The 113,511-nt window shown below is 58.9% G+C and carries 109 protein-coding genes and 1 tRNA gene (2 of these 110 cut by a window edge); 59 read left to right on the top strand and 51 right to left on the bottom strand.

All coding sequences use genetic code 11. The features are described 5' to 3' along the window. Positions 1–242 carry the 3' portion of a thiamine pyrophosphate-binding protein gene (locus ACR0C5_RS05170; protein WP_480875040.1) on the top strand. Its footprint begins 1,336 nt before the window's first position, so the window shows 242 of its 1,578 coding nt (coding positions 1,337–1,578); its start codon lies beyond the left edge, outside the window; the stop codon is at positions 240–242. 50 nt (positions 243–292) lie between these two features. Here ACR0C5_RS05170 and ACR0C5_RS05165 read toward each other — a convergent pair whose 3' ends face one another. After that, positions 293–2,026: a serine protease gene (locus tag ACR0C5_RS05165; RefSeq protein WP_480875038.1), complete on the bottom strand. Its 1,734-nt coding sequence runs from the start codon at positions 2,024–2,026 to the stop codon at positions 293–295. Between the two features lie 203 nt (positions 2,027–2,229). Between ACR0C5_RS05165 and ACR0C5_RS05160 the strand changes: the two genes are divergently transcribed. Next, positions 2,230–3,159, top strand: coding sequence for a glycine--tRNA ligase subunit alpha (locus tag ACR0C5_RS05160; RefSeq protein WP_170769402.1), 930 nt, complete (start codon positions 2,230–2,232; stop codon positions 3,157–3,159). A gap of 8 nt (positions 3,160–3,167) precedes the next feature. Here the strand turns inward: ACR0C5_RS05160 and ACR0C5_RS05155 are convergent, their stop codons facing one another. After that, positions 3,168–3,800, bottom strand: a complete 633-nt coding sequence (locus ACR0C5_RS05155) for a MarC family protein (protein ID WP_480875036.1) — start codon at positions 3,798–3,800, stop codon at positions 3,168–3,170. Between the two features lie 78 nt (positions 3,801–3,878). Between ACR0C5_RS05155 and ACR0C5_RS05150 the strand changes: the two genes are divergently transcribed. From ACR0C5_RS05150 to glmM, 9 genes are all read left to right on the top strand, one after another. Beyond that, the gene (locus ACR0C5_RS05150; protein ID WP_170769404.1) at positions 3,879–4,400 is read left to right on the top strand and encodes a DUF6446 family protein; all 522 of its coding nucleotides are present in this window, start codon (positions 3,879–3,881) and stop codon (positions 4,398–4,400) included. Between the two features lie 4 nt (positions 4,401–4,404). Beyond that, entirely contained in the window at positions 4,405–5,619 is a 1,215-nt protein-coding gene (gene gltS / locus ACR0C5_RS05145) for a sodium/glutamate symporter (RefSeq protein WP_174819315.1), read from the top strand. Between the two features lie 9 nt (positions 5,620–5,628). After that, positions 5,629–7,827, top strand: coding sequence for a glycine--tRNA ligase subunit beta (gene glyS, locus ACR0C5_RS05140; protein WP_480875033.1), 2,199 nt, complete (start codon positions 5,629–5,631; stop codon positions 7,825–7,827). Between the two features lie 108 nt (positions 7,828–7,935). Then, positions 7,936–10,431 (top strand): putative PEP-binding protein, encoded by a 2,496-nt coding sequence (locus ACR0C5_RS05135; protein WP_480875030.1) that lies wholly within the window; start codon positions 7,936–7,938, stop codon positions 10,429–10,431. 187 nt (positions 10,432–10,618) lie between these two features. Further along, a complete protein-coding gene (locus ACR0C5_RS05130; protein ID WP_170769407.1) occupies positions 10,619–11,260 on the top strand; it encodes a cell wall hydrolase in 642 nt (213 codons plus the stop codon). A gap of 73 nt (positions 11,261–11,333) precedes the next feature. Then, complete coding sequence (locus ACR0C5_RS05125; protein ID WP_480875028.1) at positions 11,334–12,704, top strand: multicopper oxidase family protein; 1,371 nt, start codon at positions 11,334–11,336, stop codon at positions 12,702–12,704. Between the two features lie 101 nt (positions 12,705–12,805). After that, on the top strand, positions 12,806–13,726 hold the full coding sequence (locus tag ACR0C5_RS05120) for a dihydroneopterin aldolase (protein ID WP_480875025.1): 921 nt from the start codon (positions 12,806–12,808) through the stop codon (positions 13,724–13,726). Then, positions 13,723–14,721, top strand: a complete 999-nt coding sequence (gene folP / locus ACR0C5_RS05115) for a dihydropteroate synthase (protein WP_170769410.1) — start codon at positions 13,723–13,725, stop codon at positions 14,719–14,721. The genes ACR0C5_RS05120 and folP overlap by 4 nt, the downstream gene beginning before the upstream one ends. A 35-nt stretch (positions 14,722–14,756) precedes the next feature. Continuing rightward, entirely contained in the window at positions 14,757–16,100 is a 1,344-nt protein-coding gene (glmM, locus tag ACR0C5_RS05110; RefSeq protein ID WP_480875022.1) for a phosphoglucosamine mutase, read from the top strand. On the opposite strand, the gene ACR0C5_RS05105 is transcribed toward glmM, so the two are convergent. Further along, on the bottom strand, positions 16,097–16,999 hold the full coding sequence (locus tag ACR0C5_RS05105; RefSeq protein WP_170788474.1) for a DMT family transporter: 903 nt from the start codon (positions 16,997–16,999) through the stop codon (positions 16,097–16,099). The genes glmM and ACR0C5_RS05105 overlap by 4 nt on opposite strands. 66 nt (positions 17,000–17,065) lie before the next feature. After that, positions 17,066–18,088, bottom strand: a complete 1,023-nt coding sequence (gene ilvC, locus ACR0C5_RS05100; RefSeq protein WP_170769413.1) for a ketol-acid reductoisomerase — start codon at positions 18,086–18,088, stop codon at positions 17,066–17,068. A gap of 133 nt (positions 18,089–18,221) precedes the next feature. Here ilvC and ACR0C5_RS05095 point away from each other — a divergent pair, with 133 nt between their 5' ends. After that, on the top strand, positions 18,222–18,677 hold the full coding sequence (locus ACR0C5_RS05095) for an Lrp/AsnC family transcriptional regulator (RefSeq protein WP_170769414.1): 456 nt from the start codon (positions 18,222–18,224) through the stop codon (positions 18,675–18,677). Then, positions 18,674–19,132, top strand: coding sequence for an Lrp/AsnC family transcriptional regulator (locus tag ACR0C5_RS05090; RefSeq protein ID WP_170769415.1), 459 nt, complete (start codon positions 18,674–18,676; stop codon positions 19,130–19,132). The genes ACR0C5_RS05095 and ACR0C5_RS05090 overlap by 4 nt, the downstream gene beginning before the upstream one ends. On the opposite strand, the gene ACR0C5_RS05085 is transcribed toward ACR0C5_RS05090, so the two are convergent. Beyond that, on the bottom strand, positions 19,133–19,834 hold the full coding sequence (locus tag ACR0C5_RS05085; RefSeq protein ID WP_170769416.1) for a GntR family transcriptional regulator: 702 nt from the start codon (positions 19,832–19,834) through the stop codon (positions 19,133–19,135). Between the two features lie 205 nt (positions 19,835–20,039). Here ACR0C5_RS05085 and ACR0C5_RS05080 point away from each other — a divergent pair, with 205 nt between their 5' ends. Next, a complete protein-coding gene (locus tag ACR0C5_RS05080) occupies positions 20,040–21,167 on the top strand; it encodes an aminotransferase class V-fold PLP-dependent enzyme (RefSeq protein ID WP_170788475.1) in 1,128 nt (375 codons plus the stop codon). A gap of 7 nt (positions 21,168–21,174) precedes the next feature. On the opposite strand, the gene ACR0C5_RS05075 is transcribed toward ACR0C5_RS05080, so the two are convergent. The 3 genes from ACR0C5_RS05075 to ACR0C5_RS05065 form a co-directional block, all read right to left on the bottom strand. Then, positions 21,175–22,371 (bottom strand): UbiH/UbiF family hydroxylase, encoded by a 1,197-nt coding sequence (locus tag ACR0C5_RS05075; protein ID WP_480875016.1) that lies wholly within the window; start codon positions 22,369–22,371, stop codon positions 21,175–21,177. A 73-nt stretch (positions 22,372–22,444) separates the two neighbouring features. Beyond that, positions 22,445–22,693: a hypothetical protein gene (locus ACR0C5_RS05070; RefSeq protein WP_170769419.1), complete on the bottom strand. Its 249-nt coding sequence runs from the start codon at positions 22,691–22,693 to the stop codon at positions 22,445–22,447. An 87-nt stretch (positions 22,694–22,780) separates the two neighbouring features. Then, the gene (locus ACR0C5_RS05065; RefSeq protein ID WP_170769420.1) at positions 22,781–23,425 is read right to left on the bottom strand and encodes a pyrimidine 5'-nucleotidase; all 645 of its coding nucleotides are present in this window, start codon (positions 23,423–23,425) and stop codon (positions 22,781–22,783) included. Between the two features lie 100 nt (positions 23,426–23,525). On the opposite strand from ACR0C5_RS05065, the gene ACR0C5_RS05060 reads away from it, so the two are divergent. After that, positions 23,526–24,173: a GntR family transcriptional regulator gene (locus ACR0C5_RS05060; RefSeq protein ID WP_170769421.1), complete on the top strand. Its 648-nt coding sequence runs from the start codon at positions 23,526–23,528 to the stop codon at positions 24,171–24,173. Here ACR0C5_RS05060 and ACR0C5_RS05055 read toward each other — a convergent pair whose 3' ends face one another. After that, a complete protein-coding gene (locus tag ACR0C5_RS05055) occupies positions 24,174–26,039 on the bottom strand; it encodes a glycosyltransferase (protein ID WP_480875012.1) in 1,866 nt (621 codons plus the stop codon). A gap of 79 nt (positions 26,040–26,118) precedes the next feature. After that, positions 26,119–27,285, bottom strand: a complete 1,167-nt coding sequence (gene carA, locus ACR0C5_RS05050; RefSeq protein WP_480875009.1) for a glutamine-hydrolyzing carbamoyl-phosphate synthase small subunit — start codon at positions 27,283–27,285, stop codon at positions 26,119–26,121. 184 nt (positions 27,286–27,469) lie between these two features. On the opposite strand from carA, the gene ACR0C5_RS05045 reads away from it, so the two are divergent. Continuing rightward, entirely contained in the window at positions 27,470–27,955 is a 486-nt protein-coding gene (locus ACR0C5_RS05045) for a GatB/YqeY domain-containing protein (protein ID WP_170784396.1), read from the top strand. Positions 27,956–27,980: 25 nt separating this feature from the next. Here the strand turns inward: ACR0C5_RS05045 and ACR0C5_RS05040 are convergent, their stop codons facing one another. Both ACR0C5_RS05040 and ctaD read right to left on the bottom strand, forming a co-directional pair. Then, positions 27,981–28,472 (bottom strand): DUF2244 domain-containing protein, encoded by a 492-nt coding sequence (locus ACR0C5_RS05040; RefSeq protein WP_170769425.1) that lies wholly within the window; start codon positions 28,470–28,472, stop codon positions 27,981–27,983. 118 nt (positions 28,473–28,590) lie between these two features. Continuing rightward, positions 28,591–30,249 carry a cytochrome c oxidase subunit I gene (gene ctaD, locus ACR0C5_RS05035; protein ID WP_480875005.1) on the bottom strand — a complete coding sequence of 553 codons (1,659 nt, stop codon included), beginning with the start codon at positions 30,247–30,249 and terminating at the stop codon, positions 28,591–28,593. 288 nt (positions 30,250–30,537) lie between these two features. Between ctaD and ACR0C5_RS05030 the strand changes: the two genes are divergently transcribed. Further along, positions 30,538–30,957: an HIT family protein gene (locus ACR0C5_RS05030; RefSeq protein ID WP_480549728.1), complete on the top strand. Its 420-nt coding sequence runs from the start codon at positions 30,538–30,540 to the stop codon at positions 30,955–30,957. A gap of 309 nt (positions 30,958–31,266) precedes the next feature. Here the strand turns inward: ACR0C5_RS05030 and lipB are convergent, their stop codons facing one another. Beyond that, positions 31,267–31,923: a lipoyl(octanoyl) transferase LipB gene (lipB, locus tag ACR0C5_RS05025; protein ID WP_480875001.1), complete on the bottom strand. Its 657-nt coding sequence runs from the start codon at positions 31,921–31,923 to the stop codon at positions 31,267–31,269. Between the two features lie 38 nt (positions 31,924–31,961). After that, positions 31,962–32,621, bottom strand: a complete 660-nt coding sequence (locus tag ACR0C5_RS05020) for a DsbA family oxidoreductase (protein WP_480874998.1) — start codon at positions 32,619–32,621, stop codon at positions 31,962–31,964. 141 nt (positions 32,622–32,762) lie between these two features. On the opposite strand from ACR0C5_RS05020, the gene ACR0C5_RS05015 reads away from it, so the two are divergent. The 6 genes from ACR0C5_RS05015 to ACR0C5_RS04990 all read left to right on the top strand — a co-directional run bounded on the left by ACR0C5_RS05015 (position 32,763) and on the right by ACR0C5_RS04990 (position 39,070). Continuing rightward, positions 32,763–32,849, top strand: a tRNA-Leu gene (locus ACR0C5_RS05015). Positions 32,850–32,996: 147 nt separating this feature from the next. Next, on the top strand, positions 32,997–33,980 hold the full coding sequence (locus ACR0C5_RS05010; RefSeq protein WP_480874995.1) for a glycosyltransferase family 2 protein: 984 nt from the start codon (positions 32,997–32,999) through the stop codon (positions 33,978–33,980). A 5-nt stretch (positions 33,981–33,985) separates the two neighbouring features. Next, complete coding sequence (locus ACR0C5_RS05005; RefSeq protein WP_480874992.1) at positions 33,986–34,927, top strand: hypothetical protein; 942 nt, start codon at positions 33,986–33,988, stop codon at positions 34,925–34,927. After that, positions 34,924–36,945 carry a hypothetical protein gene (locus ACR0C5_RS05000; protein WP_480874991.1) on the top strand — a complete coding sequence of 674 codons (2,022 nt, stop codon included), beginning with the start codon at positions 34,924–34,926 and terminating at the stop codon, positions 36,943–36,945. The genes ACR0C5_RS05005 and ACR0C5_RS05000 overlap by 4 nt, the downstream gene beginning before the upstream one ends. A 105-nt stretch (positions 36,946–37,050) precedes the next feature. Further along, positions 37,051–38,046 carry a glycosyltransferase family 2 protein gene (locus tag ACR0C5_RS04995; RefSeq protein ID WP_170769433.1) on the top strand — a complete coding sequence of 332 codons (996 nt, stop codon included), beginning with the start codon at positions 37,051–37,053 and terminating at the stop codon, positions 38,044–38,046. Between the two features lie 34 nt (positions 38,047–38,080). Beyond that, positions 38,081–39,070: a hypothetical protein gene (locus ACR0C5_RS04990; RefSeq protein WP_480874987.1), complete on the top strand. Its 990-nt coding sequence runs from the start codon at positions 38,081–38,083 to the stop codon at positions 39,068–39,070. Here ACR0C5_RS04990 and ACR0C5_RS04985 read toward each other — a convergent pair. Next, positions 39,067–39,954, bottom strand: coding sequence for a haloalkane dehalogenase (locus ACR0C5_RS04985; protein ID WP_480874984.1), 888 nt, complete (start codon positions 39,952–39,954; stop codon positions 39,067–39,069). The two genes, ACR0C5_RS04990 and ACR0C5_RS04985, sit on opposite strands and share 4 nt — an antisense overlap. Before the next feature lie 180 nt (positions 39,955–40,134). Between ACR0C5_RS04985 and ACR0C5_RS04980 the strand changes: the two genes are divergently transcribed. Beyond that, complete coding sequence (locus ACR0C5_RS04980; RefSeq protein WP_480874981.1) at positions 40,135–41,607, top strand: hypothetical protein; 1,473 nt, start codon at positions 40,135–40,137, stop codon at positions 41,605–41,607. 2 nt (positions 41,608–41,609) lie between these two features. Here ACR0C5_RS04980 and ACR0C5_RS04975 read toward each other — a convergent pair whose 3' ends face one another. Continuing rightward, positions 41,610–41,912, bottom strand: a complete 303-nt coding sequence (locus tag ACR0C5_RS04975) for a DUF6476 family protein (protein ID WP_480874979.1) — start codon at positions 41,910–41,912, stop codon at positions 41,610–41,612. On the opposite strand from ACR0C5_RS04975, the gene ACR0C5_RS04970 reads away from it, so the two are divergent. From ACR0C5_RS04970 to ACR0C5_RS04950, 5 genes are all read left to right on the top strand, one after another. Next, positions 41,911–42,945 (top strand): RluA family pseudouridine synthase, encoded by a 1,035-nt coding sequence (locus ACR0C5_RS04970; protein ID WP_480874977.1) that lies wholly within the window; start codon positions 41,911–41,913, stop codon positions 42,943–42,945. The genes ACR0C5_RS04975 and ACR0C5_RS04970 overlap by 2 nt on opposite strands. A 146-nt stretch (positions 42,946–43,091) precedes the next feature. Next, positions 43,092–43,988: an RNA polymerase sigma factor RpoH gene (gene rpoH / locus ACR0C5_RS04965; protein WP_170750687.1), complete on the top strand. Its 897-nt coding sequence runs from the start codon at positions 43,092–43,094 to the stop codon at positions 43,986–43,988. Positions 43,989–44,187: 199 nt separating this feature from the next. Continuing rightward, positions 44,188–45,162, top strand: a complete 975-nt coding sequence (locus ACR0C5_RS04960) for a Gfo/Idh/MocA family protein (protein WP_170788491.1) — start codon at positions 44,188–44,190, stop codon at positions 45,160–45,162. A 57-nt stretch (positions 45,163–45,219) separates the two neighbouring features. After that, positions 45,220–45,489 (top strand): DksA/TraR family C4-type zinc finger protein, encoded by a 270-nt coding sequence (locus tag ACR0C5_RS04955; RefSeq protein WP_170352835.1) that lies wholly within the window; start codon positions 45,220–45,222, stop codon positions 45,487–45,489. A 15-nt stretch (positions 45,490–45,504) separates the two neighbouring features. After that, positions 45,505–46,380 (top strand): DMT family transporter, encoded by an 876-nt coding sequence (locus ACR0C5_RS04950; protein WP_480874973.1) that lies wholly within the window; start codon positions 45,505–45,507, stop codon positions 46,378–46,380. Here ACR0C5_RS04950 and ACR0C5_RS04945 read toward each other — a convergent pair whose 3' ends face one another. The 3 genes from ACR0C5_RS04945 to ACR0C5_RS04935 all read right to left on the bottom strand — a co-directional run bounded on the left by ACR0C5_RS04945 (position 46,381) and on the right by ACR0C5_RS04935 (position 49,524). Beyond that, a complete protein-coding gene (locus tag ACR0C5_RS04945) occupies positions 46,381–48,201 on the bottom strand; it encodes a M3 family oligoendopeptidase (protein ID WP_480503007.1) in 1,821 nt (606 codons plus the stop codon). It abuts the gene before it with no gap. Between the two features lie 67 nt (positions 48,202–48,268). After that, positions 48,269–49,234 carry an alpha/beta fold hydrolase gene (locus tag ACR0C5_RS04940; protein WP_170788494.1) on the bottom strand — a complete coding sequence of 322 codons (966 nt, stop codon included), beginning with the start codon at positions 49,232–49,234 and terminating at the stop codon, positions 48,269–48,271. After that, positions 49,234–49,524, bottom strand: coding sequence for an SCP2 sterol-binding domain-containing protein (locus ACR0C5_RS04935; RefSeq protein WP_170769445.1), 291 nt, complete (start codon positions 49,522–49,524; stop codon positions 49,234–49,236). Before ACR0C5_RS04935 ends, ACR0C5_RS04940 begins: the two co-directional genes overlap by 1 nt. Positions 49,525–49,594: 70 nt before the next feature. Here ACR0C5_RS04935 and ACR0C5_RS04930 point away from each other — a divergent pair, with 70 nt between their 5' ends. From ACR0C5_RS04930 to ACR0C5_RS04905, 6 genes are all read left to right on the top strand, one after another. Further along, positions 49,595–50,164: a tetratricopeptide repeat protein gene (locus tag ACR0C5_RS04930; protein ID WP_480503006.1), complete on the top strand. Its 570-nt coding sequence runs from the start codon at positions 49,595–49,597 to the stop codon at positions 50,162–50,164. 16 nt (positions 50,165–50,180) lie between these two features. Continuing rightward, positions 50,181–52,994, top strand: a complete 2,814-nt coding sequence (locus ACR0C5_RS04925; RefSeq protein ID WP_480874968.1) for a helicase-related protein — start codon at positions 50,181–50,183, stop codon at positions 52,992–52,994. Positions 52,995–53,000: 6 nt separating this feature from the next. Next, positions 53,001–53,366, top strand: coding sequence for an RNA-binding S4 domain-containing protein (locus tag ACR0C5_RS04920; protein WP_170769448.1), 366 nt, complete (start codon positions 53,001–53,003; stop codon positions 53,364–53,366). 66 nt (positions 53,367–53,432) lie between these two features. Next, positions 53,433–53,771, top strand: coding sequence for a ferredoxin FdxA (fdxA, locus tag ACR0C5_RS04915; protein WP_170769449.1), 339 nt, complete (start codon positions 53,433–53,435; stop codon positions 53,769–53,771). A gap of 286 nt (positions 53,772–54,057) precedes the next feature. Continuing rightward, entirely contained in the window at positions 54,058–54,567 is a 510-nt protein-coding gene (locus ACR0C5_RS04910; protein ID WP_170381457.1) for a CarD family transcriptional regulator, read from the top strand. A 103-nt stretch (positions 54,568–54,670) separates the two neighbouring features. Beyond that, positions 54,671–55,441: a potassium channel family protein gene (locus ACR0C5_RS04905; RefSeq protein ID WP_170769450.1), complete on the top strand. Its 771-nt coding sequence runs from the start codon at positions 54,671–54,673 to the stop codon at positions 55,439–55,441. Here the strand turns inward: ACR0C5_RS04905 and cobS are convergent. Further along, on the bottom strand, positions 55,438–56,202 hold the full coding sequence (cobS, locus tag ACR0C5_RS04900) for an adenosylcobinamide-GDP ribazoletransferase (RefSeq protein WP_480874964.1): 765 nt from the start codon (positions 56,200–56,202) through the stop codon (positions 55,438–55,440). The genes ACR0C5_RS04905 and cobS overlap by 4 nt on opposite strands. 79 nt (positions 56,203–56,281) lie before the next feature. Here cobS and cobT point away from each other — a divergent pair, with 79 nt between their 5' ends. Next, entirely contained in the window at positions 56,282–57,295 is a 1,014-nt protein-coding gene (cobT, locus tag ACR0C5_RS04895) for a nicotinate-nucleotide--dimethylbenzimidazole phosphoribosyltransferase (RefSeq protein WP_480874961.1), read from the top strand. Positions 57,296–57,320: 25 nt separating this feature from the next. Here cobT and ACR0C5_RS04890 read toward each other — a convergent pair whose 3' ends face one another. Both ACR0C5_RS04890 and ACR0C5_RS04885 read right to left on the bottom strand, forming a co-directional pair. Beyond that, a complete protein-coding gene (locus ACR0C5_RS04890) occupies positions 57,321–59,201 on the bottom strand; it encodes a monovalent cation:proton antiporter-2 (CPA2) family protein (protein WP_170788501.1) in 1,881 nt (626 codons plus the stop codon). A 14-nt stretch (positions 59,202–59,215) separates the two neighbouring features. After that, positions 59,216–59,671: an Lrp/AsnC family transcriptional regulator gene (locus tag ACR0C5_RS04885; RefSeq protein WP_480503000.1), complete on the bottom strand. Its 456-nt coding sequence runs from the start codon at positions 59,669–59,671 to the stop codon at positions 59,216–59,218. A 146-nt stretch (positions 59,672–59,817) separates the two neighbouring features. Here ACR0C5_RS04885 and hppD point away from each other — a divergent pair, with 146 nt between their 5' ends. Continuing rightward, positions 59,818–60,915, top strand: a complete 1,098-nt coding sequence (gene hppD / locus ACR0C5_RS04880) for a 4-hydroxyphenylpyruvate dioxygenase (protein ID WP_480874959.1) — start codon at positions 59,818–59,820, stop codon at positions 60,913–60,915. Between the two features lie 46 nt (positions 60,916–60,961). On the opposite strand, the gene ACR0C5_RS04875 is transcribed toward hppD, so the two are convergent. Next, positions 60,962–62,767, bottom strand: a complete 1,806-nt coding sequence (locus ACR0C5_RS04875; RefSeq protein WP_480874956.1) for a hypothetical protein — start codon at positions 62,765–62,767, stop codon at positions 60,962–60,964. 258 nt (positions 62,768–63,025) lie between these two features. Here ACR0C5_RS04875 and ACR0C5_RS04870 point away from each other — a divergent pair, with 258 nt between their 5' ends. Continuing rightward, positions 63,026–63,721 carry an SIMPL domain-containing protein gene (locus tag ACR0C5_RS04870; protein WP_170784450.1) on the top strand — a complete coding sequence of 232 codons (696 nt, stop codon included), beginning with the start codon at positions 63,026–63,028 and terminating at the stop codon, positions 63,719–63,721. 2 nt (positions 63,722–63,723) lie between these two features. On the opposite strand, the gene ACR0C5_RS04865 is transcribed toward ACR0C5_RS04870, so the two are convergent. From ACR0C5_RS04865 to ACR0C5_RS04855, 3 genes are all read right to left on the bottom strand, one after another. After that, a complete protein-coding gene (locus ACR0C5_RS04865) occupies positions 63,724–64,434 on the bottom strand; it encodes a GNAT family N-acetyltransferase (RefSeq protein WP_480874952.1) in 711 nt (236 codons plus the stop codon). Between the two features lie 3 nt (positions 64,435–64,437). Then, positions 64,438–65,730, bottom strand: a complete 1,293-nt coding sequence (locus ACR0C5_RS04860; protein ID WP_170769459.1) for an O-acetylhomoserine aminocarboxypropyltransferase/cysteine synthase family protein — start codon at positions 65,728–65,730, stop codon at positions 64,438–64,440. 72 nt (positions 65,731–65,802) lie between these two features. Beyond that, a complete protein-coding gene (locus ACR0C5_RS04855) occupies positions 65,803–66,798 on the bottom strand; it encodes a hypothetical protein (protein WP_480875695.1) in 996 nt (331 codons plus the stop codon). 157 nt (positions 66,799–66,955) lie between these two features. Here ACR0C5_RS04855 and ACR0C5_RS04850 point away from each other — a divergent pair, with 157 nt between their 5' ends. The 3 genes from ACR0C5_RS04850 (at position 66,956) to preA (ending at position 70,432) form a co-directional block, all read left to right on the top strand. Further along, positions 66,956–67,588: a cupin domain-containing protein gene (locus ACR0C5_RS04850; RefSeq protein ID WP_480874949.1), complete on the top strand. Its 633-nt coding sequence runs from the start codon at positions 66,956–66,958 to the stop codon at positions 67,586–67,588. A 160-nt stretch (positions 67,589–67,748) separates the two neighbouring features. After that, positions 67,749–69,083, top strand: coding sequence for an NAD(P)-dependent oxidoreductase (locus tag ACR0C5_RS04845; RefSeq protein ID WP_170788508.1), 1,335 nt, complete (start codon positions 67,749–67,751; stop codon positions 69,081–69,083). 44 nt (positions 69,084–69,127) lie between these two features. After that, positions 69,128–70,432, top strand: a complete 1,305-nt coding sequence (gene preA, locus ACR0C5_RS04840; protein WP_170788509.1) for an NAD-dependent dihydropyrimidine dehydrogenase subunit PreA — start codon at positions 69,128–69,130, stop codon at positions 70,430–70,432. Positions 70,433–70,480: 48 nt separating this feature from the next. On the opposite strand, the gene ACR0C5_RS04835 is transcribed toward preA, so the two are convergent. Together ACR0C5_RS04835 and ACR0C5_RS04830 are read right to left on the bottom strand one after the other, a co-directional pair. Beyond that, entirely contained in the window at positions 70,481–70,705 is a 225-nt protein-coding gene (locus ACR0C5_RS04835; RefSeq protein WP_480874946.1) for an N-(5'-phosphoribosyl)anthranilate isomerase, read from the bottom strand. A 34-nt stretch (positions 70,706–70,739) separates the two neighbouring features. After that, positions 70,740–71,348: a TetR family transcriptional regulator C-terminal domain-containing protein gene (locus ACR0C5_RS04830; protein ID WP_480874943.1), complete on the bottom strand. Its 609-nt coding sequence runs from the start codon at positions 71,346–71,348 to the stop codon at positions 70,740–70,742. Between the two features lie 171 nt (positions 71,349–71,519). Between ACR0C5_RS04830 and ACR0C5_RS04825 the strand changes: the two genes are divergently transcribed. The 9 genes from ACR0C5_RS04825 to ACR0C5_RS04785 all read left to right on the top strand — a co-directional run bounded on the left by ACR0C5_RS04825 (position 71,520) and on the right by ACR0C5_RS04785 (position 80,443). Next, a complete protein-coding gene (locus ACR0C5_RS04825) occupies positions 71,520–72,770 on the top strand; it encodes a Zn-dependent hydrolase (RefSeq protein ID WP_480874942.1) in 1,251 nt (416 codons plus the stop codon). Positions 72,771–72,862: 92 nt separating this feature from the next. After that, positions 72,863–74,317 (top strand): dihydropyrimidinase, encoded by a 1,455-nt coding sequence (gene hydA, locus ACR0C5_RS04820; protein WP_170769466.1) that lies wholly within the window; start codon positions 72,863–72,865, stop codon positions 74,315–74,317. A gap of 54 nt (positions 74,318–74,371) precedes the next feature. Beyond that, positions 74,372–75,169, top strand: a complete 798-nt coding sequence (locus ACR0C5_RS04815; RefSeq protein WP_170769467.1) for an ABC transporter ATP-binding protein — start codon at positions 74,372–74,374, stop codon at positions 75,167–75,169. Between the two features lie 24 nt (positions 75,170–75,193). Further along, positions 75,194–76,126, top strand: coding sequence for an ABC transporter permease (locus ACR0C5_RS04810; RefSeq protein ID WP_170769468.1), 933 nt, complete (start codon positions 75,194–75,196; stop codon positions 76,124–76,126). Further along, a complete protein-coding gene (locus ACR0C5_RS04805) occupies positions 76,123–76,968 on the top strand; it encodes an ABC transporter permease (protein WP_480874939.1) in 846 nt (281 codons plus the stop codon). The genes ACR0C5_RS04810 and ACR0C5_RS04805 overlap by 4 nt, the downstream gene beginning before the upstream one ends. A gap of 53 nt (positions 76,969–77,021) precedes the next feature. After that, positions 77,022–78,011, top strand: a complete 990-nt coding sequence (locus ACR0C5_RS04800; protein WP_170769470.1) for an ABC transporter substrate-binding protein — start codon at positions 77,022–77,024, stop codon at positions 78,009–78,011. 152 nt (positions 78,012–78,163) lie between these two features. Continuing rightward, complete coding sequence (locus ACR0C5_RS04795; protein WP_170769471.1) at positions 78,164–78,877, top strand: ABC transporter permease; 714 nt, start codon at positions 78,164–78,166, stop codon at positions 78,875–78,877. Further along, the gene (locus ACR0C5_RS04790) at positions 78,870–79,604 is read left to right on the top strand and encodes an ATP-binding cassette domain-containing protein (RefSeq protein ID WP_480502985.1); all 735 of its coding nucleotides are present in this window, start codon (positions 78,870–78,872) and stop codon (positions 79,602–79,604) included. Before ACR0C5_RS04795 ends, ACR0C5_RS04790 begins: the two co-directional genes overlap by 8 nt. 20 nt (positions 79,605–79,624) lie before the next feature. Further along, the gene (locus tag ACR0C5_RS04785; protein ID WP_480874936.1) at positions 79,625–80,443 is read left to right on the top strand and encodes an ABC transporter substrate-binding protein; all 819 of its coding nucleotides are present in this window, start codon (positions 79,625–79,627) and stop codon (positions 80,441–80,443) included. Here ACR0C5_RS04785 and ACR0C5_RS04780 read toward each other — a convergent pair. From ACR0C5_RS04780 to ACR0C5_RS04730, 11 genes are all read right to left on the bottom strand, one after another. Continuing rightward, positions 80,440–81,312 (bottom strand): substrate-binding domain-containing protein, encoded by an 873-nt coding sequence (locus ACR0C5_RS04780; RefSeq protein WP_480874934.1) that lies wholly within the window; start codon positions 81,310–81,312, stop codon positions 80,440–80,442. The two genes, ACR0C5_RS04785 and ACR0C5_RS04780, sit on opposite strands and share 4 nt — an antisense overlap. Then, positions 81,313–81,438, bottom strand: coding sequence for a hypothetical protein (locus tag ACR0C5_RS04775; protein ID WP_269149758.1), 126 nt, complete (start codon positions 81,436–81,438; stop codon positions 81,313–81,315). It lies immediately after the preceding gene. 14 nt (positions 81,439–81,452) lie between these two features. Then, positions 81,453–82,712, bottom strand: a complete 1,260-nt coding sequence (locus tag ACR0C5_RS04770; protein ID WP_170788519.1) for a c-type cytochrome — start codon at positions 82,710–82,712, stop codon at positions 81,453–81,455. Further along, a complete protein-coding gene (locus ACR0C5_RS04765) occupies positions 82,713–83,909 on the bottom strand; it encodes a formate dehydrogenase subunit gamma (protein ID WP_170788520.1) in 1,197 nt (398 codons plus the stop codon). 26 nt (positions 83,910–83,935) lie between these two features. Further along, positions 83,936–84,286, bottom strand: coding sequence for a putative quinol monooxygenase (locus tag ACR0C5_RS04760; RefSeq protein ID WP_480874929.1), 351 nt, complete (start codon positions 84,284–84,286; stop codon positions 83,936–83,938). 106 nt (positions 84,287–84,392) lie between these two features. Continuing rightward, on the bottom strand, positions 84,393–84,986 hold the full coding sequence (gene fdh3B / locus ACR0C5_RS04755) for a formate dehydrogenase FDH3 subunit beta (RefSeq protein ID WP_037307340.1): 594 nt from the start codon (positions 84,984–84,986) through the stop codon (positions 84,393–84,395). Between the two features lie 12 nt (positions 84,987–84,998). Next, positions 84,999–87,893, bottom strand: a complete 2,895-nt coding sequence (locus tag ACR0C5_RS04750) for a formate dehydrogenase subunit alpha (protein ID WP_480874927.1) — start codon at positions 87,891–87,893, stop codon at positions 84,999–85,001. Between the two features lie 106 nt (positions 87,894–87,999). Beyond that, positions 88,000–88,188: a ubiquinol-cytochrome c reductase iron-sulfur subunit N-terminal domain-containing protein gene (locus ACR0C5_RS04745; protein WP_170352882.1), complete on the bottom strand. Its 189-nt coding sequence runs from the start codon at positions 88,186–88,188 to the stop codon at positions 88,000–88,002. Positions 88,189–88,251: 63 nt separating this feature from the next. Beyond that, a complete protein-coding gene (locus ACR0C5_RS04740) occupies positions 88,252–88,863 on the bottom strand; it encodes a TorD/DmsD family molecular chaperone (protein ID WP_480874923.1) in 612 nt (203 codons plus the stop codon). Positions 88,864–88,867: 4 nt separating this feature from the next. Next, positions 88,868–89,452, bottom strand: a complete 585-nt coding sequence (locus ACR0C5_RS04735; protein ID WP_480874921.1) for a DUF3306 domain-containing protein — start codon at positions 89,450–89,452, stop codon at positions 88,868–88,870. Continuing rightward, on the bottom strand, positions 89,449–90,003 hold the full coding sequence (locus ACR0C5_RS04730) for a DUF3305 domain-containing protein (protein WP_170769481.1): 555 nt from the start codon (positions 90,001–90,003) through the stop codon (positions 89,449–89,451). Before ACR0C5_RS04730 ends, ACR0C5_RS04735 begins: the two co-directional genes overlap by 4 nt. A gap of 263 nt (positions 90,004–90,266) precedes the next feature. On the opposite strand from ACR0C5_RS04730, the gene ACR0C5_RS04725 reads away from it, so the two are divergent. Next, positions 90,267–92,219: a 4Fe-4S binding protein gene (locus ACR0C5_RS04725; protein ID WP_480874918.1), complete on the top strand. Its 1,953-nt coding sequence runs from the start codon at positions 90,267–90,269 to the stop codon at positions 92,217–92,219. On the opposite strand, the gene ACR0C5_RS04720 is transcribed toward ACR0C5_RS04725, so the two are convergent. Beyond that, positions 92,213–92,941, bottom strand: a complete 729-nt coding sequence (locus ACR0C5_RS04720) for a c-type cytochrome (RefSeq protein WP_170769483.1) — start codon at positions 92,939–92,941, stop codon at positions 92,213–92,215. The genes ACR0C5_RS04725 and ACR0C5_RS04720 overlap by 7 nt on opposite strands. A 109-nt stretch (positions 92,942–93,050) precedes the next feature. On the opposite strand from ACR0C5_RS04720, the gene ACR0C5_RS04715 reads away from it, so the two are divergent. Genes ACR0C5_RS04715 through ACR0C5_RS04705 form a run of 3 tightly spaced genes read left to right on the top strand, consistent with a single transcriptional unit; the run spans position 93,051 to position 95,280 of the window. Next, positions 93,051–94,112 carry an Mrp/NBP35 family ATP-binding protein gene (locus ACR0C5_RS04715; protein ID WP_480874915.1) on the top strand — a complete coding sequence of 354 codons (1,062 nt, stop codon included), beginning with the start codon at positions 93,051–93,053 and terminating at the stop codon, positions 94,110–94,112. After that, entirely contained in the window at positions 94,109–94,798 is a 690-nt protein-coding gene (locus ACR0C5_RS04710; protein WP_170769485.1) for a biotin/lipoate--protein ligase family protein, read from the top strand. Before ACR0C5_RS04715 ends, ACR0C5_RS04710 begins: the two co-directional genes overlap by 4 nt. Before the next feature lie 2 nt (positions 94,799–94,800). Continuing rightward, positions 94,801–95,280, top strand: coding sequence for a DUF6505 family protein (locus tag ACR0C5_RS04705; RefSeq protein ID WP_170788529.1), 480 nt, complete (start codon positions 94,801–94,803; stop codon positions 95,278–95,280). Here the strand turns inward: ACR0C5_RS04705 and ACR0C5_RS04700 are convergent. The 9 genes from ACR0C5_RS04700 to acs all read right to left on the bottom strand — a co-directional run bounded on the left by ACR0C5_RS04700 (position 95,269) and on the right by acs (position 105,442). Then, positions 95,269–95,982, bottom strand: a complete 714-nt coding sequence (locus ACR0C5_RS04700; protein WP_480874912.1) for a sulfotransferase family 2 domain-containing protein — start codon at positions 95,980–95,982, stop codon at positions 95,269–95,271. The genes ACR0C5_RS04705 and ACR0C5_RS04700 overlap by 12 nt on opposite strands. Before the next feature lie 51 nt (positions 95,983–96,033). Continuing rightward, entirely contained in the window at positions 96,034–96,534 is a 501-nt protein-coding gene (locus ACR0C5_RS04695; protein WP_170788531.1) for a flavin reductase family protein, read from the bottom strand. 89 nt (positions 96,535–96,623) lie between these two features. After that, positions 96,624–98,036: a 3'-5' exonuclease gene (locus ACR0C5_RS04690; RefSeq protein WP_170788532.1), complete on the bottom strand. Its 1,413-nt coding sequence runs from the start codon at positions 98,034–98,036 to the stop codon at positions 96,624–96,626. Between the two features lies 1 nt (position 98,037). Next, complete coding sequence (locus ACR0C5_RS04685) at positions 98,038–98,556, bottom strand: hypothetical protein (protein ID WP_170769490.1); 519 nt, start codon at positions 98,554–98,556, stop codon at positions 98,038–98,040. A 25-nt stretch (positions 98,557–98,581) separates the two neighbouring features. Then, positions 98,582–100,405, bottom strand: coding sequence for a DUF294 nucleotidyltransferase-like domain-containing protein (locus ACR0C5_RS04680; RefSeq protein ID WP_480874908.1), 1,824 nt, complete (start codon positions 100,403–100,405; stop codon positions 98,582–98,584). Between the two features lie 111 nt (positions 100,406–100,516). After that, on the bottom strand, positions 100,517–102,301 hold the full coding sequence (locus ACR0C5_RS04675) for a sodium:solute symporter family protein (RefSeq protein WP_480856543.1): 1,785 nt from the start codon (positions 102,299–102,301) through the stop codon (positions 100,517–100,519). A 15-nt stretch (positions 102,302–102,316) separates the two neighbouring features. Then, positions 102,317–102,601 (bottom strand): DUF4212 domain-containing protein, encoded by a 285-nt coding sequence (locus ACR0C5_RS04670; RefSeq protein ID WP_170769493.1) that lies wholly within the window; start codon positions 102,599–102,601, stop codon positions 102,317–102,319. 185 nt (positions 102,602–102,786) lie between these two features. Continuing rightward, positions 102,787–103,470 (bottom strand): adenylate kinase, encoded by a 684-nt coding sequence (locus ACR0C5_RS04665; RefSeq protein WP_480874905.1) that lies wholly within the window; start codon positions 103,468–103,470, stop codon positions 102,787–102,789. A 7-nt stretch (positions 103,471–103,477) separates the two neighbouring features. Beyond that, complete coding sequence (acs, locus tag ACR0C5_RS04660; RefSeq protein ID WP_170784513.1) at positions 103,478–105,442, bottom strand: acetate--CoA ligase; 1,965 nt, start codon at positions 105,440–105,442, stop codon at positions 103,478–103,480. Positions 105,443–105,872: 430 nt separating this feature from the next. On the opposite strand from acs, the gene ACR0C5_RS04655 reads away from it, so the two are divergent. The 3 genes from ACR0C5_RS04655 (at position 105,873) to ACR0C5_RS04645 (ending at position 108,986) form a co-directional block, all read left to right on the top strand. Further along, positions 105,873–106,889 (top strand): C4-dicarboxylate TRAP transporter substrate-binding protein, encoded by a 1,017-nt coding sequence (locus ACR0C5_RS04655; protein WP_480874903.1) that lies wholly within the window; start codon positions 105,873–105,875, stop codon positions 106,887–106,889. Between the two features lie 63 nt (positions 106,890–106,952). Further along, complete coding sequence (locus ACR0C5_RS04650; protein ID WP_170788537.1) at positions 106,953–107,582, top strand: TRAP transporter small permease subunit; 630 nt, start codon at positions 106,953–106,955, stop codon at positions 107,580–107,582. After that, a complete protein-coding gene (locus tag ACR0C5_RS04645) occupies positions 107,583–108,986 on the top strand; it encodes a TRAP transporter large permease (RefSeq protein WP_170784520.1) in 1,404 nt (467 codons plus the stop codon). A gap of 131 nt (positions 108,987–109,117) precedes the next feature. On the opposite strand, the gene ACR0C5_RS04640 is transcribed toward ACR0C5_RS04645, so the two are convergent. After that, a complete protein-coding gene (locus ACR0C5_RS04640) occupies positions 109,118–110,161 on the bottom strand; it encodes an ornithine cyclodeaminase (RefSeq protein WP_170769499.1) in 1,044 nt (347 codons plus the stop codon). Next, a complete protein-coding gene (gene rocF / locus ACR0C5_RS04635; protein WP_170769500.1) occupies positions 110,161–111,081 on the bottom strand; it encodes an arginase in 921 nt (306 codons plus the stop codon). Before rocF ends, ACR0C5_RS04640 begins: the two co-directional genes overlap by 1 nt. 86 nt (positions 111,082–111,167) lie before the next feature. On the opposite strand from rocF, the gene ACR0C5_RS04630 reads away from it, so the two are divergent. Together ACR0C5_RS04630 and mprF are read left to right on the top strand one after the other, a co-directional pair. Beyond that, a complete protein-coding gene (locus ACR0C5_RS04630; protein WP_170769501.1) occupies positions 111,168–111,596 on the top strand; it encodes an Lrp/AsnC family transcriptional regulator in 429 nt (142 codons plus the stop codon). Between the two features lie 102 nt (positions 111,597–111,698). After that, positions 111,699–113,511 carry the 5' portion of a bifunctional lysylphosphatidylglycerol flippase/synthetase MprF gene (gene mprF, locus ACR0C5_RS04625; protein WP_170769502.1) on the top strand. The gene runs 797 nt beyond the window's last position, so only the first 1,813 of its 2,610 coding nucleotides appear in the window; the start codon lies at positions 111,699–111,701; the stop codon falls past the right edge of the window.

Below are 113,511 nucleotides of genomic sequence, written 5' to 3'. Positions count from 1 at the left end.
CTCTGCCCATCATTCTCTGGGACAACGCCAAGCTGAAAGAGATCGAGGACAGCATGGTCCGGGGTCAGATCGCACCCAACGCCGTGGTCGCGCGCAACCCCGATTTCTGCAAACTCGCCGAAGCGTTTGGCGCTCTGTCCGCAAACCCCTCTAGTCTGGAGGAGATGCAGCAGACGGTTCGTGGGGCATTCTCGGCGCCGGGTCCGACGCTGATACGGGTGACGCCCGACATCCTGACATAAGAAAAGCGCTGCATGGGTTTTGCGGCGCTTTTTTGTTTTGGATTAATTGCTTAGTCCCAGCAGTGAACCAGTACAGTCATACCTGTAGCGCGACGGTTCAGTTCGTTGGGCGACACCTGACCGGTGGATTGACCGGCCTGACCGGCAACGCCCGCCTTATCAAGGATTTCACCCAGACGCGCCGCGGTTGCGGCCAAACTGACCGAGGCGGGCAGGGTTCGGCCGTCCGCGGGCGTCGGCAATAGCATCCCCACAACCTGACCGCTGGTGTCAAAAATCGGGCCACCTGCGTCGCCGGGTTGTGCGGCCAGCGCCAGACGTTTCACGCCCTCTTCACCGTTCAGCCCGCGCACATCGGCGATCTGGCCATAGGTCAGCGTCGGTGCGCCCAACGCGCCTTCATAGGAGAACCCGGACACGGCGACCTCGGTCTGAATACGCGGAGTAGCGGCGTTGAACTCGGCAACATTCAGCGGGGCGAGGGTGGTTTTGGGACGCAGGACGGCGACTCCAAGATCCACATCGGTCCAGGCGACCTGAAGTTCCTGATCACCGTCCAGCGTCAGGCGGGTGCACATGTCGGTGGCCTCGGTCACGGTCAAAATCGTACCGTTGGCGTCCGCGAAAAAGCCCGAACGCGACAGACGGGGTTTGCGCAGCTGCAGGCCCGAGATCAGGTCAATGCGCTGCTCTGCCTCGGCGCTGGCGCTGGCATCCAGAACGGCGTCATTGGTGGAAAAACTGGCCTTCATCGCCGCCAGAACACGGGCGCGGCGGGCCTCATCCCCGTCGGGCCACACAAGGGTGAAGCCCTTGATCTGGCCGTCTTGCAACTTGGCTTCGGTATAAGACACGATACCGTTGCCGCGCCCTTCGAGCGTAAAACGGTCACCGCGCAACTGACGAGGGCCGTCCAGCGGCACTATCTCGAGCGATTGCATGACCTCGTAAAGCGCGCGCAGGGTGTTCTTGTCGCCTTCCTGACTGATCAGCAGTGCCTTTGCATTCAAGTCAGAGGCGCTGTTGAAATGGGCAAACGGGGCCTCATACCGGTCAAAGGCAACAGCGCTAAGCGGCAGGTCCAGATCAATCCCCGCCTGCGGGTCGGAATGGCGGGCCATCCCGACGCTGATCAGAGGGGCGTTGTAGTCGTCCATCAAGGTGGTGCGTTGCGCGGTGGTTAAAACTCCGGTGACCTCGAACCCGTTGAAGCGCTGCCAATCCGCCATCGAACGACGGGTGCCTTGCCCGAAAGCTCCATCAATGGTCGAATTGTAGAACCCGGCGGCCTGAAGGGCGGTTTGCAACGCGCGTCGATCCTGCGCGCTGAGCAGCCGTTCGGATTGTAGCGCCTGCGCGCGGGTTTCATCTGATGTCTGCGGCGTCAGCCCGGTTGCAGGTTGTTCCGGCGCAGCGGTTGTCGGAGGTTCCACTGCGGCGCGGTCTTGGCTGGTGCTCGAAACAGGCCAGAACTGCGGCCCAAAATTGTTGGAAAACGCGATGTAACTGTCGGAGGGGATTTGGCCTTCAGCGCGATAAACCCTCAGAACTTGCTCGGCATCAGCGCGTAAATACGGCCCTATAACAATGGCGTACCAGCCAGAGTTCAAGCGAAACCCATTCACGTCTGGTAGAAGGGACGCATAGGCCTGCGCGCGCTCTTGGGCTTGGCTCAGGGATGGCCGTGCCTCGACCTGAACCCAGACGCCTGCCTCTTGCTGGGCGAAAACGGCGCGGGTGCCGAAGAGGAAAAGAAATAGAATTGCTGTAAATATGCGTGTCATTGTCTGCCCGTGTCCGCAATTTTTATCTGGGTGGCAGAGTACGCCAAGTGCAGGGTTGAACACCATGCCCAGATTGCGGGGAATTTGCAGTGTGGCGACGCAGTGACAGGCCGGACGCACTGGCCCGTTGACGCCCCTTGGCCCCTTGCATAGGAAGGGCAAAACCCATCGTTACCGGCGCAGCGGCGCCCAAAGGGAATGTCATGACCGAACAGTCCAGCGCACCTCGTTCTTTTCAGGAGATTATCCTGCGGCTTCAGTCCTATTGGGCCTCGAAAGGCTGCGCGATCCTGCAGCCCTATGACATGGAGGTCGGTGCAGGCACATTCCACCCGGCGACGACTTTGCGCGCCCTGGGGTCCAAGGCATGGGCTGCTGCCTATGTGCAACCCTCGCGCCGCCCGACCGACGGGCGATATGGTGAGAACCCCAACCGATTGCAGCACTACTACCAATATCAGGTGTTGATCAAACCCAGCCCACCGGACCTGCAAGAGCTGTATCTGGGTTCGCTTGAAGCGATCGGTATCGACATGGAGCTGCACGATATCAGGTTCGTCGAGGATGACTGGGAAAGTCCCACTCTGGGCGCATGGGGTCTGGGCTGGGAGGTTTGGTGCGACGGTATGGAAGTCAGCCAGTTCACCTATTTCCAGCAGGTCGGCGGCCACGACTGTACACCCGTTTCGGGCGAACTGACCTATGGGCTGGAACGTCTGGCCATGTATGTGCTGGGTATCGACCATGTGATGGACATGCCCTTCAATGACCCTCAATCGCCCAGCCCGTTGAAATATGGCGATATCTTCAAACAGACCGAGGAAGAATACGCCCGCTGGAATTTTGACGTGGCCAATACCGAGGTCCTGCTGCGCCACTTTGAAGAGGCCGAGGCAGAATGCGCCACTATTCTGGCGCAAGAGCATGATGATCCAAAGACGGGCAAGCGTATCGTGATGGCGCATCCGGCTTATGATCAGTGCATCAAGGCAAGCCATATCTTCAACCTGCTGGATGCGCGTGGGGTGATTTCCGTTACCGAGCGACAGGCCTATATCGGGCGGGTGCGTGCCCTGGCCAAACAATGCGCCGATGCGTTTGTCATGACCGAGGCTGCCGGGTACGAGGCTTGATGGCCAGATCACGCCAATCCGGGCAGCAACACCTTCAGGCCGTCGGCGATCATGCTTATGGCGATGGCCGAAAGGATCATGCCCATGAAGCGGCTCATAATAACGCGCGCGTTTGCGGACAATCGTTTGGCCAGCGCCGATGCGTTCCAGAAGGTGACGAACAGCAACAGCAGGACGACCAGAAATACGCCTGCATAAAGCATCGCATCCACTGGTTTGGCGATGTGATGAGCATAGAGGATCAAAGTCGTGATCGTGCCCGGACCGACCAAAATGGGAAAGGCCAGCGGATAGAACGCCACGGTGTCGGGTTCGGGATAGGATTGCTTTTCATCCTCGGTACCGTGATGGGTGGTGCTTTGATTGCCGCTCAGCATGTTGAGGCCGATCATCAGGACTACCAGTCCTCCCGCAACGCGCAGGTCATCGACCGAAATGCCAAACAACCCCAACGCCTGATTGCCGATGGCCGCAAAAGCACCCCCCAGGATCAGGCAATAGATCGTCACTTTCGCCGCCACCTTACGCTGATCGGCCGAGGACAACCCTTCGGTCACGCTGAGGAAAACGGGCAGGTTGGTGATCGGGTTCATGATCGCAAACAAAGCGCCGAAGAATCCGACGGTAAGGGTGGAGTCCATTCGATAAGCCTCGTATCAACCTGTTACGTGCCGGACCCTGTCCGATTTCATGCGCATTTGAAAGAGGCTGCGTGACCAATGACCGGAAAACTGCTTGCTCTTCTGTTGCTTGGCTCGGCCGTTTTGGCCGGGGCAGGGATGTACTACCTTCAGGTTTACGGGTTTTACTATTCGGTCGATCCGCAGCCGGGACGCGATGTCCAGCTGGTGGCTGTGACTTCTGAAAAAGCGGAGCCAATTGCTTACTCGGGGTTTCAGGCGATTGATGCCGACAGCTCTCCGATCCGGTATCGGGCCTGCTTTGAAACCGAGCTGACCCAGGAAGATCTGGCCGCTTTCAAGCTGGTGGACAATGCTGAGCCACTGACCGCGCCCGGGTGGTTTGACTGTTATGATGCCGTGACGATTGCGGATGCACTGAAATCGGGACAGGCGCAGGCTTTCATGGGGCAAAAGAACATCCACTATGGCGTGGACCGGATCGTTGCCGTGACGCAGGACGGCAAAGGCTATGTCTGGCATGCGCTGAACAATTGCGGCGAAAAAGCTTATGACGGAACCGTGGTGGGCGAAGAGTGCCCGCCGCGCCCGCAGGAGTAGCGAAATGATCGAAGAGATGCTGCAAATCCCGGATTTCCTGACGGCCACAATGGGGTTTGCTGTCTATCTGATCGGGGCCGAGATCAACGCCCGTGTAGCAGCGCTACGGCAATTCAACATCCCTGAACCCGTAACCGGAGGGTTGCTGGCCTCGGTCTTTCTGCTGGGGCTTTATCTGCTTTTCGGGATTGAGATGACTTTTGGTCTGGCCGCGCGGGATTTCCTGCTGGTGGTGTTCTTTGCAGGGATCGGTTTGAATGCCCGGCTGTCGGATTTGATCGCGGGCGGGAAGCCGTTGCTTTTGCTTCTGATTCTGACACTTGTGACGATTGTTTTGCAAAATGGCGTGGGCGCTGTTGGGGCAGTGCTTTTTGGCTATCCGGCGCAGGCCGGGGTGCTGTTCGGCTCGGCCGCGCTGATCGGCGGGCACGGCACAGCAATCGCCTGGGCCCCCGAAGTGGGTGCGGTAACTGGATTAGAGGGCGCGACCGAACTGGGGGTGGCCGTTGCAACCTTGGGCCTTGTATTGGCGGCTCTAGTCGGCGGCCCCATCGCGCGTTATCTGATCGAGGGCCGGAACCTGACACCTGAACGACCGGACGAAGAGCACACCGTCGGCCTACCCGAAAACCCCTCCGAGGCAGCCTCAAAGGTGGATCACCTGACCATCATGCGGGTGATGCTGTATCTGAACATCGCAATTGTTGCCGGGTATTTGCTTCATCAGGCCATCAGCGCGGCGGGGTTGAAGCTGCCGCTTTTCGTGCCTTGCCTAATCATGGGGATCGTAATTGCCAATCTGCGTTCTGCGCTTTTCCCCAAGGCTCCGCCCGTTGCCCGAACGCCCTCGCTGGCGCTTATTTCCGAGTTCTCGCTGGGCGCGTTTCTGGCCATGTCACTCATGAGTTTGCAGCTGTGGACCATTGCCGAGTTGGGGCTGGCTATCATTGTGATTTTGGCAGCGCAGACACTTATGGCCGTGGCTTTTGTTATCTGGGTATTGTTCCCGGTGATGGGCGGCAGCTACCGCGCTGCTGTCTTGTCCGCGGGGTTCGGCGGGTTCGCCCTTGGGGCCACTCCGACCGCTATCGCGAATATGACCGCTGTTACCAAGCGATATGGCCCGTCGCCTATTGCCTTTATCGTGCTGCCCCTTGTATCCGCGTTCTTTGTGGATATTGCCAATGCCATCGTCATCCAGACGATCGTGAACTTCTAAGGACCGACCATGCCCGACCTGCTGATCGAACTGTTTTCCGAGGAAATCCCCGCACGGATGCAAGCCCGTGCCGGTGAGGATCTGAAAAAGCGGATTACCGATGGTCTGGTCGAGGCCGGTCTGACCTATGCCGGGGCCGCAGCGCTGACCACGCCGCGCCGCCTGACTCTGGCGGTTGAGGGGCTGCTGGCGGAAAGCCCAACCATCCGCGAAGAACGCAAGGGCCCAAAGGTCGCCGCCCCGGACAAAGCCATCGAAGGCTTCCTGCGCGGTGCGGGTCTGACCCGTGATCAGCTGGAAGAACGCAACACCCCCAAGGGCGCGGTTTATTTCGCCACCATCGAAAAAGCCGGTCGCCCGGCAGCCGAGATCGTGGCCGAAGTGCTTGAGGCCACCATCCGCAATTTCCCATGGCCCAAGTCGATGCGCTGGGGCAGCGGCCCGCTGCGCTGGGTGCGCCCTTTGCATTCGATCCTGTGCATTCTGTCGGATGAGGCGGGCGCGCAGGTCGTGCCGCTTGAGGTTGATGGGATCAAATCCGGGGATACCACGGGGGGGCACCGTTTCATGGCTCCGGATCGGTTCTCGGTCACGTCTTTCGAAGACTATGCCGCCAAACTTAAACGCGCCTTTGTGGACCTGAACCCTGTGGACCGGGCCGAGCATATCTGGAACGACGCGCAAAACATGGCCTTTGCCGCCGGTTTGGAAGTGGTCGATGACAAGGGCCTGCTGGCTGAGGTTGCCGGTCTGGTCGAATGGCCGGTGGTTCTGATGGGTAAGATCGATGACGAATTTCTGGACCTGCCCCCTGAGGTTCTGCAGACCTCGATGAAAGAACATCAGAAGTTCTTTTCGGTGAAGAACCCCAAGACCGGTCGGATTGAACAGTTCATAACCGTCGCCAACCGCGAGACCGCTGACAATGGCGCGACTATTCTGGCAGGGAACCAAAAGGTGCTGTCCGCCCGGCTGGCGGATGCGAAGTTCTTCTGGGAGAACGACCTGCGCATCGTCAAGTCCGACGGGTTCGAACCTTGGGTCGAGAAACTGAATGCGGTGACGTTCCATGCCGAACTGGGCTCGCAGGGCGAGCGGGTTCTGCGCATCGCCGCGCTGGCGCATGAACTGGCCGGGGCAACGGGTGCGACGCCCGCACTGGCGATGATGGCCGCACAGGCGTGTAAGGCCGATCTATCATCCGAGATGGTGTTCGAATTTCCCGAATTGCAGGGCTTGATGGGCCGCTACTACGCTCTGGCTGCCGAATTGCCAGCCGAGGTGGGGCAGGCCAGTCAGGAGCATTACTCGCCGCTTGGCCCGTCGGATGATGTGCCGACCGCGCCGGTTTCCGTGGCGGTGGCGCTGGCAGACAAGCTGGACACGCTGACCGGGTTCTGGGCGATTGACGAAAAGCCGACGGGATCGAAAGACCCGTTTGCCCTGCGCCGCGCAGCGCTTGGGGTGATCCGGTTGATCTTGAACAACAATTTGCGCCTGTCGCTGAATGACACCTTCGCATCGGCATTGGGAAGCTTGCTGAAACTGCCCGAATGGCAGGCAGCCCTGCTGGGGGCCAAGGCGAAACAAGCCAAGGCCGAGGATGCTGAGGCTGCCGCGCAAGAGGTTCATGGGCTGGCTCATCAGGTCGAAGCCGCGACAGCGATCGTCAGCAATGCTCCGGCGGACCTGCTGTCCTTCTTCCACGACCGCCTCAAGGTGTTCCTGCGAGACGAGGGCATCCGCCACGACATCATCGACGCCTGTATCGCGATGGACGGCAATGATGACCTCAACCTGTTGGTCAAACGCGCTCGTGCTCTGAACGCGGTGATCGCGACCGAGGATGGCGAGAACCTTGTTCAGGGCTTCAAACGCGCCAACAACATCCTCACACAGGCCGAGGAAAAGGACGGGGTCGAGTATTCCTACGGTGCGGATGTGAAATTCGCCGAGACCGACAGCGAAAAGGCGCTGTTTGCGGCGCTGGATAACGCGCAAGGTAAGATCGAAGCCGCGCAGAAGGCCGAGGATTTCCCCGCAGCCATGACCGCTATGGCCGCACTGCGCGGTCCGGTGGATGCCTTCTTCGAGGATGTTCAGGTCAATACCGACAATGACATCCTGCGGCGCAACCGCCTGAACCTGCTCAGCCAGATCCGGCAGGTCTGCGCGCGCGTCGCGGACCTCAGCAAGATCGAGGGCTGATCCAGATCGCCCTTGCGCCATTGGTGCAGGGGCTTATGCTGCGGGCAAACAAAAGGTGCCGCAGTGCAGAATAACCCGCATACTACATTAATTACGCCCACAGCACCCGTGACCGCTTCGTCGCACGGGGGGCGTGCGAAGTGCCTGCAACGGCTTGTGCGTCTGGATATGCCGGTTCCGCGCACCGTGGCTCTGTCTTTTGATGCGGTGCAGAACATTGCGCAGGGCCAAGTTCCTGATATCGAAGCTATTCTGGAGCAGTTCGCGCAGACGGATCTGTTGTGTGTCCGTCCCAGTTCTGAAGACCCCGATTGGGGTGGTCCCGGCGCAATTCTGAATATCGGGATGAACGACGCGCGCTATGTGGACCTGTCGGATTCGATGGGCGTCGAGGCTGCGGCAGCTTTGTACCTGCGTTTTGTCCAAAGCTACGCGATCCACGTGGCACGTCTGGACGCGGATGTGTTTGACGAGATCGACGCGGACGGGCGCGAAGGTCTGCAACAATCCCTGCGCGCCTACGAAGACGAGACGGATGAAAGCTTTCCGCAGGACCGGGGCGAGCAATTGGTTGCGGTTTTGCGCTCGATGGCGCGGGCGTGGGATGGAACTTCGGCGCGGTTGCTGCGGCAGGCCAAAGGTGCGCCCGCGGATGCCGGGCTGGGCCTTGTGATTCAAGAGATGATACCCGGCGTCGGTCAGGGAGAATGCGGGTCGGGCGTGTTGCAACTTATTGATCCGACAACAGGAATGCCGCAGATCACCGGTCGCTATCTGAGCCAGAGCCAGGGCCGCGATGCGCTGGGGGAAGGGGTGGCCGCGCTCTATCTTGAAAAGGACCCGCGCGGGAAATCTCTCGAAGAGGTTGCGCCTGACGCGTTTGCTGACCTGAAGGCACATGCCGCGCAGATGCGAGCCAAGCTACGCGAGGAGATGCAGGTCGAGTTCGTGATTGAAAACGGTCATGTCCATATTCTGGACGGTGTGCGGGTGCAACGCAGCGCTCGGGCGGCGGTCCGGATTGCCGTGCGTCTGGCCGAAGACGACATCATACCGCCGCAAGAGGCCGTGATGCGAGTCGATCCGCATTCGCTGAACGAGTTGTTGCACCGTCAGGTTCACCCAGACGCGCAGCGCGACGTCCTGACTACCGGGATTGCCGCCAGTCCGGGTGCTGCTTCCGGCAAGATCGTGTTCACAGCCGCCGAGGCACAGGCCAGCGCCGCACGGGGTGAACCCTGTATTCTGGTCCGCCGCGAAACCGCGCCGGAGGATGTGCGCGGGATGCACGCAGCTGTTGCCGTGTTAACCGAGAAGGGCGGAATGACCAGCCACGCGGCGGTGATTGGCCGTGGTCTGGGTCTGCCCTGCATAGTCGGCGCGTCCGAGATGCGATTCCAGACCAAGAAGAAGCTGCTGACCGCACCGGATGGTCGGATGTTCAAAACCGGGGATGTTCTGACAATCGACGGTAGTTCGGGCCAGGTTCTGGCAGGGCAGCCCGCAATGCTTGAAGCTGCTCTGGACGATTGTTTTCAAACGCTTATGGGCTGGGCTGACGCGGAGCGTGACATTGCCATCCGCGCCAATGCCGACACACCTGCCGATGCACAGACTGCACGCAACTTTATGGCGCAGGGTATAGGACTGTGCCGGACCGAACACATGTTCTTTGATCCCGGTCGTCTGATCGTGATGCGCGAGATGATCTTCGCGCAAACCTCTTCGGGTCGCGCGGCGGTGCTGGAACGCCTTTTGCCGATGCAGCGCGAAGACTTTGTCGAACTGTTCCGCATTATGGAAGGCCAACCCGTCTGTATCCGCCTGTTCGACCCACCATTGCATGAGTTCCTGCCCACCACTCGCAGCGGTCAGCGTGAGCTGGCCGAAGCGCTGGATCTGCCGGTCTCGGACGTTGAACGCCGGGTGGACGCAATGACCGAATATAACCCCATGTTGGGTTTGCGCGGCGTCCGTCTGGGCGTGACCGTGCCTGAGATTTACGACATGCAGGCCCGCGCCATCTTTGAGGCGACGCTTGAGGCCAGCAAGAACGGCGCACCAGTTGTGCCGGAGGTGATGATCCCTCTGGTTTCGGCCAAGCGCGAGGTCGAGCTCGTCAAATCGCGCATCGACACGGTTGCCGCCTCGGTCGCGGCTGAGCGCGGGCAAGAGTTTGAATATCGGCTGGGTGTCATGGTCGAAACCCCGCGTGCCTGTCTGCGCGCCGATGAGATTGCGCCGCAGACTGCGTTTCTGAGCTTCGGTACCAACGACCTGACCCAGATGACTTACGGCCTGTCGCGCGACGATGCCGGGCGCTTTATGTCGGCCTATGTCCAGCAGGGTGTATTCGCCGAAGACCCATTCCACGTGTTGGATTCGGATGGCGTGGGAGAACTGCTGAAACTGGGCGCTGAGAGGGGGCGGCAAGTTAAACCGGACGTGACCCTATCGGTCTGTGGTGAACATGGCGGAAACCCCGAATCAATCGCCATCTGCCGTGCGCTTGGATTCGACTATGTCTCCTGTTCACCCTTCCGGGTCCCGGTCGCTCGGCTGGCTGCCGCTCAACTGGCGATTTCGTCCAGACTTGGGGGTTGACAGCGGCACAGTCCGCTAGGATTAGTAGGAAACAAATCACACCGTCGTCATATATTTTTGACGTTACGGCGATTTTCCACTTGCTTTTTTTAGAAAACTGGACGTTTCCGATTCAATTCGGTATGAGCCTCGTCGCGCCCGCCGGGGGAGGGTATGGCGCCGAATGTGCCTGTGCGAGGTTATCTGAATGCTACGATACATACTGGCTGCTGCCACATTGGCGGCAACCGTGCTGCCAAGTGTTTCCGTCGCTGAGAGGGAAACCACTGATACTGCCAAGCGTGAACTTGTGACTCGGACTGAACTGCCCGGTCAAAACTTCCGCGAATACTTGAATTTGTTCAAGCCCCGAAAGGTACTTGAACAGCAGAAAATATCCTACTCCAAGGACTGGCTGGATGACCAGCCCGCCGCAACCGGGGATGAGCACTTCAAATGCCTGGCCGAGGCGCTTTACTTCGAAGCGCGTGGGGAAAGCGTGCGCGGTCAATTTGCCGTGGCTGAGGTCATCATGAACCGTGTGGACAGCAGCCGCTTTCCGGACACGCTGTGTGGGGTGATCAAGCAAGGGACCGGCAAGAAATACCAGTGCCAGTTCACTTATACTTGTGATGGCCGCAAGGAAGTGATCCGAGAGAAAAAAGCCTATGAGCGGGTGTCCAAAGTAGCCCGTGCCGCGATTGACGGCCTCAGCGATGCGCTGACCGAAGGGGCGACCCATTATCATACCAAGGCGGTGAAACCGTCCTGGGCGCGGGTCTACAAGGAAACGGCTCGGATTGGTGTGCATATTTTCTATCGCCACAATTATCGGACGGCTAGCAACTAACTGACGCACCCGCGCTGGAACCCTGATGGCGCGGGGCGTTGGATGATCTATGTTATGGGCCAGGAGGCTCATAATGCTGTTTAACCGTCGACAATTCCTGGGCGCGTCTGCTGCCCTATCTGCCTTTCCAAAAGTGGGCTTGGCTGCGTTTCCAGAACTAGTGGCGCGCGAAGCGGCGCAACAGATTGCGCCGGTGGAATTCCCGAAAACACCGGTTTGGGGCTTTGGCGGAACCGTACCGGGTACAGAAATCCGCGTACCGCAAGGCGGGCGCGTGCAGCGCAGGGTGTCGAATGCTCTGCCTCAGGCCACGTCAGTGCATTGGCACGGCATTCGAATTGACAATGCGATGGACGGTGTGCCGGGGCTGACGCAGGATGTCATCGAGTCCGGGGGCGCGTTCGACTATGACTTTGCTGTCCCTGATGCCGGAACCTATTGGTATCACTCACACAATCGCACGGTTGAACAGGTGGCCCGTGGCCTTTATGGCCCGCTGATCGTCGAAGAGCCTGACGCGCCAGACGTCGATCGGGATCTGACGTTGATGCTGGATGACTGGCGGCTGGACCCGGAAACCGGGCAGATAACGGATGATTTCGACAATGGACATGACCTCAGCCATGCCGGGCGGCTGGGTAATATCATTACCGTAAATGGTCAGTTGGATCCCTCGTATCAGGTGGGTGCGGCCGAGCGGCTGCGCCTGCGTCTGATCAACGCCTCGAATGCTCGGATATTCGATCTGGGTATAGATGGGCTGACCGGCTGGATCGTGGCGCTGGACGGGATGCCGTTGGTGACCCCGCTGGAGATTACCGACACCTTCCCGCTGGGGCCGGCGCAACGGGCAGACATGATCGTTGACGTGCGCGCCTTGGCCTCAGAAACCGCCAGCCTTGTCAGCTTTGAGCGTGACGGTGGTTTCGGCCTGGTCCGCTTTGACGTGTCGGGTGCGGGCAGAGCGGTGCGATCCGGCATCGCGGCGCTGCCGCCCAATCCTCTGCCGGTGATATCCACGGATAGTGCACCACTGCATCGGATGGAGATGCAGGGCGGCGCGATGCGTTGGCTCAGCTCGGCCAAGCTGGGCGAAACCGAGCTGACGGGGCAGGAACTGGCCCAACTTGGGCGGTTTTGGGCGTTGAACGGATATGCTGAACGCCCCAAGGACCCGTTTCTGGACACCCGACTAGGGGAAACCCACCAGATCGAGTTTGCCAATCAGACGGCGTTTCCCCATGCGATGCACATGCATGGCCATCATTTCCGTATCATCTTGTCGGATGGCAGCCTTGGTCCGTGGCGCGACACCGTCCTGCTGGGGCGGGGGCAAACTCGACAGGTCGCTCTGGTTGCGGATAATCCGGGCAGTTGGCTGTTGCATTGTCACATGTTGGGCCATGCCGCATCGGGGATGATGAGCTGGTTTCGCGTCACCTGACGACGCATTCGACGACTGGAAAGGCGTTTGTTGCGGTGCTATACGCGCCCGCAATGTCTAATTTGGGCAGATCAGTCCCAATGCCCGAGAAGGTCCGTCTTATGAGTTCTGAAATCCGCCTCGCCTTTGCGCACCCTTCGGAACGGTCCGAAGCGATGGCCGCCGGAGAGCCTTTGGATCGAATCTCGCTGAGGGATCACATTGTTGAGGTCGAGATTGGTGCCTTTCAGGCCGAACGTGGGACCACACAGCGCATCTGCTTCAACATTGTGGTCGAGGTGCGGCCTTTGACCGATGCGATTGATGACGATGTTGACCGCATCCTGTCCTATGACCGCGTGACCGAGGCGATTGCCTTTGAACTGGCTGCCGAGCGGTTGAACCTGCTGGAAACATTGGCAGAGCGTGTTGCCGAGCGTATTTTGCTTGAACCGCAGGCTGTAAAAGCTTTTGTTCGAATTGAAAAACTGGATCGCGGGCCTGGCGCACTGGGGGTCGAGATTGTGCGTGGCAAGGATGCTGTGCACCACGACGTGGTCGAGGAAGAACGTCCCCATCCACGTCTTGTCTTCCTGTCGAACGAGGCGATTGCCTCGGGCAATCTAACCGGTTGGATCGACCAGCTTGAGAACCGGCAACGCCCGCTTATCCTGTGCGTTGGAAGTGCAGACTTGGCTGTTCCCCAGACGGGTCATGCGATGACCCAGCGTCGGATCGATCTTTTGGCGATCGAACAAAATGCCTGGGTTCTGGCCGCGCGGGATCACCGCTGCGTTGTTGTCTCGACCCGGACCGAGCTGGATTGGGCGATGAAGAACGGGCAGATTTGCGTTTGGGCCCCGTCCAAGATCGTGCTGGATGCTGTTGATGGTCCCTCGGCCGCGCCGTCGGACGCGGTGGCGCTGGCGGCCTGGTTTGCGGCCACATTTGAAGCCAGCGAGATGATGGTCATTGGAGGCGCACTGCCAAACGACCCTAAAACACCATTGCGCGCTGTCTCTGTGGATCAGGCGCAACTGTGACCACCTACTACAGACCTTTGGTTCAGAGCGGCGCTCGGCGTCCTGAAGGGGCCGTGACGTTGGCCGGGCAGGCGCTTTGGTTTACCCATGTGGAACGCTTGAGCCGGACAGAAAACGCCTCTGTTGTCGCAGTGCAGGACGTGCCTGATGAGATTCTGGCCATCCTTTCGCGTCCCCGCGCGCCCATTGCAGGGCTGGATATGAACTGCCCGCACATCATGGGCATCTTGAATGCAACGCCGGACAGTTTCTCGGACGGTGGGGTGCACAATTCGGTGCAAACTGCCCGGGACGCGGCGGAGCAAATGGTTGGGCAAGATGCGACGATCCTGGATATCGGCGGCGAATCCACCCGACCCGGAGCCGCGTTTGTCCCAGAGGACGAAGAGATCGCCCGGACCAAGCCCCTGATCCAAGCGATCTGCGAGCGGACCAAAGCGCTGATTTCGATCGACACGCGCAAAGCCAGCGTCGCAAAGGCGGCGTGGCAGGCGGGGGCTGGCCTGATCAACGATGTCTCGGGCTTTACTTTCGATCCAGACTTGGCCCCGTTCTGCGCAGAAGTTGGGGCACCGGTCTGTGTCATGCATATGCAGGGCGACCCGACCAACATGCAGGACGATCCCAGATATAATGACGTGCTGCTGGACGTGTATGACTTCTTGAACGATCAGGTGCAGTATCTGGAAGCCCTTGGTCTGAACCGCAACCAGATCATTGTCGATCCGGGTATCGGTTTTGGCAAGTCCGTGGACCACAACGCAACTCTGTTGCGCAATCTCAGCCTGTTTCACGGGTTGGGATGCCCAATCCTGTTGGGTGTGTCGCGCAAGGGGTTCATCGGGCAGATCGGCAAAGAGACGCGCAAGGACGCCCGCGCGCCCGGTTCGATTGCGGTTGGGCTGGCTGGTCTGGCACAAGGGGTGCAGATCCTGCGGGTTCACGACGTGGCCGAGACTGCTCAGGCCTTGCGTCTGTGGGCCGCCGTCCGGTAATCCGGACGCAGGCAAGAAACGACGGAGAGAGATCAATGCGCAAGCTGTTCGGAACTGACGGGGTGCGGGGCACTGCCAATACCCATCCGATCACGGCCGAGATGGCCCTGCGCATGGGAGCGGCCGTGGGCCGGTATTTCCGCCGCGACCAATCCGGCGCGCACCGCGTGGTCATTGGTAAAGATACGCGCCTGTCCGGTTACATGTTGGAAAACGCGCTGACGGCGGGGCTGACCTCGACCGGGATGAACGTGCTGTTGCTGGGGCCGGTGCCCACGCCCGCGGTTGGATTGATGACGCGGTCCATGCGGGCGGATCTGGGCGTGATGATCTCGGCCAGCCATAACCCGGCCGAGGATAACGGCATCAAGTTCTTTGGCCCGGACGGGTTCAAACTGTCGGATCAGGCTGAGATTGAGATCGAGCGTCTGATCGAAGAGGGTGTCAAACCCGCGCAAGCGCAAAATATTGGCCGCGCACGCCGGGTGGACGATGCGCGGTTCCGTTATGGTGAGCGGGTCAAATCCTCGCTGTCGCGCGATCTTCGGCTGGATGGGTTGAATGTGGTGGTTGATTGCGCCAACGGGGCCGCCCACCGCACCGCGCCCGAGGTTCTTTGGGAGTTGGGGGCCGAGGTCATCCCGGTTGGCGTCACGCCAAACGGTAAAAACATCAACTTGAATTGCGGCTCGACCAAACCTCAACTCGCGGCTGAGACGGTTGTGGCCCATGGTGCCGATGTAGGCATCTGTCTGGATGGCGATGCGGACCGGGTCGTTATGGTCGATGAACACGGGCAGGTTGCGGATGGCGACCAGTTGATGGCTCTGCTGGCCGGGAGCTGGGCCGAGGCTGACCGCCTTAAAGGCGGTGCTTTGGTGGCGACAGTTATGTCCAATCTGGGGTTGGAACGGCATTTGAACGCGCTTGGGTTGCGGTTGGAACGGACGGCGGTTGGAGACCGCTATGTCGTCGAACGGATGCGCGAAGGCGGGTTCAATCTGGGCGGCGAACAATCTGGCCATATCGTCATGAGTGACTATGCCACCACTGGTGACGGGTTGATGGCGGGGCTGCATTTTCTGGCCGAGATGGTGCATTCGGGCCGCAAAGCCTCGGAACTTGCGGTGCAATTCGAAACGGTCCCGCAATTACTTAAGAATGTGCGCTACGGCGAAGGGCAAACGCCGCTCGATACTGCGAACGTCAAAGCGGCCATCGCTGATGCCGAGGCGCGTCTGAACGGGCAGGGGCGCTTGCTGATCCGCAAATCGGGGACCGAGCCACTGATCCGCGTCATGGTCGAATGCGAGGACGATGCGCTGCTGACCCAAGTCGTTGATGGCATCGTCGCCGAGGTCGAGGCTGTCGCCGGTTAACGCCCAATCAGCATTCGGCGTAGGCTGAACCATTGGCTGATCGCCAGCCCGGTCAGGATCATGGCCAGCGCGATGAAGAATCTCAGCGGCAACGCCTCAGACAGAATCCATGCGCCAAAGACCATCGACCAGATGGGCACCTGATAGTTAACCAGCGTCAGGAATACCGACCCCGCGCTACGGATAATGGACACGCGCAATAGGGTGGCGAAGGCAGTGGGTAGAAGGCCAAGCGCAATGATTGCCAGACCGGGGCGCGTGCCCTGCCACTGCGGGATGCCCTCGGTCAGCAGCATGACGGGCAGCAACAGAACCGCCCCCACCATCAGCGACAATGCCGCCAACGCGACCGGATCAATCGGTGGGCAACGTCGGGTGAAGATCGATGCGCAGGAATAACAGAGCGCCGCTCCGATACAGGCCAGTTGCGCCAGCGGTTCCGTGCCTTGTCCGATCTGCGTTAGACCTGGGCCGATCAGCACCAATGCCCCGGAAAAACCCAGCGATACGCCCAGAAATCTGCGTAGATTCAACGGCTCGTCCGAGAAGAAATGCGCCAGCGGTAGTACCATTAGTGGAATCGCTGCCATCGACAGCCCCGCAAAGGCCGAAGGCACATATTGCTGCCCCCAGCTCAGCAACAGAAAGGGCAACGCGGTCGATAGCAGGCCGATGATGGCAATGAAGGACCACAGCTTGGCATCGCCCGCAGGCAATTTGCGACCAGTCACAGCCATCATTGCCAACAAAGTGACTGCCCCCAAAGTGGTCCGCGCGGTTGCAACCGTGACGGGGCCGTACCCTTCCAACGCCATAGCCACGACCATGAAGGTGCCGCCCCATATCAGGCCAAGTGCGATGACGCCGCTCCAGTCGCGGGATGTGGGTTGATCGACCATGCGCGGCCTCCGATTGGGACAAAAAAGGCGACCCGAAGGCCGCCCTTTCGCGTGATCCCGTGGGGATCAGTTCTTTTCTTTGTCGACCATTTTACCGGCCGAGATCCAGGGCATCATGGCGCGCAGTTTTGCACCGGTTTCCTCGATCATATGCTCGTCATTGGCGCGGCGCGACGCTTTGATGGTCGGCTGGCCAACGGCGTTCTCCAGCATGAAGTCGCGGACGAACTTGCCCTGCTGAATGTCGCTGAGAACCTCTTTCATACGCGCTTTGGTCTCGTCGTATTTCAGAATACGCGGGCCGGTGACGTACTGGCCGTACTCAGCCGTGTTCGAGATCGAGTAGTCCATGTTCGCGATGCCGCCTTCATAGATCAGGTCCACGATCAGCTTCACTTCGTGCAGACACTCGAAATAGGCCATCTCAGGCGCGTAACCTGCTTCGACCAGAGTTTCAAAGCCGCAGCGGATCAGCTCGACCAGACCACCGCACAGAACGGCCTGCTCACCGAACAGGTCAGTTTCGCATTCTTCGCGGAAGTTGGTCTCGATGATGCCCGAGCGACCGCCGCCGATGGCGGAGCAATAGGACAGACCGATTTCCAGCGCCTTGCCGGTTTCGTCCTTGTCGACGGCCACCAGACAGGGCACGCCACCGCCTTTGACGTATTCGCCGCGCACGGTGTGGCCGGGGCCTTTGGGGGCCATCATAATGACGTCGACGCCTTCTTTCGGCTCAATCAGGCCAAAGTGGACGTTCAGGCCATGGGCGAACGCGATGGCCGCGCCGGGCTTGATGTTGTCATGCACGTATTTCTTGTAGGTTTCGGCCTGCAGTTCATCGGGCATGGTGAACATGATCAGGTCACACCAGGCGGCGGCTTCGGCGATACCCATTACGGTCAGACCTTCGGCTTCGGCTTTCTTGGCCGAGGCCGAGCCTTCGCGCAGCGCCACAACAAGGTTCTTCGCACCCGAGTCGCGCAGGTTCAGCGCGTGGGCGTGACCTTGCGAGCCATAGCCCAGGATCGCCACTTTCTTGTCTTTGATCAGGTTGATGTCGCAATCGCGATCGTAGTAGACGCGCATGTCGCCGGTCCTTTCTGTTTTCGATTGAGGATGGTTCTACTGGCTCACGCCAAGGAAAGCGATGGTGTTTTACTTGAATTATTCCGGAAAGCGTGAGAATTTATTCTCGCTTTAACTACTTGGTGAAAAAATCATGCTAGATGATGTCGATCGCAGATTACTGCGGCATTTTCAGGCCGATCCCAGCCTCTCGACCGCGGAATTGGCGGAACGCGCGCGCATCAGCACAAGCCTGTGCTGGCGCAGGATCGAAAAAATGCAGGAGGCTGGCATTATTGAGGGGCAGGAGGCCGTCATAGACTGGTCGGCTTTAGGCTATGCTGTCGAGGTCTCGTTGCGGGTGACTTTGGACAAGACCCAGCCCCGTGCGTTTGACGAATTCACCGCAGCCGCGCGTAGCGTGGCCGAAGTGATCGAGATTCAGACCTTTTTGGGTCGTGTCGATGTACGCCTGTCCGTGTTGGCGCGGGACATGTCGCACTATCAGCAGCTCTACCGCGATCAGATCCTCACCTTGCCGCATATCGCTGATATCGAAGCGTTGATGCATATCGCGCGGGTCAAAAGCGACGTGGTGCTGCCGGTATGAACGAGTTGGATGAAATCGACCGCAAAATTCTGCGTGCGCTCGTGCGGGACGCATCCCAAAGCGCCGGGGCGCTGGGACGCAAACTGGGCCTGTCCCAACCCGCCACATGGAGGCGCATCCGTCGTCTGGAAGACGCAGGGGTTATCAAAGGCCGGCGCCTGCGCCTGAACGCCGAGGCGCTTGGGTTTGGAGTTACGGTGTTTCTGGGCGTCAAACTGGCCCGCAAGGGTCAGATCAGCCTGGAGGATTTCGAACGTGCCGTCAGCGCCATCCCCGAGGTTCAGACGGTCGAGCATGTTCTGGGACTATATGACTACCGTCTGCGCGTCGTGGCGCGCGATCTGGCCGATTTCGAACGGGTGCTGCGCCGTCGGATCATGACCCTCCCCGGTGCAGGCGATGTCGAGGCCAATGTTTTGCTCAGTGAAGAACGCTTGCCGGGGCCGATCGGCTAGTCAGTATTTGGTTCTGATGCAATAGCCGGGATGGTGCGTCATTCGGGCAAATGTCATGGGTTGACCATCTTTCCATGTCGTCCGCTCAAGCTGAATCATCGAGGTCCCCGCCGTCGTGCCCATGAATTCTGCCAGCCGTCCATCAGCAGAAATCGCGCAGAACGCCACCTCGGCCTCGGTAAAGGGGGCGGCGTTCAGCAGCCATTCATGCGGGCCGTGATCGTTCAGATTGGCGTGCTCGACCTCGGGGACGGCGTCGATATTGATCCAGCGTTCTTCAAGCTGAAAAGGCCGGTTGTCAGCGTAGTGCATACAGATGACGTGCAGAACCTTTACATCAGGCGATACGCTAAGCTGCGATGCCAACCAACCCGGGCTGGGGACCACATTCCGTTCGACAAGAGCGTATCGATAGGTTGAGTTCTGGCTTTCAACCGACTGACGCGCCAGCGAGAACTCCAGCTTAGCATGTTTGCTCGGCTCTTTTTTAACGCGCGTGCCGCTTTTACGTTTGCGTTCGACAAAACCCTGATCTGCCAATTCACGCAGCGCCCGGTTCACCGTCGCCCGCGCGCAATTGAACTCCTCGGCCAATTGCGTTTCCGTTGGTAGCAGCGACCCCTGTGGCCAGATACGGGTTTCGATACGCCGCTTTACTTCGTCACGTACAACCTGAAAACTGATCCGCTTTTGCGCCGTCACGATTAGAAATACCTTTCTGCTTCAAAGTGTGCGTATCTGGTCAGAAACACGTCAGGGTGTAAAGGGCGGCTGACACTGTTTGGCGTCATTTAGTGCCCGATTGAAAGAGAAAAAAGTAATTTTTTTGTTGAAGTTACCATCTTCCGTAGGGTCAATAGCCGGGACTGACCCTCAGGTGGTCGCGTGAAAATCGAAAGGACAAAATATGCCAGCGCTCTTGGATACTGTTGATCCCAATGGGCTTGAGGAGTTTTCGGTGGTGTTCACTGACCGATCTCTGAACCACATGTCCGCACAGTTTCAGCAGGTCATGCGCGACATCTCGGACATGTTGCGCGGTGTTTACAATGCCTATGGCGTGGCGGTCATCCCCGGTGGCGGCACCTATGGCATGGAAGCTGTGGCGCGGCAGTTTGCCCGCAACGCAAACGTGGTGGTCGTGCGCAACGGTTGGTTCTCGTATCGCTGGAGCCAGATCATCGAGACCGGCGGGTTGACGGCCTCGGCCAATGTGCTCAAGGCGCGGCAAACCGGCAATTCCAGCCCGTCTCCTTTCGCGCCGGCACCGATTGACGAGGTCGTGGCGACCATTCGCGATCAGCGCCCAGATGTGGTTTTTGCTCCGCATGTGGAAACGTCGGCCGGGGTTATTCTACCGGACGATTATGTGACCGCCATGGCTGCGGCGGCGCATGAGGTCGGCGCGCTGATGGTGCTGGATTGTATTGCGTCGGGCTGTGCTTGGGTCGACATGAAGGCGACAGGCGTGGACGTCCTGATCTCGGCCCCGCAGAAAGGGTGGAGCGCAACGCCTTGCGCAGGGCTGGTGATGCTATCCGAACGGGCCGAGGCGCGGCTTGAGGAAACCACGTCGGACAGTTTCGCCGTGGATCTGAAAAAGTGGCGGCAGATCATGCAGGCCTATGAGGGCGGTGGTCACGCCTATCACGCGACGATGCCGACGGATTCGCTGAAGGATTTCCGGGACACGATGGCGGAAACCCGAGACTATGGATTTGAAAAACTGCGCGACGCGCAGTGGGCGTTGGGCAATGGCGTCCGCGCGATGCTGAAGGACAAGGGCGTTGTCTCGGTCGCGGCTGATGGGTTCGGCGCGCCGGGCGTTGTTGTCAGCTACACGGGCGACCCCGAAGTGCAGAACGGCAAGAAATTTGCGGCTTTGGGGATGCAGATTGCGGCGGGCGTGCCTCTGCAATGTGATGAGCCCGAGGGGTTCAGTACTTTCCGTTTGGGTCTGTTCGGGTTGGACAAGCTCTATGATGTGGATGGCACAATCGCACGTCTGAAGCGCGTGTTGGATCAGGTGATCTAGGCGCGGGTCAGCGCACGCCCAGCCCCATCTGCATCAGCGTTTTACGTACCGGCGGCAAGGAATAGAGCGCATTCAGCCCCATCGCCCGTGCGTCGCGAAGCGGCCGTGCCTCGATCATCGAGGCGCGGTTCAGCAGGTCGATTCCCTTCACGCGCATCTCGATCTCGGTGTGGCGGGACTTGTGATAGGTGTCCAACATCTGCGCGTCGCCCAGCCCCTCGGGGCGGGCTTGCGCAAGGTCTAGAAGGCTGCGCAGATCGCCCAAGGACATGTTCAGCCCCTGTGCGCCGATGGGCGGAACCACATGGGCGGCCTCGGCCATCAGGGCGATACGCTCGCCTGACAGGCGCTCGGTCGATTGGCTGATGATCGGCCAGATCGTCCGGCGCGAGGCCAGTTCCAGCGGCCCGAACAACCCGCAGGACCGTTCGGTCATCAGCGCCTCGAACGCGTCGGGTTCGGTGTTCAGCAATTCAACTGCACGCGGCCCACGCTCCATCCACACAATCGCCGACGAAGGCTGACCCTGCCAGTCGGGCAGGGGAACCAGTGTGAATGGCCCGCCTGAACGGTGTATTTCGGTCGAGACGTTTTCGTGCGGGATCGGATGCGTGACGGCAAAGGCCAGAGCCTTTTGGCCGTAGCGCGTGGTGTGGATCTGGATGCCCGCCGCCTCGCGCATGGGCGAATTGCGCCCGTCTGCTGCCACGACCAGCTTGCAGCGGATACGGCTGCCGTCGCTCAGGCTCACGCGCGCTTCATTGGTGCGAGTGAACAGGCTGACCGTGCCGGTGCCGGGGCGAAAATCCACGTTGGGCAGTTCGGCCAAACGCGCCACCATCTCGCGCCGCAACAGCCAGTTGGGCAGGTTCCACCCGAAGGGCTGGTCCGAGATATCGGCGGCGTTGAAATCACGCACGACGCGGGGTTCGGGCACATCTCCGCCCGCGTCCACGATGCGCATGATCTGCAGCGGGGCGGCATGGGCATCCAGTCGCGCCCACAGCCCGCATTGATCCAAAAGCCCGTGCGCCGGTTGCAGGAAGGCCGTGGTCCGCATGTCGGACCCGTCCACGTCGCGTTCCGTCACCGGAGGGGTGGGGTCGACGCAGATCACGTCGAACCCGGCTGTTCCGAAAGCCGCCGCAGCGGTCAAACCGGCGATTCCACCGCCTGAAATCAGGATGTCACAGCTATCTGTCATGGGCTTGGCCTCCGTTTGGGCAGAACCTAGTGCGGTTCTGTGCGGGGTGCCAAGTGACATCCTGTCCCGTGCCTTACCCGCGTGAAATCAGGATGAGGATCAGGAACATCACCGGCACCATCATCACGGCGGGAATGTAGAGACCCGGCAGGCCGAACAACAAGATGGAACACCCCCACATGCTGAAGATCGCCAGGGCCGTATAACCCCAATCCTCACCGTCGCTCTGGGCCACGTCCTTGGCCATCCAGCCAAACAGGGGGATTGCAAACAACAGGCGCTGCCAGATGGGCAGGCGCCGAGGGACCTCGATCGCGCTCATGGTTTTCTCCGATTCTATTCGTCGCTGAGGCGCATATAGGGGCGATGCTGCACCCGCGAAATACACAGATGGTCGCAGTGTGACAGCCTATCGCAGGCGGGCCAGAAACGCGGTCAGGTCGTCGGTGTGATGATGGATGTGATCGGCCTCTTGCGGCTCGGGCGCGACGTGGACGGTGCGCATTCCCATCGCATGCGGAGCGGCCAGATTGCGCGGATCATCTTCGAACATGGCGGCTTGTTTGGCGTCGATCCCGTCCTTGGCAAAGATTGCCTCGAACGCAGCTTTCTGGGGCTTTGGTCGATAGCCCGCATGTTCGATCCCATAGATCGCATCAAACAGCCCGCTCAGACCGCGTGCCGCCAGAACCCGCTCGGCATAGGGCGCGCTACCATTGGTATAGACGATACGGCGACCGGGCAGAGAACGGATGTGGTCGGCCAGTTCCGCGTCGGGGTCCATATGGCTCATGTCGACCTGGTGAACCGCGTGCAGATAGGGATCGGGGTCCAGATCATGCTCGGCCATCAGACCGGCCAGCGTGGTGCCGTATTCGCGCCAGTAATGGCCGCGCAGCCGATCCGCCTCGGCCCGGTCGACGCCGATGGCCTGCACCACGTAGTCGGTCATCAGCACCTCGATCTGATCGAACAGGCGCATATGGGGCGGGTAGAGGGTGTTATCCAGATCGAACACCCATTGGGTGACGTGAGAAAAGGCGGGTTTGACCATGGGCTTGGTTTAGGCTGCGCGCCAGCGGTTTTCAATGCCACACTTGATCCGAAGGGGCGGTGACGGATAGACAGGTTCGAACGAGGAGACGAACCACCCCATGCCCCAGTCCAAACAGTCCAACAGGGACGCCTACAGCCTGATACTCGAAGCGATAGACGTGGGTGTGTATAAACCCGGCGACCGTTTGGTCGAAAGCGAGCTGGCAGAGCGTTTCGGCGTATCTCGCACGCCCATCCGCGAGGCGTTGCAACGACTTGAGACGCAATCGCTGCTTGAGCGGGACGGGCGGTCTCTGATTGTGGCCTCGCTGGACCACAACCAGATGGCCGAGCTGTACGTGGTACGGCGCGAGTTGGAGGGGCTGGCAGCCAGTCTGGCGGCAAAACACGCCACCGAGGAAGAGATCAAAGTGCTGCAGGATATGGTCGCCGCTGACGATGCGCTGGTCGATGACCCGACCGCGCTGTCGCGTGCCAATCGACGTTTTCACGAACAGATCCATCTGGCCTCGCACAATCGCTATCTGGTGCAGCAACTGGACCTTGTGCACCGCACCATGGCGCTGATGGCGACCACCTCGCTGGCTGTGCAGGGACGGGGAGAGATCGCTCAGAACGAACACAAGAGCATCGTCGACGCCATCGCTACGCGCGACGAAGAGGCCGCGGCTCGCGCGTTGAAGGAGCATATCTCGGTCGCCTTCATGACACGGCTGAAACAGGATGCTGTTCGGCGCGAATCCTGATCAGGGCGCGGTTTCTTCATGGGCCTGACCATGCTGGGTCTTGTCCCAGAAGAATGGATTGATCACCAGTTCCCACAGCGCCTTATATGCCGCCAGAACGCCCAAAGGGAAATATAGTGGCATGGTCGGGACCCAGGGCATTAGAAACCGCCTCTCACGCGCGGCGACGGCGAGCATTCCGGTAATCAGGTTGATGATCTCGGCTGTGATGAACAGGTAAATCAGACCTATCTGGATGTCGCCGGGCATGACCTGATCCAGCGGGCTGGTCAGGCCAAGGGTTGCGAGCCAGAACAGCCACAAGGCAGGGGCCAGCAAGAACTGCCCGACAGTGCCGAGGAAAAACGCTTGCACGCCCAGAAATCGCAGCGGGCCCAGTTCGGCCAGCAGGCGCAGGGGCGACCGCATGTGCACCAGATATGTGACCATGAACCCCTTGAGCCAGCGTGAGCGTTGCTTCACCCAGGGCCAGGCGCGGAAATTGGCCTCTTCATAGGTGGTGGTATCGACCATCTCGGTCCGGTATCCGGCGCGGCTAAGACGGACACCAAGGTCGGCATCCTCGGTGACGTTGTGGGCGTCCCAGCCGCCCAGTTCCAAAAGCTTATCGCGGCGGAAGAAGAAGGTTGTGCCGCCCAATGGCACTACAAGGCCCATGCGCGCGATGCCTTGAAGGATGACCCGGAACCAACTGTTATATTCGATGGTAAAGCAGCGCGCGCGCCAGTTGGTGCGCGGGTTGTAGTAGTCCAAGACACCTTGCAGACAGACCACATCGTCATCAGCCTGCGCAAACTGGCGCACGACCCGCTCGATCTGGTCGGGCTGTGGCGCGTCCTCGGCGTCCCAGACACCCAGAATGTCGCCCCGGCAGAAGTCCAGCGCATAGTTCATCGCTCGGGGTTTCGTGGTCAGGCCGTTCAGGGCGGGGACCTCGATCGTTCTGATCCAGCTTGGCAGATCGACCCGAGACAGCGTTTCGCGTGTGACGTCGTCAGACTGCTCAAGCACCAGAATGATGTCCAGCAAGGCTTTGGGATAGGTCAGGCGGTGCAGACGGCGGATCAGAGCATCCGCGATTTCGCGTTCCTTGTAGAGGGGCACCATGGTCGACACGCAGGGCAGGCGATCCAGCTTGCCCTTCGGTAAGCGCGGTGGCTGTGGGACGGGCTTGAAATAGGCCAACAACCCGGCCAGCCGAAGGCTTAGAAACAAAACCAGTGACCCGACAGCCGCACCGACAAGGACTGATAGCCCCAGTGTCGGGTAGACCAGAAAGCCAGTCATCAGGGTCAACAGCATCACCATTGGGCCGATGCGGGCCCGCAAGCTCCAGGACCGGCAGCTTTGATCCTCGGACACGCGGGTTTCCGCCTTTTCAGCCAGGTCCTGCGCGTAAATGCGGGCGATTTCCCGGTCAATCGCGCCGGAGGAACACAGCACCGGCACTATGGCGCAATCCTGATCCTGAATCGCATCGCGGATCGCGTCGAAACGGTCAGGGCGTGCGGTGGCAATCAGCAGGATTGGACCACTCTGTTTCCAGGGGATGACATTGTGTTGCAACCAGAATTCGACGGGTTTGATCTGGCAGAGCCCATCCTGCGCCGGTGTCTCGGACAGGTTCGCCACCTGGAATCCGGTTTGATCCGCTAAGGCGCGCAAAACGTCGTCGCGGCTGACCCAGCCCTCGGCCACCAGAATCTCACCCAGCGGTGCCTGTTGTCGCGCTTGAAGGTGCAGTGCTTTTTCTAACTGATCCGGCGTGATCAGGCCCCGGTCGCGCAGACACGTGCCCAGAGGCCGCCTGACCCGCGTCGGAATGGGCGCGGCGCGTGCGAAATGTTGTAAGTTCAGTTCAACCACGAAAAAACCCTGACACGTTTGGCCGGTGTCAGGGTTCATCCATTAAGGTTAACAAGCGGTTAATCTTGATTCGCTTGTGTTATGCCTGTGTTTTTTGCGCGGCCATCGCCTGAGCGAAACGTTCAAACAAGTAGAAACTGTCCTGCGGGCCGGGTGACGCTTCGGGGTGGTATTGCACCGAATAGACAGGCCGGTCGGACATGCGAATACCGCAGTTCGATCCGTCAAACAGCGAGCGGTGGGTTTCGACCACGCCTTCGGGCAAGGACTGCGCATCCACTGCAAACCCGTGGTTCATCGAGGTGATCTCGACCTTGCCGGTCTCCAGATCCTTGACGGGGTGGTTTGCGCCGTGATGGCCGTGGTTCATCTTGACCGTCTGACCGCCCAGGGCCAGCGCCAGCATCTGGTGGCCCAGACAAATGCCAAAAACGGGCAGGTCGGTGGTGTCCAGAACTTCTTTGATCATCGGAACGGCATATTCGCCGGTTGCCGCCGGGTCGCCGGGGCCGTTGGACAGAAACACGCCGTCAGGGTTATGGGCCAGCACTTCGGCAGCTGTTGCAGTGGCAGGGAGGACGGTTACGTCACAGCCCGACGAGGCCAGGCACCGCAGAATGTTGCGCTTTGCGCCGTAGTCGATGGCGACAACCTTATGCACCGGTGCTTCCTGGCGTGTGTACCCGTCCGGCCAGGCCCAACGCATTTCATCCCAGCGATAGCTTTGCGCGCAAGTGACGTCCTTGGCCAGATCCATTCCCTCCAACCCGGCAAAGCCGCGCGCGGCAGCGACCAACGCTTCGATGTCGAAATTCCCTTCGGGGTCATGGGCCAGCGCTACATGGGGTGCGCCTTGTTGGCGGATGGCGCGGGTTAGGCGGCGGGTGTCGACGCCACCGATGGCAATACGGCCACGGCGCGCAAGCCATGTCTTCAGTTCTTCGGCCGAGCGCCAGTTGGAGGGCTCGGTCGGGTCCCACTTGACCACCATGCCCGCCGCGACAGGGTCGGCGGTTTCATCATCTTCGGGGTTTACGCCGACATTGCCAATATGCGGGAAAGTGAAGGTGACGATCTGCCCGGCATAAGAGGGGTCGGTCATGATCTCTTGATAGCCGGTCATGGCGGTGTTGAAACACAGTTCGGCCACGGTCTGGCCGGTGGCGCCAAAGCCAATCCCGTAGAACAGGGTTCCGTCGGCCAATGCCAGACATGCGGTGGGCTTGGACGGGGTGTTCTGGGCCATGGCGCGACTCTCCTGCAAGGTAAACCGGCGCATACCTAAGGGGGTTACGCGTTTGGGTCAAGCCTGTTCAATTTTTGGGCTATTTAAAGAAATCAAATACTTAGCTGTTGTTGACCCCTGTTGTGTCACGCTTTTTGTTTCGATATGGTCGGGGTTCCTTTTTCCATGGGGATGGACAGATCATATGGATATGCGATCACGGGTGAACTCTGCCCTGAAGCAAGCAATGAAAGACAAGGAGGCCGAGCGTCTGTCGACGCTGCGGTTGATCAACGCTGCGATCAAGGATCGCGACATCGCCTCGCGCGCTTCGGACAATGAAGAGGCCAAGGGATGCGGCGATGCCGAGGTGCTTGAAATCCTTGGCAAAATGACCAAGCAGCGCAAGGAAAGCGCCCGCGCCTATGAAGAGGGCGGACGGCTGGACCTGGCCGAGCGTGAACTGCGCGAAGTCGAAGTAATCGAGGAATTCCTACCCAAGCAGTTGGACGAGGACGAGGTTTCGCAAGCGATCCAGACCGCGATTACTGCTACAGGGGCAGGCTCGATCCGCGATATGGGCAAAGTCATGGGCGAGTTGAAGACGCGCTATACCGGTCAGATGGATTTCGGCAAGGTCGGTCCAATGGTCAAGGATCAGCTCTGCGCTGCGGCCAGCGGCGGGTGCTGACCACAATAGCATCCTAACTCCGCATCTACTGCGCGACCGGGTCGCGCAGTTTTTGATTCAGATCGTCGTATAGGGCGATCCGTTCTTCTTCGGTAAGAAACGCGCCAATCTCAACTTCGCGCCCGTCACCGATGAGGGTGACATAGTTGGGTACGGGTCCGCCATGCTTGTGCATTTCGGGGCGGGCCCAATAGCGGTTGCAGCTCCACTCCTGTTTGCCGTGCCTAGGGTTGTGGTGCACCAACCGAGCTTGCAGTTTGGTAAGGGTCAGAACCTCGAAAACGCTGCGGGCGCGGTAGTTGGCCTGTATCGCAAGCCATAGTCCAAGGACCGAGATCAACAGGAACGGTAGCAGCCCCCACAATAAGGGGGACCCGAGCACCGCCATAAGCGGGATCAGGCCAAACAGAAACACCGCCAGCACCACTCGCACAGCCCAGCGGGGCGGCAGCGAGTTATGGGGCCACAATCTCAGTTCCTGTTCCGTGTCCGATCTTTGGGTCCAGCTATAGGGCATAAGGAAATTCTAGCGTTTTTCTGGCCGGTGTCGATTGGATCGAAGGCAAATTTTTGTGCCTAAGAGGCAAAGAAAAACCCCGCCAGTTGGGCGGGGTTTTTTTGTGTTCAGGTCGGGATTAGTGGGCGTGGCCCTTGTCCCAGTCTTCCTGCTTGGGCAGCTGCTCGAACGTGTGCTCGGGCGGCGGCGAGGGCAGGGTCCATTCCAACGTATCCGCGTATTCGTTCCACGGGTTCGGACGGGTCTCTTTCGCGCCGCGCACCAGGGCGTAGATCACGATGCCGAAGAACAACAGGAACGAGGCGAAGGAAACGAAGGCACCGATCGACGACACAAAGTTCCACTGGGCGAATGCCTCGGGGTAGTCGATATAGCGGCGCGGCATGCCCTGACGGCCAAGGAAGTGCTGCGGGAAGAAGGTCAGGTTTGCGCCGATGAAGAACATCCAGAAGTGGATCTTGCCCCAGAATTCGGAATACTGACGGCCCGTCATCTTCGAGAAGTAGAAGTAAACGCCGGCGAAGATCGCAAAGACTGCACCCAAGCTCATCACATAGTGGAAGTGCGCAACCACGTAGTAGGTGTCGTGATAGGCGCGGTCGACGCCAGCCTGCGACAGAACCACACCGGTCACACCACCAACGGTGAACAGGAACAGGAAGCCGAACGCGAAGAGCATCGGAGTTTTGAACTCGATGGAACCGCCCCACATGGTCGCAATCCACGAGAAAACCTTAACGCCGGTTGGAACCGCGATGACCATCGTTGCCAGCATGAAGTAGGCTTGCTGACGCAGCGACATGCCGACGGTGTACATGTGGTGCGCCCACACAACAAAGCCCAGCACACCGATTGCGATGATCGCCCAAACCATCGGCAGGTAGCCGAAGATCGGTTTGCGCGAGAAGGTCGCGATCACATGACTGATGATGCCGAAACCGGGCAGGATTACGATGTACACTTCCGGGTGGCCGAAGAACCACAGGATGTGCTGATACAGGATCGGATCGCCGCCACCGGCCGGGTCAAAGAAGGTGAAGCCGAAGTTGCGGTCCATCAGCAGCATGGTGATCGCGCCTGCCAGAACCGGCAGCGACAGCAGAATCAGCCACGAGGTGACGAAGATCGACCAGCTGAACAACGGCACCTTGAACAGGGTCATGCCCGGGGCACGCATGTTCAGGAAGGTGGTGATCATGTTGATCGCGCCGAGGATCGAGGAGGCGCCCGATACGTGCACGGCAAAGATCGCAAGGTCCATGGACATGCCGCCCTCGGTCGTGGACAGCGGCGGATACAGAACCCAGCCAACACCTGAACCAAGCTGGTCATTGCCACCGGGGCTGAGCAGCGAAGCCACACCCAGCGACGTACCAGCGACGTACAGCCAGAAGGACAGGTTGTTCATCCGCGGGAACGCCATATCAGGCGCGCCGATCTGCAACGGCATGAAATAGTTGCCAAATCCGCCGAACAGGGCCGGGATGACCACGAAGAACATCATCAGAACACCATGATAGGTAATCATAACGTTCCAAAGGTGCCCGTTAGGGGTACACGGGTCGGCCATGAACCCTTCGAGGCACATGTACTGCACACCGGGGTGCATCAGTTCGAGCCGCATGTAGACGGTCATCGCCACCGAGATGAACCCGGCCAGCGCCGAGAAGATCAGGTAGAGAATCCCGATGTCCTTGTGGTTGGTCGACATGAACCAGCGCTGAAAAAAGCTGCGCTCGTCTTCATGATCGTGACCATGAATGGCTGCGTCTGCCATTAGGTGCCTCCTGTTGCAATTCGACCGCGCAGCCGGACCTCTCCGACGCGCGGGATTCCTGCTGGTTTTAGAATGCGAAAGAGGCACCTTCAATGGCCGAGTTTGATCTGGATCAAGAATAATTGTCGCGGGTCCCCGAGGCGCCTGCGATTTTTCGACCATGAACAGCCGCTATTTGGGCATCGGTGGCGAATATTCAAGTGTCGCGCAATCGGGAGCAAATCGCGGCTTGACCCGCGCCGGAGCGCGCCTCAGAACTAAACGCAACCCCGCATTCGGAGACCAGACATGACCGCCTATGACACCGACAACATCTTCGCCAAGATCCTGCGCGGCGAAATCCCCTCGACCCGCGTCTACGAGGACGATGACACTTTGGCGTTCATGGATATCATGCCCCGCTCGGACGGGCATCTTCTGGTGATCCCGAAAACTCCGTGCCGCAACTTGCTGGACGCCACGCCCGAGCAACTGGCCGCGGTGATCGCGACGGTTCAGAAGATGTCGCATGCCGTGATGGCGGCGTTTGATGCAGACGGAGTAACCGTTCAGCAGTTCAACGAGGCCGCTGGCGGACAGGAGGTATTCCATTTGCATTTCCACGTCCTGCCGCGCCATGAAGGCGTTTCGGTGCGGGCACCGGGGACGATGGGTGATTTCGAACTGATCGCCCAACATGCCGAAAAGATCAAAGCGTCTTTGGCCTGATCGGGCCAGAGCGAGAAAAAGAATTGCCGTTCCGATTTGGGGTCGGAACGGCAGACTCGTTACCAAGAACTTGTCCGTATCCGAGGGCGGACCCTCGATGATCGGATGAACACACCACTCACTCTAGAACGGTGAAACCATCTTACCCGGTTGCGGCTGCGGTGTATCGAATTGAGCGGATTTACCGTTAATTTTCCTTAACTGGCCTGGAATTGGCCCTCGAAAAACGCTTTGCCTGGAAACAGAACGGGTTGAGGTGCTTGGATTGTTGAGGCCTGCGGCGAATTCTGTCGATTCGATACTGACGCCTCAAACCCGTTCGGTCGCGAAGATTTCCGTAAAGGTCTTTTGCAGCGCAGTGTCCACATCGGCCATTGTCACAGGCAGGCCAAGATCGACCAGGGATGTCACGCCATGGTCTAAGATACCGCAGGGCACGATGCCTGAAAAATGCTCCAGATCAGGTTCAACATTGATTGAGATACCGTGAAAGCTGACCCACTTGCGCAGGCGTAACCCGATCGCGGCAACCTTGTCTTCGGCTGGATGACCTGTGGCTGTCAGGGGTTTGTCGTCGCGCTGCACCCAGACACCGACGCGCCCGTCGCGGATTTCACCGCGCACGTTGAACTCTGCCAGTGCCGCAATCACCCAGTTTTCCAGCTGCTTGACAAAGCGCCGAACATCCTTGCCGCGCTTGTTCAGATCCAGCATCACATAAGCCACGCGCTGACCGGGGCCGTGATAGGTGTATTCGCCGCCGCGTTTGGTCTGGTGGACAGGAAATCGATCCGGGTCGACCAGATCCTCGATGCGGGCAGAAGTGCCTGCGGTGTAAAGCGGCGGATGCTCCAGCAGCCACACGCATTCCTGGGCCTCGCCCGCAGCAATAGCGGCGACGCGATCTTCCATAAAGACCACGGCGTCTTGATAGTCAGTCAGCCCGTCAGTGATTTTCCATTCCATGGGGCCTCTTACAATGGTGGTTGGCTGGGGAAAAGGGGCTAGGCGGCTTCGGTCAGGCAGCGCTGCAGGACCTGTGCATAGGTTTCGGCCCCTTGTGCGCCGGTCAGCAGGTACTTGCCAGCAAACACCATGGACGGCACGCCCGAGATTCCGCGACTGGTCCAGAACTGCTGCTTCTCACGCACAGGCGCGATGTGATCCCCGGAGGCCAGCGCTGCACGTGCGACTTGAACGTCCAAACCAGCGGCCTCGACCGCGTTCAGCAAAACGTTCACGTCCGAGACATCCTGTTGCTCGGTGAAATAAGCGTGGAACAGGACCATTTTCAGCGGATGCTGGCGCCCCTGCGTTTCAGCCCAATCCAGCAACTGATGCGCGGCGAATGTGTTTACGATTCGGCTGTCATCCTCGAAATTGAACTGAAACCCGAGTTCCGTCCCGATCTGCACCAGACGATCCCGCGATTGCTGGCTTTGCTCGGGGGTTGACCCGTATTTCTCGATGATATGCTCGCGCAGGTTCTGTCCTTCGGGCGGCATGTTGGGGTTCAACTCGAACGGATGCCAGCGCAGGCGGGCCAGAACGTTCTGAGACTGCAGCGCCTGATCCAGTTGTCGAAAGCCCACTATGCACCATGGACACACAACGTCCGACACGATGTCGATCTGGACGACGGGGCGGGTATCGGTTTCGGTCATTTAGGGCTCCTGCATGGGCGATAGGCTGGATTTGACGCTTTAGATATGAAGCCCCGAACGGAATTCAAACCACCCTTGTTTTTGCCTCTTCACATCCCCGCGCGCAGCGTCTATACGCGCCTCTACCAAGTCACTGGCAGTGCGGTCGTGGCGGAATTGGTAGACGCGCAGCGTTGAGGTCGCTGTGGGGTAACACCCGTGGAAGTTCGAGTCTTCTCGACCGCACCAAATCTTCATATTTTTGATACTAGATGCGCACTGAGTGCGTGTCGTTTTGCCTCGTTTGGCTTTGGATTTCCGATACGCGCAATTCACGTCTCGCCCGTCCGGGTTCGGACGTGTATGACGGTGAGTAAGAGCAGTCGGAAGGTGCAAATGTCTCAGACCATTACCGTATTCACAACGATGAAGAACGAAGGCCCCTATATGCTGGAATGGGTCGCGTTCCATAAGTCGTTGGGCGTGGATCACTTTGTGATCTTCACCAATGATTGCGAAGATGGCACCGACGAGATTGCGCAGCGTTTGCAAGCCCTGGGCCTTGCCACCCATGTTAACAACGAAGTGAAAGAAGGCGGCAATCCTCAACACCAGATGCTGCGACGCGCGCGCCGTCAACCCAAGGTGAAAGAGGCCGATTGGCTGATGTGTCTCGATGTGGACGAATTCTGGAACATACGCTGCGGCGACAACAGCTTTCCCTCGTTGATTGCCGAGGTAGAAGATCGGGCAGGGCAGCCGGTGGATGCGATCTCGTTTGCCTGGAAGCTGTTTGGAAGTTCGGGCAATCTCAGCTTTGAAGACAAACCCGTGACCGAGGCGTTTTCGATGGGGGATCAGGAATACCCCTATCACTCGGGCCGGGCTTACGGGTTGAAGACACTGTTCAGGAATAACGGTAAGTTTCGCCGGTTCGGACCGCATCGCCCCAAAGGGTTCGAACCCGACGAGGCCGCCGATATCGCCTGGTCGGATGCCAGTGGTAATCTGTTTCCGGCTGAAAAGGTGGGCTGGCGCGCGTGGCGTCGGTTCGATCATTCATTCGGGCGGCTACACCATTACTCAGTGCGGTCGCTGGAAGGATTCCTGATCAAACGCGACCGGGGTCGGACCAACCATATCCGCATGGATCAGGGTCAGTCCTACTGGCAGGACATGAATGTCAACAAAGAGCAGGACCAATCCATTCTGCCTGCCGCACGGCGGGCCACGCCTCTGCTGGACGAATTGAAAGCAGATACGGAACTTGGTGCGCTTCACGCGACGGCTTGCGACTGGCACCGCGCCAAGATCGCCGAGATCAAGATGCGGCCGGATTGGGTGGAATTCCGGTCTTGGCTGGCTGACAATCTGACGTGACGCCCATGGCAGACGATCTTTCGAAAGAGCAGCTTCAACCTGAACATCCTGATCGCAAGACCGGGTACGAGCGCATCTTGACCGATCCCGCTCCGCCGTGGTTCGTGGAGCTTTACCCCGGCGGTGATGGCACCGGATTTCTGGAAAAACTCGACCGCCACTCGATCCTGTTTCATCGGCGGTCTGCATCGCAGCTGGTTGTTAGCTTTGACAATATTGCCAACGCAAACGACCTGTCCTTTGCGCGCGAACCCTGGGGGTGGAAGTTCTTTCGCGATGAGGGGTGGTCGCATATGGGGGTCTTTGCCCGCACCAAAGCCTGGTATCGCGACCCCGAGATTTTGACTTATTTCGAAGGTAAGGCTGCCGCAGGCTTCTTTAACGGTTTTGACCGGGTCGTGTTTGCCGGGGCCTCGATGGGCGGGTTCGGCGCGCTGACTTTCTCACAGCTTGTTCCGGGCGCGCAAGTGATCGCGTTTAATCCGCAAACCACGCTGGATGAGCGTCTGGTGCCATGGGAAACCCGCTATCGGTTCGGCCGGGTACAGGATTGGGATCTGCCCTTGAGCGATGCGGCGCAGACGGTGGGTGCGGCTGGGCGTGCCTATGTATTTTATGACCCTTTCTTCGATCTGGACCGCAAACAGGTCGAGCGTTTGCAAGGCGACAATGTGTTGTTGCTCAAGACCTGGTTTTCCAACCATTTTGCTGCCCCGATGCTGCGTAAACTGGATATCCTGAAACCGGTCATGCTGGGCGCGATGGACGGCACGTTGGAACCGGAAGGGTTTTACAAGATGATGCGCGCGCGCCGCCGTTTGCCCTTGTATATGCGCGGCATCGAGAGCATGGCAGGCGACCGCCATGACGCATTGGTCCGGCAGGCGCGCCAACGGTTTCGTAGGCTGCGCCGTTCCGCGATGGCCGCCGCAAGCGACGCGTCATGACCGCCGCGCGGGGCGTCTTTATCGGTCAGCGCAAGGATCGCATGGGCGCGCGTTTGCTGATGATGCTGACCTGCATTCGTTTGGCCGAGGATTTTGGCGCCGACTTTAAGGTCAACTGGTTTCCCAAAGGCGCCGACGCCCCCGAGTTGGACACGCCTTCGGAGTTGTTCACCCAAAGCTGGATGGACACGCATTTTCTGGATGCGGACGCGTTCGAGACTTTGACACAGGACGCTTTGCCAGTCTGGTCGTTTCTGGGGGACAAATCCCCTGATCGGTTGCAGGCGCATCTGGCAGCAGGCCGCTCGGTCTTGGTCGAAGAAGGGTTCGAGGTCCTCGCTTTTCCATGGGAGGATATCGAAGCAATTCGCCCTCGGTATCGGGATTTCATCCACCAGATCGGATTTTCCGAGGATATCCGGGCCGTCATGGAGCAGGCTGATGCACGGCTTTCGGGGCAGGGGGTGTCAGCCTATCACATACGCCGTGGCGACATTCTGAATGGCGAGCCGTGGAAGCACACCACATGGCCCGCCAAGATTGAGCCCGAAGAGTTGTACCAGGCGCATCTGGAAAAGACCAAGGGCCAAACGGCAATCATTTTCTCGGACCAACCGGAACTGATCGCCCGGTTCCAGAGCAAGTTCCCGCAGCTTTTACAGATGTCCGATATCGCCGACCTGTCCAGCCTGTCCCGCGCCAAGCGCGATTTCCTAGAGCTTTATGCGATGTCGCGGGCCGATCAGGTGATTGCGCCAGCAGTTTCAGCATTCTCGATGGCAGCATCGCGGATCGCTGGGTCACAAAGCAAAATGTTCCGTGAGGTTCTGTCCGAGAGCGAAATGACTGAGGCTCATGAAAAAGTGGTCGAGCGTCTTCGAAATGGACCAAGCGGATTTATCAACGGCTCGGAAGCGGCGCATATTTATGCCAAGGCCACGTTTCATTTGTATTCATTGCATTCGGCTGACCGTGCGCAGGAAGCGGCAGACATAACCCACGCCTTATTGGACACAGAAGCGGACAATGCGTTCCTGCCCTTGTTGCAGGCCATTAATTTATTCTATCTGCAACAGTGGGACGATGCACTGCGAATGGCGGACCTCGTTCTTGAAAATCCAAACACCTGGCCAGAAGACTACGCAGTGGCAAGAGCTTTGCGCGCAGCGACCTTGGGCGGTCAGAAGAAAAGATGGAACGCTGCCCGAGAATTCTCTCAGGCTTTCTGGGCCAAACCCCTGCGGCCCGACATAACGATTTTTGGCTCACGCCTGTTGTTTCGGGACCAAATGGCGTATCGCGTACTACCCCCTGCGGATTGGGCTATGCAGAGAGCGATCAGGCGGTCCTGGTTCAACTACAATGCGCATATCGCGCAAAGGAAGGTCATTTCGCGCAGGCCCTGCAACTTTGATTTGCTGTTGCTTGATTGGGCTTTTTTGTCCGTGGACGAAAAAGCGCGACGGCTGCCACATGACCGAGACCGTTTGTGGATATTGCAAGATGGTCTGTCGAACATGGCAAATCTGTCCCCTTTGATACAAGTACCTGAAAATAGTCCAAGCCATCTGAGTTTGTCTGGGGTGCTGCAATTGCGGTTGGGCGAACTCAGCTTAACCGCGGCAGTCGATCAAGCTCGAAAGGTGTGTAAAGACTGCCCGGATAATCCTCTGTTTTATAAGAGGTTGTGCGACTTGTACGAAGCTGACGGTGAAGTTTCTCAGGCTAGGTTGACTATGGGGGACGCGATCGCTTGCGACCCTGACAACCCGTTCCTGATCTTCGCTATGGGACAGTTTCTGACACGCAACAACGCAGTGGAACAGGGGCAAAGCCAGATCATTCAAGCGGCGGACCTGGACGACAATACCGCTGCAATCCAAGGAGAAGCAGGACAGATCCTATTGCGGCGCGGAGATCGGCAGCAGGCCCGCAGATACCTGAAACGCGCGCGTGACCTGTGTCCGACCTTCAAAAAATTCTCGAACCAGCTAAAGCGGGCAGGCGGCGATGGGTGAGTTTTCCGCTTGGTGCCCCTGCCAAAAATTCGTAGTTTGTTCGCAAAATCTAAACGATCCCGCGACGAAGCTCCGGGCAACAAGAAAGCAGCAGGGCAGTCTTTCATGACCGATCAGGATCCACGCTATATCAGCATTACCCCTATGAAAAACGAAGGCCCCTTCGTGCTGGAATGGGTGGCGCATAACCGGGCGATAGGCGTGGACCAGATCGTGGTGATGACCAACGATTGTACTGACGGCACAGATGCTCTGCTAGGACGGTTGGATGAGCGTGGGATCGTCACCCATGTAGACAACAACTCGCGCCGCCGGACCAGCCCGCAGAAACGCGCCTATAATGCTTTCATGCGGATGGACATCGCGCGCCCGCAAGACTGGGTCATTGTGATTGACGCGGATGAGCATATCAACGTCAAGACCGGCGACAACACGCTGCGCGCGCTGACGCAGGCGATCCCCGAGGCCAGGACCATCTCGATGACATGGCGGCTTTTCGGCAATGCGGGGGTCGAGCGGTATGAGGATCGGTTTCTGTCGGACCAGTTCCGGCAGGCCGCGCCCGAGCGGATTTTTCGACCTCCGCAAGCGTGGGGCTTTAAGACGATGTTCCAGCGAGAGCTTTGGGACGCGCTGGGCGTGCACCGGCCCAAGCGCCCGACGGTCGAGACGATGGAGGAATGTCATTGGTACAACGGCTCAGGTAAACGGATGCCTGACCGGTACTATGACAAAAGCTGGCGTTCGGCGCGGGATTCGGTGGGGTATGACCTCGTGCAACTGAACCACTACGCCCTGAAATCCTGCGAGAGCTATCTGGTAAAAAAGATGCGCGGGCGGGCGCATCATTTGGGTGAAAGCCTTGGCATGGAATACTGGAACATGATGAACCAGAACGCCGAGACGAACACATCCATCGATGTCATTCTGGATCGCAAACGGACGATTTACTACGAGATGCTATCCGACCCCGAAACGGCGCGTTTGCATCATAAATCCTGTGACCTGCATCGCCAGCACATTGCCCAGCTGCGCGAACAGCCTGAAATGCGGGAATTGATGCAGCAGATGACATCGGGGTTCGAGGTCAGCCAGCCGTGAGGCAGGGTTTGGGCAATAAGGCGAGGGCGCTCTGATGCTGTGGCTACATCTGGGCATGCCCAAAACCGGCACGACCGCTTTGCAGGGGTTTTTGCGCGACAATTCTTCAGCTCTGGCGGATGCGGGTCTGCACTATATGGAGGCCGGGCGCAGGCGGTTGGAGGGTAAAACCCGACTGGTGATGAGCCACAACATCATCGCCTTTCACATCAACCAGACCAATGAGCCCATGGACCCGTTCCGCGCAGCCATGACCAGTGAATTCGACGATCATGCGGATCGGACCTGCCTCGTGTCGTCCGAGATGTTTTATTCGGTGGATCTGGAGCGTTTGGCGCAGGTATTCGCGGAAATCCCGGCACGGGCGCTGCGGATCACCTTCTATTGCCGCCGCTATTCCGATTTCTTCGAGGCCGACTACAAGCAGCGCGCCAAGAACGGTCGTTTGGTGAATGCGGGTTCGGGCTATATCAAGGCGCAGCTTGCGCAGATCGAGGCCAATCCGGCGCAGTATAGTTTCGCCGCCAAAGTTGCCGACATTCGCACCGCTTTTCCCGGTGTCACCGTGGTGCCGATGCTATATGACCGGGCTGAGATGACGAATGGCCATGTGGTGGCCGATTTTTTGACGCGGGTCGGGACTCCGGTCGCGGATGACCTGATGGGCCAGCAACCTGCCAATCCGTCCCAGTCACGTGCCGCGAGCGAAGCCTTTGGTATCGTGACCCGCGCAATGGGGCGCAGGAAAAGCCGTCAGTTGCGGCGGACCACACTGGATTATCCAGTCATGGTGCGCCGCAACGATGTGCTGGAACCGGACGAGCGCGCGTGGTTGGATGACTACATGGCTGGCCAAGACTTGTCCTTTCAGCGGGAATTCTTCCCTGATCGGCACAGCCTGTTTTCGCAGGTCGAGTTGAGCGCGCAGGAACAGGCCTTTCGCCGAGACACGCCGCAGGAATATGAGGCGCTAAGGACGGCATCCGAAATCGTGTTCCGTTTGGCGCTAGAGGCGCAGCCTTAGGGTAAAGTTACCAGCCAGTCAGCCAGCTTGTCACCGATTAGGTGCGGGTTGTCTTCCTGTATGAAATGAATGCCCGGCCCGATATCGACGGTCTGCAAGTTCTGGATGGTCTCGCGGCACCACGCGACGCCATCTTCCCGGATCGTACCACCAGGGCTGGCATAAAACAGCAACATCGGTATTTCGGTCTCACCCATCCATTGACTATAGGCGCTGACGATCTGGTGTATGTCCGAGGGAGCGCCATCAATCGGTATCTCGCGGGGCCAGACCCGCACTGGTTGGCGGCTGCGCGCGGTTGGGTAGGGCGCGCGGTAGGCGTCCATCTCTTGCTGGGTCAGGTCGCGGACAATGGCGCTGGGCAGGATTTTTTCGACAAACATGTTCAGACCCGAGATCAGCGCCCATCCCAGTCCCGGTGTGCGCATCATCTTGAATCCGGCGCGGAAATCAGAGGGGAATGCGGCCCATGTCATCGGGCGAATGATCCCTTCCATAAACGCGATGCCGCGGATGTTTTCGGGATGTCGGCTTGCATAGTGAAACCCAAGGGCCGAACCCCAGTCGTGGATGACCAGTATTACATTCGTCAGACCCAGCGCCTTGATGAAACCGTCGACAAAGGGGAAGTGATCGACAAACCGATAGGGGATGTCGGGTTTGTCCGATTTGCCCATACCGATCAAATCCATCGCAATGGCGCGATGGCCCTTGGCAGCATAGGGGATGATATTGCGCCACAGATAAGATGAGGTCGGGTTGCCGTGCAGAAACAGAACTGGTGCGCCTTCGCCCTCATCCACATAGTGAATTTTCTGGCCGTTGACCTCGACATATCTGGAGTCGAACGGAAATTCGGCTGAGATCGGCTTTTCGGAATGCATTGAAGGGGCCTTTCTGAGGTGCGCGCATGTAAGGCGCTGCGGATGCGTGACCATAGCAGTCCTTTTCGGCAGTAGGATAAACAATCGCGTTAGTCGCTAAAGGCGCTGGGCGGCATGGTCTTCCGATTGTAGCATTCATTTGCCCTTCTGGTCGGGGCCGCAAACAGGAAGGAGCAGCCCGTGGTCGATATCCCTAAGCCCTCAGCCCGGATTGAACTGCTTTCGCGTGCGGCACATCCCGGTTTGATGGATGCTGCGACCGATCCCGATTTGCTGATCGTACTGATTCTGGCCAATCTGATGAGCGACCGGCTGTGGCATATCCGAGATCAGATCCTATCCCGCGTGGACCCGACGGGTCGGGACCTCGCGCCAACCAGTCAGATCACCCATGAGATGCTGGAGTATATCGACCGCCATTTCACCCATGACTTCCCCATGGGCACGGCAGATCGTGTGGGGCTGCTGAACCTTCAGGATGAAAGGGACCGGCTGGGGGCAGAACCTGTCGACCGCATCAAGGCGCAGCTTTGGCGGCACGTGACCCGCCGCCGTTCGGACGGGTTGTTGACCCCCGCGCTGGACATCTTTCCGGTGCTCGAACGAGATCAGTTGCCGCTTTACATCTACAATACAATCGATGGTTTGCATGCTATGTCGCGTCTGATGGGCCATAAAAAGCACCGGCCTATTGGTGTCACCGTTTGCGCGGATGAAGCTACGCTGACAACGTCGCTGGCCACAATCCTGCACGGTATTTCGCTGGTGGATGCTTTTATGGTCGGCTCTCCGGGCCACTACACGACGTTGTTGCAAAAGGACGGCCAGCGGTTCTGGTGCAACGGAAAGCCGGAGTATTTTGATCAGGCCGGGTGGCAGAGGCTCACGAACGGCCCGGATGCCGCCGACCCTCTGGCCGAGTTTGACCGACGCGTGCCCTATGCCGACAGGTTTATCACCATGTACGGAACCTTGGTGCTAGACGGCAGGCCAAGTGCGATTCCGTCAGAGCAATTGGATCGCTTCAATGCGGATTGCAGGGCGTTTTTCGGGATTGAGCTGCCGCCGTTCCGAACACTTCGCCACCAAGGCGTGAGCTTCGTCCCTAGCCGGGCGACAACCGAACAATTGAGGCGCTTTGACACGCTGAAAGGCGCAGACGAGGTGCGCAGCCTGTTGACCGAGCTTGCGGCTTCGGATGATCTCTCGGTCTTTGGAAAGGCGCGGTATTGCTATCGGGATGTGTCGATTCAGGCGCCGGGGGCGTATCTGGCGAACTCTTTGCGCGGACCGAAACTGCGGCAGGCGGCGCAGGAAATTGATGGGGTGGAGGCCGCGCTGGACCGGATCAGGCGGATCGCGGGAGATGTCAGTATCTATGGCCGCCGCGAGAGGATTGCGATGGCCGATGAAGTGCTGTTGTTTGATACGGGCGATGATGTGGACCGGGGGCTGTTGCTGCTATCGTTGGTTCTGGCCTCGCCAGGCATCGACGCAGAAGCGAAGCGCGCCATGCAACTTATCGCTACGAAAGAGGCGACGTTTCTGACCTTGGGCCATACCGTTCTGGATGTCGCAACGTTGAAGCAAACCGATGCAGCGGTTGGCTCGACCCTACTGCGGTTGAGCGTTGAGTCGCTGACCGCGATCTAGGGCTACTCCACTACGATCTCTTGCCGTTGCCGTCCGGTTGTCTTGTCGAATATCAGGATGCGGTTGTCGTCCGTGACCACGGCGTACCAGTTGTTCCCGATGGTGACCGCCAGCGCCTTGGCGCCGTTTGGCAGCTCGATCTGATCGGGCAGGGTGGGGGTTCTGTCCGATAGCCGGATGACAATCAGCGCGAATGTCACTAGAACGCCGCCAATCATCACCGCGGTCAGCAGCATGACCATCCGCCGCAGCAATCGAAGCTGAGGCGTTTCCTGCGGTTCTTGCGGTTCGGAAGGGACAGTCATGGGCACTCGCCAGATTGAATTTCAGATCGCGGCAGATCCGCCGCCACGCCTTGATAAGGCGCTTTCGCGCGATGTGCCACCCGAGGAAAATCTGTCTCGCACGCGTCTTGCCCGATTGATCGAAGAAGGTGCCGTGTGGATCAACGGAACCGTGGCCAGCGATCCCAAGGTAAAAGTGGCCGAGGGCACATCTGTCACGATTGCGGTGGCCGAGGTCGAAGACAGCCATATCGGCCCCGAGGATATCCCGCTGGAGGTGGTGTTCGAGGACGCCGATTTGATCGTCATCAACAAACCCGCAGGCATGGTAGTGCATCCTGCACCAGGCTCGCCCAATGGAACGCTAGTGAATGCTCTGCTGCATCATTGCGGAGATGACCTGTCGGGCGTGGGTGGCGTAAAGCGTCCGGGTATCGTGCATCGAATTGACAAGGAAACCAGCGGCTTGCTGGTCGTCGCTAAATCAGATGCCGCGCATCACGGCCTGGCCGCCCAATTCGAGGCGCATACGGTCGAGCGCTATTATCGCGCGGTGTGCTACGGTGTTCCCGACGCCAACGATCCCCGTTTGCGCGGTGTGAAGGGTGTCAGTTTTGAGCCCGGCAACATCATGCGCCTGACCACGCAATTGGCCCGTCACAAGACCGACCGACAGAGACAGGCGGTTCTTTTCCATGGCGGGCGTCATGCCGTGACGCGGGCGCGGGTGGTTGAGACATTTGGCGACCCGGCGGGATTGGCCTTGATCGAATGCTGGCTGGAAACGGGCAGAACGCACCAGATTCGCGTGCATATGGCCCATGCGGGACACGGTTTGGTGGGCGATCCCGTCTATGGCGGCAAACGCAAGCTCGCGGCCAACGCGTTCAGTACTGATACCGCCGAAGCGGTGCGCGCCTTCCCGCGACAGGCTTTGCACGCCGCGGTTCTGGGGTTCGAGCACCCCGTCACTGGCGATATTTTGCGGTTTGAGGCTAATTTGCCGGAAGACATGGAGAAACTGATTGATAAGCTGCGCGCGCCGTTGTCATAATATGCGCACACTCGTGAGTAACGCGTTCTTATCTTTTCTTTATCGTTGGTTAATACCACTCTGTTAGCGCTGCCTCTTGAATGAATCGGGACGACCTCCCATATCCTATGTTAACAACTTAAACATTTGTCGGAGGGACATGAATTATGGCAAATTACGCAAATCTCCCCGCGCCGACGCCCGAGGGTGGCCTGAACCGCTACATGCAGGAAATCCGCAAGTTTCCGCTGCTGGAGCCGGAAGAGGAATACATGCTGGCCAAGCGCTGGGTCGAAGAGCAAGACACTGAATCGGCTCATAAAATGGTTACGTCGCATCTGCGCCTGGCAGCTAAGATCGCGATGGGTTATCGCGGCTACGGTCTGCCGCAGGCCGAGGTGATTTCCGAGGCCAATGTAGGCCTGATGCAGGCGGTCAAACGGTTCGACCCGGAAAAAGGGTTCCGTCTGGCGACCTATGCGATGTGGTGGATTCGTGCCTCGATCCAGGAATATATCCTGCGGTCCTGGTCGCTGGTGAAGCTGGGAACGACCTCGGCGCAGAAAAAGCTGTTTTTCAACCTGCGCAAGGCCAAGGCGCGTATCGGCGCGTTGGAAGAGGGTGATTTGCGCCCTGAAAACGTGGCGCAGATCGCCAACGATCTTGGCGTGACCGAAGAGGAAGTCATCAGCATGAACCGCCGGATGTCTGGTGGTGATGCCTCGTTGAACGCGACCGTCGGGTCCGAAGGCGAAGGTACCATGCAGTGGCAGGACTGGCTTGAGGATGAAGATGCCGATCAGGCAGGCGACTATGAGGCACGCGACGAGTTGGACGCACGCCGCGAATTGCTGGCCGCCGCGTTGGAGGTTTTGAATGACCGTGAAAAGGACATTCTGACTCAGCGCCGCCTGATGGATCAGCCTGTGACGCTGGAAGAGTTGAGTACGCAGTATAACGTCAGCCGCGAGCGCATCCGTCAGATCGAGGTGCGGGCCTTCGAAAAGCTGCAAAAGAAAATGCGCGACCTTGCGCGCGAGAAAGGGATGCTGGGCCAGATGTAATCCGGCCGGAGCGAACCAAAGCCCGCCTGAGACGGCGGGCTTTTTTGCGTCCAATACCGTTTAAGGTCTCGCTCTCTGATAAGTGATGTGTTGACGTCAGAAATGGCCAAAAATGCCTGACTTCGCGCCTAGACGTTGCTAAAAGAACCGAGATTGGACCGTTAGCGATAACGGCCATACTGAAATTTGGGAGGGACTTATGCAAAACCCGGTTCAATGGGGCGTTCTGGGCGCCGCGAATTTTGCGCGTCGGTTTATGGCTCCGGCTATTCACGCGGCGGAAGGCGCGCGGCTGGCCGGATTGGCAACGTCAAGCCCGGCCAAGGCCGAACCGTTTCAGGCTTTTTGCCCCGATCTGACCGTTTATGACAGCTATGATGCGCTGCTGGCCGATCCGCAGATCGATGCGGTTTATGTCCCGCTGCCCAATCACCTGCATGTAGAGTGGTCGCTAAAGGCCTTGGATGCCGGTAAGTACGTGTTGTGCGAGAAACCCATGACCATGCAGGCGTCCGAGTTCGATGCGCTGATCGCCAAGCGGGATGAGACAGGACTGTTGGCTGCCGAGGCCTATATGATCGTGCATCACCCGCAGTGGCAGTTCGCCAAAAAGCTGATCGCGGATGGGGCTATTGGCAAACTTATCCATGTGACCGGTGTGTTCACCTATGACAATCGCGCCGACACTGGCAACATCCGAAACCGCCCCGAAACTGGCGGCGGCGGGTTGCGCGATATCGGCGTTTACACGATCGGTAGCGCTCGGTTTGTCACTGGGGAAGAGCCGGTCGAGGTCCGCTCGACGATCCGATGGGAAAACGACGTGGACGTGTTCACCGAGATTAATGCGCGCTTCCCCGGATTTACCTATTCGACCTATGTGTCGACCCGGATGCACCCGCATCAGGCGATGGAGTTCCACGGCGAAGGCGGTGTAATCCGTTTGACCGCGCCGTTCAATGCGCGGGTTTTTGACGTGGCGCAGGTCGAGTTGCATCGTCCGGGGCTGGAAGTGCAGATCACACGCTTTCCCGGTGACGATCAGTACATATTGCAGGTCGAAGCCTTCGGTCGATCCGTGCGGGAAGGGGCGACCTATCCGTGCCCGTTGGAGTTCTCGCGCGGGACGCAGGCGATGATTGACCAGGCGTTTGAGGTGGCGGTCTCACTCTGACTTGCCACGCGCGGGTCCGGCAGCCTAATCTGGTCGTCACCTGAACAGGAGACGACAATGGCAGGCGGCTGGGCGCGTGATGGCGCGGTGAGTGAACAGATCGAGGCGTCGATATCCGACGAACTGGCCCGGATGCAGGCGCAAAAGCGCCCTCAGGGCGAAAGCCTAACCCATTGCGCAGAATGCGAAGAGCCGATCCCCGAGAAGCGCAGACTTGCCCTGCCGGGGGTGAAACTCTGTCTGGATTGCCAGCAGGATAGGGATGGCGCGTTCAAAGCGCGGTCCGGGATCAATCGACGCGGGTCCAAGGACAGTCAGTTGAAATAACCCATGCCTGTGCCCATGCCAAAACAGCCCCTGTTGCAGAATGGATTGGTTCTTGGGTTCCTGGCTGCGTTCTTGTGGGGTACGCATAGCGTCATCGTGCGCTATCTGACCAGCGATCTGGGCGGGTTGCAAATCGCGGTCTCGCGCCTGTTCATCGCGGCGTTGGCGATTTATTGCATGTTGCGTCTGATGCGGGTGTCCGTCTCAGTCCGGTTGGGTGACTGGAATTTCCGTCTGGCCGTGTTGTCGACCGTCATGAACTATATCCTGTTCCACATCGGGCTTGAACATACCGGCGCGGCCAATGCGATGGTTTTGGAGAACACGGCACCCTTTTTCGTGCTGGTTTTCCTTTATTTCTTTGCGGATACACCGGTTACACGAACCGATGTTCTGGCCACAGCTTTGGCCATTCTGGGCGTTTTTCTGACCGTTTTCCGGGATTTTCAGGGAGGCGGAGAGCCCTTGTTCGGGGATATTCTTGAAATCGGAGCCGGGCTAAGCTGGGCTGTCTTCCTGATCTCAAGCAGTCGGGCTATGCGCAATTCGAAATCGACCGGAGAGCGGCTGAATTTCCTGTTCGGCATCTTCTTGTGTTCCGGGGCACTTCTGCTGCCGCTGGCCGCGTTTTCGATGCAGGTTCCGTCCGCCAATGACGTGGTGTTCCTGATCTTGCTGGGCGTGCTGCCGACCGCCTGCGCCTATTACCTGTGGTACGAGGCTGCTGCGCGGGTTTCGACATTGACCGCAACCTTGATGTTTGCGGCCTCGGTCGTGTTCACCTTTGTCAATTCGGCGCTGTTTCTGGGGGCCGCAATCACGCCGATTGCAGCCCTTGGGGGTGTGCTGATCGTGGCGGCCGTGTTTTTGACCACCAAAAACCAGAAATGATCAGCCCTCCATCGCTTCCAATTCGTCGATAAAGCCCGAGATCATCGACAGGCCCTTGTCCCAGAACTTGGGATCGCTGGCGTCAAGCCCGAACGGGGCCAACAATTCCTTGTGGTGCATCGAACCACCGGCGCGCAGCATGTCGAAATACTTGTCCTCGAACCCATCGGACCCGCTTGCGTAGACGGAATAGAGGGCGTTCACCAATCCGTCGCCAAACGCGTAGGCGTAGACGTAGAAGGGCGAGTGGACGAAGTGTGGGATATAGGCCCAGAAAGTCTCGTACCCGTCCATGAATTCGAATGCCGGGCCAAGGCTTTCGGCCTGAACGCTCATCCACAGGGCGTTGATGTCGTCGGGCGTTAGCTCGCCTTCGCGGCGGGCGGCGTGGAGTTTGCATTCGAAATCATAGAACGCGATCTGGCGGACGACCGTGTTGATCATGTCCTCGACCTTACCGGCCAGCAGCACTTTGCGCTGTTCGGGGGTTTCGGCCTGATCCAGCATCTTGCGGAAGGTCAACATCTCACCAAAGACCGAGGCCGTTTCGGCCAGTGTCAGTGGGGTAGAGGACAGCATCTCGCCCTGACCGGCGGCCAGTACTTGGTGGACACCATGACCTAGCTCGTGCGCCAGGGTCATCACGTCGCGCGGTTTGCCCAGATAGTTGAGCATCACGTAGGGGTGCACGTCGGTCACGGTCGGGTGGGCAAATGCACCCGGCGCTTTGCCCGGCTTCACGGCCGCATCAATCCAGCCCTTGCTGAAGAAGGGGGCAGCAATTTCGCCCATGCGCGGGTCAAACGCGTTATAGGCATCCATCACGGTCTTTTCGGCCTCGTCCCAGCCGACGATGCGCGTGTCTTCCATCGGCAAGGGCGCGTTGCGGTCCCAGACCTGCATCACATCCAGCCCCAGCCATTTGCGCTTGAGCTCGTAGTAGCGGTGACTCAGTTTAGGATAGGCGGCAACCACAGCTTCGCGCAGAGCCTCAACCACTTCAGGTTCCACGTCGTTTGACAGGTGGCGACCGGTTTGAGCGGTTGGCATATTGCGCCAGCGGTCTACGATTTCTTTCTCTTTGGCCTGTGTGTTGTGAACGCGGGCAAAGGTTTTGACGTTGTCCTGAAACACCCGCGCCAATTCGCGGGCGGCGGTTTCGCGTTTGCTCCGGTCCTGCTCGGTCAGTAGATTCAGGGTGCCTTCGATGTTCAGCTCTTCGCCTTCGATGTCAAAGGTCAGGCCGGCGATGGTTTCGTCAAACAGACGTTCCCATGCATCGCCAACAACGCCCAGATCGTGCAGGAATTTCTCCAGCTCATCAGACAGTTGATAGGGCTTCATCGCGCGGATGCGGCGAAAGACGGGTTCGTACCGGCCCAGATCCGCATTGGCGTCAAACCGGGCTTTCAGCGCGTCATCGTCGATACGATTGAGCTCGAGCGTGAAGAACACCAGCGGCGTGGTGAAGATGGTGATCTTTTCCTGCATATCCGACAGGAACTTGGCGCGGTCCGCATCGGTGGTCAGCTGGTAGTACCGCAGACCGGCGAAGGACATGATTCGCCCGGCAATGGCGTTGATCTTTTCGTTTCGTAGGACGCATTGCAGCAGTCCATCGGCATCCAGATCGGCCAGCTTGCCCTCGTAGTCTGCGGCAAAGGACGCACATTCGCCTTCCAGCCAGTCCAGATCGCGCGACAGTTCCGGCGCCTCTTCCGAGCTGTACAGATCCGTCAGGTCCCATTCCGGCAGGTTGCCAAGATTGTCGGACCCGCCGACTGCGTTTGCGTCACGGACGGGGAAGGGAAGGTCGCGCATGGATCACCTCGAAATAATAGCTTTCGCCAACATCTAGGCGCGCCGGGCAGGGATCACAAGCGGGGTGTTAGTCAGACAGGGCAGGTTCGCGTTCAGCAGCCATGAAATGCGCCGCCAACTGGTCGAAAACGGGGCCTCGGACCTCTGGGGCTTCCATCAAAACCTCGTGTTCGCCGTCGGGGATTTCCACCAGCGTGCCGCTGGGCCAGTTGGCCATGCGGGCGCGGATGGCCTTGCGGTCCACGATTTGTTCATGGGTTCCCAGGAAAGTCAGGCAGGGGGTCTTGGGCGCGGGTTGGTCCATCAGCCACGCGCATTCGTCCAGCGCCTCGCGCAGCCAGATGGTGGAGGGCGCGCCCAGCGTTAGCTCGGGGTGCGCGTTCAGTTGATCTTGCATCATCTTGTACATCGCCGGATCGCGGGTCAGTACGTTGCCTTCGAACGGTTGCGACAGCACATAGCTTTCTAGCGATGTGGTCGGTGGAGTCTTTTCCCCCAACCCCAACCGAGGCCCCCAATAGGCGGTCAACCGGCTGAGCGGTTTCATCAGCGGAGTAAAGAAAATCCCCCACATCGGCCCGGTAAAGGCACATGTAGCGAAGTGATCGCTTTCGATCACGGCCCGCAGCCCTATGGCGCCGCCCATCGAATGCCCGATGAGGTGCCATGGCTTTGGCAGATCCAGCTCAATAGCAAGGTTCAGCGCGGCCTGAACGTCTTTCTGATAATCCGGTATCGTATCGACATGACCGACTCGTGGGTCATCCAGCAACCGATCCGCAAGCCCCTGACCTCGCCAGTCGATTGTCAGGAATGCAAAGCCACGACCGACAAATTCGCTCGCGGTATCGCCGTATTTTTCTATATATTCCGTGCGGCCAGGGAACATGAACACCGTGCCGCTGCTGTTGGTTTCAGGTTGCCAATGGGCCACCCGAATGCGGACATTATCCGTGGTGTTCAACCAGTGGGCCTGTCCGCCGGCTGGGGCACCGGCCACGTCTTCGAACAAGGGGGCCGGTGACGCGTTCATCAGGCTAGCGCCGATGCCAGTTGCATGGCGACACCCATGTCACCATCGACGGTCAGCTTGCCGGACATGAAAGCACCAGTCGGGTTCAACTCACCACTGAGGATTTGTTCGAACGTGTCGACATCCGCGCTCATGGTGACGTCGGCCTCTTCGTCGCTGACGCGCGCGCCGCTGCCGTCCAATACGATTGCACCCAGGCCTTCGATGGCGAACTTGGCGGATGCGCCAAAGCCGCTGTCGGCCAGTTTTTCGTTCAGCGCCGCTGCGGCTTTTTCCAGAGTGTCGCTCATGGTTCTCCTCACTTTGATTTGAGCGCAGGGAATGGACATCCCACTGCGCTACGCTACACTGAACGTTGTTATGAGCATTGCAAGCATCAATCTCAAAGGTATCGTCGCGGCAACCGCGCTCCTAGTCACGTTTTCCATCCCTTGTCTTGCACAGCAGGCCGACTCGCGGGATGAAGCCGAGCTATTGCAGCAATTGGCGCAATCAACACCTGATCAAGCGATTGGCATCGATCGTCAACTCAAGTCGCTTTGGTCGCTGTCGGGGTCGGCTTCGGCAGACCTGTTGTTGGAACGAGGACGCGAGGCGCTGGAGGATGGCGATACCAAGGCCGCCATCGAGCATTTGACGGCGCTGACCGATCACGCCCCGGATTTCGCCGAAGGATGGCATGTGCGGGCGTCGGCCTTTTTCGGGATCGAACGCTTTGGCATGGCGGCGGCGGATCTGGAATATGCCCTGTCGCTGAACCCCAACAATTACGAGGCGATCTACGGATTGGGATTGATCTTTGAAATCGTGGGTCAGCCCGATAAGGCGCTGCAAGCCTATGAGCGCGCATTGGCTATACATCCCCATCATGAAGAAGTAACCAATGCGGTGAATCGACTGAAGCCTCAGGTCGAGGGCTCGGCCCTCTAAGGGGCAGGGGGCAAGAGTGAGCGGGTCATCCCGAATCGTGGCCGTACTGGGTCCGACGAACACAGGCAAAACGCATTACGCGATTGAACGTATGCTGGGCCACCGGACCGGTATCATTGGCCTGCCGCTGCGTCTGCTCGCGCGCGAGGTTTATGACAAGATCGTCGCCATTCGCGGGCCGTCGGTCGTGGCGCTTGTCACGGGCGAAGAGCGCATCGTGCCGCCACGCACCCAGTATTGGGTCTGTACGGTCGAGGCGATGCCCGAGGGTATGGGCGCCGATTTCGTGGCCATCGACGAAATCCAGCTGTGTACCGACCCCGAGCGCGGCCATGTCTTCACAGACCGTCTGTTGCGGTCGCGCGGCACAAGCGAGACGCTGTTCCTAGGCTCGGACTCCATGCGTGGTCCCATATCAGCGCTGGTGCCTGAGGCACAGTTTGTGCGGCGCGAACGGATGTCTCAACTGGTCTATGCCGGGTCGAAAAAGATCAGCCGGATGCCCCCGCGCAGTGCCATCGTCGGGTTCTCGGTTGATAACGTCTATGCCATCGCGGAACTGCTGCGTCGTCAAAAGGGCGGGGCGGCCGTGGTGATGGGGGCGCTCAGCCCGCGTACGCGGAACGCGCAGGTCGATCTCTATCAGAATGGTGAGGTGGATTATCTGGTCGCCACCGACGCAATTGGGATGGGCCTGAACCTGGATGTGAATCACGTCGCGTTTTCTTCGCTGACCAAGTTCGACGGTCGGAGGATGAGGCCACTTGCCCCCAACGAACTGGCCCAGATCGCCGGCCGGGCCGGGCGCGGCATGTCGAATGGCACGTTCGGTGTTACGGGCGAGGCCCCGCCGCTGGATGACGGTGTGGCGCAGGCCATCATGGACAGCCGCTTTACGCCGATGAAAAAGCTGAACTGGCGGAATGCCGCTTTGCGGTTCGGATCCATCGAGGCGCTGATCAACTCGCTTGAAGTCAGTCCGGACATTGAAAACCTGCTCAAAGCGCGGCCCGCCGACGACTTGAACGTGCTGAAATCGCTTTCACAAGTGACCGAAGTGATGGCCCGCGCCAGCGATCCGCAATCCATCCGCTTGTTGTGGGATGTATGCCGAATCCCCGATTTTCGCGGCATCAGCCATTCGGAACATGCCAGCCTGCTCGAGGTGATCTACGGCCATCTGCACGAACGCCAGTCGATCCCTGATGACTTCATGGCGCGGCAAATCCGCCGGATTGACCGGACAGACGGAGATATTGATGCGCTGTCCAAACGGCTGGCATATATTCGCACCTGGACATATGTTGCGCAACGAAACGGATGGGTGCGTGACGAATCCCATTGGCGTGAGGAAACGCGCACTGTAGAAGACAGGCTGTCAGATGCATTACATGACCGTCTGACCCAACGATTTGTGGACCGGCGCACATCCGTTTTGCTGCGGCGGCTCAAACAGAAGGAGGCCCTTTTGGCCGAAGTAAATGACAAGGGTGAAGTGACTGTCGAAGGCGAATTCGTCGGTCGTCTGGAAGGGTTCCGGTTTAGCCCGGACAAAGCCGCGCAGGGGACCGAGGCGAAAGCTTTGAAATCGGCCTCGCTGCAAGCTCTCGCGCCGCAATTCCATCTGCGTGCCGATCGCTTCTACAACGCGCCCGATACCGAAATTGATTTCACCGAACAAGGTGGCCTGATGTGGGGCGAATATGCCGTTGGCAAGCTGGTTGCCGGGGCCGAGCCGCTCAAGCCTATGGTCGAGGTTTTCGTAGACGAAGCCGCAGGCCCCGATGTCGAACAGAAGGTGCAGCGCCGGCTGCAGCATTTCATTGACCGTAAGGTGGCCGCGCTGTTTGAACCGCTGCTGAACCTGTCGCGAGACGAGGAACTCAGCGGTCTGGCCAAGGGCTTTGCATTCCGCATGGTCGAGGCATTGGGCATCTTGCCGCGTGCGCAGGTCGCGCAAGAGGTCAAGGATCTGGATCAGGACGCTCGCGGTGCGCTGCGCAAGCACGGTATCCGCTTCGGTCAATTCACGATCTTCATGCCGCTGCTGCTGAAACCCGCGCCGACGCGCTTGCGTCTGGTTCTGTGGGCGCTGTCCAGCGGCTTGCAGGAATTCCCTGAAGCGCCGCCTCCGGGTCTGGTTACGGTCCCCGTCGCTAAGGACGCGCCGCAAGGGTATGACACCATGTGCGGTTACCGCGACGCCGGTGAGCGCTCGATCCGTATTGATATGCTGGAACGTCTGGCAGACATGCTGCGGTCTGAGGACAGCCGAGGCGGGTTCGAAGCCAAGCCCGACATGCTCTCGATCACCGGTATGACGCTGGAACAATTTGCCGACCTGATGCAGGGCTTGGGCTATAAGGCCGAGCGGGGTGAGCGTGAAAAGGTCAAAGCCGCGCTTGCGGAACAACCTGCGGCGGAAGCGCCCGAGCAACCTGCTGCTGAGGAAACCCCGGCAGATGCAGTTGCGACAGACGATGCGCCCGCACCCGCCGAGGCGCTAGCCGAGGCCACCGAAAGCACCGAGGCAGCAGCCGAGGCTCCTGCCGCAGAACTCGCAAGCGATGAGCCTGAAGTTGAAGTGTTCTACACCTTCACATGGGGCCGTCAGCGCCAGCAGAATCGTGGCCCGCGCCGCGAGCAGGGGCAGGGCAAGGGCAAGCCGCGTGGCAAACCTCAGGACGGTCGCGGCAAGCCGCACGGCAAGAAGGGTGGTAAACCGCAGGGCGCGAAATCCTTCTCGTCCCGACCGCCCAAGAAAGAGAAAGCCATTGATCCCGACAACCCCTTCGCCGCTGCGTTGATGGGGCTGAAGGACGGCAACTAAGCACGGATGTCCGAGGCCAAGCTGCGGATCGACAAATGGCTGTGGCAGGCGCGGTTCTTCAAGACCCGCAGCCTGTCCGCCAAACAGGTCAGCGGCGGCCATGTGCGTGTCAACGGTAACCGGGTTCTGAAACCGGCGACAGCTATCAACCCCGGCGATGTTCTGACCTTTCCTCAGGGCCGCATTGTGCGTGTTGTGCGGGTGGAAAAACTGGGTGAACGGCGCGGTCCGGCCCCCGAGGCACAAACGCTATATACGGATTTGACCGAAAAGCAGGACAAGCCGCTGCAAAATCCAAGCTTTGAAGGAAAAGGTCGTCCAACCAAGAAAGATCGGCGCGCGCTTGATCTTTCTCGCAATCAAGATAGCTGATCCTATCTTGAAGCTGACGCCATACTGATTTAGCTAGACGCCCAAAGCGCAAACGGGAATCCGACCATGACCTACGTTGTCACTGAAAACTGCATTGGCTGCAAATATACCGACTGTGTCGAAGTATGCCCGGTGGATTGTTTCTACGAAGGTGAGAACACGTTGGTCATCCACCCCGATGAATGCATCGACTGCGGCGTGTGCGAACCCGAATGCCCCGCCGACGCAATCCGCCCCGATACCGAGCCGGGTATGGATGAATGGGTCGAGTTCAACCGAAAATACTCGGAAATGTGGCCGGTCATCGTGACCAAAAAAGACCCCTTGCCAGAAGCCGAGGAACGCGACGGCGAAGAAGGCAAGATGGAGAAGTACTTCTCTGAAGCGCCCGGCGAAGGTGGCTAAGCGATTCGCTCTCTGAACCCAGTGGTTTAGATGCCGAAACAACGCCGCAACCTTATGTTTAATAATGATTTTATCGGCTCATTGGTCGGTAGCGCTTTTGTGTGTCGCATTTTTGTGATATACTTCGTAGCTGAATGATGACTGAGCTGGGGATGACTCCGTAAGTATGGACGCTTTGGAGTTCTAATTTTTTGACAAACAAACTGCCTGACCGGGCCTTCAAGGCACGGTTTTGGGGTGTTTTGTCGTTTTTTTGTCTGGCTCTGCTAACCAAGGATGAACCTGAATGTCTAAGTCGAAAAAGCTTGAGTTCCGCCCGAACGATTATGTGGTCTACCCCGCGCATGGTGTGGGTCAGATTATCTCGATCGAGGAACAGGAAGTTGCCGGGTATTCGCTTGAGCTGTTTGTGATCTCGTTCGAGAAAGACAAGATGACCCTGCGGGTGCCGACCAACAAGGTGACCGAATCCGGTCTGCGGTCGCTGAGTTCGCCCGACGTGATCTCTCAGGCGATGAAGACGTTGAAGGGCAAGGCCAAGGTGAAGCGCGCAATGTGGTCGCGCCGGGCGCAGGAATATGAACAGAAAATCAACTCGGGCGACCTGATCTCGATCGCAGAGGTGGTCCGCGACCTGCACCGCACTGACGATCAGCGCGAACAAAGCTATTCCGAGCGTCAGCTCTATGAAGCTGCCTTGGAACGTCTGACCCGTGAAGTTGCAGCCGTATCCGGCGCCGGTGAAGTGTCGGCCGCCAAGCAGGTGGATGAGGTGCTGACCTCGCGCGCTGCCTGATCGCATTGCTTTGAATAGTTTGGGCCGCTCCTGTTGGGGGCGGCCTTTTTTATTTTCTACCTCTTCGTTTGGGGGTATTTTCCCAATAGGTAGAGGCGTCTAGATGGCCCAGATAAAGAAAACGCTCAAATATCTCTATATCGGACATGACCCGGTTTCGGTCTGGTTCCGCTACGGGCTGATCCTGTTCGACGCGGTGACAATCGTGTTTTTTGTCGCCACTGCGCATATTTCACACGGTCCTGGGATCACGATCGCCAGCATGTTCGTCGGGTTCCTGATCCTGCTGGACTTTTCGGCGCGCCTATGGATCGCGCGGGACCGGCGCAAACTGTTCTTCAAGATTTACACCCTGGCCGATCTGGTTGTGATCGTGTCGCTAATGCTCGACCCATTCCTTTCGGGCAATCTGGCCTTTCTGCGGATTCTGCGCGCTCTGCGCCTGATCCATTCCTTTCACTTACTGCGCGATCTGCGCCGCGACGTCCAATATTTCCGCACCCATGAAGACGCGGTTATTGCCGCCATCAATCTGCTGGTCTTTGTATTCGTGACCTCGACTGCCGTTCTGGTCTTTTTCATCCCCGAGGACAGCCAGACCCCCTATATTGACGCTTTGTATTTCACCATGGCGACGCTGACGACAACGGGGTTCGGCGACATCACGCTGGACACACCGGGCGGTAAGCTGATTTCGGTCTTTATCATGGTGGTTGGGGTGGCGCTGTTCGTGCGGCTGGCGCAGGCGATTTTCATGCCACAAAAAGTACGGCACAAATGCCGAAGCTGCGGCTTGTATCGACACGACCCAGACGCTGTGCACTGCAAACATTGCGGCGAAGTGTTGCGGATCGAAACTGGAGGCGCGTCCTAAAGCGCCGCCGCCAGCGCTATCAGAATGGCAAGCTCGGTCATCACCTGCGTTGCGCCCAACACGTCGCCGGTCTGTCCCCGAATTTTGGATCTGGCGACCAAACCGATGGCGAACGTAACAATAGCGGCGACAATCAAAGCCTTAAATGCGGTGGCACCAGTCAAGATCAGGGCCATTGCGAGGGCAAAGGCAGCCCCGATCCCAGTAGTGGACGACAGGGGAGCGCCGACCGAATGGCTCAGACCAGCGTTTCTGGCGTTGGGCAGGGCAGTCATCAATATCGGCATCATTGCGCGCGACAGGATGCAGGCAGTCAGTATGCCTCCGAAAGCGCCAGTTGCCAGCAAGGGGGCGATCAGCGCAACGCGCAGGGCTTGCGACAAGATCAGGGCAAGAACGCCATAAGTGCCGATGTGGCTGTCTTTCATGATCTCAAGACGTCGGGCCGGGTCAAACCCGCCCCAGAACCCGTCTGTGGTGTCAGCCAGCCCGTCCTCGTGCATGGCCCCGGTACACAGGATCAGCACTGCAACCAGTATGACGGCGCAGGCCAACGGGGGCAGGCCCCAAGCCGATCCGACCCATCCCGCCGCACAGGCCAGAGCGCCGACAACGAAACCGGCGAACGGAAACGCCCAGGCGGCCAAGACCTGACGATCAAAAGCATCCTCGGGCAGGCGCGGGATCGGTAAACGCGTCAACAGGACCAGTGCCAGCAGTATATCCCAGTGGGAAATGAGTTTGGTGTCGTTTTTTAGCACTCCCGCGCCTTTCAGGGTCTTGTTGCTTTGGTCGCTTCGGTTAAACACACAGGACCACTCTGATGCAACGAGGCTTTGGATGCTGCCAGACCTGACCGACCTGAATTCTTTTCGTGACGCCCTTTCTAATGCGCCCGGATCCGATGGCGACGCCCGTCAGGGTGCCGCGGACCGGAACGGACAATTGACCAAACCTCCAGGTGCGCTGGGGCGGCTGGAAGATCTGGCGATCTGGTATGCGGCCTGGCGTGGGGACGCGCGGCCGCAGATCAATGCGCCGCAGGTCATTGTCTTTGCCGGAAACCATGGTGTTACGGCGCAGGGCGTTTCGGCCTTTCCGCCCGAAGTGACCGTGCAGATGGTGATGAATTTCGAACATGGCGGCGCGGCGATCAACCAGTTGGCCAAAGCGGCGGGAGCAACGATGGACGTGCACGCGCTGGAGCTTGACCGTCCGACCGTGGATTTCACCACCGGTCCGGCCATGTCCGAGGACGAACTGTTGCGTGCGCTGCAAACCGGCTGGAACGCAGTGAACCCGGAAGCTGACCTGCTGGTCGTGGGCGAGATGGGGATTGGCAATACCACCCCCGCCGCCGCGATTGCCTGCGCCCTGTTCGGAGGCGAAGCCGCCGATTGGACTGGGCGTGGAACCGGCGTGGACGATGCTGGGCTGGCCAACAAAACCCGTGTGGTGGCAGAGGGCGTAGCCCTGCATGGCGGCTCGGGCGACGGGTTGGAGGTGCTGCGCTGTCTGGGCGGGCGCGAGATTGCGGCCATGGCTGGGGCGATTGCTGCCGCCCGAATCCTGCGCATTCCGGTTGTTTTGGACGGGTTCATCTGTTCAGCTGCTGCGGCCTGTCTGGGCCGCACGGTCGACGGGGCGCTGGATCACACCGTGGCAGGCCATCAAAGCGCTGAAGGCGCGCATGGCGCGGTGCTCGCCCAGCTTGGCAAAGAGCCGCTGCTCAGCCTCGGCCTACGTCTGGGTGAAGGGTCTGGTGGTGCTTTGGCGATCAATATCGTTAAAAGCGCTGTCGCCTGTCATTCCGGTATGGCAACCTTTGCTGAAGCTGGCGTGTCGGACGGCTAAGCTGAAGGGCCTGACCGGGGAACGGTCAGGCTGATTTCTGGGCGTGTTTCTCGGCCAGTTCCAACAGCTCGGTCTCTAAGTCCTTTTCAAGCTGCCGGGCCCGATCGATATATTTCTTGTTCTCACCGGTGGGCATCCCGGGGATCCACAGTTCGGCCAATTCCCGAACAGCGGTCCGGTCGTGGTGGTAAAAGGTCTGCTCGGCCTGCGCCGCCTCGTAGTCGCTGAGGCCGATATTCTCGAGCACATAGCGTCCAGCCCGGAGCGATCCGTCAAACATCTCGCGCACGATGTCATTGGCCCCGGCCTGATACAGCTCGTACACATGGGTTCGGTCATGAGCGCGGGCGACGATATGAAGGTCGGGACGCTGGCGGCGGGCGAAGCTGACCAGCCGCGTGACTGTCTTGGGGTCATCCATCGCAGCGACCAGAACCGAGGCTTTCTCTAACCCGGCGGCACGCAGCAGTTCTGGGCGGGTGGGATCGCCCAGGAACCCTTTGACGCCAAACCGACGCATCAGCTGGATGGTTTCGATATCGTGGTCCAGAACGATTGTCTTGAACCCGCTGGCACGCACCAGCCGGTTCACAATCTGACCAAACCGACCGATACCTGCAATGATCACCGGGCCTTTCTCGTCGATCTCATCGGGTTCGGGGACGGGTCCGCCATCGCTGATCCGGCGCGAGAGCAGGTCGTAGATGATGAACAAAAGTGGCGTAATCAACATTGTAAGGGCGATGATCATCAGCAGCTTTTGTGACAGATCGGGCGGGATGACGTTTTGCTGTGTTGAGAAGGCCAGCAGAACAAAGCCAAATTCACCCGCTTGCGCTAAACCCAAGGTGAATAGCCAATGATCGCGCCCGCGCAGTTTGAAGGCACGGCCAACCAGAAACAGGATGATGCCTTTGGCCAGAATGACCAAAAGGGCGAGGCCTATCAGATCAAACGGGTCGTTGAAGAAATAGGCGACATCAATCCCGGCCCCCACGGTGATAAAGAACAACCCCAAAAACAGACCTTTGAACGGTTCCAGGTCGCTTTCCATTTCATGGCGGAACTCCGAACTTGCCAGAACTACACCCGCCAGAAACGCGCCAAGGGCGGGCGAAAGGCCGACCAACGTCATCAGGAAGGAAATCCCCACGACGATCATCAGCGCCAGCGCCGTGTACATCTCGCGCAGGCGGGTGGCATGGATGAAGCGAAACAAGGGGCGGGTCAGGTAGATACCGGCAAGGATGACGAAAGCGATGGCGGCTAGTGTCACCAGCGTTACCGCCCAGCCCGGCAGCCCATCCACTAGAGACAGGCTGTGATGCGCCTTGTCATGCAGGTCTGCCGCTCCCCGCTCGATGGATCCGTCATTCTGGATGTGAGGCACCGCAGGCAGCGCCAGCAGAGGCAGCAAGGCCAGCATCGGGATCACCGCAATATCCTGCGTCAACAGAACTGAGAACGTCGCTCGGCCGCCATTTGTCTGCATCAACCCCTTTTCCGACAGGGTTTGCAGCACGATCGCGGTTGAGGACAATGACAGGGTCAACCCGACAGCTAGCGCCACCGACCACGGGTGGTTGGCATACATGGCCACGCAGGCAATCACCGCAGTGGACAACAGAACCTGCAGCCCACCAAGACCCAGTAGCCGTTCGCGCATATCCCACAAGGCGCGAGGCTCCAGTTCCAGCCCGATCAGGAACAGCATCATGACAACACCGAATTCGGCAACATGTTGCAGGCTTTCGGTCTCGGCCCCCACCAGTCCGAACATCGGACCGATGACAATACCGGCGGCCAGGTATCCCAATACCGACCCAAGACCCAGGCGCGCCGATAAGGGCACAGCGATCACGGCAGCCGCCAGATAGATCGAAGCCTGGTATAGGAAATCGTCCATATTATCCTCTCGGGTCAGGTGGGCAGGGGCGCATCGCGCTTGAGTTGGTCCATCACGATCTGGCTTTGCACCCGTGCCACCGCAGGATGCGGCAGTATCACTTGATGAAGCAAGCGATTGAGCGCGGAAAGATCGTCGCAATAGACATGCAGCAGATAGTCAGCCTCGCCGGTCATCGTCCAGGCGCTGGTGATCTCGGGTCGAGTGTCAACCAAACGGGCGAAACTTTCGGATTGCTCGGGGCCATGGGTGCCCAAATGTACCTGGATAAAACCTTGCACCTGCAAGCCCAACTTCAGTGGGTCCAGCCGCGCGGCGTAGCCGGTGATATACCCCTCGGCCTCGAGCCGTTGACGGCGGCGTCCGGCCTGACTGGGCGACAGGTTCAGCATCTCACCCAATTGATGGGCCGTCAGGTGCGCATTTGTCTGGAGCGCCGACAAAAGCCGTGTGTCTATTGAATCCAACACCTGCGCAAATTCCTCATAAAATCATCAAAACGTGCGAATATTTCGCATCTGAACTTAGTTTACCCGAAAACAATGCGCAGAAACAGCGCCGAATAAGACTTATTTTGGAATCAGCAAAGAAATTCCTGTTTTTACGGAGACGCGCCATGGGACCCTTCCCGCATAACGCCCCGAAATCTGCCATCAGCCCGGAAAATCCGGCCGGAACTGACGGGTTCGAGTTCGTTGAATTCGCCCACCCCGTGCCGCAGGAACTGCGCGACCTGTTCGCCAAGATGGGGTTTGAGTTGGTCGGCCACCACAAGGACAAGCCGTCTGTCGAGCTGTGGCAGCAGGGCGACGTGACCTATATCCTCAATGCTGATCCCGAGAGCTTTGCCGCCAAGTTCGTCGCAGAACATGGCCCTTGCGCCCCTTCGATGGGCTGGCGTGTTGTGGATGCGCAAAAAGCTTTTGAGCATGCAGTCAGCAAAGGCGCCGAGCCCTATGACGCCGCAGATAAAACGATGGATGTGCCTGCGATCAAAGGGATTGGCGGATCGCTGATCTATTTCATCGACCAATATTACGACACCTCGCCCTATAATCAGGAATTCACATGGACCGAACAGTCCAAGCCGCGCGGCGACGGGTTCTATTACCTCGATCACCTGACCCACAACGTCTACAAGGGAAATATGGACAAGTGGTTCAAATTTTACGGCGATTTGTTCAACTTCCGTGAGATTCGTTTTTTTGACATTCAGGGTAAGTTCACCGGGCTTTATAGCCGCGCGCTGACATCCCCCTGCGGCCGTATCCGCATTCCTATCAACGAAGACCGGGGCGAGACGGGCCAGATCGTGTCCTACCTCAAGAAATACAAAGGCGAGGGTATTCAGCATATCGCGGTCGGCAGCGAGGACATCTATGCCTCGACCGATGCGATTGCCGAAAAGGGTCTGAAGTTTATGCCGGGCCCGAACGAAGCCTATTACCACATGTCCAAGGACCGCGTGGCCGACCATGAAGAGCCGCTGGACCGGATGATGAAACACGGTATTCTGATTGACGGCGAGGGCGTGCTGGACGGGGGCGAAACCCGGATCTTGCTGCAAATCTTCTCGAAAACCGTGATCGGCCCGATTTTCTTCGAGTTTATCCAACGCAAAGGAGATGACGGGTTTGGTGAAGGAAATTTCCAGGCTCTGTTCGAATCCATCGAGCGCGAACAAATCGAATCCGGTGAAATTTCAGCCGATTGATCCTGTGTCTTAACTTGATCTCGGGGGCGGCCTGCGCCCCCGGTGATCAACTTCTGGGCAGCCGCAATGTTACGTTCTGGCCGCGTTTTTGATAGCGCAGTTCGGAATCGCCAATCGCCACCACATTGCCGCCGTCCAGCCTGTCTCCGACTTTCAACTTCTTGTAGCGCCCACTGGGCAGACGCACCAAGGCGCGTCGGTTGGCGGGCGTCCCATAGACTCCGATCAGGTTCAGCTTGCGCAGGTTGATCGCGTTATCGATTGTCGCCTGCCGCGCGACCGAAGCAGAGGACGGGATTTTTGGCGCGACCGCTTTGGGCTGGAAGGACTCCGCCTCGTCAACGGATTGCGCAACGGCGGCGGTCGATCCCAAATTCACAGTGTTAACACGCGCGCTACGAGCTGCCCCGGCAGGGCGCGGTTTAGGGCGCGGGACGCGAACTACGGCCAGTGCGGTGGGTGTGTAGTCAATCTCTGGCGGCTTCAGGGATGCAGGTCGCAGTTTGGGGCGCAAGACTGCCAATTCCTGCAATGTGCGCCCGCCAAGCTGCTGGCGCTCGAACTGGTCGATCAGGTTCTCGGGGCGCGGCTTTGGCCGCAGCTCGGCCAGACGCGATGTCGCCTCATCAGGGACAGGCTCTTCCTCGAACCGCACGGGGACATCCGGGGGTACTTTCGACGGGCGGCCGAGATAGACGACAATGCCGTCCGGGTTCAACGTGCCCTCGGCAGTGGGTGTCACCAAGCCGCGCTCGTCCAACTCAAATCGAGTGCCTGCAGCCGATGGTTGCGCGACCGGGTCGAATTCCAGATCGGTGTCAAACCTTGCGACTTGCGGCAGGGCAACCGCGTCGCGAGACAGGTCCGACGGGTCGATGGAGGCCAGATAGATATCTTCGGCCTCAACAGCGACGGGGCTGTTCAGGGGCTGAGGTGTTTCAAACCGCACAGCAGGCAGCAGCGGTTGCGGCTCAGGTTCGGGCGCGATCGGTTCAACAACAGTGGGCGCCACTTTCAGCGCCTCGAGGATGGCGACATCTGTGGCGGAAAGCTCAGGTTCTTCTGGTTCGACAGGGGCCGGAATTGGTTCGGACGCGGCGGTTTCTATTTCAACGGGGTCACTTACGACCGTTTCTGTCGCGCGCGGTTCATCTGGTTCGGGTTCCTCGAAGTCCGTCACATCCGGATCGGCCTCCACAGATTCCAATGGTTCAGGCGGGGCGGTCGCAATCTCGGGATCAACCTCGATTTGGGCGATTTCCGTCTCTTGGACTTCGTCGTCGGGACTGCCGCCAAGCGCCCAGACTAAAATGGCCACCGCTGCAACACCTGCGACTGCTGCGGGAACCGTATATTGCGTCAGGTTCGCTGCATACGGAATGGACCGAGTCTCGGCTTCAGGGACCGACCGGAAATCCGCAGCAGCGGGAGAGGCCGCTATGACATGCACAGCTGGTTGTGGAGTGTCGGGAACGGGTGCGGCGATAGGCTCGGGTGACAGGAACTGAGGCGCTTCGGGATAGTCTTCACCATCGGTTGGTGCCGTGATCTGAACCGGTACGAATCCATGTTCAGTGGCAAACTCGCGGGCTTCGGTCAGCGTCTGTTTCGCCACAGCGGCGACGTGAATGATCTGGTCCCTTGTCGCGGAATCATAGACCAGTTCGTCCAGTGTGTAGGGCGTCGCGCCTGTCAGAGCCGACTCAACAGATCCGTTCGCGCCATCGGCGTCGACAGCCAGATAGCGTACCTGATCTTTCGGCAGCACCAGCGTACAGCTCAGCTGCGTCTCAAGCGCAAAGGCCTTGTCGCGTAGCGTGGCAAGCTGCGCGCCCAGATCCGGCTCATCCACGAACACATCACCAAGCCAAAATGAGTCATTGTTGGCCAAATGGTGCAAAGAGATTCCGGTAGACGAAAAAATCAGCTCAAAGGCAGGTTTCATAAGCCGGACGAACCATAGTTATCAGGGTCAAAACAGACAGGCATCCCGTCCGCAGACCGACATTAAAGCAGGATCTTGCCGAGGGAAAGAAAAAGCCGGGTTTCCCCCTTGTTCGGCAGACCCTTGCCACCCCATCTTGACAGTAACGAAATCGGAGGGAAGACCTTGAAGAAATTCGCTTTTCTGGCGGCCTTGATGGCCGCAACCGCGGTTGGCGCAGCCCATGCGGAAGAACGTCGCATCACCGTTAGCGCAGCAGGCACTGTGCTGGCTGAACCGGACATGGCCACCATTACTCTGGGCGTTACCAATGAGAATGCGCAGGCCGCTGCTGCGATGAAGGCCACGTCAGATGCTGTGTCGCAAATCCTGGCACGGCTGGACCAGATGGGGATCGACGCGCGCGATGTGCAGACCCGCGATCTGTCACTGTCACCGGTCTGGGCGGGCCGTGGCAACCAAGCTGGAGAACGGCCTGAAATCTCGGGCTTTTCAGCCTCAAACCGCGTGTTTGTGCGGGTGCGTGATCTGACGCAGTTGGGCGCAGTGATGGATGCGGTCATCCAAGACGGGGCCAATGATTTCGGCGGTCTCAGCTTTGGTATTCAAGACCCCAAACCGCTGGAGGCTGAGGCGCGTGCCAAAGCCGTGGCCGAGGCGACAGCCAAGGCCGAGCAACTGGCGCAGGCAGCCACGGTCACACTGGGCCCTGTTCAGCAGATCAGCGAGCAGGTCGGCGGCATCCGGCCTGCGGCCCAGATGCGCGAATTCGCGGCGGCGGATGCAGGTGGAATTCCGGTGGCAGGAGGCGAGGTCTCGGTCTCGGTCAATGTCACGATGGAGTTTGGGATTTCCCAGTAAGCTCAGCGTGATGCGCGGGCTTGCAGTGACTGGCGCTGCTGGCCCGTCTGGTCGAAGTTTTCAGGGGTCAACCATGCCTCGAAAGCCGATCGAATACGGGGCCATTCGCTGTCCAGAATCGAATACCACGCGGTGTCCCGGTTGCGTCCTTTATAATGGGTTGCTTGCCGGAAGATTCCTTCGAAGGTGAAGCCCAGCCGCTCGGCCGCGCTGCGCGACGGCGCGTTCAACGCATCGCACTTCCACTCATACCGGCGATAGCCCAGTTCGTCGAAAACCCGCCGCATCATCAGATACATCGCTTCGGTCGCCATGGGCGTGCGCTGCATCAAGGGTGAGAAATGGATATAGCCAACTTCGATGACGCCGGCGTCGGGGGTGATACGCAAATAGGTTGCGTGGCCAACCGGGGTGCCGGTTGCGTCCAGAACAGTGTGAAACATCGGATCCGCGCTGCGTTCGGCCTGTTTCATCCAGTCCGAGAACGCGGGCTCGGATGTGATCGGCTCTTCTGGCAAGTAGGTCCAGTTCCGACCGTCTTCGTCCTGCGCAAACGCCCGGTAGAGGCCGGATGTATGCTGTTTCGCATCCAAAGGAACCACTGAACAAAACCGCCCCGGCATATCGGTGCGGGGGGGCATCGGGCGTGGAAACTCACCCGACACCGGCGCGCCGATGGGTTGGCCAAAGGCGTTGGTTCGGTGGTCCGTCATCATTCAGGCGGTGGCTTTGGACAGAGCCTGATCCAGATCAGCGATCAGGTCATCTGCATCCTCAATCCCGATCGAGACACGTACAACGCCGGGACCTGCCCCTGCAGCTTCTTGCTGTTCGGGGGTCAACTGCCGGTGCGTGGTCGAGGCCGAATGGATAATCAGCGAGCGCGCATCGCCGAGGTTCGCAACATGGCTGAAGATTTCCAGCGCGTTCACCAGCTTGACGCAGGCATCATAGCCGCCTTTGACTGCAAAGGTGAACAGCGCACCGGCGCCTTTCTTGTACTGCGCCTTGACCCGGTCGTGGTAGGGGGACGAGGGTAGGCCCGCATAGGTCACGTAATCCACCCGGTCATCGGCTTCGAGCCAGGCCGCAATCTTCTGCGCGTTCTCAACGTGACGCTCCATCCGCAGCGACAGGGTTTCGATCCCCATCAGCGTATAATGCGCCGCCTGTGGGTTCATGGTCATGCCCAGATCGCGCAGACCGATGGCGATACCGTGGAAGGTGAAGGCCAGCGGCCCGAAAGTCTCGTGGAACTTCAACCCGTGATAGGCGGGTTCGGGTTCGCTGAGCGAAGGGAACTTGTCATTCGCCGACCAGTCGAACTTACCCGAATCCACGATGCAACCGCCTGTGACGGTTCCGTTGCCGGTCAGGTATTTGGTGGTCGAATGCACCACCAACGTCGCGCCCTGTTCGATGGGGCGGCACAGGTATGGCGTGGCCGAGGTGTTGTCGACGATCAGCGGAATGCCCGCCGCGTCCGCAACATCTGCCATCGCACGGATATCGGTGACGTAACCACCGGGGTTCGAAATGGATTCGCAGAATACAGCGCGGGTGTTTTCGTCAATCGCGGCCTTTACCGCCTCGGGGTCGTCCATATCGACGAACTTGGCCGACCAGCCAAAGCGTTTGATGGTCTGGCTGAACTGCGTGACCGTGCCACCATACAGGCGGGTCGAGGCCACAACGTTGCAGCCCGGTCCCATCAGCGGGAACAGCGCCATGATCTGCGCCGCGTGACCTGACGAGCAGCAGACAGCGCCCACGCCACCCTCAAGCGTTGCCACGCGCTCTTGCAGCACGGCGACGGTGGGGTTGGTCAGGCGGGAATAGATGAAGCCCACCTCTTGCAGGTTGAACAGTGCGGCCGCGTGGTCGGCGTCACGGAAGACATAGGCCGTGGTCTGATAGATCGGCGTCTGGCGTGCGCCTGTGGCCGGATCGGGCCGGGCGCCTGCGTGAATCTGAAGCGTGTCAAAGCCATAAGTGGGGCCGTCAGACATGGTTGAAATCTCCCTTTCGTATATGTGTTGCAGAATCTCTAGGCGATCAGGGGCGTGCGCACAACAATGCAGTCAGCGCATCCACAATCCCTTGGCCTTGATCTTGTTGCGGATAGCCTGTTCACGTTGCGGCAGGTTCTCGCGATCAAACATCGCGCGGATTTTGTGACCTTTGCGTTGAATCACCAGTTTGCGGATCGGGTCATAGCCCTTGAGCACTTTCTTGATCCGGTTCGGGGCCGCCACAGTTTCCAGTACCTCGACCACATGATCGCTTTCGCGGGCGTAGAGCAGCGGAAACAGCCGGTAGTGGCAAGTGACAGAGCCGTCCAACAGGCCAGCGGGCAGGGCGTCGCGCCCTCCGCCCAGTGAATGAACGACCAGCGGCAGCGCCACCTGATCCAGCCAGGGGTCCAGCACCTGACCGGCCAGTTCGGGGATATCTTCGTCACGTATGATCTGCGCGTAGTCACGGAATCGCTCCCCAAACGTGCGCGGGCAGGAATAGAAGAAGTAGCCTGCGTTGAAATACAGGTAGCGACGCCAGTAGTCATGCGGTTGGCTGGTATCCAGCGAACTGTCGAAATCCAGGCTGAACCGCTGGTAGAGCGCCCGCCAAATTCCGTCGAAACCGGGGCCGTAGAGGGTCGGGCGGGGCCATGTCCCCTCGACCTTCAGCGAAGCGCTTGGGCGGGAAAAATCAAAGGGGACAGTGTTCAGATCACCGGTGATGAGCGTGTCACTGTCGAAGAACACAAAGGGCTCACCCTCGGGAAGGGCCAGCAAAGCCTCGATTTTGTTGCCGTAGGGATAGCTTTCGCCAAATACCTGGGAGTCGAAGGGCAATATCTCGACATCCAACTGGCGCAGCGCGTTCAGGATATCTTCGTTCTGAATGCTGGGGTCTTGTGACCAAAGCGGGCCGGGTTGGGGCACGGCGACGAACACACGACCGGCAAAGTCGGGGCTGCTGTGACGGAGTGAGGTGGCAAACAGTAGCGACTCGTATTGCAGGCGGTTGTTTTGTCCGATGAGGACGATGTTGAATGTCTTGGGGGTGGCCTGCATCGGTGTCCGGTCAATCACTGGAGTATTTCGGTTGACGGCACACTACGCAGGGGCGGCGGGCAAAACCAGATGTGAACTCCACCTTGAGGCGCAAAATTTGAAAACCGAGACCGTGCCCCCATCTTATGCCAAGATGCCGAAACAGGAGATATCTCAAATGAGGGTCAACGCAGATTTCACCAAACGCGTCGCCGTTCACTTTGATCAGAACGAATGGGTCCAATCCCCTGCCGCCGGGGTCGAGCGGAAGATGCTGGACCGTATCGGTGAGGAGGTCGCCCGCGCCACCACGATTGTGCGTTTTGCTCCGGGCAGCGCCTTTGCCGCGCACACCCATGATGGGGGTGAGGAATATCTGGTTCTTGAAGGTGTCTTTCAGGATGAAACCGGGGATTTCCCGGTGGGCAGCTACGTGCGCAACCCGCCGACCTCGTCGCATACGCCTTCGGCCAAGGAAGGCGCGACGATTCTGGTCAAGCTGCATCAGTTCGATCCAGCGGATCGGACTGAGGTGCGGCGATCGATCAACGGGGCAGAGAAACTGCAACTGTTCAAGGATGCCCAAGAGGATGTCAGAGTCCTGAGCCTCGCCGCCGGTGAATCGCTGAACCTGGATGCAGAGCAAGGGCTGGAGCTGTTCGTCATCGAAGGGTCTGTTTCAGAAGAAGATGAGGAATTCTCGGCCTGGGATTGGCTTCGACTGCCGCCGGAAACCCAGTCTGTTGCGACCGCCGGGACCGATGGTGCCCGCGTGTGGATCAAGTCTGGGCACCTCTCTGGCATGGTCTGACCGACAGCGACGCTTTAATTTTAGGCAGTATTTTCTGAAAACCGGGCCGTCGAGCCCGGTTTTTTAATTTTTTGACCATTTGGCAAATTTTACCAATTGATAAAATTTCAGACTGTGGCAAGCTGAGAGTACAACAACCATATCTACAGGGAGTAGAGCGATGGCACAGGGCCAGATGGTCCCCGGCATTGTCTCCGGGCGGCTTTCCAGCGATGAGCTGACCTCGAATTTCACGGATCTGCATCCGCCATTGGCCGCGCATGAGGCCGCCGTGGCAGCAGATCGGTGCTACTTTTGCTATGACGCGCCATGTGTGACAGCCTGTCCGACGGATATCGATATTCCGTTGTTCATGCGGCAGATTCAGGCCGGTCAGCCCAAAGCGGCGGGTGAGACCATATTGGCGCAAAATATTCTGGGCGGCATGTGCGCCCGTGTGTGTCCTACCGAGACATTGTGCGAAGAAGCCTGTGTGCGCGAGGCAGCTGAGGGCGCTCCGGTCGAGATTGGGCGTTTGCAGCGTTATGCAACCGATAGTGTTATGGCAGACGGGGCGCATCCGTTTGTACGTGCCGATTCGACCGGCAAAACCGTTGCGGTGATTGGGGCAGGGCCTGCAGGTCTGGCCTGCGCACACCGGCTGGCGATGCTGGGGCATGAGGTTGTTATTCACGAAAGCAAGCCCAAGCCGGGCGGCCTGAACGAATATGGGATCGCGGCCTATAAATCGACCAACAACTTCGCGCAGGCCGAGGTGGATTGGCTGATGCAGATCGGTGGGATCACGATCGAGACAGGTTCGGTTCTGGGCGACACGATCTCTCTGGAGGGCTTGTCAGCAAATTACGACGCAGTTTTCCTATCCATTGGCTTGGCCGGAGTGAACGCTCTGCGCGCGGGTGGCGTTGATATAGATGGCGTGCGGGCTGCGGTCGAGTTCATCTCGGATGTACGGCAGGCTAGTGATTTGACTGACTTGCCGGTAGGGCGCAATGTGGTCGTCATCGGCGGTGGCATGACCGCCGTGGACGCGGCGGTGAAGTCCAAGCTGCTAGGGGCGGAACATGTCACTATCGCTTATCGCCGGGGACGTGATGCTATGGGGGCCAGCCGGTACGAGCAGGACCTTGCGGCCTCGCATGGGGTCAAGATCATGGCCAATGTGCAGCCTGTGGCTGTGCACGGAAACGGCGCCGCGGCTGAGATTGAGTTGGAATATACCTCGAGCGAGGGCGGTCAATTGACCGGGACGGGCGAAGTGATCCGCCTGCCTGCGGATCAGGTTTTGAAAGCGATTGGTCAGACGCTGGAAGGCGCGCCCGAAGGGCTGACGCTGGATGGCAACAAGATCGCCGTCACTGGCGCGGGTCGGACCTCGATGGCGGGTGTCTGGGCCGGGGGTGACTGCGCGGCTGGTGGTGAAGACCTGACCGTGACCGCTGTGGCCGAGGGTCGCGATGCAGCAATGGACATCCACGCCAAACTGACGGCGTGAAACTGTGATTTTGGATGCTGATCAGCATCAGGAGGGCCGAATAAATGGCTGATTTAAAGACAAATTTTCTGGGTATAGAAAGCCCGAACCCGTACTGGCTGGCCTCGGCGCCGCCGACTGACAAAGAATACAATGTCCGCCGCGCCTTCGAGGCCGGTTGGGGCGGCGTGGTCTGGAAAACGCTGGGGGCCGAGGGCCCTCCGGTCGTGAACGTAAACGGGCCTCGGTACGGTGCGATTTATGGCGCGGATCGGCGGCTGCTAGGGCTGAATAACATCGAACTGATCACTGATCGCCCGCTTGAGGTGAACCTGGAAGAGATGGCCCGGGTCAAGGCCGACTACCCGGACCGCGCGCTGATCGCCTCGATCATGGTGCCGTGCGAGGAAGAGGCTTGGAGAGCCATCCTGCCACGCGTTGCCGAAACTGGTGCTGACGGGATCGAGTTGAACTTCGGCTGTCCCCACGGCATGAGCGAGCGCGGGATGGGATCGGCTGTGGGACAGGTCCCGGAATATATCGAGATGGTCACGCGGTGGTGCAAGAAACACTATGACCGTCCGGTGATCGTGAAGTTGACACCCAACATCACGGATATCCGCAAACCCGCCGAGGCCGCAAAGAATGGTGGCGCGGATGCGGTGTCGCTGATCAACACGATCAACTCGATCACCAGCGTCAATCTGGACACGTTCAGCCCTGAGCCTTCGATTGATGGCAAGGGTAGCCATGGCGGCTATTGCGGTCCGGCGGTGAAGCCGATCGCTCTGTCGATGGTGTCAGAGATTGCGCGGGCACAAGCAACGCATGGTCTGCCGATCTCCGGTATCGGTGGCGTGACCACATGGCGTGACGCGGCCGAGTTCATGGCCTTGGGCTGTGGCACCGTTCAGGTCTGTACGGCTGCGATGACCTATGGGTTCAAGATTATTGATGAACTGACGGCGGGCCTGTCCAAATGGATGGACGAGAAGGGGTATAAGGACGTCTCGGAGATTGTTGGTCTGGCCGTGCCGAACGTGACGGATTGGCAATATCTGAACCTGAACTATGTGGCGAAGGCCAAGATCGATCAGGATCAGTGCATCAAATGTGGCCGCTGCTATGCCGCTTGCGAGGATACCAGCCATCAGGCAATTTCCATGTCTGATGATCGTGTGTTCGAGGTGATGGATGACGAATGTGTCGCCTGCAATCTATGCGTGGATGTGTGCCCGGTGGATGGGTGCATTTCGATGGTCCCGATGAATGCGGGCGAAATTGATCCGCGTACCGGACGGGAAGTGCAGCCTGACTACGCCAATTGGACGTCACATCCGAACAACCCGATGGCGAAAGCTGCGGAATAGGAGATTTTTCGTCAAAAAATCTTGGACGAGAAAATTCGACGAATTTTCTCAGAACAAAATGTCGATGGGGCCGTTGTGGCAGATCACGATATATTGGTTGGCGGTGCGGATCAGGTGGTATCCACACCGCCTTATTTCTTGCTGAAACGTCTCATGCCCCACTTCTCTTTCCACCCAGCTCGTGGACCGGCGCACGACCGCACCGCGCTGCGCGGATTTGGTGGAAAACAATTGGTCGAGCCAGGGATCGGGATAGGGGCGAACGATAATCATGGGCATATGCTGCCGTAACTTGTTTAACCGGACCTTAAGGCGTGAGGAGTTTCCGGTAGAGCGTTTCTACAAAAGGTTCCGCGCCTTCAAAGGGATCTTCGTGCCCCAAAATCGCACGAACCTGTACGTCGAAGTCGGCGTAGTGCTGGGTCAGCGCCCAGATCGAAAAGACAAGGTGATATGGATGAAGTCGCGCTATTTTCCCCTGATCCATCCAGCCGACAAGAATCGCCGTTTTTTCATCCACCAAGGTCTTGAGGTCACTTGAAAGCGAGTCGTGAATGCGCGGCGCGCCCTGCACGAGCTCGTTGGCGAATAGGCGGCTTTCGCGCGGCAGATCGCGGCTCATTTCCAGTTTGCGTCGGATATAGGCGAGGATTTCCTCCATCGGGTCGCCATCGGCATCCAGTTCGTGCAGAGGGGCGAGCCAAGTCTCCAGCAGACCGGACAGGAGCGCGGTGTGAATAGCCTCTTTTGTCGGGAAATAATACAGCAGGTTTGGCTTGCTCAGGCCTGCCTCGGTGGCAATCTGGTCTACGGTTGCACCACGGAAACCATGGGATGAAAACACGTTCAGCGCTGCTTCGAGGATCGCTGCACGGTTCTTTTTTTGAATTCTGGTAGGGGTGCGGTCTTTGGGCATATTAACAGATTGTCTCATTTTCCGGCAGGTGGGCGCTGGATCGGCTAAAAAATCGAATGGCGTCCTGCAATTTCTTGACTGATCTCGAACCCGTGATAGCGTGAGTTTGACCAGATGGTCAAATCAAGACACCAAAAGCGAGCCAAATCGCAAGCAACAGGGAAGAACAAGATGGCAGCTCCGGCGCAGAATCTCAGGATCAACGGCGACAGGTTGTGGGACAGCTTGATGGAGATGGCCAAGATCGGCCCCGGTGTTGCGGGCGGCAATAACCGCCAGACCCTGACCGATGAGGACGCTGAAGGCCGCGCCTTGTTTCAGAAATGGTGTGAGGATGCGGGTTGCTCCATTGGCTTGGATCAGATGGGCAATATGTTTGCTCACCGAGCGGGAACAGATCCCGACGCTTTGCCGGTTTATGTTGGTTCGCACTTGGACACTCAGCCGACAGGTGGGAAATACGACGGCGTCTTGGGGGTTCTTGGCGGTTTGGAGATCATCCGAACGTTGAACGATTTGGGGATCAAGACAAAGCATCCCATAGTGGCTACGAACTGGACCAATGAGGAAGGGACACGCTACGCGCCCGCTATGTTGTCCTCGGGGGTGTTTGCCGGGATGCACACGCAGGATTGGGCCTACGCGCGTGAAGATGCTGAGGGTAAGGCTTTTGGCGATGAATTGCAGCGGATCGGTTGGCGTGGTGAAGAGGAGGTGGGCGCGCGCAAGATGCATGCCTTCTTTGAACTACATATTGAACAGGGACCCATTCTTGAGGCGGAAGGTAAGGACATTGGTGTTGTCACCCACGGTCAGGGGTTGAGTTGGACCCAGATCACGGTGACCGGCAAGGATGCCCATACCGGCTCGACCCCGATGCCGATGCGCAAGAATGCGGGTCTGGCGATGGCGCGGATTCTTGAGAAAGTGGACGAGATTGCCTGGTCCCATGCGCCCCATGCCGTTGGGGCGGCGGGGCATATCGATGTGTTCCCGAATTCGCGGAATGTGATCCCTGGCAAGGCGGTGTTTACGGTCGATTTTCGCTCGCCCGATCTGGACGTGATTCATGATATGGAGGCGCGCCTACGCGTTGCAGCGGAGGACATTGTCCAAGAAATGGGCTTGCAGATCGAGTTCGAGAAGGTCGGTGGGTTTGATCCGGTGATGTTCGATGAGGGTTGTGTGGCGGCTGTGCGCGACGCGGCCGAGCGGCTGGGGTATTCGCATACTGATATCATCTCAGGTGCCGGGCATGATGCGTGCTGGATCAACCGGGTCGCGCCGACGGCGATGGTGATGTGCCCTTGTGTAGATGGGTTGAGCCATAACGAAGCTGAGGAAATCAGCAAAGATTGGGCTGCGGCAGGGGCTGATGTTCTGTTGCATGCGGTCGTCGAGACGGCTGAGATCGTGGAGTAGGGGGCGCTGCCCCCATCGCCCGGTGGGCGACTCCCCCGGGATATTTTTGGCCAGATGAAGCAGGCGGCGCAGACCGCCACAGGGAGATTGAAATGAGCACTGTGATCAAGAACGGAACCGTTGTGACCGCCGATTTGACTTACAAGGCGGATGTGATGGTTGAAGGTGGCGTGATCACCGAAATCGGTCAGGATCTGAAAGGTGATAAGGAACTGGACGCGACCGGTTGCTATGTGATGCCGGGCGGGATTGATCCGCATACGCATCTTGAGATGCCGTTCATGGGCACCTATTCCAGCGATGATTTCGAAAGCGGAACCCGGGCGGCTTTGGCTGGCGGCACCACGATGGTGGTGGATTTTGCGCTGCCTAATCCGGGGGAAAGCCTGCTGGATGCACTGAAGCGTTGGGACAATAAATCGACGCGGGCGAATTGTGACTATTCGTTCCACATGGCGGTGACCTGGTGGGGTGAGCAGGTGTTTGATGACATCAAGACTGTCATCGAGACGCGCGGGATCAACACTTTCAAGCATTTCATGGCCTATAAGGGTGCGTTGATGGTGAATGATGATGAGTTGTTCGCCTCGTTCAAGCGTCTGGCCGAGTTGGGCGGTACCGCGATGGTGCATGCCGAGAACGGTGATGTGGTGGCCGAGCTGAGTGCTAAGCTGCTGGCCGAGGGCAATACAGGGCCTGAGGCGCATGCCTATTCCCGCCCGCCGCAGGTCGAAGGTGAAGCGACAAACCGCGCCATCATGATCGCCGATATGGCGGGCGTGCCTTTGTATGTAGTTCATACCTCGTGCGAAGAAGCGCATGAGGCCATTCGCCGGGCCAAGATGCAGGGCAAACGGGTGTGGGGCGAGCCTTTGATCCAGCACCTGACCTTGGATGAAAGCGAATATTTCCACCATGATTGGGAGCATGCAGCGCGGCGGGTCATGAGCCCTCCGTTCCGGAACATGCAGCATCAGGACAGTCTGTGGAATGGTTTGCAATCGGGCACGCTGAGCGTAGTGGCCACCGACCATTGCGCCTTTACTACCGAGCAGAAGCGATATGGCGTGGGCGATTTTACCAAGATCCCCAACGGGACAGGCGGGCTGGAAGATCGGATGCCGATGCTGTGGACTCATGGAGTAAACACCGGGCGGCTGACGCCGAACGAATTTGTGGCAGTAACTTCGACAAACATCGCCAAGATATTGAATTGCTATCCGAAAAAGGGTGCCATTTTGGTTGGCGCGGATGCGGATATCGTTGTGTGGGACCCGGACAAAGCCAAGGTGATTTCAGCCCAAACGCAGCAGTCTTCGATCGACTACAACGTGTTTGAAGGCAAGGAAGTACGCGGGTTGCCCCGGTTCACGCTAACCCGTGGTTCGATTGCTGTTCATGATGGTGAGATCCAGACACAGGAAGGACATGGGAAATTTGTGGCGCGCGAGGCCAATACCCATGTGAACAAAGCGCTGAGTACCTGGAAAGAGCTGACCGCGCCGCGTCCGGTCGAGCGGACGGGTATTCCAGCGACGGGTGTGTGATTTGCGGGGGTGTCCTCTGGGGGCCCCAAAGCGAAACCTTTTCAAGGTAATGGAATGACTACAGAAAGCACGACCCAGAGTGTGATCGAGGCAAGGCAACTCGATCTCACCTTCCAAACCAATGACGGTCCGATCCACGCGTTGAAAGACGTGAACCTGACCATCGATAAGGGGGATTTCGTCAGTTTTATCGGCCCCTCGGGCTGTGGCAAAACCACTTTCTTGCGCTGTATCGCAGCTCTCGAGACGCCGACCGGGGGAACGCTGACCGTCAATGGCATGACCCCTGACGAGGCGCGGCGCAAGCGCGCCTATGGATATGTGTTTCAGGCCGCGGGGCTGTATCCGTGGCGGACCATCTCCAAGAACATCAAATTGCCGCTCGAGATCATGGGTTATACCGCCACAGAGCAAGAAGAGCGCGTGAAGAAAGTTCTGGAACTTGTTGATCTGGAAGGGTTTGGTGGAAAATTTCCGTGGCAGCTTTCGGGCGGGATGCAGCAGCGGGCCAGTATCGCGCGGGCCTTGGCGTTTGATGCCGATATCCTGTTGATGGACGAACCCTTTGGCGCTCTGGATGAGATTGTACGCGATCACCTGAACGAGCAGCTTCTGGCGCTATGGGCGCGGACTGAAAAGACCATCGGTTTCGTGACGCACTCGATCCCCGAAGCAGTCTATCTCAGCACTAAGATCGTGGTTATGAGCCCTCGGCCCGGTCGGATCACCGATGTGATCGACAGCCCTCTGCCCAAAGAGCGGCCTTTGGATATTCGTGACACGCCGGAATTTATCGAGGTTGCACATCGCGTGCGCGAAGGGCTGCGGGCGGGGCATTCCTATGATGACTAAGGCAACCAGACTGCGGGACGCGCGATGAAGAACTTGGTGCCTATCTTGGTGGTGCTCGCGGCAATTGTCGCGCTGTGGTACGCAGCAGTGGCCCCGATGAACATTCGTATTTCGCTGGATCAGGCCGAGCGCGCGGGGCAGGTAGTGACACCTGAAACGTCGCGCGAACGGCGAGAGACTTCGGTCTGGGTTCTGATGGCGTCAAACCCCGGAGCGATTTCCGGCGGCTATGCGCTGGAACGCCCACGGCTGCCGACCCCCGGACAGGTTGGGCAGGAGCTGTGGAAAACGACCGGTGAGATGGTGGCCAAGGGTCGTGCATTCTCGAAACGGTCGCTGATCTACCATGCTGGAATCACGCTGAAATCCACGCTGTGGGGTTTTCTGCTTGGGACAACGCTGGGCATTTTGGCGGCCGTGGCCATCGTCTATTCACGTGTCGCGGATATGAGCCTAATGCCATGGGCGATTATAAGCCAGACCATCCCGATTGTGGCGCTGGCGCCGATGATTATCGTCGTCAGCTCTCAGCTAGGGATCGAGGGGCGCGGGGTGCCCAAGGCGGTAATCTCGGCCTATCTGTGTTACTTCCCGGTGCTGGTGGGGATGGTGAAGGGGCTAAGGTCGCCATCGCTGCCGCAACTGGATTTGTTGAAGACATATAACGCCTCGGGCGCGCAGGGGTTCTTTAAACTTCGGCTGCCATCCTCGGTGCCGTATCTGTTCACGTCGCTCAAGGTCGGGATCGCGGCTGCATTGGTTGGCACGATTGTGGGCGAGTTGCCGACGGGGGCTGTGTCAGGTCTTGGTGCCAGAATCCTGATCGGAGACCAGTTCGGAACGCCTCTGGCCATCTGGGCGGCCCTGCTGGCTGCCGCCATTCTGGCGGGCTTGCTGGTGACACTGTTGGATCTGCTGCAGCGACTGGCCCTGCGCCGGATGGGGTTGAACGCATGACCTGGCTATCCTTTGCTTTGCTGTTCTGGGGCTTGGCCTGGTTCGTGAACTACCGGCTGGCCATCTCGTCCTATCGCAAAACCCGTGCAGCGCGCATTTTTGTGCCGGTTCTGTTTGGCATCACGCTGTTGGTGCTTTGGGAGGGGCTGGTGCGCGGGCTGGGTGTTTCGCCGGTTATCCTGCCGCCACCTTCAGATGTGGGGACAGCCTTTGTACAATCGTCCGGCATTTTGTGGGAAGACTTCAAGCAAACCGTCTTCAAGGGCGCGCTGACGGGATTTGTGATCGGGTGTGCTGCGGCTTTTGCTTGTTCGGTTGCCATTGACCGCTCGGCTTTTCTGACGCGTGGTCTGCTACCCATCGGGAATTTCGCGGCGGCGCTGCCCATTGTCGGGATCGCGCCAATTCTGGTCAGTTGGTTCGGGTTCGATTGGCACTCGAAAGCGGCGGTTGTCGTGGTCATGGTGTTCTTTCCAATCCTGGTGAATACCGTGCAGGGCCTGCGCGAAGCGGATGCGATGCAGCGTGACCTGATGCGGACCTATGCGGCCGGGTATTGGCAGACCTTGCGGAAACTGCGCTTGCCAGCGGCGATGCCCTTTGTGTTCAATGGGTTGAAGATTGCAACCACGCTTGCTTTGATCGGGGCGATTGTGGCCGAGTATTTCGGTTCACCCACACGGGGCATGGGGTTTCGGATTTCGACCGGCGTCGGCAGCCTGTCGATCGACCTTGTCTGGGCCGAGATCGCCGTAGCCGCGCTGGCCGGGACCGTGTTTTATGGCCTTGTCGCGGCGGCGGAAAAGGCGGTGACCTTCTGGCATCCGTCGCAACGAGGATAGGAATTCAACAGACCCCGACAACGGGGCATAAACAGCAACTAGGAGACATGAAGATGAAAAAGCTACTCAGCGGGGCGGTTGCCGCCTTTGGCCTGACCGCCGGTGCCGCATGGTCCGCCGATGAGGTGACATTGCAGCTGAAATGGGTCACGCAGGCGCAATTTGCGGGCTACTATGTGGCCGCCGATAAGGGGTTCTACGAGGAAGAAGGGCTGGATGTTACCATTTTGCCCGGCGGCCCCGACATCGCTCCAACTCAGGTGATCGCGGGGGGCGGCGCGGATGTGACCGTCGAATGGATGCCTGCTGCGCTGGCCGCACGTGAAAAGGGTCTGCCGCTGGTGAACATCGCGCAGCCATTTAAAAGCTCGGGCATGATGCTGACCTGCTGGAAGGATGCCGGTATTGCATCACCGGATGACCTTAAGAACCGCACGCTGGGTGTCTGGTTCTTTGGCAACGAATTCCCCTTCATGAGCTGGATGAGCCAGCTAGGCATCGACACTAGCGGCAAGGGCGAGAGTGGGGTTGAGGTCCTCAAGCAAGGTTTCAACGTTGATCCTCTGTTGCAGCGTCAGGCCGATTGCATCAGCACCATGACGTATAACGAGTACTGGCAGGTGATCGACGCGGGCGTAAATCCCGATGAGCTTGTGACCTTCAAGTACGAAGATCAGGGTGTCGCCACGCTTGAAGACGGCCTCTACGTACTGGAAGAAAACCTGAGCGACGAAGCCTTTGTCGACAAGATGGAACGGTTCGTCCGTGCCTCGATGAAAGGCTGGAAATACGCCGAGGAGAACCCGGATGAGGCCGCCGAGATCGTGTTGGACAATGACGCGACCGGAGCGCAGACCGAAAAACACCAAAAGCGCATGATGGGTGAGATCGCCAAGTTGACCGCAGGGTCGAACGGCGCTTTGGATCCGGCGGATTTTGAGCGGACCGTGGGTACTCTGCTGGCCGGTGGTTCTGATCCGGTCATCACCCAACAGCCTGAGGGGGCGTGGACCCACAAGATCACCGACGCAGCGCTGAACTAAGCCCGGTTTAAACCGAATTGAGCGCGGCCCCGGTTGGGGCCGCGTTTTGCGTTTCTGATGTCGGAAAAGTGTGTGTACTTAGCCGGGAAATGACTTAGTATTCCTTTGTAAATTATCGCATTTCATACGAAATCGCGACTGGATGGAAAATTATGCAAGGATTTGCATCAGAATTCAATTCAGCCTTGGGTCTGATCCTGACAGGGGATTCAGAGCTGTGGGCGATTGTGCTGTTGTCGCTCAAAGTTTCCGTCTTCGCTGTATTGATTTCTGCCCTGATCGGGATGCCCGTGGGCGCGGCATTAGCCGTTGCGCGCTTTCCGGGACGGCGGATGTTGATCGTGCTGATGAATGCTCTGATGGGCTTCCCGCCGGTTGTTGTGGGCTTGTTGGTCTACCTGATGTTATCCCGATCCGGGCCGCTGGGTGTTCTGGAGTTGCTCTATACCCCGACCGCAATGATCATCGCGCAGGTTGTTCTGGTGACACCTATTGTGGCCGCGCTGACCCGGCAAGTGATCGAGATGCTGGCCGAGGAATATTCGGAACAGCTACGCTCGCTCGGGGTGTCGCGTTTAGCCTCGGTGCCGGTGCTGCTGTGGGATGCACGCCTGGCGCTGGTGACTGCGCTGTTGGCCGGGTTCGGACGTGCCATTGCCGAGGTGGGCGCGGTGATCATCGTTGGCGGCAACATCAACCATGTGACGCGGGTGATGACGACGACCATCGCGCTTGAAACCTCGAAAGGCAATCTGGCGCTGGCGCTGGCCTTGGGCGCGATCCTGATCGGGATTGCGGTGGCGGTGAACGCCATGGTCAGCACCGTCAGCCTGCGCGCCGAGCAGGAGGGGTTGCGCCATGCGTGATCTGGTGTGTGACATGGCCAGCAGCCTGACAGTCCGGGACGTGAAGATAACACGCAAGGGAAAGGTCCTTCTGGACGTTGCGCATTTGTCTTTGGACGGGCCCGGGCCGACGCTGATCCTTGGGCCGAACGGGGCGGGGAAAAGCCTGTTGCTGCGTTGCTTGCATGGTTTGATCGCGCCTGACCGGGGGCGGATCGAACAGGACGGCGTGCCTTTGTCCGGCGAGCACAAATCCCGGCAGGCGATGGTGTTTCAACAGCCGGTGCTGTTGCGCCGCTCGGTCGCGGCCAATCTGGATTTTGTGCTGAAGCGTCAGGGCCTGTCTTGGGGCCAGCGCAAAGCCCGGATCGAAGACTTGCTGACCGAGGGCGGTCTCGACGGAAAAGGACGGCAATCCGCGCGCTCTTTGTCGGGGGGGGAGGCACAGCGGCTAGCCATCCTGCGTGCTCTGGCGTTGGAGCCTGAGACGTTGTTTTTGGATGAACCCACCAGTGCTTTGGACCCGAGTGCTACGCAGATGATCGAACGCATGATCCAGCGCGCCTCGCGACGGGGGGTGCGGATTGTCATGGTGACACATGATATCGGTCAGGCGCGTCGCCTTGCAGTGGATGTCGTTATGATGCAAGGCGGCCATGTGGTTGAACACGGGGTTGCCAGACAAGTTTTGGACGCCCCGCAAAGCGACGCCGCGCGTCGTTATCTTGCTGGTGGGCTGGTGACCTAACTCAAACTATGGAGATCTGGATGATCCGAGATTTTCTTCGGGCTGCATTGGTATCGCTTGGCTTGATGGCCCCTGTGTGGGCCGAGGCCCCGTTCATCGTTGTGCAATCCACCACGTCGACGCAGAATTCGGGCCTGTTGGACTATATCCTGCCGGGGTTCGAGGCTGAAACCGGAATCGATGTGCGCGTTGTGGCCGTCGGTACTGGACAGGCAATCCGAAACGCTGTGAACGGGGACGGAGACGTTCTGCTGGTTCACTCCAAACCCGCCGAGGAACAGTTCGTCGCCGATGGCTGGGGCGTTGAGCGGTTTGACGTGATGTATAATGACTTCGTGCTGGTCGGCCCCAAATCGGACCCGGCCAAAGTAAAGGACGGCGACGATATTGTTGCGGCCCTGACCGCCGTGGCCGAGGCCGAAGCCCCCTTTGCCTCGCGCGGGGATGACAGCGGGACGCACAAGGCCGAGATGCGCCATTGGGCGGCGACCAATTTAGATCCGACGGGCGCATCTGGTGCGTGGTATCGTGAGACAGGGTCCGGCATGGGGGCAACGCTAAACGTAGCCAGCGGGATGAATGCCTATGTGCTGACCGATCGGGCAACATGGCAATCCTTTGGCAACCGGGGCGAGCTTGAGATCATGGTCGAGGGCGACCCGCGCCTGTTCAACCAGTATGGCGTCATTCTGGTGAACCCGAAAAAACACCCAAGCGTAAGGGCAGCGGCGGGTCAGCGGTTTATCGACTGGCTGACCGGGCCGGACGGGCAAGCGGCCATTGCGTCCTACGAACTGGATGGAGAACAGTTGTTTTTCCCCAACGCCGACGGGTCTTAACCGCTAGCGCCGTTGTGGTGAATTGTGCCCAGCCCGCCTAGGTCGTACCCTCCGAACTCGGCGGCGCGGGCCGCGAAGCGATCGGATTGAACAAAGGCCAACAGCTTCAACATTGGGTCATCGAAATAGGCGCGCCGCCAGATCGCAAGGTCCAGTCGCTCGGTATGGGTGGGGCTAAAGCCCAGATCATAGAGACCCGCCAGCGCACCCAGACCAAAACCGGCCTCGGCCTTGCTGTCGTGCAGGGCGATGGCCAGTTCTTCCTCTGTGCGGGCGCAAGTGGGCAGGGCGTCCAGATCCGCGCGGATCATACCGTGATGCTCCAACTGCGCGTCGAACAATCTTTGGCTGGCGGCAGAGCCTTGCCGTAGGATCACGCGCCTGCCTTTGAGGTCTGCGAAGCTCCGGATATCAGACACGCCGGGGGCCAGCAACAAACCGCGCTGGCGTTGGGCGATTTCAAACAGAACAACCGATGCTTCGCCCAGATGATCGCGCAGGGCTTGGGTGTTGAACCCTTCCGCCTCATGAATATGCAACGCGGCCGCCTGTGCGGTACGGTCCTTTAGGCGGTTCAGCCCGTCAAACGAGCCGTCATAATAGGTCGCCAACCCCGAGCCGCTTTCCCGCAAGGCCCAGTCCAACAGTGGGTCATGGCTGCCCGCCACAATCGGAGGCAAGGGCGGATCTTCAACCTGAGGACCCGAGCGTGAAGCATTCAACCAGGCGACAACCTCGGAACGGGGAAATAGAAGTTTGCCCATCGCGCGCACGCAGGGTACCTCGCCCGAAGACGCCAGATCATAGGCCTTACGCTCGCCGATGCGCAGCAGATCGGCCAGTTCTTTGGTGGTCAGATACTCGGGCATTCAGTCCAGGCGCACTGCTGATCCGGTCCCAGCGTCCGCTGCGCTGAATCCGATCTGGTTCAGGACAGCAGGGGCGGCGATCGCGATGACGACCATCGCGGCGACGGCGGCTAGAAAGGCTTTCATTGTCTCCTCCGGCGTTAGTTTTCCGGTGCCGTGGCGCGGCGCAGAAAGGCGACCAGATCTTCCCGGTCGCTGGGCTGCGTGATCCGCTGCATCGGCATCTTCGACCCCGGAATGTAGTGGTCGGGCCCCTCATCGAAAAGGGCATTTATGGTTTCGTCATTCCAAATGATATCAGAGTCTTGCAGCGTGTCCGAATAGAAATATCCCGGCAGTGTTCCAGCCCGGCGGCCAAAGACGCCATGCAGCGTCGGACCGGCGCGGCGTTGCCCGTCTGGGGTCAGGCTGTGACAGATTGAGCATTTGCGGGCAAACTGCCGTTCACCATTGCTCATCTGATCGGGGTTTTTGAGGAAGCTGGGCTCGGACGCAGCCATCCGTTCTTGCTCGCGCAGATTGGCGACCGGCCAACTGTACATTGCCTCATCAATGCCGCCGGCGTGGATGTTCTGACTATCGGGTGAAAAAGCCAGCGCCCAGACCGGACCGCGCAAAGTGGCGCGGAAATCTTGCGCGATGCGCCACTCCTCCGTGTCGACCACCATGATGAAGCCCTCGCCGTCGCCTACAGCGAGCATGCTGTTATCAGGGCTAAGCGCCAGCGCCAGAATAGGGCGACGGTCGAGGGTAAAGTCACGTTCCTCGCCCGTGGTCAGGTCGCGGACGCGGGTGACACCATCAACAGCGCCATAGGCGATCCAGTTGTCCTGCGTATTTAGCACTAGTTCATTGATGCCAAAGCCATGCTCGACCAGTCGCAGAGTTTCCTGTCCACTGGTCACATCCCACAAGCGCAAAGCCCCGTCGACACCGGCTGAATACAGTTGGTTGCCGTCAGGCGTAAACGCCACGGCATTCACTCCGCTGCCGGTCGTCAGAGTTTTTGGTTCCGATCCATCCACGGGCCACAACCCGATTGTGCCGTCCCAGCTGGCGGTCGCCACATGGGTTTTCGAGGCAGCGATATGTACGATTTTGCCTTTGTGCTGTCCTACAACCTCACCGCCGGGCCAGCGGCGCAGAGTGAAGTCGTCGCCGGCGGAATAGATCGCAGTGCCGTTGAAAGCAACTGCGTTAACAGCTGCCTCATGACCTTCCAGCCATTCCGGCATTTGATCCGACCAGATGCCGACCGAGTTGTCGAAACTTGCCGTAGCGATCCGCCCGTCGGGGGCCGTGGCGATCCCCATGATCGGACCACCATGACCTTTTAGCGTATAAAACTCAGCTAAAGCGGGCAGGGGCAGTAAAGCCAGCGCCAGAACCAACCCGCGCATCTATTCGGCGGGCGAGGCCGTCGCTTTGCTGGCCTCTTTTTCCTGGACCTCCTCCAGCCACAACGAGTGGTGCTCGCGTGCCCATTGCTCTTCGACTTCGCCGGTTCCCATGGCGTCAAATGCACCTTCCATCCCGACCGAGCCGAGGTAGATATGGGCGATGATGATGGCGATGAAAACATAGGCGATCATCACATGCCAGACCTGCGCGTATTGCATTTCCTCTTGCGGCGACATCTGCACCGGCAGGCTCAAACCCATTGCCTGAGGCAGGCCGGTTGCATTGGCGATCTGGAAGGTTTTGGCAAACAGAGGCATCTCGAACGGGAACAGCAGAGACAGGCCCGAAAGGCTGATCGACACGCCCAGCAGAATGCAGGACCAGAATATGACCTTTTGACCGGCATTGAACTTTTTGGCGGGCGGGTGGCTGCCTTTGGTGAACAAACCGCCACCGGCGGCCAGCCATTTCAGGTCGGTCCGGTTGGGAATGTTGTGAGCGATCCAGTTCACCGTCACGATGATCAACCCCAACATAAAGGCCCAGGCGAGGTTGTTGTGTAGCCACTTGCACCCTTGCGCAATAGTCGCGAAGCCTTCTTTTCCAAAGATCGGGATCAGGAAATCCCGCCCATACAGTGTCAACAGCCCTGTAAACCCAAGCACTAAAAAGGACCCGGCGAAAAGCCAGTGGCCGAACCGCTCAAACCCATTGAAACGCGTGACTGTGCGCCCGGTTTTCTCACCATCAATGCGGATTTTGCCACGGATCAGGAAGAACAGCAGGATCACGGCGGCCATGCCTGCAATGATGTAGGTTCCGTATTCTCGCAACGGTCCGGTGCGGAAAGCCCACCACCACATGCCACCATCCTGGATAAGAACACTGGCTGCGGGCCCCTGAGACGACACGGTGACATCCGCCGACCCATAGCGTAGCGCGCGATAGACATCACTGTCCGAGGCCACACCGGCAGTACCAAACTGCCCCAGCAAACCTTCGACATTGCCTTGGCCAGTGTTTTCCGAGCGATAAGTGTTGTCCACTTTCTCGCCCCGTTGACGGGCCAGAATATCCTCAAGCGTCGTGGCCCCTCCGGTGGCCGAGCGATCCGGTGCCGGGGATTCCGGGGCGTCCTGCGCCCATGCGGCACCGGTCAGGAAGAGTGAGAAGAGCAGAAAATGGATCAGGCGCATGGGTTCTCTCCCTATTCTTGGTCGTGTCAGCGGTCAAAGCCGCCGATCTGCTTGTGAAAAACGGCTCCGACAGGGGACAGGGCCGCCTGAAGGTCGTCTTTCGCGGGGCCGTAGACATCAAACTGAACCGGCGTAAGTAAGGACATAAACCGATCCGCGAAATTTGCCTCAAAATTCTGCATATGAATTATCGCATCATCTGAACTTGCGTAACGTTCATAGATGTGAATGGCGCTGTCGCTTTGGTGCCACTCATAGGTTTTGGCGCCTGTTTCCTCGAGGGTCGCGGCGACCATTTCGGCCATCAGGGCCTCGAACTCGGACTGTTTTTCTGGGTTCAGGTCCAGCTTCAACAGCCAGTAGATATCGTTGGTCATAGGCGTCCTACCTTCGTCAGGAAAGGCGGCGACCGACAGGCGGCCACCGGCAAGGGTAAGACAGCCCCCGGCCTAGCGCAGGGGGCTGTCGAGCTTCCGATAGACCTTAGCCGTCTTTCTGGTCGTAGGCGGTGCCCCAACCCCACGCGCCCGAGCCAAAGCCGCGCGCCACAACGCGTTCGCGGTAGATGGCCGAGACCACGTCGCCGTCACCGGCAAGCAGGGCCTTGGTGGAACACATCTCGGCGCAGATGGGCAGTTTGCCCTCGGCGATCCGATTGCGACCGTATTTGGCGAACTCTGCGGTCGAGTGCGTTTCTTCGGGACCACCGGCGCAGAAGGTACATTTGTCCATCTTGCCGCGCGATCCGAAGTTGCCCGCCTGCGGATATTGCGGCGCGCCGAAGGGGCACGCGTAGAAGCAATAGCCGCAGCCAATGCACAGGTCCTTGGAGTGCAGGACGACACCTTCTTCGTTCTGATAGAAGCAGTCGACCGGGCACACCGCCATGCAAGGCGCATCCGAGCAATGCATACAGGCCACCGAGATCGAGCGTTCGCCCGGGTTGCCGTCATTGATCGTTACCACCCTGCGGCGGTTGATGCCCCATGGCACCTCGTGTTCGTTTTTACACGCGGTGACACAGGCATTGCACTCGATGCAGCGTTCAGCGTCGCAGAGAAACTTTGCTCTAGCCATTTTCGTCCTCCTTTACGCTGCCGAGATCTTGCAGAGAGTACATTTGGTCTCCTGCATCTGGGTTACTGAATCGTAGCCATAGGTCTGGGCGGTGTTAGAACTTTCGCCCAAGACATAGGGGTCAGCACCTGCGGGGTATTTGTGCCGCTGGTCCTCGCCCTGGAAATGACCGCCAAAGTGGAACGGCATAAAGGCCACGCCGGCGCCAACCCTGTTGGTCAGCATCGCCATCACCTTGACCTTTCCGCCCTCAGGACCTTCGACCCAGACCTGTGATCCGTCCCGAATGCCAAGGTTATTGGCATCGCGCGGATTGATCTCGACGAACATGTCCTGCTGAAGTTCGGCCAGCCACGGGTTGGACCGTGTCTCATCACCGCCACCTTCATATTCGACCAGACGACCAGACGTCAGGATTATTGGGTAATCCTTTGAAAAGTCGTTCTTTTGGATCGAAGCATAAAGAGTGGGCAGACGATAGGCTTGACGGTCCTCGTAGGTCGGATAGTCCTCCACCAGATCTCGCCGGTTGGTATAGAGCGGCTCGCGATGCAGCGGGATCGGATCCGGGAAGGTCCAGACAACCGCGCGGGCTTTGGCGTTCCCGAAGGGCGCACAGCCATGCTTGATCGCAACCCGCTGGATACCGCCGGAGAGGTCGGTCTTCCAGTTGGTTTCAGGACCCGCAACAGCGTCAATCGCCGCGCGTTCCTCGGCGGTCAGATCGCCATCCCAGCCAAGATCCATCAGCATCTGCATCGTGAATTCCGGATAACCATCCTGAATTTCCGATCCAACGCTATAGACCCCTTCGGCCAGCAAGTTGTCACCATCGCGTTCCACACCGAAACGGGCGCGGAAAGTCAGGCCGCCTTCGGCCACCGGCTTGGACATGTCATAGAGGTTTGGTGTCCCTGTATGACCCATTTCCGGCGTACCCCAGCAGGGCCACGGCAGTCCGTAATACTCGCCGTCGTTTGGTCCACCGATGGCTTGCAGCGTGGTTCTGTCGAACGTGTGCTGGTTGGCCATGTGGCTTTTCAGACGTTCCGGCGACTGCCCGGTATAGCCGATGGTCCAGAGGCCCGAGTTGAATTCACGCGTGATGCTTTCAACATTCGGGGTCTCGGCATCTTCCATCTCGATATTACGGAAGAAGCGGTCCGCCCAGCCGAACTTGTTGGCGAACTTGGCCATGATGACCTCGTCCGGCAAGCTTTCGAACAGCGGATCAACCACCTTGTCGCGCCACTGCAGCGACCGGTTCGATGCCGTGGCCGAACCACGTGTTTCGAACTGCGTACAGGCAGGCAACAGGTAGACACCATCGGTGCGGTCATGCAGAACAGCCGAGACGGTGGGATACGGGTCGATCACGACCAGCATGTCCAGCTTCTCCATCGCCGTCTTCATTTCCGTCATCCGGGTCTGCGAGTTGGGCGCGTGGCCCCACAGAACCATGGCACGAACGTTGTTGTCCTGATCCATGTTGGCCGGGTCTTCCAGAACACCATCGATCCAGCGGGAAACCGGGATGCCACGCTCATTCATGAGCGGCTTATCCTTGCCTTCCTTGTCCTTGATCGTGGCGAACTGACCTTTCAGCCAATCCAGATCTTCACCCCAGACGCGGCTCCAGTGACCCCATGCGCCTGCGGAGAGGCCATAGTAGCCGGGCAGGGTATGGGACAGAACACCAAGGTCTGTTGCGCCCTGCACGTTGTCGTGGCCGCGGAAGATGTTGGTGCCACCGCCCGATGTGCCCATGTTGCCAAGCGCAAGCTGAAGCACGCAATAGGCGCGGGTGTTGTTGTTGCCGTTCGTGTGCTGTGTACCACCCATGCACCATACAACGGTGCCGGGACGGTTGTTCACCATTGTCCGGGCGACGCGACGCAGCTGCGAGCCAGGCGTACCGGTAACGCGCTCAACCTCATCCGGGGTCCACTTGGCAACCTCTTCGCGGATCTGGTCCATTCCCCAGACACGGGTGCGGATGAACTCTTTGTCCTCCCAACCGTTGTCGAAGATGTGCCACAGGATACCCCAGACCAGTGCAACGTCGGTGCCGGGGCGGAAACGGACATATTCATCCGCATGGGCCGCGGTGCGCGTAAAGCGCGGGTCGCAGACGATCAGAGGGGCGTTGTTCTGCTCTTTCGCACGCAGGATATGCAGCAGCGAGACGGGGTGCGCCTCGGCCGGGTTACCACCGATGATAAAGATGGCCCGGCTGTTGTGCATGTCGTTATACGAGTTGGTCATGGCGCCATAGCCCCATGTGTTCGCAACGCCAGCAACAGTGGTCGAGTGGCAGATACGGGCCTGGTGGTCCACGTTGTTCGTGCCCCAGTAGGCTGCGAACTTGCGGAACAGATAGGCCTGTTCGTTATTGTGTTTCGCAGAACCCAGCCAGTACACGCTGTCCGGCCCGGATTCTTGGCGGATGTTCATCATGCCGTCGCCGATCTCGTCGATCGCCTGTTCCCAGCTGATGCGCTTCCACTCTCCGCCTTCCTTTTTCATCGGGTACTTCAGGCGGCGCTCGCCATGGGCGTGCTCGCGGACCGAGGCCCCCTTGGCGCAGTGTGCACCCAGATTGAACGGGCTGTCCCAGCCGGGTTCCTGCCCGACCCAGACACCGTTCTGCACTTCGGCAACGACTGTACAGCCGACCGAGCAGTGGGTGCATACGGATTTGATGTTTTCGACGGCCTGATTGGCCGCTGTCTGGGCGCTGGCTGGCGTCACGGTTCCACCCGTGGCGCTGATCGCGGCAAGGCCGCCGATCGTCAGGCCCGAGCCACGCAGAAATGCGCGGCGATCGACGGTTTTCTCGCCGACCTGGGACAGGATACTTGTCCGCTGGGGGCGTCTCGCAACCCCGTTGGTCTTTTTCCTAAGCATTACTTTCCTCCCTTGCGTGCCATGTAAGTCACGGCTGCTTGGTACTTCGCAAAACCGACGTCAGGGCCAATCGCAACCGTCTGTCGGGTGGTGAAAACGTCCGATCCTAGAACCGGGTGCTTTCCAGATATGCGCGTGTATGCGCGGTGTCCTGCATCCGGGTTTCGTCCGTGGGCAGCTCGGCTGCTTCGGCCTGTCCGGTCAGGCTGGCTGCGGCGACAGCAGCGGGTGCTGCGGTTCCGGCCAGTTTGAGGAAGTCGCGGCGCGTTGCACCTTCTTCCTTGGTCTTGCTCATGGGTGTCTCCTTTCCCATTTGCAGTTTAACGCCCCGCAAGGGACGCTGGCGAATGACAACGTCTCACGCTGCCGACATTCGGAAAGCTTCGCGCTCGATCTCCATAAAGACCCGACCGGCAGTGCCGACTGAGGCATAGAGGACCGAGTTCTCGGCGCCTTCCAAATCCGAATAGAAATGCGTGGCCCAAGGGCCGATATGTTTGTTCCAGAACGCTTTCTGGTCTTCCAAAGACGCAGGCGTGCCGAACCGACCGACGATCATCCCCGCCATCATCTCCATCAACGAGGCGATGTTGTCTTCGGGTTCATAGACGTTTTGCGCCCGGGTAATACCGCGCACAGCCATGTCATTGCGCAGCTGAGCCAATGGTTTCTCGTTCAGGAATCCGGTTAGGTAAAAGCTGGCATAGGGCAGAAGCTCTCCGCGTCCCAAACCGATGAACAAGGCATTGAACTCTCGTTCAGCAGACGCAGGTTTGGTGACTTTGGCCACCCGAGCCATTGCCTGAATAGCCTGACCCAGATCGCTGTCATCGCCGCTGAGACCCACCATCTGGTCCAGCAGCATCTGATCGGGCGGACCGGCCAGCAGCAGGCCCAGAAAGTTGTAGAAATCCGCGCGCAGGCGATCCTCGGCCGAGACATCCATCTGTTGCGCTTCACTTGCGGTCATTCGGTCATCCTTCGAATTCAAATTTCATGCGGCGCGGGGCAGGGGCGACTTCCGCCTCCTCCGGCGCGTCTGGTTCTATTTCAGCCACGAGAAAGGGTTCTGGGTCGGGCAGGTCGATTTCTTCGGGTTCTGGCTGAGGTTCCTCGGCCTCGACCTCGATATCGGAATCTTCCGCCTCGGCTTCGGCCTTGGCGGCCAGCGCTTCGACATGAGCAAGCATACCCTTGCCGACCTGATAGGCGGTCTGAAGGTTTTCGATCACACTGGCCGCGTCGGTGTAGTCCTCACCATAATCCACCAAGCCGTCCACATTGGCCAATACCGGGTTCAGCCGCCACAACCGGCGCAGGGCGCGGCGGCGAAGACGATCGGGGACAGCTTTGGCCATAAAGCCCGAGACATCGTCACCCGCTTGCAACTGATCGGGATCGGGCAGGTTGAGCTCGGCCAGAATTTCGGCGTCGGTTTTTTCTTCCAGCTCGGCGCGCTGATCTGCGATCACCTGTTCTTCGGCTGCGATTACTTCGGCCTCAGCCTCGGCCTGAACGGCGGCTTTGCGGCGGGACCAGAAATCGCGGGCTTCGGTCATTGGATGATCCTCCGCGGGGCGCGGTAAACATCAGACGTTTGTCGGATGCGCGCATCGCCTTTGCCATCTTCGACCAGATCAGTGCGTTTCTTGTCGCGCTTGCGTTTAACGAAGACTTCATCGCGGTGATGTTCCAACGCGAAATCCCGCACCCAGGCGATCAGCCCGTCGGTCATTGGAATTTTCTCGACAATCTCTTCACCAGTATCCGCGTAGTCCTGCCCTTCATAGGGTGAGGCTGTAACCAGCACAGCATCCATAGGGCGCTGCCCGTCCAATGCATCGCGCAGCACAAGGTAAATCGAAGGCGTGCCGTCGGACAGGTTGACCATATACGCCTCGGTCTCATCCGCCCACAACGTCAGAGGCAGGGTTGCTGCGTGGTATTCTACAGCCTCCCCTTCACGGCGCATCTCGTGCCAGTCCGCAGGGCCGGCACCGGGCAAAACCGCGACAGCGCGCCAGTTCCATTTCGCCCAGCGAGTGACTCCGGGCGTTTTGCGCACAACGACGCCAATTGGCATTTCAATTTGATGAGCGGCCTTCGCCACGTATTCCTCCCCGGAAGGCTCTCCCCTGCCTTCCCCATGTTCACTATGGTACACAAAATGATCTTCTGCCAAGCCCAAGCACTACGACTTTAGTCGCATACGGTGATAGCGAGTTCGTGAGGGGCCTTGTTCCCCGGTAGAAAAACAGGGTTGTTTAGCGCGTCCGGGGGTTGGATTTGGCGTGTTTGCGATGGGGTTTACATTGCCGTCCCCTGAATACAGCCTACTGTGCTGTGAGATGGCGCGACATCCGGGGAGGGGATATGAGCACCAAACTACTATTATGCGACTGCGCGGGCACTCAGCGCGTGGACGCAGACAAGATTGCGTCCGCTTGCGATGCGACATGTTCCAAGGTCCACACGGCGCTGTGTACGCGCGAATTGGAGACAGCTGCGAAGTTTATGCAGGACGGTGACGTGATTGTCGCCTGTGGACAAGAGCAGGAAGTCTTTCGCAACCTGGCCGAAGAGCTTGGGGTCGAGGCCCCGGGTTTCGTCGATCTACGAGACCGCGCGGGATGGTCGGATGAGGGCGCTGATGCCGCCCCCAAGATGGCAGCGCTGGCTGCCGAGGCGCTGTTGCCGCAGCCGATCACGCCCAGCGTGGATGTCGTCAGCGAAGGTACGTGTTTTATCATCGGCCCCGGTGCAGTTGCGTTTGATCTGGCCGAGCGCCTGTCGTCGACCTTGGCCGTCACGGTCCTCAGCACCGACGGTAACGAGCCGATGTCGCGGGCCTACGATGTGGTGCGCGGGCGTGTTCGGTCGCTGACCGGTGCTTTGGGTGGATTTTCCCTGCGGCTGGATGCGCTGCAACAGTTAGAACCCGGCGGACGCGGAGCCTTTGCATGGTCGGAACCGCGCGACGGGGCGGGCTCATCTTGCGATATCGTTCTGGACCTGACCGGGGACACGCCTTTCGTGCAGGCCCCCGCCAAGCGCGAAGGGTATCTGAGGGCCGATCCCAAGGATACCGTCGCTGTGGAACGTCTGGCCTTTGAAGCGGCGCAACTGGTCGGCACCTTTGAAAAACCGCTTTATGTTCGGATGGAGGAAACTCTCTGCGCCCATTCCCGCGCCGAACAGGTAGGGTGTTCTAACTGCCTGGACATCTGCCCAACCGGTGCGATCACCTCTGAGGGCGAACACGTGTCAATCGACCCTATGATCTGCGCCGGATGCGGAGAGTGCGCTGCGGTCTGCCCCTCGACAGCGATCACCTACGAAGACCCGCCGGTTGCAGCACTTTTGTCCCGGATGCACATTCTGGCGCGCACTTATCGACGGGCCGAGGGACAAGCGCCCCGGCTGCTGGTTCATGATGCCCACGGGGCTGAAATGATCCGACTGTCCGCCCGCTTTGGTCGTGGTCTGCCTGCCGACGTGATTCCATTGGAACTGAATGTGATCTCGGGCTTTGGCCATTCCGAAATGCTGGCCGCGCTGGCCCATGGATTTGCCCGTGTGGATGTGCTGCTGGCGCCAACGACCGAGCGGGATGCATTGGACAGGGAACTGGCATTGGCCGAGGCCATCGCAGGCGTGGGCAAGCTGGGCCTGATTGATGAAGCGGACCCGGACGCTATGTCCGATCAGCTATATGGTCAGGATGTTCCAGCACCTTTGGCCGACACGGTGCTGCCCTTGGGAAATCGGCGTCAAATCGCACGCTTGGCCGCGCAGGCGCTTAATCCACAGGCCGATGCTCCGCTGCCATTGCCCGAAGATGCGCCTTACGGCGTGGTGGCCGTGAATACAGACAGTTGCACGCTGTGTCTGAGTTGCGTGTCGCTCTGCCCGTCGGGGGCGCTGATCGACAACCCGGATATGCCGCAGCTGAACTTCCAGCAGGATGCTTGTTTGCAATGCGGCATGTGCCGAACAATCTGCCCCGAGGACGCGATCACGCTGGTCCCGCAACTGGACCTGAGCGATGCCGCCTTGTCTCAGCAGGTGTTGAACGAGGAAGAGCCCTTTGCCTGTGTCGAATGCGGCGCGCTGTTCGGCGTTAAATCCACGGTCGAACGGATCATGGAGAAGCTGTCGGGCACGCATCCAATGTTCGCCACCTCGGAGCAGGCGCGGATGATCCAGATGTGCGACAATTGCCGAGTGAACGCGCAGTTTCAACATCAGGACAATCCGTTCCAATCCGCGCCGCGCCCGAAGGTGGTCACGACCGAGGACTACTTCTCAAAAAGGAAGGATCACTGAAGTTGCAGCGGAGCGCCCAGATCAGCGGCGCGAATGACCGAGACAAAGGCCAATATCGCGTCCAGCTCGTCCAGCGTTATCTCGACCGGATGAATGGGCGAGGGGCGTTCCGGGTCGAAGGGCGGTGTCAGCCCGTCGATCTGGGTAAAGGCCGGATGCGGGTTCAGGGCAAAAAACGCCTCGAACCGTTCCGACCAGTCCGGCATCGCACGCAGTACGGCAAAGGATGGCGTCGAGCCCAGCCCGTTCATGCGGTTTTGCGGGCCGATCACGTGGCATCGCCCGCAATGGGTCATCGACAGTTCCTCGCCCAACAGCGCATCGCCGTCGATCACGGTTTCTTCCTGCACGGCGGCGATCTCGAACTCGGCCGAAAACGGCGTGCCATTGTCGGGGGCAAACCCTTCGACCGTGCGTTTGCCGATATCCGACAGCAGCCAGTCGCGGAACCGTTCGTGTTTGGTGTCGTCCCCGATGCGCAGGTGGTATATCACCCCATCGCGGGCAAAGACCGGATCACCCGGAGGGCCGTTTTCCAACACCAAAACGCCCGTGTCATCGGCAATAACCCGTATCCCGGTCTTGAGAGAGAAGCGGGGAAGAATATGTTGCAACAGGCCAGAGTCGGCAACTTCGGGCGGGGCAGCCAGCCCGAGCGCCTCTTGCGACCAAGAGGGGGTGGCGGTGAGCGTCAGGCTCAGGCACAAAAGGAGTACGCGCATGGGGTCAGCCTAGCGGCAGCGCCCCAATTGCGTCAAATAAACAGAATGAGACGGAGACACATGCAATGAACAGCAGCCACATGGTTGGGAAAATCAAAGGGTTACAGGCATGAGTGTTCGTGACGCGGTTTTGGCGAACCTCAAGAAGATCACTGATCCGGTGTCGGGTCAGGACATTGTCAGCGCTGGTATCGTGCGCGCTCTGAACGTCGAAGGCGACGCCGTTCGCTTTGTGATGGAGATCGATCCCAAGTACGCCGACAAGATGGAGCCGGTGCGCGCGACGGCTGAGCAGGCGGCGCAAATGGTAGATGGCGTGGCCAAGGTTTCGGCCATGCTGACCGCGCATTCCGACAAGGCACCGCCAGATCTGAAACCCAAGCCGAAACCGGCGCAGACCGGCCCTCAGCCGGTGGCCGGTGTGGATCGGATCATCGCCGTGGCCTCGGGCAAGGGCGGGGTCGGTAAATCGACCGTATCCGCGAACCTTGCCTGTGCGCTGGCTGCCGAGGGGCGGCGCGTGGGTCTGTTGGATGCCGATGTGTATGGCCCGTCGCAGCCTCGGATGCTGGGCGTCTCGGGTCGTCCGGCCAGCCCCGATGGCAAGACGATCCTGCCGCTGCGCAACCACGGCGTTACCATGATGTCGATGGGGCTGATGACCAATGAAGGGCAGGCGGTTGTCTGGCGCGGCCCGATGCTAATGGGCGCGTTGCAGCAGATGATGAACCAGGTGCAGTGGGGCGCGCTGGATGTGCTGATCGTTGACCTTCCGCCCGGCACCGGCGACGTGCAACTAACGCTGAGCCAAAAGTTCCAGGTAGACGGCGCAATCGTTGTCTCGACCCCGCAGGACGTGGCCCTGATCGATGCCCGTAAGGGAATCGACATGTTCAACCAATTGAAAACGCCGATTGTTGGCATGATCGAGAACATGTCCACGCATATCTGCTCGAATTGCGGGCATGAGGAACATGTGTTCGGCCATGGCGGTGTGGCGTCCGAGGCTGAATCGCTGGGTGTTCCGCTGCTGGGGGAAATCCCTCTGCATCTGGACATTCGCGTGGCCGCTGATGGCGGTGCGCCCATCGTGGTCAGCAAACCCGACAGCCCGCAGGCCGACGCGTTCCGCAAAATCGCCCGCGACATGATTGCCAAGGGCAACGCATGACGGAACCCGTGTTCCCTCCGCTGCTTGCAGGCCACCCGGTGCAGGGCGGCGAGGACCCGTTTCAGCGCGCGCAAGCCATGGCCGCGTTGGGCTGCGACGCGGGAACGGTGGTCTACAACATTCAGGCGGACCGCCTGCGTGTGGCAATCGTCTTTGCACCTGAGGTTCCGCTTCAGGACGCGATGGCGATGCTGCCTCTGTGCGCCGTGGGCTTTCAAAACGCCCTTGGCGCCCTTGCACCGCCCGAGGTTGCGGTGCATCTGGACTGGGATGGTCCGATCTGTGTGAACGGGGCCAAGTGCGGGATGTTTCAGGTCGCGGCCTCGGCTGCCGTGCCCGAGGCCGAACCCGACTGGCTGATCGTGGGCTGGGAACTGGCGCTGATACAAACCAGCGAAGCGCCTGGCGAAAATCCTGATATCACAGCGCTTTATGACGAAGGCTGCGCCGAGGTATCGCCGACTCAACTGGTCGAAAGCTGGTCGCGGCACATGCTGACATGGCTCAACCGCTGGCAAGAAGACGGAAATGCGCCGCTACACGCCGAATGGATGGGGCTGCTACGCGGGGTGGGCGAACCCTATGACACAGGTGTCTTTCTGGGCGCCGACGAGCGGTTCGGAATGCTGATCCGCGACGGTGCCGAAACAACCCTGCGCCCCTTGACGGATCTACTGGAGAACTAAAGATGAAACTGGCCCGCGCGATCCATTTCGACGAAAGCGACATGAACGTATTTCATTCCCCGGCCCGCACGGGCGAGTGGTGTATCTCGGGCGGGTTCGAGTTTTCGAACTGGGGCGAGGGCGATCTTGAAGGCAAGGCACGGCAGGCGTTCTCGAACGGTTGGTTGGGGGTTGAGACCTTTGGCCGGGTGACATTCGTGGCCGTGACGCAGGTGGAACCCTCCGAGATCGACCAGATCGCGCAGAACCTGGCCGAGCATTTCGTGCAGTTCTATGGCGCACCTTCGGTCGAAGCCGCCTTGGGCGTGGCGCAATCAGAGATCACCCATATGTCCGAGCTGTGCGAAGAACATGCGCCCAACACCCTGCTGACCGTTGCCCGTGAACTATCCGAGACCGGTGTGCATGAGGCTTTCCGCATCATCACCCCGCAGGAAACCCAGCTTGAGGCGTTGGCCGTGCATGGCTCGCTAGACGACTGACAAATGCGGTTGCAGTCTAGGGTGCTGGGCCAGTTTCATCTGCGCATAGGACAAGTCATGCGGATCGGTGCTGTAACCTAACAAATCGAAATCCGGGCGAAACGCATTGATGACCATTTCTGTTAGTGCCGGGTCGTAGTACTCGGCGATTCTACGTGATCGCTTGGACTTGTTTTCATGGTCCAATGTCGCGTTTACGCCGATCTCGGAGCAAAAAGACCGGAAATCAGCGTTTAGGTTTTCCAAACGCCCAACAGTACCGACTATGCAGCGGTCCTGCGGGTCCAACACATACGAAGATTGACAGTTTGGCGAACATTCGGTCCCACAATACTCAATAATAAACTCTCGAAAACTGATGTCCTTAATCGCGTTATGCAAGGGGTGAATATCGGTCTGCTGTATATAGCTGAACAACGAAATCTGGAGGTCGAACGGGTTCCGAACAAAGGCGAGCGAATGCATTGCCCAATATCTGTCACCCAAATGCTGGACGTAGTCTGTCGCCTTCGCATGGACTGGAAGAGGTTGGAATTTCGACTTTGGGTAAAGCCCAGTATTTAAAGTCCTCTTGTCGAGGCTTTTGAGCGACCGCTGAAGGGGATTTGGTCGGTCAAATTCTTTTCGCAACGCCCATGCAACCGAACTTCCGCCGGTTTTGGGGATGTGGACAAAGACGATTTTCTTCTTGCTTCCAATCATTGTACGGGGTTGTACGATATTAGATCGCAATAAGTGAATACATAAAATAAACTAAATCAGGTCAGCAAAACCGCCAAATTGACCGCGTTTGAAAATCAATCCTTTTCCGGTGCGATACATGACTTTTTCGACCTCTCCGATCAGGATCAGATGGTCTCCGGCCTCGTACCGGGCGTGAAGTTGGCAGTCAAAGCGGGCAAGGCAATTCGACAGTTGCGGGCGGTTGGCGTGGTCCGGCGCCCAATCCGCGTGGGAAAAATCCGCGCCGTCACGGGCGAATTTCAGCGCCTGATCCTGCTGATCTTGCGCCATAACGTGGATTGAATAGTGCTGGCAGTCATGAAACGCACCGAACCGGTTGGAATCCTTTGCCAGACACCATAACACCAAAGGCGGGTCCAGCGAGACCGAGGAGAACGAGTTCACCGTGATCGCACGTGGACCCAATTCGGTGTGGGTAGTAACGACTGTGACACCAGTTCCGAAACAGCCCAACGCCTCGCGGAAGGCGGTGCTTTGATCCGGGGTAGGGGTAAAGGTCGTTTCCGTCATTGCGCGCTCGTTCAGTGGCCGGGCCTCAGGTGCCACGACCCGGTGGGATTGTCCACGAAAAGCTGTGTTTAACCGATTTATTTTCCAGCTTAGTTCAGGTCTTCCAGCAAGCGCCCATGCTGACGCGTCGCCTCGATAACCGCACCGAACGTGTTCATGCCGCGCGCTTGTAACATGGGCAGCATACGAACCAGAGCCTCAGCCGTGGCGACGGCGTCGCCCAAGGCGGTGTGACGCAAAGCGTCCGGAATGGTGATATCCAGCCTCTCACACAGCGCGTCCAGTGTGTGTTTGTCGCTGGCCCCGAACAGCACGGCGGACAGCAAGACCGTGTCCAAAATGGGGTGATCCCATGCGACGCTCATCTGGTTGGCATGGCGGCGCAAAAAGGCCATGTCGAAGGGCGCATTGTGGGCCACGATCACGGCGTCCCGCGCGAATTGATGGAACACGCGGCCTGCCTCGGCAATCTTGGGCGCATCCTGGACCATGGCATTCGTCACTTTATGCACCTTGGTCGAGGCCGGCGGGATTGGCATCTCCGGATCAACCAGCATATCCAACTGTTCGCCTTCGATGATCCGACCATTCACCACCCGAACAGCGCCGATTTGCACGATCTCATCCTTGTGCGGCAATAGACCTGTGGTCTCGGTGTCGAAGACGACAAAACACAGGTCTCGCAGTTCCAGCGTCTCAAGCGCGCGGTTGGCTTCCGAGTTCATCAGTGCGAAATCATAGACCAGCGGGCGTGAGGCTTCGGGCGCGATATTGGCGACGCTGTCATCGAATATCAGCATGTATCCGGGCGCATCGCCCAAGGGCTTCATGCGGGTCGCAAATGACTGGGTGCCGTCGGTGCTTGTCAGTGTGCAGCTGACCTCGATCCCGGTTTTGACCAGTTTGGCATAGGCATGTTCCAGCGGTTCAGGTTGAAAATATTCCGACAGTGCCGCGTTCAGGCGGGGATGTGAAATCTGAGCCAGAACCTCGGCCGCCTGTCCATCATAAAGAACGATCTTATGGGTCGGACTGGCCAGCAGCATGGCCACCGGGATATCAGTCAGCAAAGCGGTCAATCGTTGCTTTTCAGCGGCCAAATGTGCGGTTTCGGCGGCGACGGCTTCGGCCACACTCAGGGTCTTTTCTGAAAGCTGATCAGCTAGACCTGCAGCCGCAGGGGCCAGATCGCCCAGATAGCGCGCGGCCTGCATGTCCATGTCCGAGCTGACACCCGCATGAGCACGCGCCCGCAGTTCCGCTGACAGACGCTCGATCGGTTTGGCGACGTTGTCATCGAACAAAAGCCAGACGGCAACGATCAGTGCAACGAAGCCGAAACCCATGATGATTTCAGCAAAAATGAACGCGTTGATCAGGTCCGGGTCGGCCACGCGGCGGTAACTGATCCACAGTGCCAGTGCGCTGACGACTACTCCGCCAACGGCCAGCAGGCAGAAGAACAGGAAGATACGCAGGCGCAGGCTTAGCCGGGTCAGCATGTTACACTCCGCAGGTGGCCTCGATGATGGGGTCGTCGGTTGTGCCAGAGATCCAATCGGCATTCACAAGCTGCCCATCGGCCCCGAACTCGGCCCCGTCGGCCAGATTGGCGCGCAGGTTTTGCGCGCAATCGACCGCCACGGGCACTACAGAAATAGGTGCCCAGCGGCCAAAGAAATAGAGGTCAACCAGCCGCTGTTCCGGCACTTGTTCGTTTGTGCGGACCGAGACGGTGTCAATCGCCGCAAACCGGTTCACGAAGGGTACCGCATAGGTCCAGGGACGGTATAGCGCGCGGCTTTCGACCTCTTGCACCACGGTCATCCCGTCGGGCAGTGTGTCTTTGGTGCGGTCGTACCACGAATACTCGCTCGAGATCGTCATTCCGATCATCCCAAGCCCTGCAGCGACCGGCGCGACCCATTTGGGCAGACGACCGCCGGTAAATTTGTTTATCACCATCACCACGCCGGCGAATGCAATGCCTGCAAAGATGGTGGCGATCAGTTCGAGGAACATTCTGTCTCTCCCATTTCCAGCCGGTTTACCCCAGCATTCCTTTTCCGTGGCCAACCGCTGATTGCATCGTTTTTATCACGACAAACGCGTCGCGTAGATGACTTCGCTCAAAGTCAGACAGGTCCGATGGCGGCAGGAAGTTATCCGGTTTCTTGTCGCCTTTCACAAGACGCACCTGATGTTCCAGCCTTGTTTCAGCGATCAGGTCATAGGCGTCCAGCAGATCCCGCGCGCCGGACGCACTGAGGATACCTGCCGATCCTGCCGCTTTCAGCCGCGCGCGGGTGTTGGCCTCCGGCAGTTTGCCTTGCAGGCTGTAAATCCGCGCCAGATCAACCACTGGCACAACGCCGTTATGTTTTAAATCCAGCGTGTTGCGGTGCTCACCCGACCGGATGGTGGCAAAGCCGCGTAGAAGGCCCAGAGGTGGTGTGTGTTTCAGTGAGTTCGAGATCATATGCGCCACGAAGATCGAGTTCGATCGCGCCGCAGCCAGCGTATCGGCTTGCAGGTCGTCGAACAGGTGGAAAGCGCCGCCGATAGGGCGCAGGTCGAACATGACCGAAGCCAGCATCTGCGCCTCAGGGTCAGGCTTGGCGATCCAGCCCTTGAAATAATCGCGCCAGACGCGCACCGGCTGGCACCAGCGCGGGTTCGTCGCCATCATGTCGCCGGGGCAATAGAAATACCCACAAGTGTCCAGCCCATCTGAGACGAATTTGGCCAGCGCGTGGAAATAGGACATGTCCACTTCGGACACGCTGTCATCCAGCATCAGGCAATTGTCTTGATCCGACACTCCTGTCTGTTCTTGTCGACCTTGCGATCCGCAAGCCAGCCACAGATAGGGCACAGGCGGGGGTCCAAGCTTGGCCTCAGCCAGCGCCAGCAACCGCCTTGTAGCCGTGTCCGCGATATCGGTGATCAGGCGCGTGACGATCTCATGCCGGTTCCCGGCGGCGACGAGCTGTACCAGAAGCTGCGGGATTTCATCGGTCACGTCGGCCATCTGCTGGGCCGTCTGCGCCGACGCGATCCGCCGGACCAGTTCGGCAGAGTTGACGGCCTGATAATGGGTCAGGTCGGTCTGCGTCACTATACCAACCAGACGACCACCTTCGGAAATCGGGATATGGCCAATGCCGCGCTCCATCATGATGTGCAGAACGTCTGACCCGATATCGGATGGGGACAGGGTGATGGGATCGGCGGTCATGATGGCTGAAATGGGGGTGTCGCCGGGCATCCCATCGGCCACGAACTTGCCCGAGATATCGCGCAACGTGGCGATCCCGCGCAACGCGTCCCCCTCGGTTACACAAAGTGATGAGATATGTTTGTCCCGCATCACCTGCGCAGCTTCACGGACCAGAGTGTCCGGCGGGCAGGTGGTAGGGTTGTGTGCCATCAGCACGTCGATGGCGCTTGTCGCCAGACTTTGCGGGCCCTGGCGCGCATCACGGGTACGGTTAAAGAACTTTGCGACAACTGTATGCCCGTCAATCAATTCGCGCACCAGATCGGACGGCAGAACCAACAGCACTGAAGGCGCGTGCGATTTGGCCTTGGTGAGCGCCTTGCCGTCCTTCAACAGGCCCCGTTCGCCAAAGGAATTGCGCAAACCCAGATGAGAGACCACGGCGTCGTTCTCATCCTTGATCTCAACCTGTCCTTCGTAAATCACAAAGACGCCGGGCAGGGTATGGCCCAGCTCATAGATTGGAGAATCCTCTTCGACCTCCCAGACCTCGATCTGTTGCGCGACAGAATCCAGCAGGTCGTGGGGCAGGGCGTCATAGGGATGGACGGATTTCAGAAACCGGGTGATCTCGTCATGGGACAGGGGCATGGGCTACTCCTCGGTTTCCGGTTGAAAAATCCCGCCCGGTGGTGTGCCGGGCGGGAGTAGTCAGTCGAAAGACGCGGCCTTTGGCAATGGGCCAATGGGCCGCATCAGGGCTCAGTGATCCTGAGCTGCACCCGCGCCACGGGGAATGCGGATGCTTTCGACCATATCTTTGATCTCCTGCGGGGTCTCCTTGGTCGCGCCGGCTACAAAGTAGGCGACAGCAAAGTTGACCATGGCACCGATCGCGCCGAACGAGGTCGACTTGATCGGACCCAGCAGCGGGTCAGCATCGGTGAACGAGTTGGTGCCCGGAATGAACAGCCAGCCCTTGTGCAGGAAGATGTAGACCAAGGTGACGACCAGACCAGCCAGCATACCCGCGACCGCGCCGGTGTTGTTGATGCGGGTCGAGAAGATCCCCATCATCAGCGCCGGGAAGATCGAGGCCGCTGCAAGACCGAAGGCCAAGGCCACCGTCTGCGCCGCGAAGCCCGGAGGGTTAAGACCCAGCCAGGTTGCCACGGCGATGGCGACTGCCATTGCGATCCGCGCCGACAGAAGCTCGCCTTTTTCCGAGATCTGCGGGTTGATCGCGCCCTTGATCAGGTCGTGAGACACAGCCGACGAGATTGCGAGCAGCAGGCCCGCAGCGGTCGACAGAGCAGCGGCAAGACCGCCGGCAGCGACCAGACCGATCACCCAACCTGGCAGGTTGGCGATCTCGGGGTTGGCCAGAACCAGGATGTCACGGTTGAACTTGGTCAGTTCGTTGCCCGCCCAGCCTTTTTCTTCTGCAATCGCGTTCAGAGCGTCCGACTTGTCATTGTAGTACTGGATTTTGCCGTCGCCGTTCTTGTCTTCCCAGTCCAGCAGACCGGTTTTCTGCCACGTGGCCATCCAGTCATAGCGCGCGTCATTGTCGATCTGTTCAACCGAAACAGCGCCACCTTCGATGCCACCATTCGGCCACATCATTTCACTGATGTTCAAACGGGCCATGGCACCAACAGCAGGAGCGGTCAGGTACAGCAGCGCGATGAAGACCAACGCCCAGCCAGCGGACCAACGTGCGTCAGACACTTTCGGTACGGTGAAGAAGCGCATGATGACGTGGGGCAGACCCGCAGTACCGATCATCAGCGACAGGGTGAACAGCACCATGTTCAGCGTGTTCGAGTGGTGGGTGGTGTATTCGTTGAAACCCAACTCGGTCACGATGGCGTCCAGCTTGGTCAGAAGGGGTTCACCGCTTGCAGTGTCACCAAACAGACCCAGCGCCGGAACAGGCGTGCCGGTCAGTTGCAGCGAGATGAAGATTGCCGGGATGGTATAGGCAGTGATCAGCACGCAGTACTGAGCGACCTGAGTGTAGGTCACGCCTTTCATCCCACCAAACACCGCGTAGGCAAAGACAACACCCGCGCCAATCAGCAGACCGGTTGTGTTGGACACCTCAAGGAAGCGGCCAAAGGCCACGCCAACGCCGGTCATCTGACCGATAACGTAGGTCACGGACGCAACGATCAGACAGATCACCGCAACGATACGGGCCGTTTGGCTGTAGAAGCGGTCGCCGATGAATTCCGAAACGGTGAACTTGCCGAACTTACGCAGGTAAGGGGCAAGCAGCAGAGCCAGCAGCACGTAGCCACCGGTCCAACCCATCAGGAAGGTCGAGTTGTCATAGCCGGTGAAGGCAATCAGGCCCGCCATCGAGATGAACGAAGCCGCAGACATCCAGTCCGCCGCTGTCGCCATACCGTTGGTGACCGGGTGAACGCCGCGACCGGCGGCGTAGAATTCAGATGTGGACCCCGCACGGGCCCAGATCGCGATGCCGATGTATAGCGCAAAGGACGCGCCAACAAACAGCAGGTTGATGGTAAACTGATCCATAATCCCCGCTCTCCCTTAGTCTTCTTCCACGCCGTGTTCGGCGTCCAGCTTGTTCATGCGCCAGGCGTAGTTGAAGATCAGCACCAAAAAGACCAGGATCGATCCCTGCTGGGCAAACCAAAAGCCCAGATCGGTGCCGCCAACCGAGATGCCGGACAGCAGCGGACGCAGCAGAATGCCGAATCCAAAAGACACCAGCGCCCAGATCGCGAGGCTGATGTAGATGAGACGCAGGTTGGCCTGCCAATAGCCCTTATCGGCCTCGGCAGTCTGCGCGGAGTTTGTGGTGTTATCCGCCATTGCGGGTTCCTCCTTCGCTACCTCGTTGGCGGCCCGTTGCCCAACTCCTCCAGTGCGTTGGACCGCTTCTCGAATGTGCCAAACGCCCCGTGACGTCCGGCAAAACTTCTCTGGTCCGCCAAGGCGGGTCCATTGAAGTATTCTGTTTTAAGGATCAAAGCCCGGTTTGGGCTTATCTCCTCCCCTTAACTCATGACCCCGCGCACAAGCCCTTGCAGGTCGTTGGCGATGGCGTCGATTTGGCCCATGGCATCAATGCCTTGCAGCACGCCTTGGGCTTGGTAGTAGTCAATCAGCGGTGCTGTCTGCGCGTGATACGCAGTCAGGCGCGACGCAACGGTTTCGGCGTTGTCATCCGCGCGACGCTTGAACTCGGTGCCGCCGCAATTGTCGCATTTGCCTTCAACGGCAGGCACTTTGAACGTGTCGTGATAGCCTTCTCCACACATGGCGCAGGTGTAACGGCCCGAAATGCGCGCGACCATTTCAGCGTCCTGAACCTCAAGACTAATCGCGGCGCTGATCTTTTGATCCGATGTGGCCAGTAGCCCATCCAGCGCCTTGGCCTGAACGGTGGTGCGGGGGAAACCATCAAGGATGACCCCTTTCTGGCAATCCGGCTTGGCCATTCGGTCGCGCAGGATGGCGATGACGATCTCGTCGCTGACCAGATCGCCCGCTTCCATAACGGCTTTGGCGGCTTTACCTGCCTCGGTACCTGCGGCAACGGCCTCACGCAGCAGGTCGCCGGTGCTGAGCTGAACCAGACCGAATTTATCTTCCAGCATCCGGGCTTGCGTGCCCTTCCCGGCGCCCGGAGGGCCGAGAAGGATCAGAACAGCGGGGGTGGTGGTAACGGCAGCGTCCATCATTCCCTCACTTATTCGCCCGGTTTTCGATCAGGTCTTCGACGACCGACGGATCGGCCAGTGTCGAGGTGTCGCCCAGAGAGCCAAAGTCATTCTCGGCGATCTTGCGCAGGATTCGACGCATGATCTTGCCCGAGCGCGTCTTCGGAAGGCCCGGCGCCCATTGAATTACGTCCGGCGAGGCAATCGGCCCGATTTCGGTCCGTACCCAGGTGCGCAGCTCTTTCAGCAGCTCATCCGAAGGTTCACGATCATTCATCAAGGTGACGTAGCAATAGATGCCTTGCCCTTTGATTTCATGCGGGTAGCCGACCACGGCGGCCTCGGCCACGGCCGCATGTGCCACCAGTGCACTTTCGACCTCGGCCGTGCCCATACGGTGGCCCGAGACGTTGATCACGTCATCAACGCGGCCTGTGATCCAGTAATCGCCATCTTCGTCCCGACGGCAACCGTCGCCGGTGAAGTAGTAGCCTTTGTAATCCGAGAAATAGGTCTTCTCGAACCGTTCATGGTCGCCCCAGACGGTGCGCATCTGACCGGGCCAGCTGTCCTTGATGCACAAAACACCCTCAACGCCGTTGCCGTTGATTTCGACACCGGATTGCGGATCCAGCACCACGGGCTGCACGCCAAAGAAGGGTTTCATCGCCGAGCCGGGCTTGGTCGCATGTGCGCCGGGCAGGGGGGTCATCATGTGGCCGCCGGTTTCGGTCTGCCACCAAGTGTCTACGATGGGGCATCTGCCCTTGCCGACAACATCATTGTACCAGTTCCACGCCTCTGGGTTGATTGGTTCACCCACAGTGCCCAGCAGACGCAGATCGCTGAGGTCGTGCTTTTCAACGAACTCATTGCCCTGACCCATCAGGGCACGGATCGCGGTGGGGGCGGTGTAGAACTGATTGACCTTGTGCTTGGCGCACACCTCCCAGAAACGACCGGCGTCGGGATAGGTGGGCACGCCTTCGAACATCAGTGTCGTCGCACCGTTGGCCAGCGGGCCATATACGATATAGCTGTGGCCCGTGACCCAGCCCACATCCGCCGTACACCAATAGATGTCGCCCTCGTGGTAGTCGAACGTGACCTCGTGAGTCAGCGCGGCATAGACAAGATACCCGCCGGTTGTATGCACGACGCCCTTGGGCTGACCGGTCGACCCGGAGGTGTAGAGGATGAACAGAGGATCCTCGGCATTCATCTCAGCCGGGGCGCAATAATCGTCTGCCTCAAGCGCCATTTCGTTGTAGTCATAGTCGCGATCGGCAATCCAAGTGGTTTGACCATTGGTGCGCTTGACGACCAGACATTTGACGGTGTCCTTGCAATGCAGCAATGCCGCATCCGCATTGGATTTCAGAGGGGTTTTGCGGCCACCGCGCGGGGCTTCATCCGCGGTGATGACAACCTTGGCGTCGCACCCATTGATCCGCGCTGCCAATGCGTCCGGAGAAAATCCCGCAAAAACAATCGAGTGGATGGCGCCAATACGGGCGCAGGCCAACATGGCATAGGCTGCTTCGGGGATCATCGGCAGGTAGATGACAACGCGGTCACCCTTGCGCACACCCAGCGATTCCAGAATGTTCGCCATCCGGCAGGTGCGGCGGTGCAACTCGGCATAGGTGATGTGCTGAGCCGCGTCGTTTGGATCATCCGGTTCCCAGATGATGGCGGTCTGATCGCCGCGTGTTTCAAGGTGACGATCCAGGCAGTTGGCCGAAACGTTCAGCGTACCATCCGCATACCAGTTGATGCCAACCGAACCGAAATCATAGCTGACATCCTTGACCTGCGTGAACGGTTTGATCCAGTCGACACGCTTTCCCTGCTCGCCCCAAAAGGCGACAGGGTCGTTGACGGAGGCTGCGTACATCTCGGAATATTTGTCAGCATCGACATGTGCACGCGCAACGGTTTCTGCAGTTGGCGGATAAGCTTTGGCATCTGCCTGGGCAGCGGTTGTCATTCTGAGGCTCCTCCCTCTAGGACTGAAATTGACGGGCTCGATTTTGCCTGCTGATTTGGCAATGTCGACCCGCATCCTCCCCGTACCGAATAATACGGAGAACTGAAAACAAGGGAATAAATTACAGAAAACTAAGGATTAGTTTGTAAATAAATTTCTTGATTCCTGTCAAACTAGAAAACAAATTTTGTAAATTTGATGAAAAATAAAATAGAAACATATATTTGGTTGTAACAAGTGAAAAGCGTGACAGCTGGCTTCTGATCCATAGGCAATAGGTATTTGAAACTCATCTTTTAGTTGTTAGCGCCAAACGGAACCGAGGAACACGGGCACGCGTCCCGCTCTGGGGGTTGGCACTTTAAGATGTTGGCGCTAGCTTTGCTTGCAAGCGCCCTGGGGAAGGGGCGCAAAAAAGGGAGAGATCACAATGAAAAAGATGCTGAGCGGTGCGGCTGTTGCCGCTTTGACCGTCGCCTTCGTGTCTGAGGCCGCAGCAACCGAATGGAGCGCTTCGGTCTGGGGTAAACGCCGCGCCTTTACTGAGCACGTTGAAAAGCTGGCCGAGTTGGTCAGTGAAAAGACTAATGGCGAGTTCACCATCAATGTCAGCTATGGCGGCCTGTCCAAACCGCGCGAGAATCTCGATGGGATTGAGATCGGCGCGTTCGAGATGGCGCAATTCTGCGCGGGCTATCATCGCGACAAGAACCGGGCCATCACGGTGCTGGAGCTACCGTTCCTCGGGGTGAACAACCTGGAAGAAGAGGTGGCCGTCAGCCACGCTGTTTACGATCACCCGGCGGTGAAAGATGAGATGGCTCAGTGGAACGCGCGTATCATCATGACCTCGCCCATGCCGCAGTATAATCTGGTCGGCACCGGCGATCCGCGTGACAAGCTGGCTGATTTCGACGGCATGCGTGTGCGTGCGACCGGTGGTCTGGGTCAGGCATTCGAAGCGGTCGGAGGTGTCCCGACCTCGGTTCCCGCGACCGAGGCGTTCAATGCGATGGAATCGGGCGTCGTCGACACGGTGGCCTTTGCCCAACATGCTCACCTGTCTTTCGGCACCATAAACGAGGCTGATTGGTGGACCGCAAACCTCAACCCCGGCACAGTCAACTGCCCGGTGGTAGTAAATATCGACGCCTATGAAGCCCTACCGGCCGAACATCGAGAGGCACTGGACAGTTCGATTGATGAGGCGATTGATCATTACCTCGCCAACTATGGTGGCCTGCTGGAACAGTGGGACAGCGTCCTATCCGAGAAGGGCGTCACAAAGGTCGAAATCGACGATGCGGTGATCGAAGAGTTCCGTACCAAGGCGGCAGATCCGATCCGCGAGCAGTGGATAGCGGACATGTCGGCCCAAGGTCTGCCTGCGCAGGACCTCTATGATCTCGTTCAGGCCACGCTGAAACAACAGCGCGGCGGCAACTGATCGCATCGTCCGGGTGCCTCATCGGCGCCCGGACACCCATAAAGACAATAGGGGATCACCGGCATGGCAGGACAGGCCACGGTGCTTGAGGATGGCAGTCGTCTCAGCCGTCTGGATCATCAATTATTGCGATTGGAACGGTTCCTTGCCCTGATCAGTGGGATAGCTGTATTTGGGCTGATGGTTTTGGCCGTGGTATCGGTTAGCGGGCGTAACGCGTTCAACGCACCTTTGCCTGGCTATGTGGACTGGATCGAACAGGCCATGCCACTGATCGCGTTCCTTGGCATTTCCTTTGTCCAGCGGGATGGCGGGCACATCCGAATGGATATCGTCATCTCGCGCCTGCACGGGCGGGCGCTGTGGCTGTTCGAACTGATCTCGGTCGTATTGATCCTTGTTCTGATGCTAGCCCTTGTCTGGGGCAGCTGGTCCCATTTCGACCGCTCGTTCGATTTCGGCGCACCGTTGTGGAGCCGTGACAGCTCAATCGACATCGGTATTCCGCTCTGGCCTGCCAAACTGTTGGCTCCGGTTGCTTTCTCGGTGCTTTGCTTGCGGCTGATCTTGCAAATCTGGGGTTATGGCCGCGCCTTTGTCTTAGGGCTGGAGAAACCAGTGGCCGTGCCGCTGATACAGGATGTCGCCGCCCAGGCGGCTGCCGAGGCCGAGCAATTCGAAGGGCAGGACTAGATGGACACGATTGATATCGGCCTGTGGGTCACAGGCGGCCTTCTGGTTCTGGTCGTCACTGGGATGCGCGTGGCCTTTGCGGCAGGTTTGGCAGGTTTGGTTGGGCTGGTCTGGATTTTCTGGGCCAAATTCGGCTATGACCCCGACCGCTTTGGCAAAGCACTGACCGTGGCTGTCAAAACGGCGGGGCAGGTGCCTCATTCCAAGGTTGCGGCCCATACGCTCAGCCTGATCCCGACCTTTATCCTGATTGGCTATCTTGCCTACTATGCAGGTCTGACCCGAGCGCTATTTGAAGCTGCCAAACGCTGGGTCGCCTGGGTGCCCGGCGGGTTGGCGGTGTCCACCGTCTTCGCCACGGCTGGCTTTGCGGCAGTGTCGGGCGCTTCGGTCGCCACTTCTGCCGTGTTTGCGCGCATCGCCATCCCCGAGATGCTGAAGGTCGGATACAATAAACAATTCGCGGCCGGCGTCGTCGCTGCTGGCGGAACACTGGCCTCGCTGATCCCGCCATCTGCGATTCTGGTGATCTATGCGATCATCGTTGAACAGGATGTCGGCAAACTGCTGTTGGCCGGTTTCATCCCCGGCGCATTTTCAGCGGTCATTTACGGTCTGCTGATCGTTGGCATCGCCGTGATCTTCAAATCAGTTGGTCCACCCGTTACTGGGTTCACTTGGAAGCAGCGCTTTGCGGCACTGCCCGGTGCGTTCCCAATCGTCGCCGTGATCCTCATCATCATCTGCTTCGTCTACAACCCTTTTGGCGACAAGGCCTGGGGCACCCCCACCGAAGGCGGCGCGATCGGAGCCTTTATCGTCTTTTGTTTTGCGCTGTTTCACGGAATGCGCTGGACCGAGCTGAAATCGGCCCTGCTGGAAACAGCAAAGCTGACGGCCATGATCTTCTCGATCATCTGGGGGGTTCTGATCTATGTTCGGTTCCTCGGGTTCGCGGATCTGCCCGGGGCATTCTCGGACTGGATCACATCGCTTGAGATGTCGCCAATGCTGATCCTGATCTGCATCCTGCTGGCTTACGCGGTTCTGGGCATGTTCATGGACGCCATCGGGATGCTGCTGCTGACGTTACCGGTGGTCTACCCCGCAGTAATGGCCTTGAATGGCGGTGAAACCGTCAGCGCGGCTGAAAGCGCCTTTGGGATGTCTGGCCCGATGTGCGCCATCTGGTTCGGTATTCTTGTGGTGAAAATGGCCGAGTTCTGCCTGATAACCCCACCCATTGGGCTCAACTGCTTTGTGGTTGCAGGGGTCCGCCCGGACCTGAGCGTTCAGGATGTTTTCAAAGGCGTGACACCGTTTTTCATCGCAGACGCCGTCACCATCGCGTTGTTGGTGGCGTTCCCTGGTATCGTGCTCTATCTGCCGTCCTTGGCTGGGTAGCAGGTAATTTGCGAGGCTCTGCCTCGCGCTCCGGGATATTTTTAGCCAGATGAAAAGCGGATCCGTACTTCATCTGGCCCCAAATATCCCAGGGGAGTCGCCCGCAGGGCGGCGGGTGCAGAGCCCCCTACTTAGCTCGCCCGCATCAGCATACCATAGAGGTCTCGGGGATCGTCCGGGTCAGCGAGCATATCGAGAGCTTCGAAATAGTCGGTACCTTCGATTGCTGATTTGATATAGCAAAGGGCCGAGAAGTCCTCGATTGCGAAGCCCACACTGTCAAAAAGGGTGATTTGTTGGTTGTCCTTGCGACCCGCAGCTTGACCGGTCATGACCTGCCAAAGTTCAGTAACGGGATGATCGGGGTTCAGCGCCTGAATTTCGCCTTCGATGCGCGTTTGTTCGGGGTACTCGACAAAAATGTCCGAGCGGAGCAGGATGTCTCGATGCAGTTCGGTTTTACCAGGGCAATCGCCGCCGATGGCGTTGATGTGCACGCCAGGGCCGACCATGTTGTCGGTCAGGATTGTCGCGTATTTCTTGTCGGCCGTGCATGTTGTGATGATCTGAGCACCCTCGATGGCGTCTTCGGGCGTTTTGCACAGCACAACCGTCAGGCCAGAGTTTTTTAGGTTCGCCGCACATTTTTCGGTGGCAGCGGAATCGGTGTCGTACAGACGTACCGAGGTAATCCCACACATAGCCTTGAATGCCAGGCACTGAAACTCGGATTGTGCACCATTGCCGATCATCGCCATGGTCGTGGCGCCCTTTGGTGCAAGGTAACTGCCGACCAGGGCAGATGTGGCAGCGGTACGCAGGGCGGTCAGCAGGGTCATCTCGGTCAGCAGGGTAGGGTAGCCGGTATAGACGTCCGCAAGTAGGCCGAAGGCGGTGACCGTCTGAAGCCCTTCGGATGTGTTCTTGGGATGGCCGTTTACGTATTTGAACCCATAGGCCTCGCCATCAGACGTCGGCATCAGCTCGATCACGCCATGGGGGGAATGAGCGGGAATACGGGGCGTTTTATCGAAACTTTCCCACCGCTTGAAATCTGCTTCGATGCGGGCGGCGATCTGGGTGATCATGCGCTCAAGGCCGATATGGTGCACAAGGCGCATCATATTGTCGACTGACACAAAGGGCACGAGGGCTTTGTCTGAGGGTTGGTTCATCAGAAACTCCGGGTCGGGCGGTCGAAGATGCGCCGCCCCATCAGCGACGCAGCCAAATCGACCATCAGTTTTGCAGTACGGCCGCGCTCATCCAGAAACGGGTTGAGCTCGACCAGATCGAGCGAGCAGACCAGCCCGCTTTCGTGCAGCAATTCCATCACCAGATGCGCCTCGCGCTCGGTCGCGCCGCCGGGAACGGTAGTGCCGACCGCCGGGGCGATGGAGGGGTCGAGGAAATCAACGTCGAGCGACACATGAAGCAGGCCATTTGCGGCGCGGACTCGATCCAGAAAGGCCATTAGCGGGGCCTTGATCCCGTGTTCGTCGATGCTGCGCATATCGGCCAGCATAGCACGGTCCTGTTCCAGGCGCGCGCGCTCGGCCGGGTCTACAGATCGCAGGCCGATCATGCCAACGCGATCGGTCGGCACGGGGGTTGTGATCTTGGGAAAGGCGTCGAAACCCGATTGGCCGGTGAAATAGGCGACCGGGGTGCCGTGCAGGTTGCCGCTATCGGTGCTGTCGGGGGTATGGAAATCGCTGTGGGCGTCCAGCCACAGTACAAAGAGGGGACGGTTCAGCTGTTGAGCGTGCAGGGCCATGCCCGAAACGGTGCCCATCGACAGCGCGTGATCGCCACCCATGAAGATCGGCACGCCTTTGGGTGCTGTTTCAAGCGCGGCGCGCTGCAGTGCTTTGGTCCAGCCGACGCATTCCGGCAAAGCGAAAAGGTGCGCGTGTTCCGCCAGATCGGTTTGGTCGGGTCGGACATCTCCGGCATCGAGAACCGAGTGGCCGAGGTCTGTCAGCGCCGTCTTCAGCCCGGCGACGCGATAGGCGTCTGGGCCCATCCGGCAACCTTGGCGGCGTTTACCGGCATCCATGGGGGCACCGACGAGTATGAGGTTTTCCGTGGTCATGTTTCTATCTAGCCATTCTCTTTGACTTGCGAAAAGCCATCAAATTGTTCAAAATGAAAGCTGGTCATCCGAAATGGGAATGAGCAATGGACGATCTGGACAATCGCCTGCTGAGCGCTTTGCACCGTGATGCCCGTGCCTCTCTGTCTGAGCTGGCCGAGACGTTGGGCGTGACCCGCACAACGGTGCGCAGCCGGTTGCAGCGCCTCAAGCAATCGGGCGAGATCGTAGGGTTTACTGTTCTCACCCGGCGTGACGTGGCGCAAAGTCCGGTGCGTGGGTTGATGATGCTGGAAATCGAAGGGCGCGGAACCGAACGCACCATGTCGCGAATTGCCGCGATGCCACAAGTGCGCGCGGTGCATTCCACCAATGGAAGCTGGGATCTGATTGCCGAGATCGGAACCGATACGCTGGCCGAGTTGGACGCAATCCTGTTCCAGATCCGCCGGATGGAGGGGATCACCCGGTCCGAGACCAATCTGTTGCTGTCCACGCGGAAAGGCCGGGTGTAACCCCTTCTGACGCTTTGCGCTTTTGCGAAACTATGCGAAGGTCCCCCTGCGCGACTGTTGCGCGCCAATGACGATTGTCACGCCTTTGAGCAGAGGGATGGAATGACCACGCAGGACACTGAGCAAGAGCTCTGGGCTGTACGCTGGGCCGAGAAGATTACCGGCTTTCTGGAAAAGCCGCTGGTACGGATCGCGGTTCCGATTCTGGTGACGTTGATCGCACTGGTTGTTCTGCATGAACTATCTGCCCACGTGAAATGGGGGGATGTTCAGACCGATGTGGCGAACACATCGTGGAAGCTGATGTTCTTCGCTCTGTGTTGGACGGCGTTCAGCTTTCTCGCGTTGTCGATGTATGATGTTCTGGCGGTGCAAAGCGTGGCGGATGGTGAGGTGCCGTTGCCGGTGGCTGGGATGGCGGGGGCCTGCGGCTATGCCGTGTCGAATTGTCTGGGCTTTTCCTACATTACCGGGACGGCGATCCGGTATCGCATCTATGCGTCGCTGGGGCTGGACCTCAGCCGGGTGGCGGGTGTCATTGCGACGTCGTGGATTGCGTTCTGGTCAGGCATGGTGCTGCTGCTGGGCACACTGCTGACCATGCACCCGGACGGGATTTCGAAAATCCTGCCGATCAGCCCAACGCTTGAGACCGTGATCGGCGTGACGCTTCTGATCGCGCTGGCGGTTCTGCTCTTCTGGCTGGCTAAAGGTGGGCGCAGGCTGGCTTATGGAGGGCTGGGCTTCAACCTGCCCGGAGGTCGGCTGGCCGGGCTTCTGACCGTAGCGGCCATCTGCGATCTGTTCGGGGCGTCGATGACTCTCTACGTGCTGATGCCGGATGATCTGGGCGTTGGTTTCCCGTTCTTCTTTGCGATCTATATCGGCGCGATTGCGGTTGGAATTCTCAGCCATGCGCCGGGGGGTATTGGCGCCTTTGAGGCGACGCTGATCGCTGGTTTGGGCGCCTCAGGGCGCTCGGACGTGATTGCGGCATTGTTGCTTTATCGTTTGGTCTATACGTTCTTGCCTTTTGCCATCGCCGCTGTCTCGATCGCTGTGGTTTCGGGGATCAGCCATCGACGCCACATCACGGGTGCAGCCACATGGGTTTACCGCCTGATGCGCCCGATCGTGCCGATGGTTGCCGCAGGCGTGGCCGCCGTGGCTGGGGCCATATTGCTGCTGTCCGGTGCGCTGCCTGCGAGCAGTCAGAAACTGGGCGTTCTACGGGATGTGCTGCCCTTGTCCTTTGTTGAGGCTTCCCACCTGGCTGGCAGCGCCATCGGAGTTCTGTTGCTGTTGGTTTCGCGCGGGTTGTTTCGCAAACTCTACCGCGCGTGGATCGTCGCCATGCTGTTGATGGTGGCGGGGTTTGTTGCCTCGCTGACCAAGGGGCTGGACACGCATGAGGCGATTGGCATGGTCGCGGCCATCGCGTTGCTGGCCACGTTCAAGGACGCGTTTTATCGGGTCAGCGGCGCGTCGATCTTTCGCCTGAACATCCCCTGGCTGATCAGCGTTTTTGCCCTGCTGGCCGTAATCTTTTGGATCGGCCTGTTCGCTTATTCTCATGTGGAATACCAAAACGCCCTGTGGTGGGAGTTTGCCTGGAACGGTGACGCCTCGCGATTCCTACGCTCCAGCCTTGTGGTGGCGCTGATCCTTGGGGTGGTGGCTGTGATGTCTCTGTTCGGGCGCGAGATTCCAGTGCCGGAGCGCACCGAGATCCCTGCGGTGGTCGAACGGTTGGTGATGGAGAGCGAGGATACCGAATCCCAGATTTCCCTGACCGGGGACAAGCAGTTCCTGATCGCCCCCGACGACAGTGCCTTTCTGGCCTATGCCGATACCGGCAACGCGCTGATCACCAAGGGAGAGCCTGTAGGCGATGAAAAAGCCGGGCAGCAACTGA

This window comes from Ruegeria sp. N8 (assembly GCF_056531325.1).
This window is presented reverse-complemented; position numbering and strand designations above follow the sequence as displayed.

Excerpts from the sequence above, each read along its gene's own strand:
- ACR0C5_RS05165 (WP_480875038.1), bottom strand. The coding sequence starts at position 2,026 with ATGACACGCATATTTACAGCAATTCTATTTCTTTTCCTCTTCGGCACC.
- ACR0C5_RS05160 (WP_170769402.1), top strand. The coding sequence starts at position 2,230 with ATGACCGAACAGTCCAGCGCACCTCGTTCTTTTCAGGAGATTATCCTG.
- ACR0C5_RS05155 (WP_480875036.1), bottom strand. The coding sequence starts at position 3,800 with ATGGACTCCACCCTTACCGTCGGATTCTTCGGCGCTTTGTTTGCGATC.
- ACR0C5_RS05150 (WP_170769404.1), top strand. The coding sequence starts at position 3,879 with ATGACCGGAAAACTGCTTGCTCTTCTGTTGCTTGGCTCGGCCGTTTTG.
- gltS (WP_174819315.1), top strand. The coding sequence starts at position 4,405 with ATGATCGAAGAGATGCTGCAAATCCCGGATTTCCTGACGGCCACAATG.
- glyS (WP_480875033.1), top strand. The coding sequence starts at position 5,629 with ATGCCCGACCTGCTGATCGAACTGTTTTCCGAGGAAATCCCCGCACGG.
- ACR0C5_RS05130 (WP_170769407.1), top strand. The coding sequence starts at position 10,619 with ATGCTACGATACATACTGGCTGCTGCCACATTGGCGGCAACCGTGCTG.
- ACR0C5_RS05125 (WP_480875028.1), top strand. The coding sequence starts at position 11,334 with ATGCTGTTTAACCGTCGACAATTCCTGGGCGCGTCTGCTGCCCTATCT.
- ACR0C5_RS05120 (WP_480875025.1), top strand. The coding sequence starts at position 12,806 with ATGAGTTCTGAAATCCGCCTCGCCTTTGCGCACCCTTCGGAACGGTCC.
- glmM (WP_480875022.1), top strand. The coding sequence starts at position 14,757 with ATGCGCAAGCTGTTCGGAACTGACGGGGTGCGGGGCACTGCCAATACC.
- ACR0C5_RS05105 (WP_170788474.1), bottom strand. The coding sequence starts at position 16,999 with ATGGTCGATCAACCCACATCCCGCGACTGGAGCGGCGTCATCGCACTT.
- ilvC (WP_170769413.1), bottom strand. The coding sequence starts at position 18,088 with ATGCGCGTCTACTACGATCGCGATTGCGACATCAACCTGATCAAAGAC.
- ACR0C5_RS05095 (WP_170769414.1), top strand. The coding sequence starts at position 18,222 with ATGCTAGATGATGTCGATCGCAGATTACTGCGGCATTTTCAGGCCGAT.
- ACR0C5_RS05090 (WP_170769415.1), top strand. The coding sequence starts at position 18,674 with ATGAACGAGTTGGATGAAATCGACCGCAAAATTCTGCGTGCGCTCGTG.
- ACR0C5_RS05080 (WP_170788475.1), top strand. The coding sequence starts at position 20,040 with ATGCCAGCGCTCTTGGATACTGTTGATCCCAATGGGCTTGAGGAGTTT.
- ACR0C5_RS05075 (WP_480875016.1), bottom strand. The coding sequence starts at position 22,371 with ATGACAGATAGCTGTGACATCCTGATTTCAGGCGGTGGAATCGCCGGT.
- ACR0C5_RS05070 (WP_170769419.1), bottom strand. The coding sequence starts at position 22,693 with ATGAGCGCGATCGAGGTCCCTCGGCGCCTGCCCATCTGGCAGCGCCTG.
- ACR0C5_RS05065 (WP_170769420.1), bottom strand. The coding sequence starts at position 23,425 with ATGGTCAAACCCGCCTTTTCTCACGTCACCCAATGGGTGTTCGATCTG.
- ACR0C5_RS05060 (WP_170769421.1), top strand. The coding sequence starts at position 23,526 with ATGCCCCAGTCCAAACAGTCCAACAGGGACGCCTACAGCCTGATACTC.
- carA (WP_480875009.1), bottom strand. The coding sequence starts at position 27,285 with ATGGCCCAGAACACCCCGTCCAAGCCCACCGCATGTCTGGCATTGGCC.
- ACR0C5_RS05045 (WP_170784396.1), top strand. The coding sequence starts at position 27,470 with ATGGATATGCGATCACGGGTGAACTCTGCCCTGAAGCAAGCAATGAAA.
- ACR0C5_RS05040 (WP_170769425.1), bottom strand. The coding sequence starts at position 28,472 with ATGCCCTATAGCTGGACCCAAAGATCGGACACGGAACAGGAACTGAGA.
- ctaD (WP_480875005.1), bottom strand. The coding sequence starts at position 30,249 with ATGGCAGACGCAGCCATTCATGGTCACGATCATGAAGACGAGCGCAGC.
- ACR0C5_RS05030 (WP_480549728.1), top strand. The coding sequence starts at position 30,538 with ATGACCGCCTATGACACCGACAACATCTTCGCCAAGATCCTGCGCGGC.
- lipB (WP_480875001.1), bottom strand. The coding sequence starts at position 31,923 with ATGGAATGGAAAATCACTGACGGGCTGACTGACTATCAAGACGCCGTG.
- ACR0C5_RS05020 (WP_480874998.1), bottom strand. The coding sequence starts at position 32,621 with ATGACCGAAACCGATACCCGCCCCGTCGTCCAGATCGACATCGTGTCG.
- ACR0C5_RS05010 (WP_480874995.1), top strand. The coding sequence starts at position 32,997 with ATGTCTCAGACCATTACCGTATTCACAACGATGAAGAACGAAGGCCCC.
- ACR0C5_RS05005 (WP_480874992.1), top strand. The coding sequence starts at position 33,986 with ATGGCAGACGATCTTTCGAAAGAGCAGCTTCAACCTGAACATCCTGAT.
- ACR0C5_RS05000 (WP_480874991.1), top strand. The coding sequence starts at position 34,924 with ATGACCGCCGCGCGGGGCGTCTTTATCGGTCAGCGCAAGGATCGCATG.
- ACR0C5_RS04995 (WP_170769433.1), top strand. The coding sequence starts at position 37,051 with ATGACCGATCAGGATCCACGCTATATCAGCATTACCCCTATGAAAAAC.
- ACR0C5_RS04990 (WP_480874987.1), top strand. The coding sequence starts at position 38,081 with ATGCTGTGGCTACATCTGGGCATGCCCAAAACCGGCACGACCGCTTTG.
- ACR0C5_RS04985 (WP_480874984.1), bottom strand. The coding sequence starts at position 39,954 with ATGCATTCCGAAAAGCCGATCTCAGCCGAATTTCCGTTCGACTCCAGA.
- ACR0C5_RS04970 (WP_480874977.1), top strand. The coding sequence starts at position 41,911 with ATGGGCACTCGCCAGATTGAATTTCAGATCGCGGCAGATCCGCCGCCA.
- ACR0C5_RS04975 (WP_480874979.1), bottom strand. The coding sequence starts at position 41,912 with ATGACTGTCCCTTCCGAACCGCAAGAACCGCAGGAAACGCCTCAGCTT.
- rpoH (WP_170750687.1), top strand. The coding sequence starts at position 43,092 with ATGGCAAATTACGCAAATCTCCCCGCGCCGACGCCCGAGGGTGGCCTG.
- ACR0C5_RS04960 (WP_170788491.1), top strand. The coding sequence starts at position 44,188 with ATGCAAAACCCGGTTCAATGGGGCGTTCTGGGCGCCGCGAATTTTGCG.
- ACR0C5_RS04955 (WP_170352835.1), top strand. The coding sequence starts at position 45,220 with ATGGCAGGCGGCTGGGCGCGTGATGGCGCGGTGAGTGAACAGATCGAG.
- ACR0C5_RS04950 (WP_480874973.1), top strand. The coding sequence starts at position 45,505 with ATGCCAAAACAGCCCCTGTTGCAGAATGGATTGGTTCTTGGGTTCCTG.
- ACR0C5_RS04945 (WP_480503007.1), bottom strand. The coding sequence starts at position 48,201 with ATGCGCGACCTTCCCTTCCCCGTCCGTGACGCAAACGCAGTCGGCGGG.
- ACR0C5_RS04940 (WP_170788494.1), bottom strand. The coding sequence starts at position 49,234 with ATGAACGCGTCACCGGCCCCCTTGTTCGAAGACGTGGCCGGTGCCCCA.
- ACR0C5_RS04935 (WP_170769445.1), bottom strand. The coding sequence starts at position 49,524 with ATGAGCGACACTCTGGAAAAAGCCGCAGCGGCGCTGAACGAAAAACTG.
- ACR0C5_RS04930 (WP_480503006.1), top strand. The coding sequence starts at position 49,595 with ATGAGCATTGCAAGCATCAATCTCAAAGGTATCGTCGCGGCAACCGCG.
- ACR0C5_RS04920 (WP_170769448.1), top strand. The coding sequence starts at position 53,001 with ATGTCCGAGGCCAAGCTGCGGATCGACAAATGGCTGTGGCAGGCGCGG.
- fdxA (WP_170769449.1), top strand. The coding sequence starts at position 53,433 with ATGACCTACGTTGTCACTGAAAACTGCATTGGCTGCAAATATACCGAC.
- ACR0C5_RS04910 (WP_170381457.1), top strand. The coding sequence starts at position 54,058 with ATGTCTAAGTCGAAAAAGCTTGAGTTCCGCCCGAACGATTATGTGGTC.
- ACR0C5_RS04905 (WP_170769450.1), top strand. The coding sequence starts at position 54,671 with ATGGCCCAGATAAAGAAAACGCTCAAATATCTCTATATCGGACATGAC.
- cobT (WP_480874961.1), top strand. The coding sequence starts at position 56,282 with ATGCTGCCAGACCTGACCGACCTGAATTCTTTTCGTGACGCCCTTTCT.
- ACR0C5_RS04890 (WP_170788501.1), bottom strand. The coding sequence starts at position 59,201 with ATGGACGATTTCCTATACCAGGCTTCGATCTATCTGGCGGCTGCCGTG.
- hppD (WP_480874959.1), top strand. The coding sequence starts at position 59,818 with ATGGGACCCTTCCCGCATAACGCCCCGAAATCTGCCATCAGCCCGGAA.
- ACR0C5_RS04865 (WP_480874952.1), bottom strand. The coding sequence starts at position 64,434 with ATGACGGACCACCGAACCAACGCCTTTGGCCAACCCATCGGCGCGCCG.
- ACR0C5_RS04860 (WP_170769459.1), bottom strand. The coding sequence starts at position 65,730 with ATGTCTGACGGCCCCACTTATGGCTTTGACACGCTTCAGATTCACGCA.
- ACR0C5_RS04855 (WP_480875695.1), bottom strand. The coding sequence starts at position 66,798 with ATGCAGGCCACCCCCAAGACATTCAACATCGTCCTCATCGGACAAAAC.
- ACR0C5_RS04850 (WP_480874949.1), top strand. The coding sequence starts at position 66,956 with ATGAGGGTCAACGCAGATTTCACCAAACGCGTCGCCGTTCACTTTGAT.
- ACR0C5_RS04845 (WP_170788508.1), top strand. The coding sequence starts at position 67,749 with ATGGCACAGGGCCAGATGGTCCCCGGCATTGTCTCCGGGCGGCTTTCC.
- preA (WP_170788509.1), top strand. The coding sequence starts at position 69,128 with ATGGCTGATTTAAAGACAAATTTTCTGGGTATAGAAAGCCCGAACCCG.
- ACR0C5_RS04835 (WP_480874946.1), bottom strand. The coding sequence starts at position 70,705 with ATGATTATCGTTCGCCCCTATCCCGATCCCTGGCTCGACCAATTGTTT.
- ACR0C5_RS04830 (WP_480874943.1), bottom strand. The coding sequence starts at position 71,348 with ATGCCCAAAGACCGCACCCCTACCAGAATTCAAAAAAAGAACCGTGCA.
- ACR0C5_RS04825 (WP_480874942.1), top strand. The coding sequence starts at position 71,520 with ATGGCAGCTCCGGCGCAGAATCTCAGGATCAACGGCGACAGGTTGTGG.
- hydA (WP_170769466.1), top strand. The coding sequence starts at position 72,863 with ATGAGCACTGTGATCAAGAACGGAACCGTTGTGACCGCCGATTTGACT.
- ACR0C5_RS04815 (WP_170769467.1), top strand. The coding sequence starts at position 74,372 with ATGACTACAGAAAGCACGACCCAGAGTGTGATCGAGGCAAGGCAACTC.
- ACR0C5_RS04810 (WP_170769468.1), top strand. The coding sequence starts at position 75,194 with ATGAAGAACTTGGTGCCTATCTTGGTGGTGCTCGCGGCAATTGTCGCG.
- ACR0C5_RS04805 (WP_480874939.1), top strand. The coding sequence starts at position 76,123 with ATGACCTGGCTATCCTTTGCTTTGCTGTTCTGGGGCTTGGCCTGGTTC.
- ACR0C5_RS04800 (WP_170769470.1), top strand. The coding sequence starts at position 77,022 with ATGAAAAAGCTACTCAGCGGGGCGGTTGCCGCCTTTGGCCTGACCGCC.
- ACR0C5_RS04795 (WP_170769471.1), top strand. The coding sequence starts at position 78,164 with ATGCAAGGATTTGCATCAGAATTCAATTCAGCCTTGGGTCTGATCCTG.
- ACR0C5_RS04790 (WP_480502985.1), top strand. The coding sequence starts at position 78,870 with ATGCGTGATCTGGTGTGTGACATGGCCAGCAGCCTGACAGTCCGGGAC.
- ACR0C5_RS04785 (WP_480874936.1), top strand. The coding sequence starts at position 79,625 with ATGATCCGAGATTTTCTTCGGGCTGCATTGGTATCGCTTGGCTTGATG.
- ACR0C5_RS04780 (WP_480874934.1), bottom strand. The coding sequence starts at position 81,312 with ATGCCCGAGTATCTGACCACCAAAGAACTGGCCGATCTGCTGCGCATC.
- ACR0C5_RS04775 (WP_269149758.1), bottom strand. The coding sequence starts at position 81,438 with ATGAAAGCCTTTCTAGCCGCCGTCGCCGCGATGGTCGTCATCGCGATC.
- ACR0C5_RS04770 (WP_170788519.1), bottom strand. The coding sequence starts at position 82,712 with ATGCGCGGGTTGGTTCTGGCGCTGGCTTTACTGCCCCTGCCCGCTTTA.
- ACR0C5_RS04765 (WP_170788520.1), bottom strand. The coding sequence starts at position 83,909 with ATGCGCCTGATCCATTTTCTGCTCTTCTCACTCTTCCTGACCGGTGCC.
- ACR0C5_RS04760 (WP_480874929.1), bottom strand. The coding sequence starts at position 84,286 with ATGACCAACGATATCTACTGGCTGTTGAAGCTGGACCTGAACCCAGAA.
- fdh3B (WP_037307340.1), bottom strand. The coding sequence starts at position 84,986 with ATGGCTAGAGCAAAGTTTCTCTGCGACGCTGAACGCTGCATCGAGTGC.
- ACR0C5_RS04750 (WP_480874927.1), bottom strand. The coding sequence starts at position 87,893 with ATGCTTAGGAAAAAGACCAACGGGGTTGCGAGACGCCCCCAGCGGACA.
- ACR0C5_RS04745 (WP_170352882.1), bottom strand. The coding sequence starts at position 88,188 with ATGAGCAAGACCAAGGAAGAAGGTGCAACGCGCCGCGACTTCCTCAAA.
- ACR0C5_RS04740 (WP_480874923.1), bottom strand. The coding sequence starts at position 88,863 with ATGACCGCAAGTGAAGCGCAACAGATGGATGTCTCGGCCGAGGATCGC.
- ACR0C5_RS04735 (WP_480874921.1), bottom strand. The coding sequence starts at position 89,452 with ATGACCGAAGCCCGCGATTTCTGGTCCCGCCGCAAAGCCGCCGTTCAG.
- ACR0C5_RS04725 (WP_480874918.1), top strand. The coding sequence starts at position 90,267 with ATGAGCACCAAACTACTATTATGCGACTGCGCGGGCACTCAGCGCGTG.
- ACR0C5_RS04720 (WP_170769483.1), bottom strand. The coding sequence starts at position 92,941 with ATGCGCGTACTCCTTTTGTGCCTGAGCCTGACGCTCACCGCCACCCCC.
- ACR0C5_RS04715 (WP_480874915.1), top strand. The coding sequence starts at position 93,051 with ATGAGTGTTCGTGACGCGGTTTTGGCGAACCTCAAGAAGATCACTGAT.
- ACR0C5_RS04710 (WP_170769485.1), top strand. The coding sequence starts at position 94,109 with ATGACGGAACCCGTGTTCCCTCCGCTGCTTGCAGGCCACCCGGTGCAG.
- ACR0C5_RS04705 (WP_170788529.1), top strand. The coding sequence starts at position 94,801 with ATGAAACTGGCCCGCGCGATCCATTTCGACGAAAGCGACATGAACGTA.
- ACR0C5_RS04700 (WP_480874912.1), bottom strand. The coding sequence starts at position 95,982 with ATGATTGGAAGCAAGAAGAAAATCGTCTTTGTCCACATCCCCAAAACC.
- ACR0C5_RS04695 (WP_170788531.1), bottom strand. The coding sequence starts at position 96,534 with ATGACGGAAACGACCTTTACCCCTACCCCGGATCAAAGCACCGCCTTC.
- ACR0C5_RS04690 (WP_170788532.1), bottom strand. The coding sequence starts at position 98,036 with ATGCTGACCCGGCTAAGCCTGCGCCTGCGTATCTTCCTGTTCTTCTGC.
- ACR0C5_RS04685 (WP_170769490.1), bottom strand. The coding sequence starts at position 98,556 with ATGTTCCTCGAACTGATCGCCACCATCTTTGCAGGCATTGCATTCGCC.
- ACR0C5_RS04680 (WP_480874908.1), bottom strand. The coding sequence starts at position 100,405 with ATGCCCCTGTCCCATGACGAGATCACCCGGTTTCTGAAATCCGTCCAT.
- ACR0C5_RS04675 (WP_480856543.1), bottom strand. The coding sequence starts at position 102,301 with ATGGATCAGTTTACCATCAACCTGCTGTTTGTTGGCGCGTCCTTTGCG.
- ACR0C5_RS04670 (WP_170769493.1), bottom strand. The coding sequence starts at position 102,601 with ATGGCGGATAACACCACAAACTCCGCGCAGACTGCCGAGGCCGATAAG.
- ACR0C5_RS04665 (WP_480874905.1), bottom strand. The coding sequence starts at position 103,470 with ATGGACGCTGCCGTTACCACCACCCCCGCTGTTCTGATCCTTCTCGGC.
- acs (WP_170784513.1), bottom strand. The coding sequence starts at position 105,442 with ATGACAACCGCTGCCCAGGCAGATGCCAAAGCTTATCCGCCAACTGCA.
- ACR0C5_RS04655 (WP_480874903.1), top strand. The coding sequence starts at position 105,873 with ATGAAAAAGATGCTGAGCGGTGCGGCTGTTGCCGCTTTGACCGTCGCC.
- ACR0C5_RS04650 (WP_170788537.1), top strand. The coding sequence starts at position 106,953 with ATGGCAGGACAGGCCACGGTGCTTGAGGATGGCAGTCGTCTCAGCCGT.
- ACR0C5_RS04645 (WP_170784520.1), top strand. The coding sequence starts at position 107,583 with ATGGACACGATTGATATCGGCCTGTGGGTCACAGGCGGCCTTCTGGTT.
- ACR0C5_RS04640 (WP_170769499.1), bottom strand. The coding sequence starts at position 110,161 with ATGAACCAACCCTCAGACAAAGCCCTCGTGCCCTTTGTGTCAGTCGAC.
- rocF (WP_170769500.1), bottom strand. The coding sequence starts at position 111,081 with ATGACCACGGAAAACCTCATACTCGTCGGTGCCCCCATGGATGCCGGT.
- ACR0C5_RS04630 (WP_170769501.1), top strand. The coding sequence starts at position 111,168 with ATGGACGATCTGGACAATCGCCTGCTGAGCGCTTTGCACCGTGATGCC.